The organism is Pseudomonas sp. HMSC067G02, from assembly GCF_001813485.1.
GTDB classification, from domain to species: domain Bacteria; phylum Pseudomonadota; class Gammaproteobacteria; order Pseudomonadales; family Pseudomonadaceae; genus Pseudomonas; species Pseudomonas aeruginosa.
Map to the genome: position 1 here is coordinate 1 of NZ_KV812640.1, position 107,389 is coordinate 107,389.

The 107,389-nt window shown below is 66.3% G+C and carries 94 protein-coding genes and 2 pseudogenes; 72 read left to right on the top strand and 24 right to left on the bottom strand.

Going from position 1 to position 107,389, the window contains the following annotated elements:
- Together HMPREF2914_RS33125 and HMPREF2914_RS07285 are read left to right on the top strand one after the other, a co-directional pair.
- The coding region (locus HMPREF2914_RS33125) for a hypothetical protein (protein ID WP_371262996.1) at nucleotides 1–79 on the top strand (79 nt) is incomplete at its 5' end.
- Nucleotides 80–158: 79 nt separating this feature from the next.
- Nucleotides 159–641, top strand: a complete 483-nt coding sequence (locus tag HMPREF2914_RS07285) for a transcriptional regulator (protein ID WP_223309047.1) — start codon at nucleotides 159–161, stop codon at nucleotides 639–641.
- A 65-nt stretch (nucleotides 642–706) separates the two neighbouring features.
- On the opposite strand, the gene prpR is transcribed toward HMPREF2914_RS07285, so the two are convergent.
- Nucleotides 707–2,659, bottom strand: a complete 1,953-nt coding sequence (gene prpR / locus HMPREF2914_RS07290) for a propionate catabolism operon regulatory protein PrpR (RefSeq protein ID WP_023091827.1) — start codon at nucleotides 2,657–2,659, stop codon at nucleotides 707–709.
- A gap of 196 nt (nucleotides 2,660–2,855) precedes the next feature.
- On the opposite strand from prpR, the gene HMPREF2914_RS07295 reads away from it, so the two are divergent.
- From HMPREF2914_RS07295 to HMPREF2914_RS07325, 7 genes are all read left to right on the top strand, one after another.
- Nucleotides 2,856–3,911, top strand: a complete 1,056-nt coding sequence (locus HMPREF2914_RS07295; protein WP_023091826.1) for a phosphotransferase family protein — start codon at nucleotides 2,856–2,858, stop codon at nucleotides 3,909–3,911.
- Nucleotides 3,908–4,264 (top strand): DUF6285 domain-containing protein, encoded by a 357-nt coding sequence (locus HMPREF2914_RS07300; protein ID WP_003089151.1) that lies wholly within the window; start codon nucleotides 3,908–3,910, stop codon nucleotides 4,262–4,264. Before HMPREF2914_RS07295 ends, HMPREF2914_RS07300 begins: the two co-directional genes overlap by 4 nt.
- A gap of 50 nt (nucleotides 4,265–4,314) precedes the next feature.
- On the top strand, nucleotides 4,315–5,487 hold the full coding sequence (locus HMPREF2914_RS07305) for an acyl-CoA dehydrogenase family protein (protein ID WP_023091825.1): 1,173 nt from the start codon (nucleotides 4,315–4,317) through the stop codon (nucleotides 5,485–5,487).
- Complete coding sequence (locus HMPREF2914_RS07310; protein ID WP_023091824.1) at nucleotides 5,487–6,254, top strand: SDR family NAD(P)-dependent oxidoreductase; 768 nt, start codon at nucleotides 5,487–5,489, stop codon at nucleotides 6,252–6,254. The genes HMPREF2914_RS07305 and HMPREF2914_RS07310 overlap by 1 nt, the downstream gene beginning before the upstream one ends.
- Nucleotides 6,255–6,340: 86 nt before the next feature.
- On the top strand, nucleotides 6,341–7,987 hold the full coding sequence (locus tag HMPREF2914_RS07315; protein ID WP_371915116.1) for an acyl-CoA synthetase: 1,647 nt from the start codon (nucleotides 6,341–6,343) through the stop codon (nucleotides 7,985–7,987).
- 56 nt (nucleotides 7,988–8,043) lie between these two features.
- Nucleotides 8,044–8,367 (top strand): DUF485 domain-containing protein, encoded by a 324-nt coding sequence (locus HMPREF2914_RS07320; protein ID WP_003089157.1) that lies wholly within the window; start codon nucleotides 8,044–8,046, stop codon nucleotides 8,365–8,367.
- Nucleotides 8,364–10,022, top strand: a complete 1,659-nt coding sequence (locus HMPREF2914_RS07325) for a cation acetate symporter (RefSeq protein WP_023091822.1) — start codon at nucleotides 8,364–8,366, stop codon at nucleotides 10,020–10,022. The genes HMPREF2914_RS07320 and HMPREF2914_RS07325 overlap by 4 nt, the downstream gene beginning before the upstream one ends.
- A gap of 289 nt (nucleotides 10,023–10,311) precedes the next feature.
- On the opposite strand, the gene HMPREF2914_RS07335 is transcribed toward HMPREF2914_RS07325, so the two are convergent.
- The 8 genes from HMPREF2914_RS07335 to HMPREF2914_RS07370 all read right to left on the bottom strand — a co-directional run bounded on the left by HMPREF2914_RS07335 (nucleotide 10,312) and on the right by HMPREF2914_RS07370 (nucleotide 20,204).
- A complete protein-coding gene (locus HMPREF2914_RS07335; RefSeq protein WP_044727201.1) occupies nucleotides 10,312–11,232 on the bottom strand; it encodes an NAD(P)-dependent oxidoreductase in 921 nt (306 codons plus the stop codon).
- An 88-nt stretch (nucleotides 11,233–11,320) separates the two neighbouring features.
- Nucleotides 11,321–12,574: an aspartate aminotransferase family protein gene (locus HMPREF2914_RS07340; protein ID WP_021264767.1), complete on the bottom strand. Its 1,254-nt coding sequence runs from the start codon at nucleotides 12,572–12,574 to the stop codon at nucleotides 11,321–11,323.
- A gap of 45 nt (nucleotides 12,575–12,619) precedes the next feature.
- Nucleotides 12,620–14,044: a gamma-aminobutyraldehyde dehydrogenase gene (locus HMPREF2914_RS07345; protein ID WP_023091821.1), complete on the bottom strand. Its 1,425-nt coding sequence runs from the start codon at nucleotides 14,042–14,044 to the stop codon at nucleotides 12,620–12,622.
- 78 nt (nucleotides 14,045–14,122) lie between these two features.
- Nucleotides 14,123–15,454: an APC family permease gene (locus HMPREF2914_RS07350; RefSeq protein ID WP_023091820.1), complete on the bottom strand. Its 1,332-nt coding sequence runs from the start codon at nucleotides 15,452–15,454 to the stop codon at nucleotides 14,123–14,125.
- A 12-nt stretch (nucleotides 15,455–15,466) separates the two neighbouring features.
- Nucleotides 15,467–16,624: an iron-containing alcohol dehydrogenase gene (locus HMPREF2914_RS07355; protein WP_023091819.1), complete on the bottom strand. Its 1,158-nt coding sequence runs from the start codon at nucleotides 16,622–16,624 to the stop codon at nucleotides 15,467–15,469.
- A gap of 234 nt (nucleotides 16,625–16,858) precedes the next feature.
- Entirely contained in the window at nucleotides 16,859–17,734 is an 876-nt protein-coding gene (locus HMPREF2914_RS07360; protein ID WP_003089172.1) for an alpha/beta fold hydrolase, read from the bottom strand.
- Nucleotides 17,731–19,257, bottom strand: coding sequence for a flavin-containing monooxygenase (locus HMPREF2914_RS07365; RefSeq protein ID WP_016253449.1), 1,527 nt, complete (start codon nucleotides 19,255–19,257; stop codon nucleotides 17,731–17,733). The genes HMPREF2914_RS07360 and HMPREF2914_RS07365 overlap by 4 nt, the downstream gene beginning before the upstream one ends.
- A 365-nt stretch (nucleotides 19,258–19,622) precedes the next feature.
- Entirely contained in the window at nucleotides 19,623–20,204 is a 582-nt protein-coding gene (locus HMPREF2914_RS07370; RefSeq protein WP_003089176.1) for a TetR/AcrR family transcriptional regulator, read from the bottom strand.
- Nucleotides 20,205–20,652: 448 nt separating this feature from the next.
- Here HMPREF2914_RS07370 and HMPREF2914_RS07375 point away from each other — a divergent pair, with 448 nt between their 5' ends.
- The 7 genes from HMPREF2914_RS07375 (at nucleotide 20,653) to HMPREF2914_RS07405 (ending at nucleotide 30,761) form a co-directional block, all read left to right on the top strand.
- Nucleotides 20,653–21,540: a phytanoyl-CoA dioxygenase family protein gene (locus HMPREF2914_RS07375; protein ID WP_023091818.1), complete on the top strand. Its 888-nt coding sequence runs from the start codon at nucleotides 20,653–20,655 to the stop codon at nucleotides 21,538–21,540.
- A 61-nt stretch (nucleotides 21,541–21,601) separates the two neighbouring features.
- On the top strand, nucleotides 21,602–22,969 hold the full coding sequence (locus HMPREF2914_RS07380; protein ID WP_023091817.1) for an NAD(P)/FAD-dependent oxidoreductase: 1,368 nt from the start codon (nucleotides 21,602–21,604) through the stop codon (nucleotides 22,967–22,969).
- 110 nt (nucleotides 22,970–23,079) lie between these two features.
- Nucleotides 23,080–23,727 carry a hypothetical protein gene (locus HMPREF2914_RS07385; protein WP_019485411.1) on the top strand — a complete coding sequence of 216 codons (648 nt, stop codon included), beginning with the start codon at nucleotides 23,080–23,082 and terminating at the stop codon, nucleotides 23,725–23,727.
- Nucleotides 23,728–24,282: 555 nt separating this feature from the next.
- Complete coding sequence (locus tag HMPREF2914_RS07390; protein ID WP_023091815.1) at nucleotides 24,283–25,707, top strand: DUF1329 domain-containing protein; 1,425 nt, start codon at nucleotides 24,283–24,285, stop codon at nucleotides 25,705–25,707.
- 23 nt (nucleotides 25,708–25,730) lie between these two features.
- Nucleotides 25,731–27,377 carry a DUF1302 domain-containing protein gene (locus HMPREF2914_RS07395; protein ID WP_003089183.1) on the top strand — a complete coding sequence of 549 codons (1,647 nt, stop codon included), beginning with the start codon at nucleotides 25,731–25,733 and terminating at the stop codon, nucleotides 27,375–27,377.
- A gap of 8 nt (nucleotides 27,378–27,385) precedes the next feature.
- Entirely contained in the window at nucleotides 27,386–29,788 is a 2,403-nt protein-coding gene (locus tag HMPREF2914_RS07400; RefSeq protein ID WP_023091814.1) for an efflux RND transporter permease subunit, read from the top strand.
- Between the two features lie 10 nt (nucleotides 29,789–29,798).
- On the top strand, nucleotides 29,799–30,761 hold the full coding sequence (locus HMPREF2914_RS07405; RefSeq protein WP_023091813.1) for a WD40/YVTN/BNR-like repeat-containing protein: 963 nt from the start codon (nucleotides 29,799–29,801) through the stop codon (nucleotides 30,759–30,761).
- A gap of 84 nt (nucleotides 30,762–30,845) precedes the next feature.
- Here the strand turns inward: HMPREF2914_RS07405 and HMPREF2914_RS33130 are convergent.
- Nucleotides 30,846–30,989: pseudogene (locus tag HMPREF2914_RS33130) on the bottom strand (phytanoyl-CoA dioxygenase family protein); the annotation flags it as partial.
- 234 nt (nucleotides 30,990–31,223) lie between these two features.
- On the opposite strand from HMPREF2914_RS33130, the gene HMPREF2914_RS07415 reads away from it, so the two are divergent.
- Nucleotides 31,224–32,423 (top strand): PucR family transcriptional regulator, encoded by a 1,200-nt coding sequence (locus HMPREF2914_RS07415; protein WP_023091811.1) that lies wholly within the window; start codon nucleotides 31,224–31,226, stop codon nucleotides 32,421–32,423.
- A 22-nt stretch (nucleotides 32,424–32,445) separates the two neighbouring features.
- Here HMPREF2914_RS07415 and HMPREF2914_RS07420 read toward each other — a convergent pair whose 3' ends face one another.
- Nucleotides 32,446–32,988 (bottom strand): hypothetical protein, encoded by a 543-nt coding sequence (locus tag HMPREF2914_RS07420; protein ID WP_003122765.1) that lies wholly within the window; start codon nucleotides 32,986–32,988, stop codon nucleotides 32,446–32,448.
- Between the two features lie 714 nt (nucleotides 32,989–33,702).
- Nucleotides 33,703–34,797 carry an MBL fold metallo-hydrolase gene (locus tag HMPREF2914_RS07425; RefSeq protein ID WP_196676853.1) on the bottom strand — a complete coding sequence of 365 codons (1,095 nt, stop codon included), beginning with the start codon at nucleotides 34,795–34,797 and terminating at the stop codon, nucleotides 33,703–33,705.
- On the opposite strand from HMPREF2914_RS07425, the gene HMPREF2914_RS32615 reads away from it, so the two are divergent.
- The 21 genes and pseudogenes from HMPREF2914_RS32615 (at nucleotide 34,732) to HMPREF2914_RS07510 (ending at nucleotide 58,314) form a co-directional block, all read left to right on the top strand.
- Nucleotides 34,732–34,959, top strand: a complete 228-nt coding sequence (locus tag HMPREF2914_RS32615; RefSeq protein ID WP_161936035.1) for a hypothetical protein — start codon at nucleotides 34,732–34,734, stop codon at nucleotides 34,957–34,959. The genes HMPREF2914_RS07425 and HMPREF2914_RS32615 overlap by 66 nt on opposite strands.
- A 305-nt stretch (nucleotides 34,960–35,264) precedes the next feature.
- Nucleotides 35,265–35,514, top strand: a pseudogene (locus HMPREF2914_RS32935) (recombinase family protein); the annotation flags it as partial.
- Nucleotides 35,515–35,613: 99 nt separating this feature from the next.
- Complete coding sequence (locus HMPREF2914_RS32940) at nucleotides 35,614–35,724, top strand: helix-turn-helix domain-containing protein (RefSeq protein WP_231274119.1); 111 nt, start codon at nucleotides 35,614–35,616, stop codon at nucleotides 35,722–35,724.
- A gap of 79 nt (nucleotides 35,725–35,803) precedes the next feature.
- Complete coding sequence (locus tag HMPREF2914_RS31300) at nucleotides 35,804–36,685, top strand: aminoglycoside phosphotransferase family protein (protein WP_071537896.1); 882 nt, start codon at nucleotides 35,804–35,806, stop codon at nucleotides 36,683–36,685.
- Nucleotides 36,686–36,986: 301 nt separating this feature from the next.
- Complete coding sequence (locus HMPREF2914_RS07430; RefSeq protein ID WP_003117250.1) at nucleotides 36,987–37,727, top strand: SDR family NAD(P)-dependent oxidoreductase; 741 nt, start codon at nucleotides 36,987–36,989, stop codon at nucleotides 37,725–37,727.
- A 215-nt stretch (nucleotides 37,728–37,942) separates the two neighbouring features.
- Nucleotides 37,943–38,662, top strand: a complete 720-nt coding sequence (locus HMPREF2914_RS07435; RefSeq protein WP_023091808.1) for an MOSC domain-containing protein — start codon at nucleotides 37,943–37,945, stop codon at nucleotides 38,660–38,662.
- A gap of 118 nt (nucleotides 38,663–38,780) precedes the next feature.
- Nucleotides 38,781–39,377, top strand: a complete 597-nt coding sequence (locus HMPREF2914_RS07440) for a transglycosylase SLT domain-containing protein (RefSeq protein ID WP_023091807.1) — start codon at nucleotides 38,781–38,783, stop codon at nucleotides 39,375–39,377.
- Between the two features lie 527 nt (nucleotides 39,378–39,904).
- On the top strand, nucleotides 39,905–41,341 hold the full coding sequence (locus HMPREF2914_RS07445) for an undecaprenyl-phosphate glucose phosphotransferase (protein WP_003111160.1): 1,437 nt from the start codon (nucleotides 39,905–39,907) through the stop codon (nucleotides 41,339–41,341).
- Entirely contained in the window at nucleotides 41,341–42,807 is a 1,467-nt protein-coding gene (locus tag HMPREF2914_RS07450) for a mannose-1-phosphate guanylyltransferase/mannose-6-phosphate isomerase (protein WP_003089225.1), read from the top strand. Before HMPREF2914_RS07445 ends, HMPREF2914_RS07450 begins: the two co-directional genes overlap by 1 nt.
- A complete protein-coding gene (locus HMPREF2914_RS07455; protein WP_003089226.1) occupies nucleotides 42,807–43,718 on the top strand; it encodes a glycosyltransferase family 2 protein in 912 nt (303 codons plus the stop codon). Before HMPREF2914_RS07450 ends, HMPREF2914_RS07455 begins: the two co-directional genes overlap by 1 nt.
- A gap of 29 nt (nucleotides 43,719–43,747) precedes the next feature.
- On the top strand, nucleotides 43,748–44,518 hold the full coding sequence (locus tag HMPREF2914_RS07460; RefSeq protein ID WP_003089227.1) for a polysaccharide biosynthesis/export family protein: 771 nt from the start codon (nucleotides 43,748–43,750) through the stop codon (nucleotides 44,516–44,518).
- Between the two features lie 14 nt (nucleotides 44,519–44,532).
- The gene (locus tag HMPREF2914_RS07465) at nucleotides 44,533–46,521 is read left to right on the top strand and encodes a GumC family protein (RefSeq protein WP_003089228.1); all 1,989 of its coding nucleotides are present in this window, start codon (nucleotides 44,533–44,535) and stop codon (nucleotides 46,519–46,521) included.
- Nucleotides 46,521–47,708, top strand: coding sequence for a glycosyltransferase family 4 protein (locus tag HMPREF2914_RS07470; protein ID WP_003089229.1), 1,188 nt, complete (start codon nucleotides 46,521–46,523; stop codon nucleotides 47,706–47,708). The genes HMPREF2914_RS07465 and HMPREF2914_RS07470 overlap by 1 nt, the downstream gene beginning before the upstream one ends.
- Nucleotides 47,698–49,026 carry a glycoside hydrolase 5 family protein gene (locus HMPREF2914_RS07475; RefSeq protein WP_003089230.1) on the top strand — a complete coding sequence of 443 codons (1,329 nt, stop codon included), beginning with the start codon at nucleotides 47,698–47,700 and terminating at the stop codon, nucleotides 49,024–49,026. Before HMPREF2914_RS07470 ends, HMPREF2914_RS07475 begins: the two co-directional genes overlap by 11 nt.
- A gap of 8 nt (nucleotides 49,027–49,034) precedes the next feature.
- On the top strand, nucleotides 49,035–50,243 hold the full coding sequence (locus HMPREF2914_RS07480; protein ID WP_023091806.1) for a glycosyltransferase family 4 protein: 1,209 nt from the start codon (nucleotides 49,035–49,037) through the stop codon (nucleotides 50,241–50,243).
- Nucleotides 50,234–51,337 carry a glycosyltransferase family 4 protein gene (locus tag HMPREF2914_RS07485; RefSeq protein ID WP_003089232.1) on the top strand — a complete coding sequence of 368 codons (1,104 nt, stop codon included), beginning with the start codon at nucleotides 50,234–50,236 and terminating at the stop codon, nucleotides 51,335–51,337. Before HMPREF2914_RS07480 ends, HMPREF2914_RS07485 begins: the two co-directional genes overlap by 10 nt.
- 2 nt (nucleotides 51,338–51,339) lie before the next feature.
- Nucleotides 51,340–52,776 carry a biofilm formation protein PslJ gene (locus tag HMPREF2914_RS07490; RefSeq protein ID WP_003111164.1) on the top strand — a complete coding sequence of 479 codons (1,437 nt, stop codon included), beginning with the start codon at nucleotides 51,340–51,342 and terminating at the stop codon, nucleotides 52,774–52,776.
- 1 nt (nucleotide 52,777) lies between these two features.
- Nucleotides 52,778–54,187 carry a lipid II flippase MurJ gene (locus HMPREF2914_RS07495; RefSeq protein WP_023091805.1) on the top strand — a complete coding sequence of 470 codons (1,410 nt, stop codon included), beginning with the start codon at nucleotides 52,778–52,780 and terminating at the stop codon, nucleotides 54,185–54,187.
- Between the two features lie 82 nt (nucleotides 54,188–54,269).
- The gene (locus HMPREF2914_RS07500) at nucleotides 54,270–55,337 is read left to right on the top strand and encodes an acyltransferase family protein (protein WP_003089238.1); all 1,068 of its coding nucleotides are present in this window, start codon (nucleotides 54,270–54,272) and stop codon (nucleotides 55,335–55,337) included.
- A gap of 186 nt (nucleotides 55,338–55,523) precedes the next feature.
- A complete protein-coding gene (locus HMPREF2914_RS07505) occupies nucleotides 55,524–57,257 on the top strand; it encodes an FAD-dependent oxidoreductase (protein WP_023091804.1) in 1,734 nt (577 codons plus the stop codon).
- A gap of 55 nt (nucleotides 57,258–57,312) precedes the next feature.
- Nucleotides 57,313–58,314 (top strand): DNA topoisomerase IB, encoded by a 1,002-nt coding sequence (locus tag HMPREF2914_RS07510; protein WP_023091803.1) that lies wholly within the window; start codon nucleotides 57,313–57,315, stop codon nucleotides 58,312–58,314.
- On the opposite strand, the gene HMPREF2914_RS07515 is transcribed toward HMPREF2914_RS07510, so the two are convergent.
- Together HMPREF2914_RS07515 and HMPREF2914_RS07520 are read right to left on the bottom strand one after the other, a co-directional pair.
- Complete coding sequence (locus HMPREF2914_RS07515) at nucleotides 58,315–58,608, bottom strand: inner centromere protein (RefSeq protein WP_003113727.1); 294 nt, start codon at nucleotides 58,606–58,608, stop codon at nucleotides 58,315–58,317. It abuts the gene before it with no gap.
- A gap of 71 nt (nucleotides 58,609–58,679) precedes the next feature.
- Nucleotides 58,680–59,141 (bottom strand): Lrp/AsnC family transcriptional regulator, encoded by a 462-nt coding sequence (locus HMPREF2914_RS07520; RefSeq protein ID WP_003089245.1) that lies wholly within the window; start codon nucleotides 59,139–59,141, stop codon nucleotides 58,680–58,682.
- 309 nt (nucleotides 59,142–59,450) lie between these two features.
- Here HMPREF2914_RS07520 and HMPREF2914_RS07525 point away from each other — a divergent pair, with 309 nt between their 5' ends.
- The 4 genes from HMPREF2914_RS07525 to lpdA are packed head-to-tail and all read left to right on the top strand — an operon-like array spanning nucleotide 59,451 to nucleotide 64,417.
- Nucleotides 59,451–60,683, top strand: a complete 1,233-nt coding sequence (locus HMPREF2914_RS07525) for a 3-methyl-2-oxobutanoate dehydrogenase (2-methylpropanoyl-transferring) subunit alpha (RefSeq protein WP_003111886.1) — start codon at nucleotides 59,451–59,453, stop codon at nucleotides 60,681–60,683.
- Nucleotides 60,680–61,732, top strand: a complete 1,053-nt coding sequence (locus tag HMPREF2914_RS07530; RefSeq protein WP_003089248.1) for an alpha-ketoacid dehydrogenase subunit beta — start codon at nucleotides 60,680–60,682, stop codon at nucleotides 61,730–61,732. Before HMPREF2914_RS07525 ends, HMPREF2914_RS07530 begins: the two co-directional genes overlap by 4 nt.
- Nucleotides 61,733–63,019, top strand: a complete 1,287-nt coding sequence (locus HMPREF2914_RS07535; RefSeq protein ID WP_023091802.1) for a dihydrolipoamide acetyltransferase family protein — start codon at nucleotides 61,733–61,735, stop codon at nucleotides 63,017–63,019.
- 3 nt (nucleotides 63,020–63,022) lie between these two features.
- The gene (gene lpdA / locus HMPREF2914_RS07540; protein WP_023091801.1) at nucleotides 63,023–64,417 is read left to right on the top strand and encodes a dihydrolipoyl dehydrogenase; all 1,395 of its coding nucleotides are present in this window, start codon (nucleotides 63,023–63,025) and stop codon (nucleotides 64,415–64,417) included.
- Nucleotides 64,418–64,549: 132 nt separating this feature from the next.
- Here lpdA and HMPREF2914_RS07545 read toward each other — a convergent pair whose 3' ends face one another.
- Nucleotides 64,550–65,368, bottom strand: a complete 819-nt coding sequence (locus HMPREF2914_RS07545) for a transcriptional regulator (protein ID WP_003089253.1) — start codon at nucleotides 65,366–65,368, stop codon at nucleotides 64,550–64,552.
- Between the two features lie 168 nt (nucleotides 65,369–65,536).
- Here HMPREF2914_RS07545 and HMPREF2914_RS07550 point away from each other — a divergent pair, with 168 nt between their 5' ends.
- The 6 genes from HMPREF2914_RS07550 (at nucleotide 65,537) to pvcD (ending at nucleotide 72,356) form a co-directional block, all read left to right on the top strand.
- Complete coding sequence (locus HMPREF2914_RS07550) at nucleotides 65,537–66,982, top strand: alanine/glycine:cation symporter family protein (RefSeq protein ID WP_003089254.1); 1,446 nt, start codon at nucleotides 65,537–65,539, stop codon at nucleotides 66,980–66,982.
- 99 nt (nucleotides 66,983–67,081) lie between these two features.
- Complete coding sequence (locus tag HMPREF2914_RS07555; protein ID WP_023091800.1) at nucleotides 67,082–68,068, top strand: asparaginase; 987 nt, start codon at nucleotides 67,082–67,084, stop codon at nucleotides 68,066–68,068.
- 214 nt (nucleotides 68,069–68,282) lie between these two features.
- A complete protein-coding gene (pvcA, locus tag HMPREF2914_RS07560) occupies nucleotides 68,283–69,269 on the top strand; it encodes a paerucumarin biosynthesis protein PvcA (RefSeq protein ID WP_023091799.1) in 987 nt (328 codons plus the stop codon).
- A gap of 17 nt (nucleotides 69,270–69,286) precedes the next feature.
- Nucleotides 69,287–70,162 carry a paerucumarin biosynthesis oxygenase PvcB gene (pvcB, locus tag HMPREF2914_RS07565; RefSeq protein ID WP_003131813.1) on the top strand — a complete coding sequence of 292 codons (876 nt, stop codon included), beginning with the start codon at nucleotides 69,287–69,289 and terminating at the stop codon, nucleotides 70,160–70,162.
- Between the two features lie 51 nt (nucleotides 70,163–70,213).
- Nucleotides 70,214–71,716 (top strand): paerucumarin biosynthesis protein PvcC, encoded by a 1,503-nt coding sequence (pvcC, locus tag HMPREF2914_RS07570; RefSeq protein ID WP_003089259.1) that lies wholly within the window; start codon nucleotides 70,214–70,216, stop codon nucleotides 71,714–71,716.
- Nucleotides 71,709–72,356, top strand: a complete 648-nt coding sequence (pvcD, locus tag HMPREF2914_RS07575; RefSeq protein WP_023091798.1) for a paerucumarin biosynthesis heme-binding protein PvcD — start codon at nucleotides 71,709–71,711, stop codon at nucleotides 72,354–72,356. The genes pvcC and pvcD overlap by 8 nt, the downstream gene beginning before the upstream one ends.
- 67 nt (nucleotides 72,357–72,423) lie before the next feature.
- On the opposite strand, the gene ptxR is transcribed toward pvcD, so the two are convergent.
- Nucleotides 72,424–73,362, bottom strand: coding sequence for an HTH-type transcriptional regulator PtxR (gene ptxR / locus HMPREF2914_RS07580; RefSeq protein WP_003124663.1), 939 nt, complete (start codon nucleotides 73,360–73,362; stop codon nucleotides 72,424–72,426).
- 562 nt (nucleotides 73,363–73,924) lie between these two features.
- On the opposite strand from ptxR, the gene ptxS reads away from it, so the two are divergent.
- The 8 genes from ptxS (at nucleotide 73,925) to HMPREF2914_RS07620 (ending at nucleotide 83,112) form a co-directional block, all read left to right on the top strand.
- Entirely contained in the window at nucleotides 73,925–74,947 is a 1,023-nt protein-coding gene (gene ptxS, locus HMPREF2914_RS07585) for a transcriptional regulator PtxS (protein WP_003089268.1), read from the top strand.
- Nucleotides 74,948–75,018: 71 nt separating this feature from the next.
- Nucleotides 75,019–75,801, top strand: a complete 783-nt coding sequence (locus HMPREF2914_RS07590; RefSeq protein WP_003110742.1) for an apurinic/apyrimidinic endonuclease family protein — start codon at nucleotides 75,019–75,021, stop codon at nucleotides 75,799–75,801.
- The gene (locus HMPREF2914_RS07595) at nucleotides 75,794–76,744 is read left to right on the top strand and encodes a sugar kinase (RefSeq protein WP_003110743.1); all 951 of its coding nucleotides are present in this window, start codon (nucleotides 75,794–75,796) and stop codon (nucleotides 76,742–76,744) included. The genes HMPREF2914_RS07590 and HMPREF2914_RS07595 overlap by 8 nt, the downstream gene beginning before the upstream one ends.
- Nucleotides 76,745–76,806: 62 nt before the next feature.
- Complete coding sequence (locus HMPREF2914_RS07600; protein WP_023091797.1) at nucleotides 76,807–78,114, top strand: MFS transporter; 1,308 nt, start codon at nucleotides 76,807–76,809, stop codon at nucleotides 78,112–78,114.
- Between the two features lie 18 nt (nucleotides 78,115–78,132).
- The gene (locus tag HMPREF2914_RS07605) at nucleotides 78,133–79,119 is read left to right on the top strand and encodes a 2-hydroxyacid dehydrogenase (RefSeq protein WP_023091796.1); all 987 of its coding nucleotides are present in this window, start codon (nucleotides 78,133–78,135) and stop codon (nucleotides 79,117–79,119) included.
- A 167-nt stretch (nucleotides 79,120–79,286) separates the two neighbouring features.
- The gene (locus tag HMPREF2914_RS07610; RefSeq protein ID WP_003110746.1) at nucleotides 79,287–80,003 is read left to right on the top strand and encodes a gluconate 2-dehydrogenase subunit 3 family protein; all 717 of its coding nucleotides are present in this window, start codon (nucleotides 79,287–79,289) and stop codon (nucleotides 80,001–80,003) included.
- 2 nt (nucleotides 80,004–80,005) lie between these two features.
- The gene (locus tag HMPREF2914_RS07615) at nucleotides 80,006–81,781 is read left to right on the top strand and encodes a GMC family oxidoreductase (RefSeq protein WP_003110747.1); all 1,776 of its coding nucleotides are present in this window, start codon (nucleotides 80,006–80,008) and stop codon (nucleotides 81,779–81,781) included.
- 11 nt (nucleotides 81,782–81,792) lie between these two features.
- On the top strand, nucleotides 81,793–83,112 hold the full coding sequence (locus tag HMPREF2914_RS07620) for a cytochrome c (RefSeq protein ID WP_023091795.1): 1,320 nt from the start codon (nucleotides 81,793–81,795) through the stop codon (nucleotides 83,110–83,112).
- Between the two features lie 99 nt (nucleotides 83,113–83,211).
- Here HMPREF2914_RS07620 and HMPREF2914_RS07625 read toward each other — a convergent pair whose 3' ends face one another.
- Nucleotides 83,212–84,108, bottom strand: coding sequence for a LysR family transcriptional regulator (locus tag HMPREF2914_RS07625; protein ID WP_023091794.1), 897 nt, complete (start codon nucleotides 84,106–84,108; stop codon nucleotides 83,212–83,214).
- A gap of 86 nt (nucleotides 84,109–84,194) precedes the next feature.
- On the opposite strand from HMPREF2914_RS07625, the gene HMPREF2914_RS07630 reads away from it, so the two are divergent.
- Entirely contained in the window at nucleotides 84,195–85,265 is a 1,071-nt protein-coding gene (locus HMPREF2914_RS07630) for a CTP synthase C-terminal region-related (seleno)protein (RefSeq protein ID WP_023091793.1), read from the top strand.
- Here the strand turns inward: HMPREF2914_RS07630 and HMPREF2914_RS07635 are convergent.
- Entirely contained in the window at nucleotides 85,229–86,434 is a 1,206-nt protein-coding gene (locus tag HMPREF2914_RS07635) for an MFS transporter (protein ID WP_003117816.1), read from the bottom strand. The two genes, HMPREF2914_RS07630 and HMPREF2914_RS07635, sit on opposite strands and share 37 nt — an antisense overlap.
- 146 nt (nucleotides 86,435–86,580) lie before the next feature.
- On the opposite strand from HMPREF2914_RS07635, the gene HMPREF2914_RS07640 reads away from it, so the two are divergent.
- From HMPREF2914_RS07640 to HMPREF2914_RS07650, 3 genes are all read left to right on the top strand, one after another.
- Nucleotides 86,581–87,171: a TetR/AcrR family transcriptional regulator gene (locus HMPREF2914_RS07640; RefSeq protein ID WP_003089292.1), complete on the top strand. Its 591-nt coding sequence runs from the start codon at nucleotides 86,581–86,583 to the stop codon at nucleotides 87,169–87,171.
- A 7-nt stretch (nucleotides 87,172–87,178) separates the two neighbouring features.
- The gene (locus tag HMPREF2914_RS07645) at nucleotides 87,179–87,694 is read left to right on the top strand and encodes a GNAT family N-acetyltransferase (RefSeq protein WP_003089295.1); all 516 of its coding nucleotides are present in this window, start codon (nucleotides 87,179–87,181) and stop codon (nucleotides 87,692–87,694) included.
- Between the two features lie 121 nt (nucleotides 87,695–87,815).
- On the top strand, nucleotides 87,816–89,513 hold the full coding sequence (locus HMPREF2914_RS07650; RefSeq protein WP_003110751.1) for a peptidoglycan D,D-transpeptidase FtsI family protein: 1,698 nt from the start codon (nucleotides 87,816–87,818) through the stop codon (nucleotides 89,511–89,513).
- Nucleotides 89,514–89,520: 7 nt separating this feature from the next.
- Here the strand turns inward: HMPREF2914_RS07650 and soxR are convergent, their stop codons facing one another.
- Nucleotides 89,521–89,991 (bottom strand): redox-sensitive transcriptional activator SoxR, encoded by a 471-nt coding sequence (gene soxR, locus HMPREF2914_RS07655; RefSeq protein WP_003089301.1) that lies wholly within the window; start codon nucleotides 89,989–89,991, stop codon nucleotides 89,521–89,523.
- A 77-nt stretch (nucleotides 89,992–90,068) separates the two neighbouring features.
- Here soxR and pumA point away from each other — a divergent pair, with 77 nt between their 5' ends.
- Nucleotides 90,069–90,446, top strand: coding sequence for a monooxygenase PumA (pumA, locus tag HMPREF2914_RS07660; RefSeq protein WP_003089304.1), 378 nt, complete (start codon nucleotides 90,069–90,071; stop codon nucleotides 90,444–90,446).
- A gap of 24 nt (nucleotides 90,447–90,470) precedes the next feature.
- On the opposite strand, the gene HMPREF2914_RS07665 is transcribed toward pumA, so the two are convergent.
- Nucleotides 90,471–91,532 carry an NAD(P)-dependent alcohol dehydrogenase gene (locus tag HMPREF2914_RS07665; RefSeq protein WP_023981134.1) on the bottom strand — a complete coding sequence of 354 codons (1,062 nt, stop codon included), beginning with the start codon at nucleotides 91,530–91,532 and terminating at the stop codon, nucleotides 90,471–90,473.
- Nucleotides 91,533–91,740: 208 nt separating this feature from the next.
- Here HMPREF2914_RS07665 and HMPREF2914_RS07670 point away from each other — a divergent pair, with 208 nt between their 5' ends.
- The 5 genes from HMPREF2914_RS07670 (at nucleotide 91,741) to arsH (ending at nucleotide 95,563) form a co-directional block, all read left to right on the top strand.
- Nucleotides 91,741–92,631, top strand: coding sequence for an AraC family transcriptional regulator (locus HMPREF2914_RS07670; protein ID WP_003113750.1), 891 nt, complete (start codon nucleotides 91,741–91,743; stop codon nucleotides 92,629–92,631).
- Between the two features lie 78 nt (nucleotides 92,632–92,709).
- The gene (locus tag HMPREF2914_RS07675; RefSeq protein ID WP_003089312.1) at nucleotides 92,710–93,060 is read left to right on the top strand and encodes a metalloregulator ArsR/SmtB family transcription factor; all 351 of its coding nucleotides are present in this window, start codon (nucleotides 92,710–92,712) and stop codon (nucleotides 93,058–93,060) included.
- 13 nt (nucleotides 93,061–93,073) lie between these two features.
- Nucleotides 93,074–94,357 (top strand): arsenic transporter, encoded by a 1,284-nt coding sequence (locus tag HMPREF2914_RS07680; RefSeq protein WP_003124659.1) that lies wholly within the window; start codon nucleotides 93,074–93,076, stop codon nucleotides 94,355–94,357.
- A gap of 31 nt (nucleotides 94,358–94,388) precedes the next feature.
- Complete coding sequence (locus HMPREF2914_RS07685; RefSeq protein ID WP_003112098.1) at nucleotides 94,389–94,859, top strand: arsenate reductase ArsC; 471 nt, start codon at nucleotides 94,389–94,391, stop codon at nucleotides 94,857–94,859.
- An 11-nt stretch (nucleotides 94,860–94,870) separates the two neighbouring features.
- On the top strand, nucleotides 94,871–95,563 hold the full coding sequence (gene arsH, locus HMPREF2914_RS07690; protein WP_023091791.1) for an arsenical resistance protein ArsH: 693 nt from the start codon (nucleotides 94,871–94,873) through the stop codon (nucleotides 95,561–95,563).
- 12 nt (nucleotides 95,564–95,575) lie between these two features.
- On the opposite strand, the gene HMPREF2914_RS07695 is transcribed toward arsH, so the two are convergent.
- Nucleotides 95,576–96,430, bottom strand: coding sequence for a helix-turn-helix domain-containing protein (locus tag HMPREF2914_RS07695; RefSeq protein WP_003139425.1), 855 nt, complete (start codon nucleotides 96,428–96,430; stop codon nucleotides 95,576–95,578).
- 287 nt (nucleotides 96,431–96,717) lie between these two features.
- Here HMPREF2914_RS07695 and HMPREF2914_RS07700 point away from each other — a divergent pair, with 287 nt between their 5' ends.
- Genes HMPREF2914_RS07700 through HMPREF2914_RS07725 form a run of 6 tightly spaced genes read left to right on the top strand, consistent with a single transcriptional unit; the run spans nucleotide 96,718 to nucleotide 102,104 of the window.
- Complete coding sequence (locus tag HMPREF2914_RS07700) at nucleotides 96,718–97,146, top strand: hypothetical protein (protein WP_003089323.1); 429 nt, start codon at nucleotides 96,718–96,720, stop codon at nucleotides 97,144–97,146.
- A 6-nt stretch (nucleotides 97,147–97,152) separates the two neighbouring features.
- Complete coding sequence (locus HMPREF2914_RS07705) at nucleotides 97,153–98,610, top strand: M48 family metalloprotease (RefSeq protein WP_023091790.1); 1,458 nt, start codon at nucleotides 97,153–97,155, stop codon at nucleotides 98,608–98,610.
- Entirely contained in the window at nucleotides 98,607–99,278 is a 672-nt protein-coding gene (locus tag HMPREF2914_RS07710) for a hypothetical protein (RefSeq protein WP_003131780.1), read from the top strand. The genes HMPREF2914_RS07705 and HMPREF2914_RS07710 overlap by 4 nt, the downstream gene beginning before the upstream one ends.
- On the top strand, nucleotides 99,275–99,937 hold the full coding sequence (locus tag HMPREF2914_RS07715; RefSeq protein WP_023091789.1) for a hypothetical protein: 663 nt from the start codon (nucleotides 99,275–99,277) through the stop codon (nucleotides 99,935–99,937). The genes HMPREF2914_RS07710 and HMPREF2914_RS07715 overlap by 4 nt, the downstream gene beginning before the upstream one ends.
- Nucleotides 99,938–101,482 carry a M48 family metallopeptidase gene (locus HMPREF2914_RS07720; RefSeq protein WP_023091788.1) on the top strand — a complete coding sequence of 515 codons (1,545 nt, stop codon included), beginning with the start codon at nucleotides 99,938–99,940 and terminating at the stop codon, nucleotides 101,480–101,482.
- Nucleotides 101,469–102,104 carry a hypothetical protein gene (locus tag HMPREF2914_RS07725; protein WP_023091787.1) on the top strand — a complete coding sequence of 212 codons (636 nt, stop codon included), beginning with the start codon at nucleotides 101,469–101,471 and terminating at the stop codon, nucleotides 102,102–102,104. Before HMPREF2914_RS07720 ends, HMPREF2914_RS07725 begins: the two co-directional genes overlap by 14 nt.
- A gap of 12 nt (nucleotides 102,105–102,116) precedes the next feature.
- On the opposite strand, the gene HMPREF2914_RS07730 is transcribed toward HMPREF2914_RS07725, so the two are convergent.
- From HMPREF2914_RS07730 to HMPREF2914_RS07740, 3 genes are all read right to left on the bottom strand, one after another.
- A complete protein-coding gene (locus HMPREF2914_RS07730) occupies nucleotides 102,117–102,404 on the bottom strand; it encodes a hypothetical protein (RefSeq protein ID WP_023091786.1) in 288 nt (95 codons plus the stop codon).
- A gap of 120 nt (nucleotides 102,405–102,524) precedes the next feature.
- The gene (locus HMPREF2914_RS07735) at nucleotides 102,525–104,657 is read right to left on the bottom strand and encodes a TonB-dependent receptor family protein (protein WP_019485745.1); all 2,133 of its coding nucleotides are present in this window, start codon (nucleotides 104,655–104,657) and stop codon (nucleotides 102,525–102,527) included.
- A gap of 131 nt (nucleotides 104,658–104,788) precedes the next feature.
- Entirely contained in the window at nucleotides 104,789–107,200 is a 2,412-nt protein-coding gene (locus HMPREF2914_RS07740) for a glucose/quinate/shikimate family membrane-bound PQQ-dependent dehydrogenase (protein ID WP_023091785.1), read from the bottom strand.
- Between the last annotated feature and the right edge of the window lie 189 nt (nucleotides 107,201–107,389).

Below are 107,389 nucleotides of genomic sequence, written 5' to 3' on the forward strand. Positions count from 1 at the left end.
CTTCGCCCTGTTCGATTCGGCCAATGACGAATGGCTGGAGTGGGCGCCCAGGATCGCCCTGAGGAGCGGGGCCCGTTGATGTCGCATCGCACCGCGGCAGCATGAATCCATTCGATCAACCCAGAAGGAGAACGCCGATGTCCAGGCGCTTGCTTTTCGTGGCCACCCTGGTCGCGACCCTTTCCCTTGCCGCTCATGCCGACGAACCCCTGCCATCGGTCGAGCAGGTGATGAACGAGCACAAGGAAAAGATCAGGAACCAGCTGGAAACCATCAACTACAAGCGCAAACGGATGGTCGAGGCAAACATGGCGCTGGACGGTACCGAAGCCGAGACGTTCTGGCCGATCTATTCACGCTACCGAGGCGAGACGGACAGCCTGCACAAGGAGACATTCCAGCTCCTGCTCGAATATGCCCGCGCCTATGGTTCCGGCAGCATTACCGACGCGGAAGCTTCGAGGATGGTCGACCTCTATCGGGGATTGCAGGAGAAACAGCTGGCCGTGCTGCACCGGTACGTGCAGGAAGTGGCCGAGAAGATGTCACCTCGGCGGGCCATGCGCTTCCTGCAGATCGAAGCGCAACTGGACGCGCTGGAGGCGTTGCAGATCGGCAAGCAGGTTCCGCTGATCAATTGAGTTTCACGGCACCGGCCGCGTCCAGGCCTGGGCGAGTTCCGCATCGCCCAGGCGCATCGTTTTGCTCAGCGTGCCGAACGAAGCCGCCGCCACAGCGTGGTCCGGCTGATCCCGAGCCGACGCGCAGCCTCGTCAAGGCTGCCCTGGCAGCTGTCCAGCGTCTCCTGTATGTAGCGCAACTGCGCGGTTTTGCCGATGGCGTGCAAATCCTTTGTGCGCGATGGCTCTTTCCGGGACCTGGGCTGAGGCTGGCCTTCGAATAGCTCGGGCAGCACGCGAGCCAGGTAATGCTCATCCACGCCGTGCTCATGGAAGATTTCGCTGGCGGAGAGCATCGCCCGTTCGACGACATTCTCCAGTTCCCTGACGTTTCCGGGCCAGGAATGGCGGACGAGGTAGGGTAGCAGGAGCGTCGTTATGCCTGCGGCACCCGGTGGCTGGCCCTGGACCAGCAGGCGCTGGCTGATTCCCTGGCAAATCAGAGGGATGTCCTCGGGCCGCTCGCGCAGGGGCGTGGTCTGCAAGCGCAGGATATTCAGCCGGTAATACAGGTCGGTGCGAAACTCGCGATCCTTCATGGCGGCCCCCAGGTCCTTGTGGGTGGCGGCGACGATGCGCACGTCGATGGAGATCGGCTCGGTGCCGCCCAGGCGCAAGACCTCTCGCTCCTGCAATACACGAAGGAGGCGTGTCTGCAGCGACACAGGCATGTCGCCGATCTCGTCGAGGAACAGCGTGCCACGGTGCGCCGCCTCGAACAGGCCGGGCTTGCCGCCTTTGCGCGAACCGCTGAAGGCGCCTTCCTCGTAGCCGAACAGTTCGCTTTCCAGTAGCGACTCGGGAAACGCCGCGCAGTTGATGGCGACGAAAGGCCCGTGCCGGCGAGGGCTCTCGTTATGGATCCCTTGGGCGAGCAGTTCCTTGCCGGTGCCGCTTTCGCCAGTGATCAGGATGGTCGAATGGCTGGCGGCAAAGCGCTTGGCCAGTTGCAACATCTCACGGTTGGCCTTGCTCGCGCCGTTGAGTTGTTCGAGCCGGTAACGCGCGGTGAAGGCACCTGGACGGCGAGTGGAGCGGATGCGTTGATCCGCGCGCTGCACGGCGGTGATGTCCTGGCAGGTGAGCACCAGGCCGGTACGCTCGCCATTCTCCAGGATCGGCAGGAGATTGCTGACCACGGCGTGCGAGCCCAGCCGGATCACCCGGTTTTCCTCGCCACCGCCATCCTCTAGCGCCTGTTGCAGGTCAAGCTCCGGGCATAGCTGCTGTAACGGTCGCCCCAGAGCCGAGCTGACCGGCAACTCCAGCAACTGGGCAAGGGCAGGGTTGAGCGATTGCACCACACCCTGGTTGTCGACAGCTGCCACACCGCTTGGAATGTGTTGCAGCACCGCGTCCAGATGCCGCCGCTTGGCGATCTCCAGGCGCTGGCTGTCGAGGACTCCCATGGCTTCCTCGAGCGCCTTGCGCGCAGTGTCTTCGCTCAGCGACAGCACGCCGTGCAGGCCTGCCTGTTCCGCCAGCTCCACCACCGTCGACGAGCCGATGATGCTGCGGCAACCCAGCCGGGCTACCTCCAGGACAGCCTGGCGAGCCTCTTCCAGGGTGGTGTAGGCAACCTGGTGAACCTGCACCGTGAACAGCGTTCGCATGGCTTGCAGGTCCCGGTCGATGCGGTTGTAGCTGAGCAGGGCGACATGGGAGGAGTGTTCGCGGGCTTGCTCCAGCGCACGCAACAGGTCTCCGCCGCCAACGCGCATCGTCAGAACCGGACGTGCCAGGTGTCTACGCAGGTAGGCGGCAGTGGCGCCAGCGCAGACGAACACGTCGGCCTTGCCGCGCTGTTCGAGATCGCGGGCGGTTTGCAGGGCTTCGGATACCGAGGTGTCGAGCACCTCGATATGGACGTCCGGGTAGCCCGCCGCCAGGCCGGCCACCAGGCTGGCGAGGCGACTGCGCTGCCGAGGTCGTTGAAGGTGACTGACCAGCACGACGACCTGGGAAAGGGGAGGACGCATGTCGAGACCTGTTCAGGATTGAATTGTTTCGATACTGAATCAGTTCGTTGCAAAAGTGAAACCCGGATTGCTTCGTCGAGCGCCATGGAAAAGCCTGGAGCCAGAGAGCGCGCGGGTTACAGGCATATCCCGAAAATTGGCCCAGGCGTTGCTAAAGCTGTCTGACAACATGACTACAGGCAGGCCCTACAACCCCATGAGCACTCCTCCTACGACCGTACGGGACGGCGAGACATTCGTGGCCCCGGACGACCAGCCACTGGTCGAGTTCATCCGCGAGCACGCCGCAGCGAAGCGGGTGGTCATCCAGGCACGCCAGCGCCTGAGCGGCGGCGCCATCCAGGAAAACTGGCTGCTGGACCTGCTGATCGAAGGCGGCCCCTGGGCTGGCGCCCGGCGTTGGGTGCTGCGCAGCGATGCGCTTTCCGCGCTACCCGCCAGCCTTGACCGCGAACAGGAGTTCGCGGTGCTGCAAGTGGTTCATCAGGCCGGTGTGAAAGTACCGCGCCCGCTGTGGCTGTGCCGCGATATGCGCGTGCATGGGCGGGTGTTCTTCCTGATGGAGTACGTGCCGGGTGTCGCCGCCGGTCGCTTGCTCAGCGCCGGCGCCGGCACCCAGGGTCGGGCGCAGCTGGCGGCGCAGCTTGGCGCCAACCTGGCGCGCCTGCATCAGGTTCGCCCGCCGTGCGCCGCGCTGGATTTCCTGCCGATGCCAACCCGCTCACCGGCCTTGGCGACCATCGACGCCTATCGCCGCTACCTCGACACCCGCGCCGATGCCTACCCGGTGCTGGAGTGGGGCCTGCGCTGGTGCGAGCTGCACGCACCGCGCAACAGCATCCTGTGTCTGTTGCACCGTGACTACCGCACCGGCAACTACCTGGCCAGCGAACAGGGACTCGAAGCCGTACTCGACTGGGAGTTCACCGGCTGGGGCGACCCTTGCGAGGACCTAGGCTGGTTCACCGCCCGCTGCTGGCGCTTCACCCGCCCAGACCTCGAGGCCGGCGGTATCGGCCAACTGGAGGACTTCCTGGGGGGCTACCACGAGGTGTCTCCGCTGCGTATCGAGCGCAGCCAACTGCACTACTGGCAGGTCATGGCCACCCTGCGCTGGGCGGTGATCGCCCTGCAGCAAGGCCAGCGCCACCTGTCCGGCGAAGAGCCGTCCATTGAGCTGGCACTGACCGCACGACTGCTGCCGGAGCTTGAGCTCGACATCCTGCACATGACCGGAGCCGAAGCGCCATGACCCAGCCCGATGCCCATGAACTGCTCGACATCGCTCGCTCGACGCTTCTGGAGCAACTGCTGCCAGCGCTGCCCGGCGAGCTGCGTTACCCGGCCCTGATGATCGCCAATGCCATGGCCATCGCAGCCCGCGAAAGCCGCCTGGGGGCTCTGGCCGAGGACCAGGAGCGGACACGTCTGGCCGCCTTGGTCGACGAGGCGCCCGCAGCCTTGCCCGACCTGCGCCGCCAACTGGCACGGGCCATTCGCCTGGGCAGCCATGACGCCCCGCAAAACCATAGAACCCTGGTCGAGACATTGCGCCAGGTCACCCTCGCCCGATTGGCCATCAGCAATCCCAAGGCCTTGCCCTGAACGGCGTCAGCCATCTCATTCCCGACAGACAAGCACCCAGAAGGACAACCATGAACTTCACCCTCCCGGACGAACTGCTCGCCTTGCAGGCCAAGACCCGAGACTTCATCGCCGAACAGGTCATCCCGCTCGAGAACGACCCCCGCCAGGACAGCCACGGCCCCAGCGACGCCCTGCGCCAGGACCTGGTGGCCCGCGCCCGCGCGGCCGGCTTGCTGACGCCCCACGCCAGCCGCGAAATGGGTGGCCTGGCGCTGAGCCACGTGGCCAAGGCGATCGTCTTCGAAGAGGCCGGCTACTCGCCGCTGGGCCCGGTGGCGCTGAACATCCATGCCCCGGACGAAGGCAACATCCACCTGATGGACGTGGTCGCCACCGAGGCGCAGAAAGACCGCTGGTTGCGCCCGCTGGTCCAGGGCCATGCCCGTTCCTGCTTCGCCATGACCGAGCCTGCGCCAGGCTCCGGCTCGGACCCTTCGATGCTGCGCACCACCGCCACCCGCGATGGCGACGACTACCTGATCAATGGCCGCAAGTGGCTGATCACCGGCGCAGAAGGCGCCGACTTCGGCATCGTCATGGCGCGCATGGAGGATGGTACGGCGACCATGTTCCTGACCGACATGAAACGCGACGGCATCATCCATGAGCGTCAGCTGGACTCGCTGGACAGCTGCTTCACCGGTGGCCACGGGCAGCTGCGTTTCGACAACCTGCGTATTCCGGCGAGCGATGTGCTCGGCGAGATCGGCAAGGGGTTCCGGTATGCCCAGGTGCGCCTGGCGCCGGCGCGGCTCACCCACTGCATGCGCTGGCTGGGCGCCGCGCGTCGCGCCCACGACATCGCCTGCGACTATGCGCGCACCCGAGATGCCTTCGGCAAGCCGCTGGGCGAGCACCAGGGCGTGGGTTTCATGCTGGCCGACAACATGATGGACCTGCACGTGGTGCGACTGGCGGTGTGGCACTGTGCCTGGATGCTCGACCAGGGCCGGCGCGCCAACGTCGATTCGAGCATGGCCAAGGTGATCAGCGCCGAAGCGCTGTGGCGGGTGGTCGACCGTTGCGTCCAGGTACTGGGCGGGCGCGGGGTGACCGGGGAGACTGTGGTGGAGCGGATCTTCCGCGACATTCGTCCGTTCCGCATCTATGACGGCCCGAGCGAGGTGCACCGCATGAGCCTGGCGAAGAAACTGCTCGACCAGCGCCTGGAGGCCCGCTGATGCAACCGAACCTTGCCCGACTGTTCGCCCTCGACGGGCGCCGCGCCCTGGTGACCGGCGCCTCCAGCGGCCTGGGCCGCCACTTCGCCATGACCCTGGCCGCCGCAGGCGCCGAGGTGGTGGTGACCGCCAGGCGCCAGGCGCCGCTGCAGGCACTGGTGGAGGCCATCGAGGTGGCGGGAGGGCGGGCGCAGGCCTTTGCCCTCGATGTGACCTGCCGCGAGGATATCTGCCGGGTGCTCGATGCCGCCGGCCCGCTGGATGTGCTGGTCAACAATGCGGGGGTGAGCGACAGCCAGCCCTTGCTGGCCTGCGACGATCAAAGCTGGGACCGCGTGCTCGACACCAACCTCAAGGGCGCCTGGGCGGTGGCCCAGGAAAGTGCCCGGCGCATGGTCGCGGCGGGGAAGGGCGGCAGCCTGATCAATGTCACTTCGATCCTCGCCAGCCGTGTGGCCGGCGCCGTCGGCCCTTACCTGGCGGCCAAGGCCGGCCTGGCCCACCTGACCCGCGCCATGGCGCTGGAGTTGGCGCGCCATGGCATCCGGGTGAATGCCCTGGCGCCCGGCTACGTGATGACCGACCTGAACGAGGCCTTCCTGGCCAGCGAGGCCGGCGACAAGTTGCGCTCGCGTATCCCCAGCCGCCGCTTCAGCGTGCCGGCGGACCTGGACGGCGCCTTGCTGCTGCTCGCCAGCGATGCCGGGCGGGCCATGAGCGGCGCCGAGATCGTGGTCGATGGCGGCCACCTGTGCAGCAGCCTGTAACGCGCCCTGGCGCAATAACAACAAGAACAGGAGGTATGTATGTGCGTACAAGACCCGAGCAATGTGTCGATGAGGTGGCTGCCATGATGGTTCCTACCCTCGAGCACGAGCTTGCTCCCAACGAAGCCAACCATGTCCCGCTGTCGCCGCTGTCGTTCCTCAAGCGTGCCGCGCAGGTGTACCCGCAGCGCGATGCGGTGGTCTATGGCGCAAGGCGCTACAGCTACCGCCAGTTGCACGAGCGCAGTTGCGCCCTGGCCAGCGCCCTGGAGCGGGTCGGCGTACAAGCGGGCGAGCGGGTGGCGATACTGGCGCCGAATATCCCGGAAATGCTCGAGGCCCACTATGGCGTACCCGGTGCCGGGGCGGTGCTGGTATGCATCAACATCCGCCTGGAGGCACGCAGCATCGCCTTCATCCTGCGCCACTGCGCGGCCAGGGTGCTGATCTGCGACCGTGAGTTCGGTGCCGTGGCCCAGCAGGCGCTGGCCATGCTCGATGCGCCGCCCTTGCTGGTGGGCATCGACGATGATCAGGCCGAGCGAGTCGACCTCGCCCACGACCTGGACTATGAGGCGTTTCTGGCCCAGGGCGACCCGGGGCGGCCGCTGAGTGCGCCGCAGAACGAATGGCAGTCGATCGCCATCAACTACACCTCCGGCACCACGGGGGATCCCAAGGGCGTGGTCCTGCATCACCGCGGCGCCTACCTCAACGCCTGCGCCGGCGCGCTGATCTTCCAGTTGGGGCCGCGCAGCGTCTACCTGTGGACCTTGCCGATGTTCCACTGCAACGGCTGGAGCCATACCTGGGCGGTGACGTTGTCCGGTGGCACCCATGTGTGCCTGCGCAAGGTCCAGCCTGATGCGATCAACGCTGCGATTGCCGAGCATGCCGTGACCCACCTGAGCGCCGCGCCGGTGGTGATGTCGATGCTGATCCATGCCGAGCATGCCAGCGTCACTGCCGTGCCGGTATCGGTGATCACCGGCGGCGCCGCGCCGCCCAGCGCGGTCATCGCCGCCATGGAAGCACGCGGCTTCAGCATCACCCACGCCTACGGCATGACCGAAAGCTACGGCCCCAGCACCCTGTGCCTGTGGCAGCCGGGGGTCGACGAATTGCCGCTGGAGGCCCGGGCCCAGTTCATGAGCCGCCAGGGCGTCGCCCACCCGATGCTCGAGGAGGCCACGGTGCTGGATACCGACACCGGCCGTCCGGTCCCGGCCGACGGCCGCACCCTTGGCGAACTGGTAGTGCGGGGCAACACCGTGATGAAAGGCTACCTGCACAACCCCGAGGCCACCCGCGCCGCGTTGGCCGACGGCTGGCTGCACACCGGCGACCTGGCCGTGCTGCACCCGGACGGCTACGTGGAAATCAAGGACCGGGCCAAGGACATCATCATTTCCGGCGGCGAGAACATCAGCTCGCTGGAGATCGAGGAAGTGCTCTACCAGCACCCCGAGGTGGTCGAGGCCGCGGTGGTGGCGCGCCCGGATTCGCGCTGGGGCGAGACACCCCACGCGTTCGTCGCCTTGCGGGCGGATGCCTTACCCAGAACCACGGGTGACGATCTGGTCCGCTGGTGCCGCGAGCGCCTGGCGCACTTCAAGGCGCCGCGGCATGTGACGCTTACCGAACTGCCCAAGACCGCCACCGGCAAGATCCAGAAGTTCGTCCTGCGCGAGTGGGCCCGGCAGGAGGAGGAGGCCGGCGACGCCGGCCGCTGATGGCGCTGCCGCACCCGCACATTCCATAACAATAACTAGGTTGCCCGAGGTGTCCCATGTCCAGCCTGCTATACGCGCGTATCCGCGCCAGTGCCCGGTTCCAGCAACTGGTGGCGCGCCGAAACCGTTTCACCCTGAGCCTGCTCCTGCTGATCCTGGCCACGTTCCACGGCTACATCGCGCTGGTATCGTTCTGCCCCGAGCTGATTGCCAGGCGTCTGGCGCAGGGCTCGAACATGACCTTCGGGGTCGCGGCCGGCGTGTTCCTGTTCGTGTTCTTCTGTGCCTTGTCGGCGCTCTATGTGTACCGCGCCAACGGCGAATTCGATCGCCTGACCCAGGCTCTGGTCGCTGGGCTGGAAGAGGAGCAGGGCGCATGAAGAAGCTCCTTCCCCTGGCGTTGTCGCTGCACTCCGGCCTGCTGTTGGCCTCGCCCGCGTTGGACGCTGGCCAGCGCCAGCCGCTCAACCTGCATGCCATCGGCATGTTCATGGTGTTCGTGCTGTTCACCCTGTGCATCACCTGGTGGGCGGCGCGACGGACCCATTCGACGGCGGATTTCTATAGCGCCGGTGGCGGTATCCGGGGCTGGCAGAACGGCCTGGCGCTAGCCGGCGACTACATGTCCGCCTCCACGCTGCTGGGAATCACCGCGCTCATCTACAGCTCCGGGATGGATGGCTACATCTATCTCATCGCCTTCTTCGCGGGCTGGCCGGTACTGCTGCTATTGATGACCGAGCGGCTGCGCAACCTGGGCCGCTTCACCTTCGCCGACATCACCTCGTACCGTCTCGACCAGGGCAAGGTGCGCACCATGGCCGCCATCGGCTCGCTGACCGTGGTGTGTTTCTACCTGGTGGCGCAGATGGTCGGGGCCGGGCAGTTGATCAGGCTGCTGTTCGGCCTGGACTACCAGATCGCCCTGGTGATCGTCGGTGCGCTGATGATGCTGTATGTGACCTTCGGCGGTATGGTGGCAACCACCTGGGTGCAGATCGTCAAGGCATTCCTGCTGCTGGTCGGCGGCTCGCTGGTGCTGTTCCTGGCGATGCGCGAATTCGACTTCAGCTATGACAGGCTGGTCAGCCAGGCGATGGATAGCCATGCCCTGGGCGAACGCCTGCTGGCCCCTGGTGGCTTGCTGGCCGACCCGTTGACCGCGCTATCACTGAGCCTGGGGCTGGTGTTCGGCACCGCCGGGCTGCCGCACATCCTGATGCGTTTCTTCACCGTCGGCGATGCCCGGGAGGCGCGCAAGTCGGTGCTCTACGCCACCGGGTTCATCGGCTACTTCTTCAATGTCATTTTCCTGCTGGGCCTGGCGTCGATCGTGATCGTCAGCCAGCAGCCCCGGTTCTTCGAGGGCGGGGAAGCGGGAGGCAAGCTGCTGGGCGGGGGCAACATGGTGGTCATGCACCTGGCCCAGGCAGTGGGAGGCAACCTGCTGCTGGGCTTCCTCTCCGCCGTGACCTTCGCCACCATCCTGGCCGTGGTGTCAGGACTGGCCCTGGCCGGGGCGTCCGCCATCGCCCATGACCTGTATGCGCGGGTGATCATGAAGGGCGCGGCCAGCGAGGCGCAGGAGCTGCGGGTAACCAAGCTGGCAACCCTGGGCCTTGGCTTGGTGGCGATAGCCCTGGGCATCGTGTTCGAGAACATCAACGTGGCCTTCATGGTCGCCCTGGCCTTTGGCATCGCCGCTTCGGCCAACTTCCCGGTGCTGTTCCTGTCGATGTTCTGGTCCGGGCTGACCACCCGTGGCGCGTTGGCCGGTGGCTACGTCGGGTTGTTCAGCGCCATGGGCTTCGTGGTTTTCTCCAGGCTGGTGTGGGTGGATGTGTTGCACTTCGCCGAGCCGCTGTTCCCCTATACCCAGCCTGCGCTGTTCTCCATGCCGTTGGCGTTCCTGGTGGCGTATGGCGTTTCCCGCCTGGACCGGACCACGCGGGCCATGGCGGAAAGGGCAGCCTTCGCCGACCAGTACGTACGAGGCCAGACCGGCCTTGGCGCCAGCGGAGCCATAGACCACTGAGGCGCACACGGTCGCTGTCGAACGGGTGGCAGGCTTTGAGGCTGTCTGTCGCCCGAGGCCTGGCTAGTGCCCCCGGAAGATGTCTCCGATACCGACGGTGGGGTAGTGCTCCATGCGCTGAGCCGTCCCGCGGTTGACGACGGAAGGCTTCGAAAACAGTGCACTCAGGAAGATGACCAGTACAAGGACAGCCGTTAGAAAACCGAATCGGCGCATATGATTCTCCAGCGATTTTTTATAGTTGTTGTCTTCGGGCGCTATCCACGAGGACCTTAGAAGCGCAGCGCAGTCACTGTCCCGCCGCGCTTGCGGTGTCGCATTCGCGGGCGAACAGGCGGGTGACGGCTACGATGTCCTGATCGCCATAGCCCATGGCTGCCGCGCGTTGCACGGCCTGGCACAGCGCGTCGAAGACCGGCGTCCAGGCCCCTTGTGCGTGCAGGGCTCCGGCGATATGGGCGAAGGCCTGGGCATGCACATCGAGCCTCGCCTGATCGCCTGCGAAATCCTGCGCTTCCAGCCGACGGACCGCTTCCTCGAGTGCATCGGCGACGAAAAAGCGCGACGTGTCGAGCATGAGCCGAGCGGTCTTCGAAGGCGGCAGGCCGAAGTGGACACCAGCCCCCACGGCCTCGAAGAAAGCCACCATCGCGGCAAACGCATGCGCGTGGAGCACGGTGGCGAAGGCCAATGCTTCGTCCCAGGGGAGGAACGTCGTATGACCGGCAAGCCCCTCAAGCAGCGCCCGATGCCGTTCGAAGGCCTCAGGATCACCGGTATGAATGCTGTGGCTTTCGCGACGACCAACATTGCGCGGGTAGGCCACGATCATCCCTTTGACGTAATGGCCGCCCGCGCGGTTGACGAGACTCTGAAGCGCCAGGCCCTCGTCCCGGGCGTTGGTCGTGTAATCCACGATCGTACGGTTGGCCAGTGCCTGCATCACACCTGGCATCCCGAGCACCTCATGGGTCGCCTGGTTGTCCAGGAGCACGAAGATCGTGGCCGGGCTTGCAGCCAGCGCGGCTTCGGCGCTCTCGCACAGGTGAGCGCCAGCGGCGACGAGCGCCGCGGCCTTGCCGGGTGAGCGGTTCCAGATCGCCACGCGCCTGCCTTGCCTGAGCAACGCTTGGGCCATGATGGTTCCCATGGCTCCGAGCCCGATCACGGACACTTCGAACTCGACGCTTTCATCATTGTGTTCACGCACGCTCGAGGTCTCCTGATTATTGTTCTGGCTGATGTCCAACAGGTCTCCGGCCTGCGCTTCAACACAGGCCGAAGGGTGACCCTGGCAGCTATTCGCCCAGCGCTGCCGCGACCGATTCGCCGAAGGCCCTGAGGCCGTCTTCGAGTTGGTCGGTCGGAGTGTTCAGCGGTGGCATCAGCTTGATGATTTCGCCATTCGGGCCGCAGCGGTCGACCAGCACGCCCGCTTGCAGCACGCGCTGCTGGGCGTCCTTGGCGACCTCGACGTTGCCGCGGCCGAAATCGATGCCGGCGATCATGCCGCGACAACGCGCGAACGCGACGCCTGGAATTTCCGCAAAGCCGGCAACCGCGCGCTCCATGGCCGCGCAGTTGTCGGCCAGCAATTTCAGGAACTGCTCATCGTGCCAATAGCTGAGCGCGATGCGGGCGGTCAGGAACGCCAACTGGTTGCCGCGGAAGGTGCCGATGTGATCGCCCGGTTGCCATACATCCAGCCCGGCACGAAGCAACACGATCGCCATCGGCAGGCCGAAGCCGCCGATCGATTTGGCGCAGGTGATCAGGTCCGGCACCACCCCGGAGCGCTCGAAGCCGAAGAAGTCGCCGGTGCGGCCGCAACCGGCCTGGATCTCGTCGCAGATAAGCAGCACGCCGTGGTCGGTGGTCCACTTGCGCAAGCGTTGCAGCCATTGGTTGGAAGCCGGGTAGACGCCGGCCTGGATCTGCACCGACTCGACGATCACCGCCGCCGGCAGCTCCGAGCCGCTGCCCTGGTCGTTGGCCAGGCGCTCGAGGAAGCCAATGCTGTCGAATTCGCCATAGGGGCTGTCTTCGTAGGGCACGAACACCACGTCGGTGGAAAGCCCGGGGCCACGGCGAGTGCGGTTGCCGGTGACGGCCAGGGCGCCGGCGGTCATGCCGTGGTAAGCCCCGTAGAACGATACGACCTTGGTACGCCCGGTCGCCTTGCGCGCCAGCTTCAACGCCGCCTCGACGGCGTCGGCACCGGTCGGGCCGGTGAACTGGACCTTGTAGTCCCAGCCGCGTGGCTTGAACAGGTCGCGCTCGATCGCTTCCAGGAACTGGCGCTTGGTGGTGGTGTGCAGGTCGAGGGCGTGGGTCACGCCGTTGGCCGACAGATACGCGATCAGCGCATCGCGCATGCGCGGGTCGTTGTGGCCATAGTTCAGGGCGCCGGCGCCGGCGAAGAAGTCCAGGTATTCGCGGCCATCTTCGCCGCGGATCCTGCTGCCTTGTGCGGTATCGAACACCAGGGGCAAGTCGCGGCAGTACATCCGCACGTTGGACTCGAGCCTTTCGAACGTCTCGATGTTGTTCATGCAAACCTCTTGAAAAATGATCTGGGTAGTCCGGGGTGTGGGCGGTCAGTGCTTGAACATCACGTGGCGCACCACGGTGTAGTCTTCCAGGCCGTACATCGACAGGTCCTTGCCGTAGCCGGACAGCTTGACCCCGCCGTGGGGCATTTCGCTGACCAGCATGAAGTGGGTGTTGACCCAGGTGCAGCCGTATTGCAGGCGGGCGGCCAGGCGATGAGCGCGCCCCACATCGGCGGTCCATACCGAAGACGCCAGGCCGTAATCGGAGTCGTTCGCCCAAGCCAGCGCCTGGGCTTCATCCTCGAACGACGAGACGGTCACCACCGGGCCGAAGATCTCGCGGCGCACCACCTCATCCTCCTGCGTAGCGCCGGCCAGGACCGTCGGCTCGAAGAAGAAGCCGGCACCCTCGGCGCGCTTGCCGCCGGTGACCACTTCGATGTGCGGCAACTCCCTGGCCCGGTTCACGAACCCCTCGACACGCTCCAGATGCTCCTTGGTGATCAGCGGTCCCATCTCGGTCGCCGGATCGTCCGGCAGCCCGCACCGGATGCTGGATACGGCCTCGCCGAGCTTGCGAACGAACTCCTGGTAGACCCCTTTCTGCACATAGAGGCGGCACGCGGCGGTACAGTCCTGGCCGGCGTTGTAGAAGCCGAAGGCGCGGATGCCTTCGACGGCGGCGTCGATGTCGGCATCGTCGAAGATCAGTACAGGAGCCTTGCCCCCCAACTCCATGTGCATGCGTTTCACGCTCTCGGCCGTACCTTCGATGATCCGGCTGCCGGTGCGCACGGAGCCGGTCAGCGACACCATGCGCACCTGGGCATGGCTGGTCAGCGGCTCACCCACCGAGGCACCTCGACCGTGGACGATGTTGACCACGCCGGCGGGAAAGATCTCGGCAAGCAGCTCGCCCAGTTTCAAGGTACTCAGCGGCGTGTGCTCCGACGGTTTCAGCACCACGGTGTTGCCGCCGGCCAATGCCGGGCCGAGTTTCCACGCTGCCATCAACAACGGATAGTTCCACGGCGCGATGGAGGCGACCACGCCCACCGCGTCGCGGCGGATCATCGAGGTATGCCCCGCGACGTACTCTCCCGCCGCTGAGCCCTGCAGGCAGCGCACGGCGCCGGCAAAGAAACGGAACACGTCCGACACGGCGGGCAGTTCGTCCAGCAGCACGGCGTTGAAAGGCTTGCCGCAGTTGTCCGCCTCCAGGCGAGCGAACACGTGCGCCTGGGCATCGATGCGCTCGGCGAGCTTGAGCAGCAGGGTCGCGCGATCCTTGGGCGGCGTTTGCGACCAGGCGTCGAAGGCCGCATCCGCGCTCTGCACCGCGGCATGGACCTGGGGGCCGCTGGCCTCGGTAATTCGCACCAGGACGTTGCCCTGGGACGGGTTGTACACCGCGTGGCTCTCGCCTTCGCCGGCCACCAGGGCACCATTGATCAGAAGTTTGGTTTGCATATCGATTCTCGCCATTGAAGGGCAGGCTCGAAGCCGGCCTTGTGGTTGTTGTCAGAGCGTTCGATAGAAGGGTGGTCGCTACGCCAGCGCGTCGGGCACCGGGTTGCGGAAGAAGCTGGTCCGGCAAGCGAGATAGACCGCCCCCAGGCCCAGCCAGCTACAGCCCATGATCAGCGCCTCTTTATCCAGGCTGACCAGCATCCACCCGGCCGTGACCAGGCCAACGAGCGGGCAGAGCACCCCGCGCAACAAGCCCGCCCCGTCTCCGAGGCGGGTATCGAAGGAGAGCCGCAACGCGCAAAGGTTGACTGCGCTGAAGGCGAGAAACGCGCCGAAATTGACCAGGGACGTCGCGGTGGCGATCGTCAGGGCAAAACCCGCGCAGCCGAAAATGCCGCAGAGCAGAATGTTGAAGGCCGGGGTCTTGTAGCGAGGATGCAGGGCACCGAACAGCTTGCGCGGCAGTTGGTTGTCCCGCCCCAGGGCGTACAGCAGCCGGCCCACGCTGGCCTGGAACGACATGCCTGCGGCGAAGTGGGCGATGATGATCCCCGCCAGGACCACGGCGAAGAACAGGTCGCCGCCGATCATGCGGGCGATCTCGAAGGCGGCGCCGTCCACATGCTCGAAGGCGGGGGAGGGGTGCGCCAGGTACATGAAGTACGACGAGCCGACGTAGACCGAGCCGCCGATCAATGCGACCAGCAGGATCGCGCGCGGCAGTGTCCGGCCCGGGTCGCGGGTCTCCTCGCTGAGCGTGGACAGCGCGTCGAAGCCCAGGAACGAGTACGCGGCAATGGCGGCGCCGGCCATGCTGGTGGCGAAGGACACGTCCGGGTTGAAGAACGGCTTGGCCGACAGCAGCCCGCCAGGGCCGTTGGCCGCGACGATGTAGTGCACGCACAGGCTGATGAACACGACGATGATGGCCAGTTGCGCGACCATCAACAGCACGTTGAAGCGGTTGGCGACCTGGATGCCCAGGATATTAAGCAGCGAGGTGGAGACGATGAAGCCGATGATCCACACCCATTGCGGCACCTCTGGAAAGGCCATGTTGAGGTAGCTGGCGCCGAGCAGCCAGATCAGCATCGGGATGAAGAAGTAATCGAGCAGGGCGGCCCAGCCCACCATGAAGCCGAGGTTCGCGCTCAGCATCTTGCGGGTATAGGTGTAGGCCGAACCGGCGACCGGGAACACCCTGACCAGCCGGCCATAGCTCAAGGCCGTGAACACCACGCCGATTGCCGCGATCAGGTAGGCCATCGCCGTGGTGTTGCCGCTGGCCTGCGTGATCACGCCATAGGTGCCGAACACGATCAACGGAGCGAGGAACGCCAGACCGAACAGCAGAACGGAAAACGGACCCAGCGTGCGCTTCAATGAAGCGCCGGCGATTGATTCGCTCATGACGGGCCTCCTTCACGCTACGTAGTGGTAAGCGGCGGCGACGATTTCACGGTAGGTTTCCACCGTCATTTGCTTGGCATTGCTGCCGTCGGAGAAATTCTTCTTCGACTTTTCGGCGATGCTCAGGAAGTCTTCCTCGCGCACGCCTTTCACCTCGGCGAAGCGGGGGATGCCCAGGTCCTTGCTCATCTGGAACAGGTAGCCAACGGCGGCCTCGGCGGCCTCGGCCGGCGAGAGGTTGGGGTCGATACCCAATGCATAGGCGACCTGCGCGTGGCGGGTGATGTCGGCGTCGCGGTTATGGCCGAACACGAAGGGCAGGAAGATCGCGTTGCCCACGCCGTGTGGCGTGTCGTACATGCCACCGATGGCTTCGGAAATGCAGTGCACGCTGCCGACGTCCGCGTTACCGAAGGCCATGCCGGCGATCAGGCTGGCCACCAGCATTTGCTCGCGTGCATGCAGGTTGCCCGGCTCCAGTACGGCGGGCCTGAGGTATTGGCTGATCAGGCGGATGGCATGCAGCGCCAGCCCGTCGCTGATCGGATTCGACACGCGGCAGGTGTAGGCTTCGATGGCGTGGGTGAGAGCATCCATGCCGGTTGCGGCGGCAATCGATGCAGGCAGCGTGTCGAGAATGCGGGAGTCGAGCAATGCCAGAACGGGGCCCACCCGGTAATCCTGGACGCTCATCTTGAAATGCCGGGCGGTATCGGTGATCACCGAGAAACAGGTCACTTCGCTGCCGGTTCCGGCGGTGGTCGGGATGGCGACGATAGGTGGGATGGCGTGCCTGAGGGTGAAAGTGCCCTCGTAGTCTTCGATCCGACCCTCGTGGGTCAGCAGCAGGCTGATCGCCTTGGCCGCGTCCATCGCGCTGCCGCCGCCGATGGCCAGCAGGCCTTGGATACCTTTGCCGCGATACAGCTGCGCCGCCTGGTTGATGTCTTCGCTGCGAGGGTTTGCCTTGACGTCCGATATCTCGTCGAACGCGATCTCCCACTCATTCAGGCTGGCATACACGCCATTCAACAGGCCTACGGCCTTTACCCCGGCGTCCGTCACGATCAGCACATGCGCCATGCCGAGTTCCCGCAGGTATTCGCCGGTGCGCTCACGCAGGCCGGGTCCCATCACGACTTTGGCGGGGAGTAAGAACTTGAATTCCATACGTACCTCTTGCTCGATTTTTGTCGTTGTTGAACGGCAGTGGAGGAATTCACGCGCAGGGCGAACCAACGGCTCCGGCGTGTGATGCATGGCTCTGCGGTCGAGAATCAACCGGGAACCTTTTTGTCTTATGTGGGCCTGGATAAGCACGAACTTCGAAAAGCCCCATGCAAGTCCCGAGGTGTAAAAAGAGGGGCGGCACCCACCCACCCGCCCCTGAAGGGATGTTCCGTCCTAATGCATTTGGCCTGCGAGCAGGGAGAGCAGCGTTCCTGTCAGGCAGGCGGGGAAGTCATGCCCCATTCCCGGCAACAGCACCAAGCGTGCCCTGGGAATGGCCGCCGCCGTGGCGAAGCCTCCGCTGGTGGCGACCATGAGGTCTTTCTCAGCATGGATGACCAGCGTGTTGCAGCGAATTCGCTGGAGTTCCTGCGTTCGGTCGCCCGAGTTGATGATGGCGCCGATCTGCCTCGCCATCCCGAGGTTGCTCGCTTCCCCGCCGCCTCGTTCCCAGGCTTGCATGGCGTAGTCGCGATGGGCCTGCTCGTCCCATTCCAGCGTCGTACCGACGGAACGCATGATCTCCACATAGTCGCGAACGCTCTCCTGCTGGTTCCGGGGAGGGCGCCGGAGAAGCTGCAAGATGGTCTTGAACGCTGGCTGGCCTACTCGCAGCGATCCTGTCGTCGAGAAGATGGACGCCAGGCTCATGACTCGCTGCGGATAACGAGCGGCAAGTGTCTGGGCGATCATGCCGCCCATCGACATCCCTACGACGTGCGCCGCACCCAGGCGCAGGCCATCCATGAGGCCGATCACATCGTCGGCCATGTCGCCCAGGTCATACCCCGCAGTCGGTTTACGGAAGAACTGTTGCAGGGTCGTGGGCGGGGTAACCTCGGTGAAGAAAGACCTGCCCGAGTCACGGTTGTCCAGCGTGATCACGCGCAGGCCCCGCTCGACCAGACCGGCGATGAGCGCTTCAGGCCAATAGATCAATTGCAGCCCCAGGCCGACGATGAGGATGACCGCAGGCGCGGTTTCCGGACCGTGGCTGCGATAGCAGAGGCTACGCTTGCCCGGTAGCTCGCAGAACCGATCCGCAGTCATCGCCCGCCGCCCTGAGTCTGAAGCGCCACGCTTCTGTGCAGGTAGGCGTCAGGCACCGTGCTGAACCGGAGGCATTCGTCGGCGACCTTCCCTCGGCGCAAAAGCTTGATGTCACGGAAGTAATCCATCGACATCACCCAGGGCTCGCGAGGCCCCTGGCGCGGCATGCTATCCAATGCCCGCTGGACATATCCGGCCCCGAAATCCAGCAGGGGACGGGTTTCGACACCATCCGGCGCCTTCGGCTCGCAGACGTTATGGCCCTGGCTGTCCATGAAGCCCAGCAAGCGACAGAAGTGGTCACACAGCAGGCACACTTTCAGCGTCCAGGATGAGTTGGTATAGCCCACCGCAAAGGCAAAGTTGGGTACGCCGGAAAGCATCGTGCCCTTGTACGCCAGCGTCTGGCTCAACACTACCGGCTCGCCATCCTTGTGCAGGGCGATACCGCCGAATAACTGCACGTTCAGACCGGTGGCCGTGATGATGATATCGGCCTTCAGTTCCGTGCCGGACTTGAGCAAGACACCGGACTCGGTAAAGCGCTCGATATGGTCGGTAACGACCGAGGCTTTACCTGCACTGATGGCCTTGAAAAGATCGCCTTCGGGAACCGAGCACAAGCGTTGGTCCCAGGGCTTGTAGGGCGGGTTGAAATGAACGTCGACCGGATAGCCCTTCGGTAATTCTCTACGGGTCAGCCATATGAGCAGCTTGCGGGCGAGCCCGGGGAAGCGCTGGCAGAATCGCCAGAAGACCAGGGTGATCTTGGCATTCTTGTAGCGCGTCAGTGAGTAGGCGGTTTGCGCCGGCAGAATCTTGCGAAGAAAAGCGGCAACGGAATCGTTGGCGGGCTGGTTGACGATATAGGAGGGCGTCCGCTGCAACATGGTGATGCTGGCGACCTCGTCGGCCATGGCGGGAATCAGGGTCACCGCCGTTGCGCCGCTGCCGATGACCACCACATGCTTGCCCCGATAGTCCAAGCGCTCGGGCCAGTGTTGCGGGTGGATGATTTGCCCCTTGAACTGCTCCGCGCCCTCGAAGCGTGGGCTGAAGCCTTGGTCATAACGGTAGTAACCGCCTGCGCTGAACAGCCAGCGGCATTCGATGGTGCGGGTTTCTGCCGTGTGGCCGTCCTCGACGCATACTGCCCACAGCCCTTTGTCGCTCTGCCAATTCGCCGAGACCACTTTCTGCCGGTACTGGATGAAGGGGTCCAACTGGTATTCAGCGACGGCTTCTCGCAGGTATTCGAGAATGTCGGCGGCATCCGCCAGAGATTTCGCCTTGGTCCAAGGCTTGAAGTCGAAGCCGAAGGTGTACAGGTCGGAGTCGGAGCGTATGCCGGGATAGCGGAACAGGTCCCAGGTGCCGCCCATTCGCTCCCGGGACTCGAGAATCGCAAACACCTTGTTCGGTTGGTGACGTCGAAGGTAAGCCGCAGCGCCGATGCCAGACACACCGGCTCCTATGATCAGAACATCGAGCGGCTCAATTGGAAGAGCAGTGTGAGAGGACATGTCGCCTCCTATTGTTGTGTTATAGAGACTTGATCTTTTGACTTGATCGTTTGACCAGAATAGACGCGAGCGAGTTGCTGGTACAAGGTGCGAAATGCACCAGGTTTCCATCGGTTTGGGTTTATTTGCACCTAGGCGCCACACCAGGCCATGGCGGAAGGCCTGATCCATGGACGAGAAGCGCACAGTCAGCTTGCAGGATTACGAGGAGGAGACCGGGCGAGGTGGCCGCCCAGGATTCCGCTGGAGGCGGGGAGAGGAGAGCTAGAAGAGGCGTCGCACCTGCACTGGCAAGAGGCCCGAAGAGCAGGGGCACGGCGAACCGTGTCACCATGCCCCTCTCTAGAGATGCGCCTTCGAAAAGATCAGAAGCTGGCCACCAACAGCTTCACAGCCTGGCAGGCGGCTTCGGTCTCGGCATTCAGCCGCTCCTGGTCACCATGGGCGGACCAGGCGAGAAGCAAGCCATCGAACAGGTTGATGAGCAAGCGACTGACAGTGCCCAGCGCTTCCTGGTCCAGCACCGAGCCAGCGACCTGTTCGATGGCCTGCTTCGTCGCTTCGATGGAGTCGGTGTAGATCTTGCTCGCCATCGCGGGGTTGTTACGCAGATTCCAGAAAAACAGCTCGAACTGCGTAGTCGCCAGTTGCGGATGCGTGGTGAACCACCCGACCAACTGGCGCAATATCTCTGCTACCGAGTCTGCCGCCGTGGCTCCCGCCGTAACGTGCAGCAAGGACTGCTGTGGCGTGTCTATCAGGGATTCATAGACCGCGTCGAACAATTCGTCCTTGGTGTGGAAGACATAGTGCAGGGAGGCCAATGGAGAATTCGCCGCGGCCGCGATGCGACGGGTAGTGGCATTCGCCACACCATATTCCGCGATCACCTTCACGGCGGCCTCAATAAAGTCTTGCCTGCGCACTTCGGCGCCCACTCGAGCCATTCAGCTTCTCCTTCTTCGGTGTTGCCGCCAGGCGACTGGTCCGCTGTCGACCGGGACGAATGCTAACGCATGGCCGTTCTCCAATCCATGAGTCGACACGCCTGAAGACCAAGGCAGCGACCCTTTGTCTCTTCAGATGTTTCGCTCCGACCGCCGGCGATGCGTAGCCGAAGCGGAACAGGATCGAGCCTGGGCAATCCGCTATCGCCAGCGCGAACCCGCGTAGAGCCGCATCTTGATTCGGCAGGCCTTTCCTGAGCGCCGAGATGCCACGCAGAATTATTAATCGTTTGACTTGATCACATGATCATGTCGTATGATCAAACCTCCTTTCCGCGCCAGGCGCAAGGAGAGGGCGGTCTGACCGCATGAGAGTGAACGCTCATGGGCTGAGGCTGATTGCGGAGGCCCTGCAGAACAATGACAACACCACACAGGTAGGCATCAGATGAGTACGCGAAGATTGACGACAGTCAGCTGCGACAGCCCGATCGAGCAGGTAGTGGAAATCATCAGGCGTGATGGCGCTGTCGCTATTTCCAACTTCGTCTCGGAAGAAACCTTGAAGTCTCTTACCGAGGACCTGGACAGCTATCTGGGCGTTACCCCCTGCGGCATGGACCCTTACTTCGCCGGCACCCAGACTCGACGTACCGCGCGGATCCTGGCGAAAAGCGACTCCGCCGTGGAAGTGGCACTGAACCCCCTGTTCCTCGAGACGGCAAAGCAGGTATTGCAGACTCCCACCCATGTCTGGGTAGGGAACGATCGGGTCGAGATCACGCCCGATATCCAACTGAGCATGACCCAGGCCATACAGATCGGGCCTGGACAAGGTCTTCAACCCCTGCATCGCGACGATGCCACTTCGCTCTGGCGGCATCCGCAGTATGGTCGCGAGGCTCGCTTGCAGCTCATGCTGGCGATTACCGACTTCACCGAAGAGAACGGCGCGACGCGGGTCATTCCTGGCAGTCATCAATGGGATGACGAACGGATGCCCACCCAGGAAGAAACCATCGGCGCGGAAATGAAGGCAGGCACTGCGCTTCTCTGGTTGGGATCGGTATATCACGGCGGTGGCGCCAACAGATCCGACGCTCCTCGCACAGGCCTGACCATGGCCTACGACCTGGCCTTCCTGCGCCTGGAAGAAAACCACTTCCTTTCCATACCCGTCGAGCGCGTTCGGCAACTCCCCGCGCAAATGCAGCGTCTGCTGGGGTGGAGTGCCAGTTCCACGCTACTGGGATGGGTGGAGATCGATGGTCAGATGCGTGACCCGCAAGAGCTGCTGGGCATGCCCTCCTTTTCCGAGGCGGGGAAGGGGTTCTAGCGGCACTGCCATGGATCGGCCCATGAGAGGAACAACGTCCGGCAACCCGGGAGTGATGTGAATGAATGCCTTCAACGGAGCGGCACGCAACAATGCCGAACCCATGAGATTCCGCAGCCTTGGCGGATGGGTGGAGCAGCCAGACGACCTGCAGCCGGCGCTGACAGGCCACGAGCACGCAGACGTAGTCGTGGTCGGCGCCGGGTTCGCCGGCCTGTCAACGGCGCTGGAACTAAGGGCGCGTGGAGCGAACGTCATCGTTCTGGAACAGCAGTTCGCAGGCTTCGGGGCCAGCGGGCGCAATGCCGGCTATCTGCTCGGCAGCATGGGCATAGAATGCGAGGTTTTCGTCAAGCGAGTGGGGCTTGAGCAGGCACGTAAGTTCGTCGGTTTCTATGACGAGGCCGTCACTTATGTGGAAGAGCGTTTGGCTGCGCTGGACATCGATTGCGATTACACGCCCTCGGGAATCATCCGGGCCGCCGTCCATCCCAGCCAGGAAAAGCGACTGCGAGCGAACATGGAGCTTGGCCACGCGCTGGGCTCTGTCACTCGCTTCGTGGATAGCGCCGAGATGCGCGCGCGAGGCATACCGCCCGCATTCCTGTTTGGCAGCGAGCAGCGTGGCGGCACCTTGAATCCGGGAAAGTACGTCAACGGCCTGCGTCGTGCGGCAATCAAGGCTGGCGTGAAATTGTACGAACGCACGCCGGTGCTTTCCTACTGTGAAGGACAGGTGATTACCTGCAATACGGCCCAGGGTATCGCCACCGCCCCTGTAATGGTTCTGGCGACCAACGCCTACACGCCTCAGCTGGGAGTGCTACGCAACAAGGTTGCACCGATCCGGGTTTCGGCAATCGAAACCCAGCCACTATCGGCGGAGCAACTGGCGTCCCTGGGTTGGCAAGAGCGTGAAGGCCTCATTACGCCGCACTACACCATGGAAAGTCATCGCCTGACGGCCCATGACACCCTGCTGCTGACCGTGAAGCAATTGGGTTATGCCTACGGCTCGAAGACACCCAATATTCCGGACCACGCCGCCTACGCCGCGTTGTCGCGAGTATTGCGCGAGCGTTTTCCTTCCTTGCAGGGCCTTGCCATTCGGCATTGCTGGAGCGGGTATATCAGCGGGGCCTACGACTTCCTCCCCGTGGTCGGGGTGACAGGGGCCAGGCAGAACATCTTCTATACGGCGGGATGTTCAGGGCATGGCCTTGCCACTCAATCGCTCATGGGCGCGCTTTTCGCCGAGCGAATCGGCGGTGGAGAGCCTCCGCTGCTAGCGGCGCTGGAACACAAGACGCCATCCATGCTACCCGAGCCACTTCAATGGTGCGCCATAAAGTCGGCCTTTGCGGCCGCCAGGCTACTGGATGCATGGACCGACAAGAAAGTGCGCAAAGACAAAGCCTTGAATGGCTGATAACGATGCGGGGAGTTAATGGGGATATGCCCGTACTCCCTTGCACCGATTAGACACAAGGCATCGATACAACTCTATCTGAAGGGGCAGTTAACGTGGAACCGAGAGACTTGTTCGCTCTGCTCTCATGTATTCTCCTGGTGATTTCCGGATTGTTTTATGGCGCTGCATTCATCAGGCGGAAAAACTATTTGCTTGGTCTGGAGTTCTTGATCGTAGGTATCTCGGCATCGAACTTCACTACATTCATAGCCACCGGCTGGCAAGCCAACTACAACATCGCGATCTTTCTCGACGCCTTTTCGCGAGGGGTGGGAGTGCCAGTTATCGCTACGCTCGGGCTAATGGCAGTTACCCACGATTACAAACCGTCGCCCGCCAAGGACATTCTCATTTTTGTAGCTGGCTTTGCCGCTACCGGCGTCTATTTCCTGTCTGGAATCATCGCGGGATTCCTCCCTTATTTCTATGTATTCATGTGGTCAGCCTATACCTTGTATCTTTGCTACTTCACCTTGCAACTGGCCCGTGCAGGCGAAGCCCTCCATACTCTGGCCACCATCGTTGGCGGGCTGGCGGGCCTGGTAGTAGCGCTCAGGTATGACTTCTTCCCGATTCCGGGAGACGACACGAAGATGGTCTTCATGACCATGGCCTTCCTGGCTTGGTCCTATTCCATGGTGCAGTTGTACTATGCCTATGGTGCGCTGGAGCGTTCGAACAAGGTATACGGCCAAGCGTTTCCTCGTCCACGCTAAACAATACGGCGCGACAAGTTTTTCTTTCTGATCCGACAACCTGGCAGAACTGTTCTGCTGTAACTCCATGGCAGGCCCTGGCCCTGCCTTTTACCGCCCTTCGGGGCGGTTTTTTTTTGCAGGCATTACATCCGCTATAGTCCCGCTCCGCCGCGGAGCGTGCATTGTCGGATAAAGTTGCTCGATTCATGACCGGTCATATCCGATCGCTCCCTCTGACTCGAGGCGAAACGACAATTGAAAATGCCCGAGCCGATATCTACGAAAGTTCCCCTCAAGCTCTCTTGTGCCCTGTTACCAAGCATCTCCAGGTAACACATGTTTCTTTACTTCCCAAGGTGGTGCACAGGGCACTGGGCCTGGAACAGAACTTTTTCCATAACCGCCTGATTTATAACAATTAAAAAAACATGAAAGAGAACTGGCATATGGTTTGCCTCATGATCGTCCGACATGGTCAATTGATCAGGTCAAATGATCATTATCGACAGGAGCCGACTTCTTCCCCTTGGGAGGTCGAGCAACCGGTCCATGCCCTGTGTGAGGAGCCATCCAATGAAAGATGTAACTGAACGGCTGGAAGGTGAAGCGCCCACCCGTCGTGTTTTCCAGCAGCAGTTGTTCATGACCCTCGCGGTATCGACCGTGCTCTGTTCGGTCCAGGCTGCGCCCCAGGTCCCCGAGGCGCTGGGGTCGAAACTGACCCCCTTGGGCGGGGAGATCGCAGCGAGTGCAAGCGGGGATATTCCTGCCTGGACGCAGCCTGGACAGCAGGACGAGGGATGGAGCTACGGCCAGGTGCGAGGAGAGCACTGGAAGTTCAAGGGCGACAAGCCGCTCTACAGCATCGACGCGAACAATCTCGCGCAACACTCGAGCAAGCTGTCCCCCGGACAGGTCGAGCTGTTCAAGAGGGTTCCCGGCTATCGCATGGATGTGTATCCGACCCGTCGGACCTGTAGCGCTCCGGACTTCGTGGTCGAGAACACCCGGCAGAACGTTGGTTTCGCCAAGCTCGATGCTGCCGGCCTCGCTCTGGACGAGGCTCACGTTCCGGGCATCCCGTTCCCCATGCCGAGTACCGGTGCCGAGGTGATGTGGAACATGAAGATGCGCTACCGCGGCGTTGGCGTCGAAATTCCCCGGACCATTTCCGGAATTTCTCCACGCAAAGGGGGGGAATGGTTACGTCAGTCGACAGATACCTTCTTCTTCACGCCCTGGGGGAAAAAGGGGAGTGCGCTCTTCTCGTCAGTTGGCCGCCTGGAGAATGCGACCTTCTTCAACTACCTCGAGCCGGCTGCTCTGGCCGGCCAGTCCGCGGTACAGACTGCCGTGGCCGGCGAACAGGCCACGACCTTCTACTACTTCCCCGGCCAGCGCCGCGTGCGGCGAATGCCGTCGTACTCCTACGATGCGCCACAGATCGGCCTGGATAACCAGTACACCGTCGACGAGGCGAACGTCTTCTTCGGCACCATGGACCGTTTCGACTGGAAGCTGATCGGCAAACAGGAGTTGCTGGTGCCTTACAACGATTTCGGTGCCTACGACACTGGCGCCAAGGTGGAGACGTTTGCCGGCAACGACTCGATCGCGCCGCAGTCGCGTCGCTATGAGCTGCATCGGGTCTGGGTCGTCGAGGCCAATGTCCGTCAAGGCATGCGCCATCAGGCGCCGAAACGCATGTTCTACATCGACGAGGACAGCTGGAACCCGTTGCTGGCGGTGGACTACGACAAGCAAGGGCAGATCTGGAAAGTGCGCGAAGGGTTCTCGATTCCCGTGTACGAGACAGGCGCCTGCGACGTCCAGGCCCAGGTCCAGTACAACCTGGCGGATGGCCGCTACCTCTTCGACATGACCTCGATCGGTGCGGGCAAGAACGATATTCGCTGGCTCACCGAAGACAACGGCTCCCCCCGCCTGAAGCGTGACTTCTTCACCTCCGACAATCTGCGAGCCATCAGCGAGCGCTAACCGACGTCAGATCGAGAGCCAGCATGAAAAAAATAATTACGAAAGCCTCAGGCCTTGTCATCGCGTGCACAACCCCACTGGCAATGGGATTCACGTTCGAAACCGAAACCCTCAATGGCTCCTTCGACTCCACGATCACCGCAGGCATGGGTCTGCGTACCGAGTCACGGGGCTGCAACCTGATCAACCAGGGACCGACCGGGCACAACGCGCCCTCCGGCTGCCTGGCGCAGAGCTCCGGCGTGGCCGACCAGGGCGACCTGAACTACGACCGCGGCGACATGTTCACCAACTACCTCAAGGGCACCCATGAGCTGTTGCTGAAGATGCCCGAGGACATCACCTTCATGGCGCGCGGCACCTGGATCCGCGACTTCGCTGCCACCGATACCACCGGCACGCTGTCGTTCAACACCCCGGAGAGCGTCGGCAGCAACGGGCTGAGCGACGACGCCCGCGACGACCTCGCGTTCAAGGCCCGCCTGCTGGACCTGTGGGTGAGCAAAGGCTTCGACGTGGGCGGGCAGCGGGTCCGCGCACGCCTGGGCAACCAGGTGATCAACTGGGGCGAAAGCCTGTTCGTGGCCGGTGGCATCAACAATACCAACGCCTACGATTACCAGGCCTTGGCGCGCCCCGGCGTGCAGCTCAAGGAGGCCGTGCTGCCGGCGCCGATGCTCAGTGTCGCGTCGGGCCTGGGTTCGGGTGTCAACGTCGAGGCCTACTATCAATTCCGCTGGAACAAGAGCGAATTGCCGCCGGTGGGCAGCTACTGGTCCACCACCAACGCGCTGGGTGAGGGCAGGGGGGACTATGGATTCTCCGAAAAGGACGCCCGTGACAGCGGCCAGTGGGGCCTTTCGCTGCGCTGGCAGCCGGAGGACAGCGACGTCGCCTATGGCTTCTACGTGATGCGTTATCACGACAAGTTGCCATCGTTGCGTGTCGCCATTCTCGACCCGAACACCTTCGCGGCGGCACCGACCTGGGAGTACCAGGAAGACCGGATGATGTACGGCATCAGTGCCAACATGCCGATCGGTGACTGGGCCGTCGGTACGGAGCTGTCGTACCGGCCGAAGGACTCGGTCATGCTCAACCCGGTCATCGACCTGTGTACCGGCAACGGCGGCAAATGCTGGAAGGACGAGAAGAAATTCCAGTGGCACCTGACCGGCCTGTACAGCTTCACGCCGTCCAATTCCCCGACGCTTCTGGATTTCAGCGGGGCCAGCACGGGCAGCTTGCTGACCGAACTGGTGGTCATCAAGTACCCGGGGCTGCATGACGAGGTCAATGGCGAACCGCTCGCCGCGGGGCTCAATGCCTGGCAGCTGGATCCTGCCAGAGCGCCGAAGTCCCGTGGCGACAAGACCTCTTCAGGGATCAACCTGGACTTCAGCCTGACCTATGACGGCACCTTGTTGCCGGGCTGGCAGGTCACGCCGGGCGTCTTCTATGCACGGTCGCTGGGAGGACGGACACCGAACCTCAGCGCAACCTTCACCGAGGACGCGAGCAGCATGAACCTGTACCTGAACTTCGTGCGGAACCCGGCCAGTTGGCAGATTTCCCTCAACTACGCGAAGTTCATGGGCGGTGAGACGCCCTACGACCAGCTTTATCGTGACCGCGATTATGTCGGCATCGCGATCTCCCGCACCTTGTGAGGCTTGCCTTGAACGGTTCTGTAAAGCTACCTGAGGCCCCGACACGTGGCCTGTTGTCATATGTCGAAGGTGTGTTGTTCAGGCATCGCCGGCTGGTGCTGGCGAGCCTGGCGGTATTCACGCTGATCATGGGCTGGTTCGCCGTACAGCTGCGCATGGATGCCGGCTTCGAAAAGCAATTGCCGGTAGGCCACGAATACATCGAGACATTCGAGGCCTACCGCAATGACCTGCTGGGGGCGAACCGACTGACCATCGTGGTCAAGGCCCGAGAGGGCGATATCTGGAGCGCCCCGGGCCTGAAGCGGCTGTATGACGTCACCCAGGCGGTGACCTTCCTCCCCGGAGTATCGCGCAGCAGCGTGCGCTCCCTGTGGACGCCCAACGCCTTCGTCAACGAAATCACCGAGGAAGGTTTTCGTGCTGATCCGCTGGTACCCGGAACGGTTTCTCCCGAGCACCTGGATGACCGGATCATCGCGAAGATCGCCAATTCCACTGCCCAGGGCGGCTTCATCGGTACGCTGGTTTCCCGGGACCAGAGCAGCGCGATGATCACGGTGGAACTCAACGAGTACGATAGCCAGGGCGCCCATCTGGACTACGTAACCTTCAACCATCGGCTGGAGAAAGAGATCCGCCAGCGCTTCGAAGACGGCGATTTCGAAATCCAGATCATCGGTTTCGCCAAGCAGATCGGCGACATCGCCGACGGAGCTTCAGCCGTGCTGGAGTTCTGTTTGTTGGCGTTGCTGCTGACGGCGGGGGCGGTGTACTGGTATTGCCACTCGCTGCGTTTCACCTTGCTGGCGTTGGTCTGTTCGCTGGCCTCGCTGGTCTGGCAGTTCGGCAGCTTGCGCCTGTTGGGCTACGGGCTCGATCCGCTGGCAGTGCTGGTGCCCTTCCTGGTGTTCGCCATCGGGGTTTCCCATGGGGTGCAGCAAATCAACTTCATCGTGCGCGAGATCGCCATCGGCAAGAGCGCCGAAGAGGCGGCACGCTCGAGCTTCACCGGGTTGCTGGTTCCCGGGACGCTGGCGCTGGTGACCGCGCTGGTTTCCTTCGTGACGCTGCTGTTGATCCCGATCCCGATGGTGCGGGAACTGGCGATCACGGCTTCGCTTGGCGTGGCCTACAAGATCGTCACCAACCTGGTGATGCTGCCGTTGATGGCGTCGTTGCTGCGCGTCGACGACAAGTACGCAGCCGCCCAGGAGGTTTCCCGGCAGCGTCGCAGCCGTTGGCTGCGGGGCCTGGCCCGGCTCGCCGAGCCACGCAAGGCGCAGTGGGTGCTCGGCGCAGCCTTGGCGGTGTTCCTGGCGGCGATCTGGCAAAGCCATGACCGCGTCGTCGGCACGCTGCAGGCGGGTGCGCCGGAGTTGCGCGAGGACTCGCGCTTCAATCGCGACGCGGTCTCCATCGCCAGCAACTACGACATTGGCCTGGACTGGCTCAGCGTGGTGTTCGAAGTCGACAAGGCTCCTTCCGAGGTGGCCTGCGAGGATGTCGCCCTGGGCCAGTACCAGGATCGTTTCGTGTGGGCCATGCAGGGGGTGCCCGGCGTCCTCTCGGTCGCGTCCTTCTCCACCACCATGCGTCAGTTCAACGAGGGCTACAACGAAGGCAACCCGAAGATGGCGGCGGTGCCCATCGACCCGATGAACTACGCCGCGCTGGCCACCGAGGTTGCGCGAACCCCCGGGCTGATGCGCATCGATTGCAGCATGTCGGCCGTGCACCTGTACCTGGCCGATCACAAGGCCACGACCATCAACCGAGTGGTGGACGCCGCCAAGGCCTTCCGCAGCGAGTATCCGATGTCAGGCATTTCGATCCGCCTCGCCTCCGGCAACGCCGGCGTCCTGGCAGCGATCAACGAAGAGGTGGAGAAGAGCGAGACCCCCATGCTGCTTTACGTCTATGCCGCCATCGCCTTGCTGGTGTTCGTGGTCTATCGCGACTTGCGGGCGGTCCTGGTATGTTGCCTGCCGCTGACCATCGGCACCTTCATTGGCTACTGGTTCATGAAGGAGCTGCAGATCGGCCTGACCATCGCCACCTTGCCGGTGATGGTGCTGGCAGTGGGCATTGGCGTCGATTACGCCTTCTACATCTACAACCGCCTGCAACTGCACCTGGCCCATGGCCAGACGATCACCAAGGCGGTGGAGTACGCGCTGCTCGAGGTGGGCGTCGCCACCATTTTCACCGCCATCACCCTGGCCGTTGGCGTGGCCACCTGGGCCTTCTCGGAGCTCAAGTTCCAGGCCGACATGGGCAAGCTGCTGGCCTTCATGTTCATCGTCAACATGGTCATGGCCATGACCGTACTGCCGGCCTTCGCCGTGTGGCTGGAGCGGGCGTTCCCGCGCAAACGTCCCGTGCGCATGATCGGCGCGCTGGTGCACTGAGGAGAGAAACATGAAGTTCAGGGTTTCACTCACCGTGGCCTTGCTCGCAGCAGGATTGCCGCTGATGTCTCTCCAGGCCGCGCCGTTGCAGGCCATGCCGGCCGTGCAGGCGGGCAATGCCACGCAGGCCACCATGCTGGCCGCCGGCTGGGCCGGAGAGCGGGTGGTTGCCGTGGGCGACCACGGTGTCGTGTTGTTGTCCGACGACCAGGGCAGGCAGTGGCGCCAGGCACGCTCGGTCCCACTATCCACGCCATTGACGGGTGTGTCCTTCGTGGATGCCAGGCACGGCTGGGCGGTGGGTCACTGGGGCGCGATCCTGTCCACCGCCGACGGCGGGGAATCCTGGCAGGTCCAGCGCCTGTCGAGCGAAGAAGACCGGCCGCTGTTCGCCGTGCACTTTTTCGATGCCCGGCAGGGCGTTGCGGTAGGCCTCTGGTCGTTGGTGCTGACCACCGAGGATGGCGGCAAGACATGGACGGAGCAGCCGTTGCAAGCGCCTCCAGGAGCCAAGCGGGCCGACCTCAACCTGATGGGGCTGTTTGCCGACAACCACGGCAGCCTGTACGCCACGGCCGAGCATGGGCAGGTGCTGCGCTCCGACGACCAGGGGAAGAACTGGCGTTACCTGGATACCGGCTATGAAGGCACCCTGTGGTCTGGCGCGGTGCTGGCCGATGGGCGTCTGCTGCTGGGTGGTCAGCGTGGCACCCTGTTGCAGGGCTCTGCCGATGGCAAGGCTTTTCGCAGAGTGCCAACGCAAGGCAAGGGCTCTGTCACATCCATAGCAGTGGCTGGCGCGCGGGTATTGGCGGTCGGGCTTGACGGACTGAAGGTACGGAGCAGGGATGGTGGAAACAGTTTCCAGGAAGCACCGTCGGCTGACGGCCTCTCGCTGACGGCGGCGCTGTTCAACGCCGACGGCACGCCGCTGCTGTTTTCACGTCGCGGAGTAATGCCCCGCCAGGAATGAAAGTGTTCACCGGCCTCTTTGCTTGTCCGGGGACTCGGTTGGGCCTGGCGCCTTCGGGGCCAGGCCGGCCAGCGTGGAGGGCTTCTAGAGCTGGAGATAGTCGGCCAGGTCTGCGTAGTTATGTTGCCACAGGCCTGGGCTGCCATTGGGGTACTGGGAGCGGAAGCCGAGGATCTTCTGAACGCGCGGAGCAAGCGTTCTGACCAGTTCGAGCGGCACGATCAACGGGCACCGGCGAACAAGCCCGCTTGCCACTGCGCTAAACCCCAAAAAAAGAACATGGAGCGTCACGGCGCCTCCTTGTATTTTTTGTTCAGGCAGTGAGTTCATGCTAGGTTTCCCCCAACCTTGCGCCAAGGTACGAACTGCACCATTTCCTCTGTGATTTTTGAGTGATTTGCACCGCCCATGACCAGTACGCCATCCTCCTGGCCACGCCCATCGGAAGCCGTTCGTGAACTCATGCGCAAAGGCGCCGAGCTCGCTCAGGCGCTGCCGCCGGAGTGGGTCGAGCGCCTCAATCAGGCGCTGTTCTCTTCACCGGAAGATGCCAAGCTGCTGGAGGACCCGGTCATCCTCGCGGCGTGCCGGCGCGCCAACCGCGCAGAGTTGCTGCATTGGGCGAACGCCAATCTGCAGCGCCCCGGAGAACCGGTGCAACCCTACGTCTCGGCCGACATGGTGGACACGGCCAGGGAGCTCGCCCGCAGAGGGCTGTCCGAGCTGCTGATGAATGTCGCGAGGTCGACACAGAACACCGCCTGGGAGCTATGGATGAAGATGGCCTTCAACCTGACGCAGGATCCCAGGGTGCTCGAGGAGTTCCTGGAGGTCTCGTCGCGGTCCATCTCGGAATTCATCGACAGCAACATGCGTGTGGTGACCCAGATCATCCTGGAAGAAAAGAGCGCCCAGGCCCATGACGACCCGATCGACAAACGAAGCCTGGTCAGTCGGCTGCTCGACGGCAGGGATGTGGATACGGAGCAATTCGGCAGGCGGCTGGGCTACAGCCTTTTCCAGAAGCACTACGCCGGCCTGGTCTGGTGCGAAAGCCCGGACGCCGAGATCCGCCTTCTGGAGGATGTGGCGCGTACCCTGGCGCAACTCACGGGCACGGCGGCGCCGTTGATCGTATTCGCCGGCCCCGCGACCCTGTGGGTCTGGAGCCATGCGGCGAAACCGCTGGACCTGAACCTGCTGCAAGGCATCGCACTGCAGTTTTCAGGGATTCGCGCAGCAATCGGCTCGCCGGGCACGGGAGTCAATGGCTTCCGTCGCTCGCATCTGGAGGCCCTGACGACGCAAAGGCTGATGGGCCGCCTGGCGGGCGCACCCGCCGTTGCCACCATCGACCAGGTGAGGATGGTGTCGCTGATGACCCAGGACGACCGCGCGGCCAGGCAGTTCGTCTTGAGCACCCTGGGGCGGCTGGCGACGGAGCCTTCGGTGCTTCAGCGCTCGCTGCACGCCTTCCTGGCCAATGGCTGCAATGTCACCCAGACCGCAGAAGCGCTGGGCACGCATCGCAACACATTGCTGCGCCGGCTGGAGCGTGCCCAGGACCTGTTGCCCGTCCGGCTTGCCGATCATCGCATTCAGATCGCCGCGGCCCTTGAACTGGTGATCTGGAGTACTCCCCTGATCGATGATGATAAATAACCATAAAGACCGAACGCGCTCTTCACAGTAAAAAGGATGCCCCGGTCAGGAAAAGACCGCCAATAAGGAAGAGGGTGATCAGACGAGTGCTGAGCCTGAGAGGAGGCTGATGCTCGACAGTCTTGTCCAGGGCGAAATAAAGCTTTCTGAGTATTTGCCGCTCATCGATATCGTCTGCATCGAATATTGAATCGATCACCGAGTCCGCGCTTGGAAATGGGTTATGCAAGAGCGGAGCGACATCGAATGCACTTTTCTGGAGCGCCCGCGCGGAAAGCAGAGCCGAAGTGACCAGGGCCGCAAGCGCTGCGATAGCAAGAACCACCTCCAGGGGAGTGATCATGCTGATACTGGCCGAAGTGCCAAAGCGAAGCATGGTCCCATATAGAGTTATCACGCCGGCGAGGGCACCGAGTGACAACGTGAACATGAGGCGAAGGTAGACCGTCACCAGGTTCCTTGAGGAAGAAACCTGCTCAAGATAGATTTTCACCAGTGCTTCAATGGTCAGTCGGCGCGCTTCGAATACAAGCCGACGCTCGTCGGGGGAGGGGCTAGGTGACATCCGTCGTCCTTCTGCTATGGTTGCCTGCTCGTTTCATCTTCGAATAGAAAGATGAGTCCCGCCAGAGCACTTTTTGAATATTCAATGCAGGACGGCGCTTGCTGCAGCAGCGCCGTCATCGTCAATGGAACATACCTACAATTTCATCTTCATGTCATGTTCCGGTTTCGACTCAAGACAGCGGACGTCGTCCCAATGCATTCAACGTCGATCTATCCATTCGACTGTTGATTGCCAATCCATTGTCCAGACGGAGTGCCAGAGCAGCCGGCAGGCTGCGAGTACGTGGCACAGGGTGAAAAAATCAGCCATGGGGCCAATGAGCCGCGGTACAGATGCAGTTTCATGGCTGCGCGATATTCAGCGTGCAGACGGGCATTTGCTCATGTCGGGTCCGTGTCGGCGATACCGCATTGTTGCAATCGGCTCCGTGCGAAGGAGGTAGCAGAGGTCTTGTGCGGGTGCTGCCAAATCTGTCCGGGATTTAACCTGGGCAGCGCCGTCGAGGTGTGGGACTCGACTGAAGGCTTCAAACCAAGCATGGAAGCGGGAACGGAGCGCAAAAGAGCAAGGATCTGATAAACGATACATGAGATTTAACATAATATACATTATGCGAATATAAAGGTTCACAGGACCTCGGGCAGCATCACGCATTTCGAAGCGACTCCATGGCGGCTTCCGTCTGGAGCCCTCGTGCGATCGCTCGCCGACCTAGCTTCTGCAACAGCCGTAACCCTGCACCAGCGTTTCGCTGTCGACCACTTCGCGCCACCAGCGTCGGCCGGCATGCGGTGCTTGCAGATCGATCCGTTCGCCCATCATCGGCGTGGAAACCCGTACGCCGTGTTCGGTGGCCAGTTCGAGTATCCGTTCGAACGGCTCGTACCAGGCATGCATGGCCAGGTCGAAGGTGCCGTTGTGGATCGGCAGCAGCCAGCGCCCGCCAAGATCCCGGTGAGCCTGGAGGGTCTGCTGCGGGTGCATGTGCACGTAGGGCCAATGTTCGTTGTAGGCGCCGGTTTCCAGCATGGTCAGATCGAACGGTCCGTAGCGTCGGCCGATCTCGGCGAAACCATCGAAGTAACCGCTGTCTCCGCTGAAGAACAGCTTCAGTTCGGCGCTTTCGATCACCCAGGAACACCACAGCGTACGGTTCCCATCATGTAGCCCACGGCCTGAGAAGTGCTGTGCCGGCGTGGCGGTCAGGCGCAAACCGCCAGCCTCGATATCTTGCCACCAGTCCAGTTGGCGCACCTTGCCTGGCGGTACGCCCCAGGCCAGCAGGCGGTCGCCTACGCCGAGCGGCGCCAGGAACAGTTCGACGAGCGGGACCAGGGCCTTGATCGCGGCGCGGTCCAGGTGGTCGTAGTGATCGTGGGAAAGAATTACCCCACGGATCGGCGGAAGATCCGCCAATGCCACCGGCGGCGCATGGAAACGCTTCGGCCCAGCGAACGGCAACGGCGAGGCGCGCTCGGAAAATACCGGGTCGGTCAGCCACCAGCTACCGGCCAGTTTCAGCAGCAAGGTCGAATGACCCAGGCGGAACAGACTGCCATCGACGGTCGCATCGAGTTCGGCACGGCTCGGGCTGAGCACGGGTAAAGGCTGCCGCGGGACGGTGCTTCTCGGCTTGTTGAAAAGCGCGTTCCAGAGCCCCCGGGCACCGGGTGCCGGCATGTCCGCCGGCCTGGGGCTGAGATTGTGGAAACGCCCCTGGCGCAATTGCGGAGAATCGTGATGTCCGCCGATGGCGGCTCGCCGTATCGAGGGAAGTTTCAAAGCGTCATTATTCCTGTCTGGCATTTCGACAACCGCAGCGCAGCCGCCGGCATTCGTTCGCGGTCACTATTGGGCATCCTCCCCTCCTCGTCATTGCCTATTCCTCGGGAGTCCTTGCCCGATCGTGCGGGCCTGCTCAAACAGTCGAATGCTCCGCTCGCCCCGATCGTTGAGCGTCATCGATGAGACCATTCCGAAGCGCCCGAAACTGTCATCGGCGCAGAGTCAAACCGACTACATACGGTCATCCAGCTGAAGCTCATCCGGTTCACCAGTGAACCGGCCATAGCTTTCAGTCTGTTCAGTGGTCAGAAAATCTACGGGCATATCGGCCTCCCTGCCTGACGGTCATTTATTAACAATCCCGCAACCGTCCGAAATATTATAAATTATCAGACATCATAAAACGGCAGACATAAGCTGTCTATTAAATCGTTTTTTTTGCCATAATAGACACCCACTGTCTGATATTCGATTTAAGGTACGTTTTTATGCGACTTTTTGGTTACGCACGGGTATCAACCAGCCAGCAGTCCCTGGATATCCAGATACGAGCACTTAAAGAGGCAGGAGTGAAAGCAAACCGCATCTTTACTGATAAGGCATCCGGCAGTTATGATCCAACTGATAAAAACGTTTGATGCCCAGGGCGTAGCTGTCCGGTTTATTGATGATGGGATCAGCACCGATGGTGAAATGGGTAAAATGGTGGTAACAATCCTGTTGGCTGTAGCTCAGGCTGAACGTCAGAGAATACTGGAGCGTACGAATGAAGGCCGACAGGAAGCGAAGTCGAAAGGTATCCGGTTTGGGCGCAGGCGCACCATTGACAGAAATAGCGTGCTGGTTCTTCACAAAAATGGGACTGGTGCAACGAATATCGCCCGGCAACTCAATATTGCCCGATCCACCGTTTATAAAATTATAGAAGAAGCTAATACGACTAAATAGTTTTGTTACTTATCTTAAAAACTGCTGTTTAAAATTATCATAAATATTCTCGCTAATTTTCAAATGGAAAAATGAATCAATGGATATTAATCAATTACTTGTTTATAAACTTATATCTGCCCAGTTTCCTCAGTGGGCTAATCTTACCATACGTCCTGTGGAAACAAGTGGATGGGATAACCGGACTTTCCATTTAGGAGATGATATGCTTGTTCGCTTACCAAGCGCAGCTCATTATGCAGGACAAGTGGAGAAAGAACAGGAGTGGTTACCGAAACTGGCCCCATTTTTGCCTAATAAGATTCCTGTTCCTTTAGGAATGGGTACGCCAGGCGAGAATTATCCCTGGAAGTGGTCCATTTATCGATGGATTGAAGGGAAAACAGTCGCTTCATTCCCAGGAGTCGACCTCTGTGTGCTCGCTAAAGATTTGGCAAATTTTCTTACCTCGCTCCAGGCGGTTGACTCAAAAGGAGGACCTGTTGCAGGACCTCAAAATTTTTATCGCGGTGGTTCTGTTAATGTATACGATTCAGAAACCAGACAGGCCATCAGAATATTAAGCGATGAAATAAATTCAAATCTGGTGACAGAAATATGGGAAGCTGGCAGTTCCCAAACATGGTCAAAAGAGCCAGTTTGGGTCCATGGTGATATAAGTGCAGGAAATCTGATAATTAATAATAATCGGCTGGATGCAGTTATTGATTTTGGTCAGTTATGTATCGGAGATCCTTCATGCGACCTGGTTATTGCCTGGACATTATTCGATGCTGAAAGTAGGCAGGTATTCCATGATACTCTTTTACCTGATCCGAGCACATGGGCACGTGCTCGTTCCTGGGCTCTATGGAAAGCATTAATAGTGATACTAAATGCCGCTCAGACAAATATTATTGAGGCAAACCAAGCACATCGGACATTCGATAACATTCTTGCTGAATATGTTTCAAGCCATTAACCTTGCAATTACGCTGGTTTAAGAAAGATAATAATGAGTGAAAAGGATCTTAAAGAGATCCTTTTTTTATAATCGCATAACCAAATCCCTTAACGTGAGTTTTCGTTCCACTGAGCGTCAGACCCCTACACCGTTCGCTACGAGGACGGCACGACCGAACGCTTCCGCTCTCCCAACGCCCGGTTCGACACCGGCGACCAGGTGCAGGTACAGGGCATCCGCCTCATCCCTGCCCCGTCGCTCTCGCGTTGATCCATCCCTATCGAAGACCCGTATCTCCATCACCCCACGAGGGATTCCCATGAGTGAATTCAACGACCGGTTCGCCGTCGTCACCGGCGCGAGTTCCGGCATCGGCCTGAAACTGACCGAAACGCTGCTCGGGCACGGCGCGACTGTCCTGGCGATGGCAAGGCGCGAAGGACCGCCGGAAAGCCTGCACGCCCACTCCGGCAAGCGTCTGCACTGGCTGGCGGGCGACGTCACCCGCGAACGGGACCTGGACGCCCTGGCTTCGCGTGCCGCGTCCATCGGCCCCGTCGATTACCTGGTGCCCAACGCCGGCATCGCCCAGCTCGCCGACGGCCTGGACAGCCTGGCGTTCGAGCAGCAGTGGCGGGTCAACGGCGCCGGGGCGCTGAACACCTTTTCCGTGCTCAGCCGGCAAACGAGCAAACCGGCCAGCGTAGTCTTCATCGGTACCTTCCTCAGCCAAGTGACCTTCCCCGGGCTCGCCGCCTACATCGCTTCCAAGGCGGCCCTGATCGCCCAGGCCAGGACGCTGGCGGTGGAATGGGCGGAAAAAGGCGTGCGGATCAACCTCGTCTCCCCCGGCCCTACCGCCACCCCGATATGGGCGTCACTGGGCCTGAGCGATGCCCAGGCGGAGTCTGTCACCCGGAGCATCAACCAGCGCCTGGTCGACGGCAGCTTCCTCAGCCCCGGGGAAATCGTCGACGTGGTGATGTTCCTGCTGTCGTCGAAATCCGCCGGGCTCTACGGGCAGGAGTTGATCGTCGACAAGGGCTACGGACTGCGCTGAGGGCCGCCGATGCCGGACGTCGTATCGCGACGTCCGGCGCCTTTGCGGTTTCCTGTCGGGACCCCACGGCAGCTCAACTAGGGGGCCTGGATGCCCCCCGCCCACCGAGGCTATCGACGCATCCGGAGGGTCTGGCGGCTTGACAGCGGGCGAAGGCTTGGCGGACTCTATATTGTATTTAGTCGATACCATCTCGCATCTTAGAGAACCCTCCCATGCCCCTGCCTGCCCTACCCCTGGATGCCCTTCTCACCGGCCGCGCCCGGCCCTTCACCCGCCCCGGCTCGCGCAGCGGCATCGTCAAGTCTCCGCGCGACGGTGCGCTCAGGGTCACCCCTGTCGGCCTGGAGGGTGACGAACAGGGCGACCTGCGCGTCCATGGCGGCGTCGAGAAAGCGATCCACCATTACCCACGCGAACACTACGCCGCCTGGATCGCCGAACTGGGCGAACACCCCCTGCTGATGCAGGCGGGCGCCTTCGGCGAGAACTTCAGCACCAGCGGCTGGAGCGAAGCCGACGTCTGCCTCGGCGACCGAGTGCGGGCCGGCACCGCGCTGCTGGAGGTGTCCCAGGGGCGCATGCCCTGCTGGAAACTCAACGACCGCTTCGAGGTCGCCGGGATGTCCCTGAGGGTGCAGGAGTCCGGGCGCACCGGCTGGTACTACCGGGTGCTGGAGGAAGGCGTGGTGGCGGCTGGCGATATCCTGCAACTGGTCGAACGGCGCCATCCGGACTGGTCGCTGTTGCGCCTGTCCGAGGTGCTGTTCGACAGGCGGGCCGACGCCGAGCTGCTGCGCCAGTGCCTGGCGCTGCCGCTGACGCCATCCTGGCGGCGCACCCTGGAGCGGCGCCTGGAAAAAGGCCAGGTCGAGGACTGGGGGCCGCGCCTGGAGGGAGCCCCCGGCCAGGCCGAGACGCCCAGGCCGACCTGAGGAAGCGCCGACCGCCCCCCGCAGGCAGGGAATCGGCCTGGGGATGCATGGAGTGCCGGAAAGCGGGTATAAAGCGCCAGCGTTAAGCGACCCAGACGTCTGCCAAAGGACCCCTTTCATGCTGCGGCTCTCGATGCCGGCCCTGCTCCTGGCTCTTGCCGGCTGCGCCACCAAGCCCCCCGCCAATCCCGACAACCTCTGCGAGATCTTCCGCGAAAAACCGAAATGGCACGAGGCGGCGCTGAAGATGCAGCAGCGCTGGGGCGCGCCGGTCCAGGTGCCGATGGCGATGATGTACCAGGAATCGTCCTTCAAGCACGACGCCCTGCCGCCGCGCTACTACTTCCTCGGTTTCATCCCCTGGGGCCGGGTAAGTTCCGCCTACGGCTACGCCCAGGCCAAGGACGAGACCTGGGCCGACTACAAGCGCGAGACCGGCGGCTGGGGCGCCAGCCGCGACGACTTCGCCGACGCCCTGGACTTCATGGGCTGGTACATCCAGAAGAGCCAACGGGTCAATGGCGTCTCCAAGTGGGACGCCTACGGCCAGTACCTGAACTACCACGAGGGCTGGGGCGGCTACCGCAACCGCAGCTACGACGCCAAGCCATGGCTGAAGAACGTCTCGCAGAAGGTCCAGTCCCGAGCCTCTCTGTTCGGCGCCCAGTACCGCAGTTGCCAGCAGGAACTGTCGCGCGGCGGCTGGTTCTGGTAGCCCGGTCCGCGCACGCCGCGGGCTCGAACCTCTTCCGCCTTCGACGAGGGTAGCGTCCGCCAAGACGGCCCCAAGCCGGATCGGCACGCTCGAACGGCCATCCTGCGTCATGGAACCGCAGGCGCATCCTGCCCAGGCAGCCCGCAGCGCCAGTGGACAGGCGGGTCGTCGAACCGGCGGCTGGCCACCTGGCCGAGCGGCCTGCCCTCACCTTTCACCCCGCTTCGCTTCCCAGGCCAGAGCGCTCGCGGATTGGCAGCGTCAGATTTCCTCGTCTACTGTTTGGATAAAAGTTTGGCGCCAGAAATACGTCAATAAATTGACTAAAAAAACTTACCCAGACTACGGATATTTCCCTGGGAATGCTAAGATAGCTATCACAAAGCCACTATCGACGAATGAACCTATTCGACGGGAAAATGACTAAACCGCGTGGCAAATGAAAAATAGTCACTAAATTGACGCTTCACCGCCTTGCTCTTCCCTATCCACTCAATGGACTGCCCGTGATCGGCAGAGCAAACAACATGCATTCGAAGTCGGTAGATAGCCTGTCGCTGACACGGGCTGGATTCATCGAGTACTTCCTGGTCGCGACCAAGCTGGTACACGCGCTCACCGCCATCGCCCCGGCGCTGTTCCTGCTGTACTACCCCGGCCTGGTTCCCGTGGAGCTGCGCAGCAACATGCTCGGGCTGCTGCTGTTCTTCGGCGCGCTCACGGTGATCATGTTCCAGGCACTGGACGTCTACTCCGACGATATCTTCAGCAACCGCCTGCGCTTCCGCATCATGTTCTTCGCCTGGGCCTCGGCGTTCTGCCTGCTGTTGTTCATGTACCAGGGCCTGGGCCTGTTTCCCTACCTCAGCAGCAAGCTGGTGATCTTCTGGTTCACCGGCAGCCTGCTGCTGTTCGGCGTGCAGCGCCTGCTGGTGCTGCGCCTGTACCGGGCCTGGATGAAACGCGGCATGTACCTGCAACGCACGGTGATCCTCGGCTTCACCGAGAGCGGCATGCACCTGGCCGAATACCTGGTACGCAACCACGACATCCGCTCCGGCATCATCGGCTTCATCGACGACCGCTCCGAGCGGGTTCCGGAGAACTACAACTCGCTGCCGCTGCTGGGCAACACCAAGGACCTGGAGAAACTGATCCGCCAGGAACAGGTCGACCAGGTGCTGGTCGCCCTGCCCTGGTTCGCCGAGGGGCGCATCGGTGCCATCGTCCATCGCCTGCGGCAATTGCCGGTGAACGTCCTGCTGGTGCCGGACATGGCTGCCTTCCGGCACGCCCACAACCGCATCGTCGATGTCTCCGGGATCCCCATGTTCAACGCGTCCGAGCTGCCGCTGCGCGGCTGGTCGCCGCTGATCAAGCGCTGCGAGGACCTGGTCCTGGCGAGCATCGCGCTGGTCCTCTTCGCCCCGCTGATGGCCCTGGTGGCCCTGGCGATCAGGCTCGACTCCAAGGGGCCGGTGCTGTTCCGGCAGAAACGCTACGGCTACAACAACCGGCTGATCTGGGTCTTCAAGTTCCGCTCGATGTACACGGAAAGGACCGACGCCAACGCCGAACGCCAGACCACCCGCGACGACGACCGCATCACCCGGGTCGGCCGCTTCATCCGCAAGACCAGCATCGACGAGCTGCCGCAGCTGTTCAACGTGCTCGCCGGCAGCATGTCGATGGTCGGCCCGCGCCCCCACGCCACCGCGACCAAGGCCGCCGGCATTCCCTTCGAGGAGGCGGTCAGCGAATACAGCTCGCGCCACCGGGTCAAGCCCGGCATCACCGGCTGGGCGCAGATCAACGGCTACCGCGGTGAGACCGACACCCTGCACAAGATCAAGAAACGCGTGGAATACGACCTCGAATACATCGCCAAGTGGTCGGTGTGGTTCGACCTCTACATCCTGTTCCGTACGGTGCCAGCCGTACTCCTGACCAAGGAAGTCTACTGATGAACGCCGTCGCCCCGCTGATCCCCTGCATCGTTTCCGGCGGTTCCGGGACCCGCCTGTGGCCGGTTTCCCGGGAGAGCATGCCGAAACCCTTCATGCGCCTGGCCGATGACCAGAGCCTGTTGCAGAAGACCTTCCTGCGTATCGCCGGGCTGCCGGACGTCGCCCGCCTGCTCACGGTGACCAACCGCGACCTGCTGTTCCGCACCCTGGACGACTACCGCGCGGTCAACCGCAGCGGCCTGGCCCAGGACCTGCTGCTGGAGCCGGTGGGACGCAATACCGCGCCGGCCATCGCCGCCGCCGCGCTGCATGTGCAGGAGCACTTCGGCGACCAGGCGCAGTTGCTGATCCTTCCCGCCGACCACCTGATCCGCGACGAGCAGGCCTTCGCCGCGGCGGTGGCCGAGGCTCGCGAACTCGCGGCGCAGGGCTACCTGGTGACCTTCGGCATCACCCCGGAGCGCGCCGAGACCGGCTTCGGCTATATCGAACAGGGCGCCCCGCTGGGCAACGGCTTCCGGGTCGCGCGCTTCGTCGAGAAACCCGACCAGGCCACCGCCCAGTCCTACCTGGACAGCGGCAAGTACCTGTGGAATGCCGGCATGTTCTGCTTCCAGGCCGCCACCGTGTTGCAGGAACTGGAGCGCCACGCGCCGGAGGTGCTGATCGCCGCCCGCGCCGCCCTGGCCGACGGCAGCAGCCTGGAGAACGGCCAGTGCCGCCAGCGCGAGCTGGCCGCCGGGGCCTTCGCCGAGGCGCCGGACATCTCCGTCGACTACGCGCTGATGGAGCGCTCGGACAAGGTCGCCGTGGTGCCCTGCTCCATCGGCTGGAGCGACATCGGCTCCTGGCAGGCGCTGCGCGAACTCAGCGCGGCGGACGAGAACGGCAACCAGGTACGCGGCGAGAGCGTGCTGCACGACGTCAGCAACTGCTACATCGATTCGCCGAAGCGCCTGGTCGGCGCCGTCGGCGTGCACGACCTGATCATCGTCGACACCCCCGACGCCCTGCTGGTGGCCGACGCGGCGCGCAGCCAGGACGTCAAGTTCGTCGCCCAGGAACTCAAGCGTCGCGGCCACGACGCCTTCCGCCTGCACCGCACGGTCAGCCGGCCCTGGGGCACCTACACCGTGCTCGAGGAAGGCCGCCGCTTCAAGATCAAGCGCATCGTGGTGCGCCCCAAGGCTTCGCTGTCGTTGCAGATGCACCACCATCGCAGCGAGCACTGGATCGTGGTCAGCGGCATGGCGCTGGTGGAGAATGGCGAGCGCGAGTTTCTCCTCAACACCAACGAATCCACCTTCATCCCCGCCGGGCATAGCCACCGCCTGAGCAACCCGGGGATCATCGACCTGGTGATGATCGAGGTACAGAGCGGCGAGTACCTCGGCGAGGACGACATCGTCCGCTTCAACGACATCTACGGTCGCGCCCCCGCCAGCGACGAGAAGAAAGCCTGATGCGCTGCGCCCTGGTCATTCCCACGCGCAACGCCGGCGCGCACCTGGACCGGCTGCTGCCGGCCCTGGCCGCGCAACGGCGGCAGCCGGACAGCATCCTGGTGGTGGACAGCCGCTCCAGCGACGACACGGTGGAGCGCTTCCGCGCCTTCGGCGCGCGGGTCGAGGTCATCGAGCCGGCCAGCTTCAACCACGGCGGGACGCGGCGCTGGGCCAGCCAGCAGGTCGAGGCCGACGCGCTGATCTACCTGACCCAGGACGCCATTCCCGCCTCGCCCGACAGTTTCGCCAACCTGCTCGACGAACTCTATGCCGAGGCCGACATCGGCGTGGCCTACGGCCGCCAGTTGCCGCACCCCGGCGCCGGCCTGCTCGGCGCCCAGGCGCGGCGCTTCAACTACCCGCCGGAAAGCCGCAGCAAGCGCCTGGCCGACGCCTCGGAACTGGGGATCAAGACCTGCTTCAGTTCCGACTCGTTCTCCGCCTACCGCAGCGACGCCCTGGCGGCCGTCGGCGGCTTCCCCGAAGACGTCATCGGCAGCGAGGACGCCTACGTCGCCGCGCGCCTGCTGCAGGCCGGCTACGCGGTGCGCTACGCGGCCAGCGCCGAGGTCTACCATTCCCACGATTACCGCTTGCTGGAAGAGTTCCGCCGCTATTTCGACATCGGCGTGTTCTACGGCCGCGAGCGTTGGATACGTGCCGCCTTCGGCGGCGCGGGTGGCGAGGGCAAGCGCTATGTCCTCGCCGAGATACAGGCCTTGCGTGCCGCCGGTGCCCTATATCGCGTACCTGAAATAGCGCTGCGTAGCGCGTTCAAGCTGCTCGGCTACCGCCTTGGCCAGTTGGAACGCCACCTGCCGGTCGCCCTCAAGCGCCGCATCAGCATGTTTCCAGGCTACTGGAAGTGAACATCATGACCTACAGGAAGTGCTCCCTCATGAAACGCACCCTCCTCATGCTCGCCATGCTCGCCCTGGCCGCATGCAACACCCCCGCACGGATTCCCGCACCGGACAGCGACACCGTGGACAGCGGCAAGCGTGCCCTGGAAGAACTCGCCAGGCTACCGCCGGCGATGGAGCGGGTGCGCGTCGGGGACACCCTGCGGATCGTCCGCGATGCCGGTGAGATGCCGACCCTCTCGGCGTTCAACGTCGCCACCATTTACGAACTGACGCTGTACACCGTGCTCAACGACGGCAGCATCTACTATCCGTTCATCGGTCGCATCCAGGCCGCGCACCGCACGCCGCAGGAAATCGCCAACGAGCTGACCACCAAGCTCGCGCCGATCTACCGCGAGCCACGGGTCACGGTGAACATCAACCAGGCGCCGGGCAACACGGTGTTCGTCGGCGGCGCGGTGCGCAACCCGTCGGCCGTGCCGATCCCCGCCGCCAACAACATGGAGCAGGCGATCCTCGGCGCCGGCGGCATCCTGCCGGTGGGCGACGCCCGCCGCGTGGCGCTCATGCGCGAGGACTCGGAAGGCCGCTACCACGCCTACTTCCTCGACTTCAGCCAGTTGATGAAGATCGGGCCGGAAGGCCGCAAGCCCCTGGCCATGCAGCGTGGCGACATCGTCTTCGTGCCCAAGTCGATGGTCGGCGACCGTATCGAGGGCGTCGACGTCTACCTGAACCAGTTGCTGCCCTTCGCCAAGTCCATCGGCGTCGGCGTCAGCTACACCGTCAACAACGATCGCTGAGGAGCGACATCGCCATGATAGAAATTCGTTCCTTGCGTGATCTGTTGCGCCTGCTGTTCATCTACCAGCGCGAGTTCAAGCTGGCGGCCCTCAGCGCGGTGGTGATCATCGTCCTCGGCGCCTTCCTGCTGCCGGCCAAGTACGAGTCCAACGCACGCCTGCTGGTCAAGCCGGGTCGTGACTCGACCCTGCCGATCGAGATCAGCAACCGCCAGGCACTGGTGATGCCGAGCACCCAGCGCGACCCTATCGTCGACGAAGAACGCCTGCTCACCGGCCGGCCGATCGTCCGCCAGGTGGCCGAGCGCTACCTCGAGGTGCTGGCCAACCGGCCGCCGCCGGAGGGCCTGTGGAAGCGCACCAAGTTCTATGTGAAGAAGGCCATCGGCGCGGTGTTCGACGGGATTCGCGTGACCCTGGAAACCTTCGGCGTGATCGAGGAAACCACCGCGGTCGAGCGCCTGGCCAAGGACCTGGAGAAGAAATTCGAGGTCACCCATGCGGCCGGCTCGACGGTGATGGAGATCAGCTTCACCTGGAGCGAGCCGGAAGTCGCCCAGGAAGTGGTCAAGGCCTGGATCGAGATCTACATGGAAGAGCGCACCCAGGCGCTCGGCCGCAAGAGCCTGTACGCCTTCTACGAGGCGCAGACCGCCGACAGCGCGGCACAGATCAAGAGCTACAAGGCGCAGATCCTCAAGCACCTCAACGAGATCGGCGCATCCAGCATCGAGGACCGCCTGCAGGACCTGTCCGAGCGGATCAACGTGCTGCGCGGCGAGCGTTTCAACTCGATCCGCCTGATCGCCTCCTCCGACAGCGCCCTGGAATCCACCCGCCAGCAACTCAAGGGGCTGCCCAGGGAGATCGTCACGGTGCGGCAGATCGCGCTGAACCCGGCGCAACAGGACCTGCGCCGGCTGCTCAACCAGAAGCGCCTGGAACGCGCCGACATGATGCGCACCTACACCGACGACGCCCCGCCGGTGAAGGCCCTGGACGCCTCGATCCGTGCCCTGGAGAAGGAAGTCCAGGACGAAGGCGCCACCGTGCAGAGTTCCGAGGACCGCGCGCCGAACACCCTGACCACTCACCTGGAACGGGTCCTGCTGGACGAGACCAGCAACAACGCGGCCCTGCGCACCCAGCTCGCGGAGCAGGAAAAGCAGCTCGCCGAACTCGAGGCGCAACGGCGCGAAGCGCTGGACATCGAGCCGACCCTGGCGCGCCTGCAGCGCGAGCTGAACGCCACCGAGCGCAACTACGCGCTGTACGTCGACAGCCTGGAGAAATCGCGGATCGACCGTGAACTGGACAAGAGCCAGATCAGCAACATCTCGGTGATCGAGGAGGCCACCTACAACCCCGGGCGGATCTTCCCGAAAACCCTGCTGATGCTGTTCCTCGCCGTGCCCTTCGGCCTCGCCGTCGGCCTGCTGGTGGTCTATCTCTGCTACCTGCTCGACCAGCGCATCCACGACGGCGGCCTGGTCGAGGAGAAATTCGGCCTGCCGCTGTGGACCACCCTGCCGGAGCTGAGCAACAGCACTGCGGAGAGCAGCAACGCCTTCACCGCCAGCATCTACCGGCTGTACGGGCTGCTGCCCTACGCGCGCATCGAGGAAAAGGGCCTGACCCTGGGCCTGACCTCGGCGCGCCACGGTGAAGGCGTGACCTTCATCATCGAGCAACTGCGCCGCCTGCTGGAGGAAAACGGCGTGCGCGTGCGGGTCGGCGGCGAGCCGGCCCAGCCGGGCGAAGTGGTATTGCTCGACGCGCCGGCCCTGCTGGACAGTCGCGAGGCCTTCATCGCCCTGCGCCGCGCCGACCTGATCGCCCTGGTGGTGGAGGCGCAGAAGAGCACCGTGCCGGTGGTCGAGCATGCGCTGACCATCCTCACCACGGCGTTCGGCAAGGTCGACGGGATCATCATCAACCGGCGCCGCTTCGAGGTGCCGAGCAAGGTCCTGCAGACCATCGCCCGCTACCGGAGCGCGTTCTGATGCGGATCGCCCTCCTCGCGCCCCTGCCGCCGGAAAAGAATGGCATCGCCGACTACGCCAGTCATTTCCGCAACGCCCTGCAGGGTCTCGGCATCGAAGTAGCCACGCCGCTCGCCGGCGTGGCGGCCGACAGCGCGAATATCGCCAGCCGGCTGGACAGCGTCGACTGGAACGCCTTCGACCTGGTCCATGCCGAACTCGGCGGCGGCCGCCTGGGTGAGTTCATCGCCCTGCGCGAGCTGCGCAAGCGCTTCCCGCGCCTGCCGCTGAGCGCCACCGTGCACGATCCGGAGCGCATGGTCTGGCGCCGCGAGCGCCTGCCCTGGCCGCTGAACCTGCTGGAACGCCTGCCCTCTCCCCTGCCCCAGGCCGCCGTGGTGCTCGCCGACCCGCTGACCCTGCGCGAAGAGCGTGCCGTGGCCCAGGGCCTGACGCGCCTGGTGACCCTCACCGGCCTGGGCGGCGAGTGCCTGGCCCGGCGGATGCGCCTGCCGCCCGGGCGGGTCGAGGTGATCAACCACGGCAACCTGGAGATCGCCACGGTGCCGCTGCCGTCGCTGGACACCCTGCGCCTGCTGTACTTCGGATTCATCTATCGCGGCAAAGGCATCGAGGACCTGCTCGAGGCCCTCGCCGACCTGTTCGCCAGCGCGCCGGAGATGCGCCAGCGCGTGCGCCTGACCCTGGCCGGCGGCACCGCCGCGGAAATGGCCTTCGGCGCCGGCGGCAACTACCTCGACCAGTTGAAGGCACAGATCGCCGAGCTTGGCCTGGCCGATGCCATCGACTGGAACCTGAACCTGGCCGCCGCGGACATCCCACGTACCATCCAGGCCCACCACGTGATGGTCCTGCCGTACCGCGAGTCGAAGAAACTCGGTCTGCTCGGCCAGCAGCGCGGCACCAGCGGCGCCCTGTCCTGGGCGGCAGCCTGCGGGCGCGGCGCGATCACCTCGGACGCTCGCGCCTTCGCCGAGGAAGTCGCCAGCGGCAACGGCGCCATCTACCCTCAGGGAGACGTGGCAGCCCTCTCCGAACAGTTGTTGAACCTCGCTCGCGAACCCCGCCTGGCACAGGCCTGGGCCGAGCGCGCCGGAGCGATCGGCCATGCGCGGACCTGGCCGCGCACCGCGCTGCGCTTCCAGGCACTGTTCAACGACATGGTGGGAACCGTTCATGGCACGTAAGGGACTCTATCTGGGCGGCAGCGCGCTGCTGCTCGCCGTGGTACTGCTGCTGGTGTTCTGGGGGCGTCCCGCGGACGCCGAGATCCAGGTACTGAAGGCGCCTCGCGCGGTGGTCTGGAAAGACTTCCTCGGGGTCAACGCGCAGTTCCTCTGGTTCAGCCCGGAGCGCTACAACAAGCAGATCGACCGCCTGCAGGACCTGGGGCTGGAGTGGGTGCGCCTGGACCTGCACTGGGACCGCCTGGAAACCGCCGAGGACCAGTACCAACTGGCCTCCCTCGACCAGTTGGTCAAGGATCTCGAGGCGCGCCAGCTGAAGTCGGTGTTCTACCTGGTCGGTTCGGCCCGCTTCATCACCACCGCGCCGTTCTACTCGCCCTTCCAGGACCAGTATCCGCCGCGCGACCCGGAAGTCTTCGCCCGGCGCATGGCGATGCTCTCGCAGCGCTACCCGAGCGTGGCCGCCTGGCAGGTATGGAACGAGCCCAACCTGATCGGCTTCTGGCGGCCCAAGGCGGACCCGGAAGGCTACGCCAAGCTGCTCCAGGCCAGCACCATCGCCCTGCGCATGGTCGACCCGGAGAAGCCGGTGGTTTCCGCCGGCATGGCCTTCTTCAGCGAGATGCCCGACGGCCGCACCATGTTCGATGCCCTCGGCCACCTGGGCGTGGAGAGCCTCGGCACCATCGCCACCTACCATCCCTATACCCAGTTGCCGGAAGGCAACTACCCGTGGAACCTGGACTTCGTCTCCCACGCCAACCAGATCAACCGCGCCCTGCGCAACGCCGGCGTGCCGGCGATCTGGAGCACCGAGTGGGGCTGGTCGGCCTACAAGGGACCGAAGGAGTTGCAGGACATCATCGGCGTCGAAGGCCAGGCCGACTACGTGCTGCGCCGCCTGGCGCTGATGAGTGCGCTGGACTACGACCGGATCTTCCTCTTCACCCTCAGCGATCTCGACCAGCGCGCCAGCGTGCGCGACCGCGACTACGGCCTGCTCGACCTGGACGCCAACCCCAAGCCGGTCTACCTGGCCCTGCAACGCTTCCTCAAGGTCACCGGGCCGAAGCTGCGCCCGGCCGACCCGCCGGTCACCGAGGACCTGCCCGACGGTTCCTTCAGCATCGGCTGGACCCGCGAGGACGGTCGCAACGTCTGGCTGTTCTGGTCGGCCCGCGGCGGCAACGTGCGCCTGCCGAAGCTCAAGGAGGCCACCCTGCACGATCCGCTCAGCGGCAAGGTCACGCCCTTGAGCGGCAGCGACGGCCTGGAAGTCCCGGTGAAGTCCAGCCTGCAGATGCTGGTCTGGGAGTGAAGCCACCCATGCGTATTCTCTGGATCCTGCCCTACTCGCCCTGGCCCACCACCAGCGGCGGCAAGACCCGCCAGTACCACCTGCTGCGCAGCCTCGCGGCACGCGGCCACCGGATCACCGTGCTGCTGCACAGCAAGCAGCCGGTGAGCGCCGAGGACCGCCGGGCCCTGGAGCCCTTCCTCGAACGCCTGGTCGTGCTGCCGCGCCGACCGCTGCGCAGCCTCTCCACGCTGCTCGCCGCGCTGTTCGCGCCCTACCCGCTGCTGGCCAGCGTCAACGGCCTGTCGGCGGAGCTGCAACGCACCGCCACGGAGTTGCTGCGCGAGCCCTGGGACGTGGTCCAGGTCGAGCACAGCTATAGCTTCCAGCCCTACGAGCGACCGCTGCGCGACGCCGGCCAGCCGTTCGTGCTCACCGAGCACAACGTCGAGTCGTCCCTCGGTGCCGCCACCTACGACCGCCTGCCGGGCTGGGCGCTGCCCTTCGTGCGCTACGACCAGTGGCGTTACCGCCGCTGGGAACGCCGGGTGATGAGCCAGGCGGCAGCGGTCGTCGCCGTGACCGAGAAAGATGCGCGGCAGCTCGGCGCGATGCTCGGGCGCCCGGTGCCAGTGGTGGTCAACGGGGTCGACTGCGAGCACTTCGCCGCCGCCCGGCCGACGCCCGAAGCGCAGCGCGTGCTGTTCCTCGGCAACTACGAATACGCACCGAACGTCGATGCCGTGGAATGGATGCTCGACGAGATCCTGCCGCGGGTCTGGGCACACTGCCCCGAGGCGCGCATGAGCGTCTGCGGCTATGCGCTGCCGGCGGACTGGGCGCAACGCTGGAGCGATCCGCGCATCGAATGGCAAGGCTTCGTTCCCGACCTGCTGCAACTGCAATCGAGCAGTTCGGTGTTCCTCGCCGCGCTGCGCCATGGCGGCGGTTCGAAGCTGAAGGTGCTCGAGGCCCTGGCCGCCGGACTGCCGCTGGCGAGTACCGCGCAGGGCGTTTCCGGCCTGGAACTGCGGGACGGCGAGGACTACCTGGGCGGCGAAACCGCCGAGCAGCTCGCCAACGCCGTAGTGCGCCTGTTGCAGGACCCGGCGCGGGCCCGCGTGCTGGGCGAGAACGGCCGCGCCTACGCGCGCCGCGCGCACGACTGGAGCGTCGCCGCCAGCCAACTGGAACAGGTCTACGCCGGCCTCGCCGAAGGAGCGCCGGCATGCGCATAGGACTCGACTACCGCACCGTCGGCAGCTCGCCGCACTCGGGCATCAGCCGCCAGGTCTATGCCATGGAGCAGGCCCTGGAAAGCCTGCCCGGCACGCAGGTGACCCGCTTCACCGTGGCCCCTCTCGACGACCCGCTGCGCCAGCGGGCGGTCTGCCCGCCGTGGGGCTGTCCGCGCACCGCGATGCACCAGCCGCACCAGCGCCTGCGCTTCGAAGCCGGGTTCCTCCCACGCGCCTTGCGCGAGCAGGACATCGACCTGTACATCAGCACCTTCAACATGGGCCTGCCGCTACCGCCGCGTCCGCCGGGCGTGCGCTATGCGCTGCTGATCCACGACCTGTTCCAGATCACCCTGAAGAACTACCACGCCAACCGCCTGAAGGCGCTGGTCTATCGAGTCAGCGACTACCTGTCGATCGCCTATGCGCTGCGTGTCGCCGACCGTGTCTGGACCCCTTCGCAGTACAGCGCCGACGAGGCTGTGCGGCTGTTTCCCGGGGTCGCCGGGAAAGTCCGGGTGCTGCCCAACCAGGTCGACGGCTTCGCCGGCGAACCCGCCGACCTCTCGGCACGCGGCCTGCCGCCACGCTACTGGCTGCTGGTGGGTACCCGCGAACTGCGCAAGAACGTGCCCTGGTTCGTCAGCGCCTGGGCCCGGGCGCGCGCCCAGGCGCCCGGCGTGCCGCCGCTGGTGCTGGTCGGCAGCCTCGACCACCTGCCCGAGGAACAACGCGGCTTGCCCGGCCTGCACGCGCTCGGCGGGCTCGACGACGCCGAACTGCACGCGCTGTACCGCCAGGCCGAGCGGCTCTGGCAACCGTCCTACGCGGAAGGCTTCGGCCTGCCGGTGGTCGAGGCGCTGAGCGTCGGCACGCCGGTGGCGGTGGCCAGCGGCACCTCGCTGGACGAAGTCACCCCGCCGTCGGCGCCGCGCTTCTCGCCCAGCGACGGCGCCGCCCTGGAACGCCTGATGCTGCGCCTGGCCGATGCGCCGCGCGAAGCCTCGGCGGAAGAACTCATCGCCTGGGCCGCGCGCTTCAACCGCGAAGCCTACCGGCAACGGCTGGCCGCACTGATCGAGGAACTGAGTTGAGAATGTCGTTGGGAAACCTCGTCGCTGTCGTCTTCGGCCTGGCCTTCGGCGGAGCGCTGCTGATGCTCAGCCCGGCCAAGGCCGGCGCCGCCATGGTCGGCCTGGCGGCCGCGGTCACCATCCTGCGCTTCCCGTTCTGGGGGCTGCTGCTGTTCGCCCTGGTGGCGACCTTCATGCCCTACTCCACGGTCAACGTGGGGATCCGTTCGACGGTCAGCGAAGCGATCCTCGCCCTGACCTGGGGCGCGGTGCTCTGGCACATCTTCCTCTCGCGCCTGCCGCCGGCGCCGACGCTGCGCTACCGCTCCACCGAGCGCATGCTGCTGTGGCTGATGCTGTTCACCGTGCTGCCGTTCGTGGTCGGCCAGGTCAGCATCAAGGCCGAGGCCAGCGGCCTGTCGAACTGGCTGCGCTGGCTGCTCAACCTGTCCATCGTGTTCCTCGCCGGACGCCTGCTGGTGGAGCGCAAGAACCGCGAGACACTGGTCATCGCCCTGCTGCTGGGCACCCTGGCGATGCTGCTGATGTCCATCGCGGTGTTCATCCGCTACCGCTCGGCGTCGGGGATGGCGCCGATCCTGGCGATGTTCAACTACGCCAACCTGGACACCCTCAAGTTCGGCCTGGAGGCGCTTTCCTCGCGAATGGGCTCGCCATGGATGCACCCCAACGCCACCGGCGGGATCATGGCCCTGCTGCTGCCCCTGGCGTTCTGCTACGGGGTCGCCAACCAGGGCTGGCGGCGCGGCCTGGGCCTCGCCGTGGCGGTCCTCGGCGCCGCCGCGATCCTCCTCGCCAGTTCCCGCGGGGCGATGCTCAGCCTGGCGGTGGTGCTGTTCTGGATGTCCCTGCGCAAGGTGCCCTACACCGGCCGCCTGCTGTTGCTCGGGGTCGGCCTGGTGGTGGTCCTGGTGCTCAGCTACCCGCCGTTGCAGGAACGCCTGGCGACCATCTTCTCGCCGCAGAACGCCAGTACCGAGGTGCGCTTCGACGAATACCGGATGTTCCCCAAGGCCGTCGCCCGCTATCCGCTGGGAATCGGCTTCAAGGTCGATCCGCCGGTGCCGGGCACCGACCTCCTGGGCATCTCCAACTTGTGGCTGAACTTCATGTACAAGGTCGGCCTCGGCGGCATGCTGCTGTTCATCGCGGTGACCTGGCGCTGGTGGCGCGAAGCCCGTCCGGAGAAAGGCCCGATCCGCCTGACCCGCGACAACGCGATCTGGCTGGGCAGCACAGGCGGCATCCTGGCGGCGCTGGTCAGCGGCCTGTTCGACCACTACTTCAGCTTCGCCGTGGTGATGATCGGCCTGTTCTGGCTGCTGGTCGGGATCAACCTGCTGGAAGCCCGCCGGCTGTTCCCGGAACGCCAGCCGCAACCGCGGGCGGTGGGTTATCGCAAGCTCAAGCGACAGCTCGAGCGCGGGGCCGAGGCCTGAGATGCTCGGCTCCGCCTTCTGGCTGACCCTGGCTACCCTGCTCGGCCTGTGCCTGGGCTTCGCCCGCGAATGGCTGCTGGTGGCCTCCTGGGGCGCCGGCGAGCGCAGCGACGCCTTCCTCATCGCCCTGTTCCTGCCCGAGGCCCTGCGCATGTCGCTGGCCGGCGGCGTGCTCAGCGCGGCGGCCCTGCCACTGTTCCTCGAACGCCAGGGCGAACGTCGCCTCGACTGGCTGGCGGCGATCCTCCCGGCGCTGCTCGGTATCGCCGTGGCGCTCAGCCTCCTGCTGCTGGCGGCGGCGCCCTGGCTGGTGCGCTTGCTCGGCCCGGGCCTGGCCGAGACGGCCAGCGCCCAGGCCGCGGCCAACTTGCGGATCCTCGCCTGGTGCGTGCCGGGGCTGATGCTCCATGCGCTGTTCAGCATCCCCCTGCAGGCCGCCGAGCGTTTCGTCCTGGCTGGGCTCGGCTCGCTGCTGTTCAACCTGCCGCCGGTGCTCTACCTGGCCTTGCACGGCCAGGCCAGCCAGCCCGAACAACTGGCCCTGGCCTGCCTGCTCGGCAGCCTGCTGATGCCGCTGGTGCTGCTGCCTTCGCTATGGATCGAGGGCTGGCGGCCCTGGCACTGGCGCCTGTCCGGCGTCGAACTGGGCGAGCTTGGCGGGCGCATCGCTCCGCTGTTGCTGAGCAACGCCGCCAGCCAGGGCCTGGCGCTGGTTGAGCGGCTGGTGGCGTCGCTGCTCGGCGAAGGCGCGGTGACCTGGGTCAACCTGGCGCGCAAGCTGATGAACCTGCCGCTGATCGCCCTGATGAGCCTCAACCAGGTGTTGCTCGGCATGATGAGCCGACGCCAGGGTGGCGAGCGCCTGGCCCTGCTTCGCCGCGGCCTGGAGACCGCCAGCCTGCTGACCCTGCCGGCCGGGGTCGGGCTGGTCGCTGCCGCACCCGGCCTGGTGGCCCTGTTGCTGCCGCAGCAGACCGCCGGCTCGCCGTTGCCGGCGCTGCTGGCCTGGTTCGCCGTGCCACTGGTGTTCGGCGCCTGGAACGCCTTGCTGGCGCGTTACGCCTACGCCGCCGGCGATACTCGCCTGCCACTGCGCTGCGAGCTGCTCGGCAGCGCGCTGAACGCCGCGCTGCTGGCGGTCCTGCCGTTGATTTTCGGACTGCCGGGGATTCCCCTCGCGGCCCTTGGCGGGGTGCTCTGCACCGCGCTGCTGCTGATGCGTCGCCAGGCCCTGCTCGGCGCCCTGCCCTGGGCCCGGCTGTGGCTACTGAGCGCCCTGGCCATGGCGCTCGCCGCCGGCCTGCTGTTCCGCATCGACGGTATCTGGCTGCAACTGGGCCTGGGCACCGTCGCCGGCTGCCTGGCGCTGCTCGGCATGGCGCTCTGGCTGCGGCCCTGGCGCACCGATTGACCCATGGCTCCGGGTAGGGAGCCTGGCCCTGGGGGCCTTCGAACAACCACTGTGAGTTAGCGCGTCAAGCGGGAGTTGCAAAGTGAAAAAACGCTGGATTCAGATGGATGTGACCCGCGGCGTGGGCATCCTGATCATCGTCTTCGGGCACAGCTGGTTCGTCGCCAGTTCGCCGACCGTGCTCTATCCGTTGCTCTCTCCGTTCATCCTGCCACTGTTCTTCTTCATTTCCGGGGTGTTCTTCAGGACCGAGCAACCCTTCGGCGAGATGGCCCTGCGCAAGGCCGACGCCCTGCTCAAGCCGTTCTTCGTGACCATGCTCGGCTACGTCATCCTCCGCGACCTGCTGCGCGGCCAGCCGCTGCTGCCGGACATCGGCGGAGTGCTGTACGCCTCGGTCGACACCCTGCCCTGGCAGGCGCTCTGGTACCTGCCGCACTTCTGGGTAGCGACCCTGTTCGCCTGGTTCATGCTGCGCGTCATCCAGCGTCTCGGCCTGTCCCTCGCCGCCAGTTGCGTGCTGCTGGCCGTGCAACTGGGCCTGGGCATCCTGTTCCTCAAGACGTTCTGGCAGATCCCGGTGGAGTTCGGCGGCGAACAGTACCTGCTGCCGGGCCTGCCGTTCAGCCTGGACATCACCCTGATCAGCAGCGCCCACTTCATGTTCGGCTATGTCCTGCGCGACGTCCTGCGTCGCCACCAGAGTTCGTTGCTGACCCTGTGCATCGCCCTTGCCGTGACCACCGCCAGCTTCCTCTACTACCCGACGGTGGTGGACATGGCGCAGCGCCGCTACGATCACTGGTTCTGGGCCACCGTCCAGGCGGTGAGCGGCGTCTACCTGTGCTGGGCGCTGTCCGGGCTGATGATGAAGATCGACTGGCTGGGCAAGGCGATGACCTACATCGGCCAGTCGACCCTGATCCTGCTGATCTTCCACGGCGAGATCCAGCACAAGACCTTCAACCTGCTGGTCCACCTGGGCCTGTCGGAACCGGCCGCTGCCAGCGTCGCCCTGGTGATCTCGGTGATCGTCTCGCTGCTGATCGGCGAAGTGATCAAGCGCGTCGCGCTGCTGCGCGCCCTCTACTTCCCCTTCCCGGTGCGCAAGAAGGCCGCCGCGGTCCAGGGCGGCGGCGAAGCGCGCTGACGCCCTCGGCCCGGTGCGCCTGCGCCGGGCCTTTCCCCTCCCGTCTCCCTTTTCCCTACCGGGCGGCCGACCTCGCTTCGACCTGGCCGATGATCGCCCGCTCCTTTCGCTGAGCGGGTTGGTAGGCGGGCATTGCCTCCCTAGAATATGGAACATCGTTCCGAAATCTTGAAAAAGGGAGAAGCCATGACCTCTGCGGCCGTCGAGACCACCCCGCTGACCTGTGACGTGCTGGTCGTCGGCTCCGGCGCCGCCGGGCTGGCGGCGGCGGTAACCGCGGCCTGGCACGGGCGCCGGGTAGTCCTGGTGGAGAAGGACCCGGTGTTCGGCGGCGCCAGCGCCTGGTCCGGCGGCTGGGCCTGGTTGCCGCGCAACCCGCTGGCGCGTCGCGCCGGTATCGAGGAGGACATCGAGCAACCGCGTACCTACCTGCGCCACGAACTGGGCGAGCGTTACGACGCCGCGCGGATCGACGCCTTCCTCGAAGCCTGCCCGCACATGGTGGCCTTCTTCGAGCGTCACACCCACCTGCGGTTCGTCGACGGCAACGGCATCCCGGACATGCATGGCGACACGCCGGGCGCCGCCGAGGGCGGCCACCAGCTGGTCGCCGCGCCCTATGACGCACGGCAACTGGGCCCGCTGCTGCCGCGCCTGCGCAAGACCCTGCGGGAGACCTCGTTCATGGGCATGCCGATCATGGCCGGCGCCGACCTCGCCGCCTTCCTCGACCTGACCCGCTCGCTGCCGGCCTTCCTGCATGTCGCCCGGCGCTTTTCCAGCCACCTCTGGCACCTGCTGCGCTACGGTCGCGCCATGCACCTGGTCAATGGCGTGGCTCTGGTAGCGCGCCTGGCCAAGTCCGCCGAAGCCCTGGGTGTGCGCCTGATCGAATCGGCGCCAGCCCGCGAACTGCTGCTGCGTGACGGCAAGGTGGTCGGCGCGCTGGTCGAGAGCGCCGAGGGACTCCTGCGCATCGAGGCAGGCGCCGTGGTCCTGGCCTGCGGCGGCTTTCCCCATGATCCGCAGCGCCGCGCCGCGCTGGCCCCTACCCTGGACACCCTGCTGCCGCTGCCGCCGCCGGGCTGCAACGGCGACGGCTTGCGCCTGGGGGAAAGCGCCGGCGGCCGGGTGGCCGACGACCTGCGCTCGCCGATCGCCTGGGCGCCGGTCTCGCGAGTTCCCCACGGCGATGGCGAGACCGGGCACTTCCCGCACATCATCGAGCGCGGCAAGCCCGGGGTGATCGGCGTGCTGGCCAACGGCAGGCGCTTCGTCAATGAGGCCCACGGTTACCACGACTATGTCGCCGCCCTGCTCGAGGCCACCCCGCCCGGGCAGCCGGCACGCTCCTGGCTGGTCTGCGACCGGCGCTTCCTGCGCCGCTACGGCCTCGGCTACGTGCGTCCGGCGCCGCTGCCGATCACCGCGCACCTGCGCAGCGGCTATCTCAAGCGCGGGGCCAGCCTGGATCAGTTGGCAAGGAGCTGCGGCATCGACCCGTCCGGCCTGGCCGCCACCGTCGCCGAATACAACCGCCACGCCCGCGAGGGCCGCGACCCAGAGTTCGGCCGCGGCGGCACGGCATTCAACCGCAAGCAGGGCGACCCGGCGTATCCGGGGCCGAATCCCTGCGTCGCCCCCATCGAACGCGGACCGTACTACGCGGTGCAGGTCGAGCCCGGCTGCTTCGGTACCTTCGCCGGGCTGAAGACCGACGCCCAGGCCCGCGTGCTGGACGGCGGCGGCCAGCCGATCCCCGGCCTGTACGCGGCGGGCGCGGACATGGCGAGTCTGTTCGCCGGCCACTATCCCGCCGGCGGCATCAACCTGGGACCGGCGCTGACCTTCGGCTACATCGCCGGACGCCACATCGCCGGCGCCATCGGCTACGAGCAGGAGCAAGCGCAGCGCGGTTGAACGTTCCAACGGGCGCAGCGGCCTAAACAGGCAAGCTTTCCTTCGGAACCCAAGCATGAGCGCAGCGCCACCGGAGATCCCCGCCCTGCCCGCCGGCCTCTGCTACGTCGACGACCGCCAGCCGGGCATCCGTCGACGCCGGCAGGGCAAGCGCTTCGTCTATTTCGACGCCAACGGCCAGCGCATCGGCGACGCCGAGGAAATCCGCCGGCTGGACAAGCTGGCCATTCCGCCGGCCTATCGCGAGGTCTGGATCTGTCCCGACCCCAACGGCCATCTCCAGGCCACCGGCCGCGACGCCCGTGGGCGCAAGCAGTACCGCTACCACCCGCGCTGGCGCGAGGTACGCGATGCCGACAAGTACGAGCGCCTGCTGCGCTTCGGCCAGGCGCTGCCGGGGCTGCGCCGGCACATCGACGCCCAGTTGCGCCTGCCCGGCCTCGGTCGCGACAAGGTGGTGGCCCTGGCGGTTGCGCTGCTCGACGCCACCCTGATCCGCGTCGGCAACCACCGCTACGCCCGCGACAACCGCTCCTACGGCCTGACCACCCTGCGTACCCGGCACGTCGACGTGAACGGCAGTCGCATCCGGTTCCGCTTCAAGGGCAAGAGCGGCATCGAGCACGACGTCAGCCTGGAGCATCCGCGCCTGGCGCGGGTGCTGCGGCGCTGCCTGGAATTGCCCGGCCAGGACCTGTTGCAGTACCTGGACGAGGACGGCCAGCCGCACCGCATCGGCTCCCACGACATCAATGAGTACCTGCGCCGGCATACCGGCGAGGATTTCAGCGCCAAGGACTACCGCACCTGGGCCGGCAGCGCGCTGGCGCTGGAGCGCCTGCGGCGTGCCGAAGCCGACGGGCTCGGGGCGGTGGTGGCGGAGGTCGCCGCCGAATTGGGCAACAGCGTGGCGATCTGCCGGCAATGCTACATCCACCCGGCGATCATCGAGGCCTACCAGGCCGGGCAACTGGGCCAGCTCAGGCGCGCCCGCAAGCGCCGCTGGCTGAGTGCCGAGGAAGCGACCCTGCTGGCCTTCCTCGACACGCCCGGCTGATCAGTTGCCCGGGTGCGGATCGATGCCGTGCCGGCGCAGCAGGCCGAGCAGGCGGCCAATCTCGGTCTGGCAGGCTTCCAGTTCCTTGCGCAGGGTGTGTTCGCGGCGCTGCTGCTCCAGCTTCACGCGTTCGAGTTCGGCGCGCGCCTCACGGCGGATCTGCCGCTCGCGCTCCTTGTCGGAATGCTCGGCGCCGAGGGCCTCTTCGGCCTTGCGCGCGCGGTATTCGCGCATCCGCTGGGCGGCCGACTTGGCCTTGCCGCTCGGCTTGGGCCCGGGTTTGCTGGCTTTCATGAACGCCTCCATCTGCGTAACGTTACGCAATCAGAATAGCGTAACGTTACGCAGATAGACAGGGTCTATGCTCAGAGCGGCGGGGCCGAGCGCAGCATCACCGACTTCAGCGCGAAGGCCGACTTGATGCCAGCCACGCCGGGAATGCAGGTCAGGGTATTGGTGAGGAACGCCTGGTAGGCGGCGAGATCCTTGACCACAACCCGCAGCATGTAGTCCGCATCGCCGGTCATCTGGAAACAGCTCATGACCTGCGGCGCATCGACGATGCGTTCCTCGAAGCGAGCGAGGTAGTCGCCGGTCTGCTTTTCCAGGGACACCGAGACGAACACGCTCATCGCCCCGGACAGGCGCTCCTCGTCGAGCCGGGCGAAGTAGCCCTGGATGTAGTGTTCCTCTTCCAGGCGGCGTACCCGGCGCAGCGTCGGCGTCAGCGACAGGCCGACCTTCTGGGCGAGATCGCGCCAGCTCAGGCGGCCGTCGTCGGCCAGGGCGCGGAGGATTTTCAGGTCGATGCGGTCGAGTTCAGCCATGGTGCGTTGTTTCTCTTGTTAGCGATTCTTGTAGTTCAAACAACCCAATACTGTCGGAATACCTTAGTCAATTTGGAGCAAAAAACTAGCACCCGAAGCCTATACTGAAATTACAAAAACAAAACCCGAGGGCCTCACCATGAGTGACGTCACCCAGTACGACCGCGCCTGCCGTACCCCGGCATGCCTGCAACCCGCCCCCACCCACAGGACGGGAACCCGCCATCCGCCCAGTCCGCCGCTTCGAGCGCCGTTCGCCCGTTTCTGATCTCTCCAACCGTTTGGCCCGGACCGGGCCGGAGGCCTGTCATGAGTGATTACGAGCCGTTGCGTCTGCATGTCCCGGAGCCCACGGGGCGTCCTGGCTGCAAGACCGACTTTTCCTATCTGCACCTGTCCCCCGCCGGCGAGGTACGCAAGCCGCCGGTGGATGTCGAGCCCGCCGAGACCAGCGACCTGGCCTACAGCCTGGTACGCGTGCTCGACGACGACGGCCACGCCGTCGGTCCCTGGAATCCGCAGCTCAGCAACGAACAACTGCTGCGCGGCATGCGGGCGATGCTCAAGACCCGTCTGTTCGACGCGCGCATGCTCACCGCGCAACGGCAGAAAAAGCTTTCCTTCTATATGCAATGCCTCGGCGAGGAAGCCATCGCCACCGCCCACACCCTGGCCCTGCGCGACGGCGACATGTGCTTCCCGACCTATCGCCAGCAAGGCATCCTGATCACCCGCGAATACCCGCTGGTGGACATGATCTGCCAGCTTCTCTCCAACGAGGCCGACCCGCTCAAGGGCCGCCAGCTACCGATCATGTACTCGAGCAAGGAGGCCGGTTTCTTCTCCATCTCCGGCAACCTCGCCACCCAGTTCATCCAGGCGGTCGGCTGGGGCATGGCCTCGGCGATCAAGGGCGACACGCGCATCGCCTCGGCCTGGATCGGCGACGGCGCCACCGCCGAGTCGGACTTCCACACCGCCCTCACCTTCGCCCATGTCTACCGCGCGCCGGTAATCCTCAACGTGGTCAACAACCAGTGGGCGATCTCCACCTTCCAGGCCATCGCCGGCGGCGAAGGCACCACCTTCGCCAACCGTGGCGTGGGCTGCGGGATCGCCTCGCTGCGGGTCGACGGCAATGACTTCCTGGCGGTCTACGCCGCCTCCGAGTGGGCCGCCGAGCGCGCCCGGCGCAACCTCGGGCCGAGCCTGATCGAATGGGTCACCTACCGCGCCGGCCCGCACTCGACTTCGGACGACCCGTCCAAGTACCGCCCCGCCGACGACTGGACCAACTTCCCGCTGGGCGACCCGATCGCCCGCCTGAAGCGGCACATGATCGGCCTCGGCATCTGGTCGGAGGAACAGCACGAAGCCACCCACAAGGCCCTCGAAGCCGAAGTGCTGGCCGCGCAGAAACAGGCGGAGAGCCATGGCACCCTGATCGACGGCCGGGTGCCGAGCGCCGCCAGCATGTTCGAGGACGTCTATGCAGAACTGCCGGAGCACCTGCGCCGGCAACGCCAGGAGCTCGGGGTATGAATGCCATGAACCCGCAACACGAGAACGCCCAGACGGTCACCAGCATGACCATGATCCAGGCGCTGCGCTCGGCGATGGACATCATGCTCGAGCGCGACGACGACGTGGTGGTATTCGGCCAGGACGTCGGCTACTTCGGCGGCGTGTTCCGCTGCACCGAAGGCCTGCAGAAGAAATACGGCACCTCGCGGGTGTTCGATGCGCCGATCTCCGAGAGCGGCATCATCGGCGCCGCGGTCGGCATGGGCGCCTACGGCCTGCGCCCGGTGGTGGAGATCCAGTTCGCCGACTACGTCTACCCGGCCTCCGACCAGTTGATCTCCGAGGCGGCGCGCCTGCGCTATCGCTCGGCCGGCGACTTCATCGTGCCGATGACCGTACGCATGCCCTGTGGCGGCGGCATCTACGGCGGGCAGACGCACAGCCAGAGCCCGGAGGCGATGTTCACCCAGGTCTGCGGCCTGCGCACGGTGATGCCGTCCAACCCCTACGACGCCAAGGGCCTGCTGATCGCCTGCATCGAGAACGACGACCCGGTGATCTTCCTCGAGCCCAAGCGCCTCTACAACGGCCCGTTCGATGGCCACCACGACCGCCCGGTGACGCCCTGGTCCAAGCATCCGGCCAGCCAGGTGCCGGACGGCTACTACAAGGTGCCGCTGGACAAGGCGGCGATCGTCCGCCCCGGCGCGGCGCTGACCGTGCTGACCTACGGCACCATGGTCTACGTGGCCCAGGCCGCGGCCGACGAGACCGGCCTGGACGCCGAGATCATCGACCTGCGCAGCCTCTGGCCGCTGGACCTGGAAACCATCGTCGCCTCGGTGAAGAAGACCGGCCGCTGCGTCATCGCCCACGAGGCGACCCGCACCTGCGGGTTCGGCGCCGAACTGATGTCGCTGGTGCAGGAGCACTGCTTCCACCACCTGGAGGCGCCGATCGAGCGCGTCACCGGTTGGGACACCCCCTACCCGCATGCCCAGGAGTGGGCGTATTTCCCCGGCCCCGCGCGCGTCGGCGCGGCATTCAAGCGTGTGATGGAGGTCTGAATGGGTACCCATGTGATCAAGATGCCGGACATCGGGGAAGGCATCGCCGAGGTCGAACTGGTGGAGTGGCATGTCCAGGTCGGCGATTCGGTCAATGAAGACCAGGTCCTCGCCGAGGTGATGACCGACAAGGCCACGGTGGAGATTCCCTCGCCGGTGGCCGGACGCATCCTCGCCCTCGGCGGCCAGCCGGGCCAGGTGATGGCGGTGGGCGGCGAACTGATCCGCCTGGAGGTGGAAGGCGCCGGCAACCTCGCCGAGAGCCCGGTCGCGGCGACGCCGGCCGCGCCCGTCGCCGCCACCCCGGAGGAACCCAAGGAGACCCCGGCCGCGGCGCCGAAAGCCGCCGCCGAAGCGCCGCGCGCCTTGCGCGACAGCGAGGCGCCACGGCAGCGGCGCCAGCCCGGCGAACGCCCGCTGGCCTCCCCCGCGGTGCGCCAGCGCGCCCGCGACCTGGGCATCGAGTTGCAGTTCGTGCAGGGCAGCGGTCCCGCCGGACGCGTCCTCCACGAGGACCTCGATGCCTACCTGACCCAGGACGGCAGCGTCGCGCGCAGCGGCGGCGCCGCGCAAGGGTATGCCGAGCGACACGACGAACAGGCGGTGCCGGTGATCGGCCTGCGTCGCAAGATCGCCCAGAAGATGCAGGACGCCAAGCGACGCATCCCGCATTTCAGCTATGTCGAGGAAGTCGACGTCACCGACCTGGAAGCCCTGCGCGCCCATCTCAACCAGAAATGGGGTGGCCAGCGCGGCAAGCTGACCCTGCTGCCGTTCCTGGTCCGCGCCATGGTCGTGGCGCTGCGCGACTTCCCGCAGTTGAACGCGCGCTACGACGACGAGGCCGAGGTGGTCACCCGCTACGGCGCGGTGCACGTCGGCATCGCCACCCAGAGCGACAACGGCCTGATGGTGCCGGTGCTGCGCCACGCCGAATCGCGCGACCTCTGGGGCAACGCCAGCGAAGTGGCGCGCCTGGCCGAAGCCGCGCGCAGCGGCAAGGCGCAACGCCAGGAGCTGTCCGGCTCGACCATCACCCTGAGCAGCCTCGGCGCGCTCGGCGGGATCGTCAGCACACCGGTGATCAACCATCCGGAGGTGGCCATCGTCGGCGTCAACCGCATCGTCGAGCGACCGATGGTGGTCGGCGGCAACATCGTCGTGCGCAAGATGATGAACCTCTCCTCCTCCTTCGACCACCGGGTGGTCGACGGGATGGACGCGGCGGCCTTCATCCAGGCCGTGCGCGGCCTGCTCGAACATCCCGCCACCCTGTTCCTGGAGTAAGCGATGAGCCAGATCCTGAAGACTTCCCTGCTGATCGTCGGCGGCGGTCCCGGCGGCTACGTCGCGGCGATCCGTGCCGGGCAACTGGGCATTCCCACCGTACTGGTGGAGGGCGCCGCCCTCGGCGGCACCTGCCTGAACGTCGGCTGCATCCCGTCGAAGGCGCTGATCCACGCCGCCGAGGAATACCTCAAGGCCCGCCACTATGCCGGCCGGTCGGCGCTGGGCATCCAGGTACAGGCGCCGAGCATCGACATCGCCCGCACCGTGGAATGGAAGGACGCCATCGTCGACCGCCTCACCAGCGGCGTCGCCGCGCTGCTGAAGAAACACGGGGTCGATGTCGTCCAGGGCTGGGCGAGGATCCTCGACGGCAAAAGCGTGGCGGTCGAACTCGCCGGCGGCGGCAGCCAGCGCATCGAGTGCGAGCACCTGCTGCTGGCCGCCGGCTCGCAGAGCGTCGAGCTACCGATCCTGCCGCTGGGCGGCAAGGTGATCTCCTCCACCGAGGCGCTGGCGCCCGGCAGCCTGCCCAAGCGCCTGGTGGTGGTCGGCGGCGGCTACATCGGCCTGGAGCTGGGCACCGCCTACCGCAAGCTCGGCGTCGAGGTGGGGGTGGTGGAAGCACAACCGCGCATCCTGCCGGGCTACGACGAAGAACTGACCAAGCCGGTGGCCCAGGCCTTGCGCAAGCTGGGCGTCGAGCTGTACCTCGGGCAGAGCCTGCTGGGCCCGAGCGAGAACGGCGTGCGGGTCCGCGACGGCGCCGGCGAGGAGCGCGAGATCGTCGCCGACCAGGTACTGGTGGCGGTCGGCCGCAAGCCGCGCAGCGAAGGCTGGAACCTGGAAAGCCTGGGCCTGGACATGAACGGCCGGGCGGTGAAGGTCGACGACCAGTGCCGCACCTCGATGCGCAATGTCTGGGCCATCGGCGATCTCGCCGGCGAGCCGATGCTCGCGCACCGGGCCATGGCCCAGGGCGAGATGGTCGCCGAGCTGATCGCCGGCAAGCGTCGCCAGTTCGCCCCGGTGGCGATCCCCGCGGTGTGCTTCACCGATCCGGAAGTGGTGGTCGCCGGGTTGTCCCCGGAGCAGGCGAAGGATGCCGGCCTGGACTGCCTGGTGGCGAGCTTCCCGTTCGCCGCCAACGGCCGCGCCATGACCCTGGAGGCCAACGAAGGCTTCGTCCGCGTGGTGGCGCGTCGCGACAACCACCTGGTCGTCGGCTGGCAGGCGGTGGGCAAGGCGGTCTCGGAACTGTCCACGGCCTTCGCCCAGTCGCTGGAGATGGGCGCCCGCCTGGAAGACATCGCCGGCACCATCCACGCCCATCCGACCCTCGGCGAAGCGGTCCAGGAAGCCGCCCTGCGCGCGCTGGGACACGCCCTGCACATCTGACTCCCACGAACCTCGGTAGCCGGCCAACCACCGGCGCACATTACCCCCTTGCCCGTCGGGCAAGGGGGCTTTTTTCGTGGCCGCGAACCGGGTCGTCAGCAGGTCTCACCGCCCTGCGCGATCCCCCGCCCCTCACTCCGTCTCCAGCAACCCATGCCGCAAGCTCCCCGCCGCCAGGCGCTGGCGAATATCCTCGTCGATCCGCGGATCGTCCGGGCGGTACAGGCGCACCTGGCGGTAGGCGTTGATCCGGTTGATTTCCGCACCGAGGTACTCCCAGACCACCCGGCTGCATGCCGGGGTCCGCCGGTCACCGCTGGAAACGCCCATCTTCAGGCCGTTCAGGCGGGTGATACGGCTCTTGAAACTGGGAATGAGGATGGTCTGGCTCATCTCGTTGAGGGTCAGCGACTCGTAGTCGATCAGGAACACCCGGTCCTGCAACTGGAAGGCCGCGCCGAGATAACGGCAACGCGCCCACTCCTCTGCCTGCACGTCGGTACTGCTGGTGCGCTCCTGGCGTTCCTGGCGCTCGAAGAGGAACACGCCGTCCTCCTCGTAGAGATGCACCAGGGAGAGCAGGATGCTGCCTGGCACCGACATGCAGTTGGCATATTCGAAGTAGTAGCCGCAGTAGCGGCCCAGGTCGCCGGCCTCGGCGCGCAGCGGTTGCAGCAGCCGCAACAGCGGGTCGTTGCTGGACTGGCGCGGCTGGGCGCTGGCACGGGCGCCGATCAGGCGGGCGAACTGCTCGGGCGGCAAGCCCAGCTCGTAGTCCTCGACGCCGAAGAAGTCGCCGATCCGCTTGCGGTTGTACGGCGTCGGCTGGCTCTGGCCGCTGAGGTACTTGTTGAACTGTGCGCGATTGATCGCCAATTGCCGGCAAACCTCGGAAATCGAGCGGTAATGGCTGCAAAGCAGCTTGAGATTGGCGCCCAGGTGCTCGGACATCGGCGGCTCCGAAAGTGATGCTATGGACGCGATTCTAGCATCAGGTCGCATCAAGCAGGAGCAACCCGCGAAATTGTAACCGGGTGCGTCATGGCCAACCATGCGCCGCGCACCAAGGCGCTGCCGCAGCGCACGCCGGTACCAGAATAAGAACCGAGGTAGACCTCCATGCTTGAAATGCTCAACGATTTCCTTTCCGGAAAAGTCCTCATCGTCCTGATCGTCGGCCTGGGCGCCTACTTCACGATCCGTTCGCGCTTCGTCCAGTTCCGCCACTTCGGCCACATGTTCGGCGTGTTCAGGGAATCACTGCGCGGCCAGGCCGGCCAGCTCAGTTCCTTCCAGGCCCTGATGCTGAGCCTCGCCGGCCGGGTCGGCGCCGGCAACATCGCCGGGGTCGGCATCGCCGTGACCCTCGGCGGTCCGGGGGCGGTGTTCTGGATGTGGGTCACCGCGCTGGTCGGCATGTCCAGCAGCTTCTTCGAATGCACCCTGGCCCAGGTCTACAAGCGCAGCGACGGCGACGGCCTGTATCGCGGCGGCCCGTCCTACTACATCCAGCACGGCCTGAAGCTGCGCTCGATGGCGGTGGTCTTCGCGGTACTCCTGCTGGTGACCTACGGCTTCGCCTTCAACGGCCTGCAGTCCTACACCGTCACCCATTCGCTGCAGAACGCCTTCGGCTTCGCCCCGCAGCACACCGGGATCGCCCTGGCGGTGCTGCTCGGCGTGGTCTTCATCGGCGGCATCAAGCGCATCGCCGCGGTCTCCGACCTGCTGGTGCCGATCAAGACCCTGGCCTACATCGGTGTCACCCTGTACGTCATCGCCAGCCAGATCGAGCACGTCCCGGCAATGCTGGAAACCATCGTCAAGAGCGCCTTCGGCCTCGACCCGGCGTTCGGCGGCCTGCTCGGCAGCGCCATCGTGATGGGCGTCAAGCGCGGCGTCTTCGCCAACGAGGCCGGCCTGGGCAGCGCGCCGAACGTCGCCGCGGTCGCCGCCGTGCGCCATCCGGCGGCGCAGGGCGTGGTCCAGGCCTTCAGCGTGTTCCTCGACACCTTCGTGATCTGCACCTGCACCGCCCTGCTGATCCTGCTCTCGGGCTTCTACACCCCGGGCTTCGAAGGCGACGGCATCGTCCTCACCCAGAACTCCCTGGCCGCGGTGGTCGGCGACTGGGGCCGGGTGTTCGTCAGCGTGGCCCTGTCGCTGTTCGTCTTCACCTGCATCCTCTACAACTTCTACCTGGGCGAGAACAGCCTGCAGTTCCTCAGCCGCAACCGCCTGGTGCTGATCGGCTACCGCGCGCTGGTGCTGGCCCTAGTGGTCTGGGGCTCGGTGCAGGACCTGTCCACCGTGTTCGCCTTCGCCGACATCACCATGACCTGCCTGGCCTTCGTCAACCTGATGGCCCTGGCCCTGCTGTTCAAGGTCGGCCTGCGGGTGATGCGCGACTACGACGTGCAGCGCCGCGCCGGGATCAAGCAGCCGGTGTTCGACTCGGCGCAGTTCGCCGACCTCGACCTGGACCGCGAAGCCTGGCCCGCCGGCCAGCACGCCGAGCCCCCGGCGCAGGCGGACGCCGAGCCGCTGCCGAGCGGCACTCGCTGAGTTTCGCGCAGGCGCCCTCCCCCTGGAGCGGCGCCTGCGCCACAATGGCGTCCCCTCTTCGCACGTCCGTCGCGAAAAGGCCCGACACAAGGATTACGGATGCTCCCAGTCAAGAACCTCTTCGTGCTCTACACCGGCGGCACCATCGGCATGTTGCGGACCCCGCAGGGCCTGGCCCCGGCCAGCGGCTTCGAAGCGCGCATGCGCGACCACCTGCAAAGCCTCGGCGACGCCCCGGACCTGCGCTGGCGCTTCGCCGAACTGCAACCGCCGCTGGACAGCGCCAACATGACCCAGGGCAACTGGCTGGCGATGCGCGACGCCATCGTCGCCGCGCTCGACGCCGGCCACGACGGCGTGCTGCTCCTGCACGGCACCGACACCCTGGCCTACAGCGCCGCGGCGCTGTCCTTCCTGCTCCTCGACCTGCCGATCCCGGTGCTACTGACCGGCTCCATGCTGCCGGCCGGCGCACCGGGCAGCGATGCCTGGGACAACCTGGTCGGCGCCCTGCGCGTCCTCCAGGAGGGCCACGCGCGCGGCGTACAGGTCTATTTCAACGATGCCCTGCTGCACGGCGCGCGGGTCAGCAAGCTGCGCAGCGATGCGTTCGACGCCTTCGCCGAACTGCCGCGACCGCGCCACGCCGAGCATGCGCCGGTGCCCGCGGCGCTCGGCTACCGCCAGCCGCGCCGGGAAGTGAACCTCGCCGTGCTGCCGCTCTATCCAGGGCTGCGCGCCGCGCACCTGCGCGGACTGCTCGACAGCGGCGTGGAAGCGCTGCTGCTGGAATGCTATGGCAGCGGCACCGGCCCGTCCGACGACGAGGAGTTGCTGGCGACCCTGCGTGAAGCCCACGCCCGCGGCGTGCTGCTCGCCGCGGTCAGCCAGTGCGCCTATGGCCAGGTCGAGTTCGGCGTCTACGCCGCCGGCAGCCGCCTGCGCGACGCCGGCCTGCTCTCGGCTGGCGGAATGACCCGCGAGGCGGCCCTGGGCAAGCTCTTCGGCCTGCTCGGCGCCGGCCTCGGACGCGACGAAGCGCAACGCTGGTTCGCCCTCGACCTGTGCGGCGAGAACGCCGACTGACCGCCCTGCGGCCGCCCGCCGGCGGCCGCTTCCTTCCGCCCTCCCCGCGATACGCGACAACGCCCGCGGCGCGCCCGTGCCCGGCGCCCATCGTCAAGCTTCAGCGAACAGTGTTTCCGGCCTTCCCCGGTTTATCCCCCGGCGGCGAGTCCACAGGATGTCGCCTTCCGCTGCCGGCCCCGCCGGCATCCGCCCACAAGGAGGAAACACCTGCATGTACGCCATCGCCGAAGACACCCTTCCCGCACGCGTATTGAAAGAACTGCTGCTCTATCGCCGCCGTTACCCCGAGCATCGCCAGGGCGCCAGCGAAGCGGACGAGGTCCGCCGCATCGAACAGGTCCAGTTGCCGCGCATCGCCGCCTTCATCGAAGCCGGCGAGCCCATCGAGTTCGTCCTGCCGGCGTTTCCGGCCAAGTCGCCGAACCCCGGCAAGGTCCTCGACAGCCGTCCGGACATGGCCGAGCGCCTGTCGCTGTCGTTCCTCAACCACCTGTGCCAGCGCATCCAGCTGTTCTATGCGCCGGGCGCGAAGATCACCGTCTGCTCCGACGGCCGGGTGTTCGGCGACCTGGTGAGGATCGGCGATGCGCACATCAGCGCCTACCAGGATGCCTTGCGCCTGATGATCGAGGAGATCGGCGCCACCCATATCGGCGTGTTCAACCTGGAGGACGTACGCGCCTTCGAGGCCCAGCGCGACAACCACGAGCAGCTCCGCCAGTTGCTGATCGACGGCTACGCCGAGCCGCTGGAAAGCATCCGCGAGACCCTGCTGGCCAGCGAAGAAGGCCTGCTGCTGTACCGCGCCATCACCCGCTTCCTCTACGAGGACGGCCTGACCCCCGACTACCAGGGCTCGAAGACCGCCCTGCAACGCGACGCCAAGGAGCGCGCCTACGGGGTGATCCAGCGCAGCTGGGCCTGGGGCGCGCTGCTGGCCGACCAGTTCCCCCGCGCGATCCGTCTGTCCATCCATCCGCAGCCGGCGGACAGCCTGAAGTTCGGCATCCACATGATGCCGACCCGCGACGACTGGCTGACGCCCTGGCACGGCGTGGCGGTGAACACCGAGGACCGCTTCGTGCTGATGAAGCGCAGCGAGGTGCTGGAACTCGGCGGCGAACTGGTGCAGATCAACGGCCAGCCCAGTCACTACCGCCTGCCGGCCAGGGCCGCCCGGCGCGCCGCCGTGGCCTGAGCCCGAGGAGCCAGACGATGAACGCCTATCTCAGCGATCAACCGGTACGTCTCTCGCCGCTGCGCGACGAACAGGGCAACCAGCCGCGCTTCGGCCTGCTGCTGGAGCCCGGCCGCCCCGGCATGCACGTCGGCGAGCTGCCGGCGCAGTGGCTCAAGGGCCTGGCGCGCAGCCACCACCTGCTGCTCCTGCGCGGCTTCGCCGCCTTCGCCGACGCCGAGAGCCTGACCCGCTACTGCCACGACTTCGGCGAAGTGATGCTGTGGCCGTTCGGCGCGGTGCTCGAGCTGGTGGAACAGGAAGGCGCCGAGGACCACATCTTCGCCAACAACTACGTGCCGCTGCACTGGGACGGCATGTACCTGGAGACGGTGCCGGAATTCCAGCTGTTCCACTGTGTCGACGCGCCCGGCGACAGCGACGGCGGCCGCACCACCTTCAGCTCGACCCCGGCGGCGCTGCAACTGGCCGACAGTAGCGAGCTGGAACTCTGGCGCCGCGCCAGCGGCCGGTACCAGCGCAGCGCGGCGCACTACAGCAGCCGCTCGGCGGCGCCGATAGTCGAGCGCCACCCGCGCCGCGAATTCCCCATCCTGCGTTTCTGCGAACCGCCGGTCGAGGGCGACGCCAGCTTCATCAACCCCTCCGAGTTCCACTACGACGGCATCGCCCCGGAACAGCGCGGTGAACTGCTCGCCAGCCTGCGCCGCTGCCTGTACCACCCACAGGCGCACTACGCCCACCGCTGGCGCAGCGACGACCTGGTGATCGCCGACAACCTGACCCTGTTGCACGGTCGCGAGGCCTTCGCCCACCGCGCGCCGCGCCACCTGCGGCGGGTGCATATCCACGCCGAGCCGGCGCTGCGCAACCCGCACCTGCAGCGCGACTGACCGCCCCGCCGGCCGTGCGCGCCACGGCCGGCGTCCCGACAAGGAACCAGCATGAGCCATTCCGTCCCCAACGCGCTGATGACCGGCGCCGACTATCTCGACAGCCTGCGCGACGGTCGCCAGGTCTACCTCAACGGCGAACGGGTCGCCGACGTCACCCGGCACAGGGCGTTCCGCAACGCCTGCCGCAGCATCGCCGGGCTCTACGACGGCCTCCACGGCGAGCAGCGCGACGTCCTCACCCGGGTCGATGCCCAGGGCCGCCGCAGCCACCGCTTCTTCACCCCCGCGCAGAACGCCGAGGACCTGCTCGGCGCGCGCGAGGCGATCGGCTGCTGGTCGCGCATGACCTACGGCTTCATGGGGCGTACCCCGGACTACAAGGCGGCGTTCATGTCCGGGCTGGAGGCCGGCGCCGGCTTCTACGGCGACTACCGGCAGAACGCCTGCGCCTGGCACCGCGCCTTCGCCGACCGCGGGCTGTTCCTCAACCACGCGATCATCAATCCGCCGCTGGACCGCAGCAAGGCGATCCACGAGATGCGCGACGTGTTCGTCCACGTCGAACGCGAGACCGACCAGGGCATCGTCGTCAGCGGGGCGAAGATGCTCGCCACCGGCAGCGCCATCACCAACGCCACCTTCGTCGCCCCGGTCGCCTCGGCGCAGATGGAGGCCGGCAAGGCCGAGGACTTCGCCGTTGTGTTCTTCGCCCGCATGGACAACCCCGGCCTGCGCCTGATGTGCCGGCCATCCTACGAGGAGCGCGCGAGCAGCCCCTTCGACTACCCGCTGTCCAGTCGTTTCGACGAGAACGACAGCGTGCTGCTGTTCGACAAGGCGCTGATTCCCTGGGAGGACGTCCTGGTCTACCGCGACCTGCGCCGCGCCACCGGCTTCTATGCCGAGTCGGGCTTCGCCAACCTGTACAACTTCCAGTCCGGCATCCGCCTCGGGGTGAAGCTGGAACTGATGATCGGCCTGCTTTCCCTCGGCGTGCGCGCCAATGGCACCCAGGGCTTCCGCGGGATACAGGCGGCCCTCGGCGAGCTGATCGCCCTGCAGCACCTGCTGCAGGCGCTGACCACCGCCATGGCCCGCGACCCGGAGCGCAACGCCGCCGGGTCGGCGGTGCCGCGCCTGGAGTACGCCAATGCCCTGCGCATCCAGGTGCCGCAGATCTGGAAGCGTGTCCGCGAGTTGCTGGAAAGCGCCCTCGGCGGCGCCCCGCTGGTCACCGTCTCGGGCGCCGCCGACCTGCGCGACGGCGAGGCGCGGCGGCTGGTGGACAGCTACTACCGCGGTGCCGAGCTGGAGCCGGAGCAGCGCCTGAAGCTGTTCAAGCTGATCTGGGACGCCACCGGCAGCGAGTTCGGCGCGCGCCACGCGGTCTATGAGAGCCATTATTCCGGCAATGCCGAGCAGATCCGCCTCGACTCGCTGGCCTGGGCCAGCCGTCGCGGGCACCTGGCCTACTGCGAGGCGATGGTCCAGCGCTGCATGGCCGACTACGACATCCACGGCTGGCTGCGGGGGCCCTGGCAGCATGACTGAGCGCAAACGCTGGCTGGCCGGCTGCCTCTCGGCCCTGCTTTCCCTGCCGCTGGCCGCCGCCGTGCCGGGCCCGGACGCGCCCGCCGACCTGGCGCGCGGCAAGGCGATGGCGCAGAAGATGTGCTCGCGCTGCCACGACGACGACGGCAACGGCGGGCCACGACCGAACCGCAGCTACCCGAAGCTCGCCGGGCTCGACCGGGAATACCTGTACAAGCAGATCTACGACCTCAAGACCCAGCGCCGGCGCAACCCGGCCACCAACGGTCGCGGCGAGGAGCTGAGCGCGGCGGACGTGGTCAACGTCTCCGCCTGGTTCGCCGCCCAGCGCATGAGTGCCGGCGAGCAGACCCTGGCCGACCCGGCGCAACGCGAACGCGGCCGCCAGCTCTTCGAGGGCGGCCTGGCGCAGCGCGGCGTACCGCCCTGCGTCACCTGCCACGGGCCCGCCGCCCAGGGCCTGGCGGCGCTGAAGGCACCGCGCCTGGCCGGGCAATGGGCGGAATACCTGGCAACCCAGTTGCACGGCTTCCGCGACGGCAAGCGCGGCAACAGCGCGACCATGCGCGCGGTCGCCGGCGGCCTGGAGGATAGCGACATCCAGGCGCTCGCCGGCTACCTGGGCAGCCTGGGGCCGTAGGGCGAATAACCGCTCGCGGTTATCCGCCGCCTATCCGTGACGTCGGCGGCGGATAACGCCTATGGCGTCATTCGCCCTGCGCCAGGCGGAACGGCTCGCGACCGAGATGCTCGCGCAGCGACTCGATGAACGCCCTGACCCGCACCGGCATGTAGCGCGCCGAGGGATATAGGGCGTAGATGCCGCCCTGCGGCAGGTGCCAGCCGGGCAGCAGCCGGACCAGCCGTCCGCGGGCGATCTCGCGGGCGACCAGGAAGCTCGGCAGCACGCTGACGCCGGCACCGTCGAGCACCAGGCGGTACACCGCCAGGGTGTTGTTCGCCAGCAGGCGCCCTCGGGTCTGCACCGTGGCGCGCTCGCGCTGGCGTTCGAAGGTCCAGGTCCAGGGCGTGCTCAGGCGGGTATGGCCGATCCATTCGCAGCGCGCCAGGTCGTGCGGCTGGAGCACCGGCGACAAGCCGGCGAGGTATCCCGGCGTCGCCACGGCAACCTGCTGGAAGTCGCACAGCTTGCTGGCATGCAGGCCGGAATCGCGCGGCCAGCCGATACGCACCGCGAGGTCGATGCGCTGGCCGACCAGATCGCTGAACTGGTCGTCGGCCAGCATTTCCACCTGGACCTTGGGAAACTGCCGGATGAACGCCGCGGAAACGCTGCTGATGTGCCATTTGACGAAATCCTGCGGCGCGGTGATGCGCAACCGGCCGCTGGGCTCGCCCTGCAGGTCGCGCACATCGGAGAGCGCGCCGTCCAGCTCGCCGAGCATGCGCTGGGCCACGCCGAACAGCAGTTCGCCGCGATCGGTAAGGGTCATGCGACGGGTGGTACGGGTCAGCAACTGGATCCCGAGGTCGGCCTCCAGGCGTCGCAACTGCTCGCTGAGTAGCGATTTCGACAAGCCCAGGGCCTCCGCCGCGGCGGTGAAGCTGTTGTGTTCGGCGACGGCGACGAAGGCATACAAGTGATTCAGGTTCAGATGATTCAATCGCTCCAGGGCGGCGCTCATCCTGTCATTCCTTAGCCGGGAAGTGGGTCCGGACGGGTCTTGTCGAAAAAATCCTGCTGCGACGGAACGGCGGCATTCGACAGGACCCGCAACGATCGGTGAGCGTGATGACGCGACCGGGCGGTCAGGTCGTCGTTAAAGACCGCCAGGCGCGCATAAGTTTCAGCGCGCCACCTTCGTTTTCCGATAAGTGAGAACTGCTTCAGACGGTCGGCCGGGTGCTTTCATGTCAGCGAGCCCCGCCTGATTGATCGCTTTCTACCGACAAACCACTCTTAAAGTAGTTTCTCAAGTATTGGACAAACTTCCTTTTTATTTATGGAGATACGGCACATTCATCCCATTCGACATTAATAATCGAAAGCCATCATGCGAAACGATTATTCGTTTTTCATGAACAGCCTTCTGGCTGTCATGCCTGGCCGACCCTCGGTAGGCGTTTTTTTCCGTTGACGGGCATCGGCCTTCTGGTATTTTCTGAAACCGGTTTCAGCTCCTGGCATCCGCTGGCGAAGACCAGCCGGACACACCAATAAGAACAGCACCAAGAGGTACCAGGTCCGTGAATGGTTCAGTACTGCCCAGCCGTGGCCGCGTCACCATCAACCAGGTGGCCGAGGCCGCCGGCGTCTCCAAGGCCAGCGTGTCGCGCTATATCGGCGGCGACCGCCAGTTGCTCGCCGATGCCACCGCCCGGCGCATCGAGCGCGCCATCGACCAGCTCGACTACCGCCCCAACCAGATGGCCCGAGGCCTCAAGCGCGGGCGCACACGGTTGATCGGAATGCTGGTGGCGGACATCCTCAACCCCTACTCCGTGGCCGTCATGCATGGCGTGGAAACCGCCTGCCGCGAACACGGCTACAGCCTGGTGGTGTGCAATACCGACCGCGACGACGAGCAGGAACGTCATCACCTGGCCGCCCTGCAGTCCTACAACGTCGAAGGACTGATCGTGAACACCCTCGGCCACCATCCCGGCGAACTGCGCGCCCTGCACCGCGAACTGCCGATGGTGCTGGTGGACCGCCAGTTGGCCGAGCTGGATACCGACCTGGTCGGCCTGGACAACGCCGACGCCGTCGAACAGGCCCTGGACCACCTTCAACAACGCGGCTTCCGCGACATCCTGCTGGTCACCGAACCGCTCGACGGCACCAGCTCGCGGATCGAGCGGGTCCAGGCCTTCAATGCCTCCATCGGCCGGCGACCGGCGCTCAAGGGTCAGGTCCTGCAGACCGACGACTTCTTCCGCGACGGCCTGCGCGCCTTCCTTTCGGCCAGCGGCCCCGGGCCGAAGGCGCTGTTCACCTGCAACGGCGTCGCCACCCTCTGCGCCACCCGCCAACTGCGCGACCTCGGCTGCCGGCTGTTCGACGAGGTCGGCCTGCTGGCCCTGGACGAACTCGACTGGTACCCGCTGGTGGGCAGCGGCATCACCGCCCTCGCCCAACCCACCGACGAAATCGGCCGCACCGCCTTCGAGCGCCTTCTGGCGCGACTCGAAGGCGACCGCGAGCCGGCGCGCCGGGTGACCTTCCCGGCGCAACTGATCGTTCGCGGCTCGACCCATCCACGCGGCTAGCGGCCTGCCGCCGGCGCGTTGCCGGCGGCTTTCGCACGGCCTGAAATGAAACCGGTTTCAGAGGATCGCCAATGTCCCTTCACCCTGTCTCCATCAGTCTTTCCAGCTACGGCGCGGACCTCGTTCGCAGTCGCGGCCAGGCCAGCTTCCTGCCCCTGCTGGGGATGGCCGGCGCGCAACGCGTGGAACTGCGCGAGGAACTCTTCGCCGGCCCGCCGGATACCGAAGCGCTGACCGCCGCCATCCAGTTGCAGGGGCTGGAGTGCGTGTTCTCCTCACCCCTCGAGCTGTGGCGCGAAGACGGCCAGTTGAACCCCGAGCTGGAGCCGACCCTGCGCCGCGCCGAAGCTTGCGGGGCCGGCTGGCTCAAGGTCTCGCTCGGTCATCTGCCGGAACAGCCCGACCTCGCCGCCCTCGCCCGGCGCCTGGCGCGCCACGGCTTGCAACTGCTGGTGGAGAACGACCAGACGCCCCAGGGTGGCCGGATCGAGGTGCTGGAACGCTTCTTCCGCCTCGCCGAGCGCCAGCAACTGGACCTGGCGATGACCTTCGACATCGGCAACTGGCGCTGGCAGGAGCAGGCGGTGGACGATGCCGCCCTGCGCCTGGGCCGCTACGTCGGCTACGTGCACTGCAAGGCGGTGATCCGCAACCGCGACGGCAAGCTGGTCGCGGTGCCGCCGTCGGCCGCCGACCTGCAGTACTGGCAGCGTCTGTTGCAGCATTTTCCGGAAGGCGTGGCGCGGGCCATCGAATACCCGCTGCAGGGCGACGACCTGCTCAGTCTCAGCCGCCGGCACATCGCCGCCCTCGCCCGCCTCGGCCATCCCCAGGAGGAACGCCAGCATGGCTGACTTCGAGATCCTCTGCTTCGGCGAGACCATGGCCATGTTCGTCGCTGAACAGCCCGGCGAACTGGACCGTGTCGAGCAGTTCGGCAAGCGCATCGCCGGCGCCGACAGCAACGTCGCCATCGGCCTCGCCCGCCTCGGCTTCGCGGTGGCCTGGCTGAGCCGGGTCGGCGACGACTCGCTCGGCCGTTTCGTACTCGACAGCCTGACCCGCGAGGGTCTCGACTGCCGCTTCGTCGAGGTCGACGCGCAAGCGCCCACCGGGTTCCAGATGAAGTCCCGCGAGGTCGATGGCGCCGACCCGCGGGTCGAGTACTTCCGCCGCGGCTCGGCGGCCAGCCGGCTGGGCCTCGCCCATATCCGCGAAGAAATGCTCGGCGCCCGCCACCTGCACGCCACCGGCATTCCGCCGGCACTCTCGGCGAGTGCCTGCGAACTGTCCCACGAACTGATGCGGCGCATGCGCGGCAAGGGCGCCAGCCTGTCCTTCGATCCCAACCTGCGGCCCTCGCTGTGGCCCAGCGAGCGCCGCATGATCGCCGAGATCAACGCCCTCGCCGCGCATGCCCACTGGGTCCTGCCGGGCCTGGAGGAAGGCCGCCTGCTCAGCGGCTGGCAGGAACCCGCGGATATCGCCGCGTTCTACCTGGACATGGGCGTCGACGCGGTGGCGATCAAGCTCGGCCCGAGCGGCGCCTACTATCGCGATGCCCACGGCGAAGGGCTGGTCCCCGGCGTGCCGGTGGCGACCGTGGTGGACACCGTGGGCGCCGGCGACGGCTTCGCGGTCGGGGTGGTCAGCGCGCTGCTGGAAGGCCTGCCGCTGCCCGACGCGGTGGCGCGCGGCAACTGGATCGGCAGCCGCGCGGTACAGGTCCGCGGCGACATGGAGGGGCTGCCGAAACGCAGCCAACTGCTCGACCGCGAGCGCCGCAAGAGCGCCTGAACCCGCCGCCCACGCGGCACCTGTTGCGACAAGAACAAGACAAGCTCAGGAGATACCCGACCATGACCATGCCTCGCCTCGCCAGCAGCCGCTGGTGGTACATCATGCCGATCGTTTTCGTCACCTACAGCCTGGCCTACCTGGACCGCGCCAACTACGGCTTCGCCGCCGCCTCCGGGATGGCCGACGACCTGCGGATCACCCCTGGGCTGTCCTCGCTGCTGGGCGCGCTGTTCTTCCTCGGTTACTTCTTCTTCCAGGTGCCGGGGGCGATCTACGCGGAAAAGCGCAGCGTCAAGAAGCTGATCTTCGTCAGCCTGATCCTCTGGGGCGGGCTGGCCACCCTGACCGGGATGGTCGCCAACGTCTACCTGCTGATCGGCATCCGCTTCCTCCTCGGCGTGGTCGAGGCGGCGGTGATGCCAGCGATGCTGGTCTACCTCTGCCACTGGTTCACCCGCGCCGAGCGCTCGCGGGCGAACACCTTCCTGATCCTCGGCAACCCGGTGACCATCCTCTGGATGTCGGTGGTCTCCGGCTACCTGGTGGAGCATTTCAGCTGGCGCTGGATGTTCATCATCGAAGGCCTGCCGGCGGTGATCTGGGCCTTCATCTGGTGGCGCCTGGTGGATGACCGCCCGCACCAGGCCGCCTGGCTCGGCGCCGAGGAAAAACGCGCCCTGGAAGACGCCCTGGCCGCCGAGCAGCAGGGCATCAAGCCGGTGAAGAACTACCGCGAGGCGTTCCGTTCGCCAAAGGTCATCGTCCTCTCGCTGCAGTATTTCTGCTGGAGCATCGGCGTCTACGGCTTCGTCCTCTGGTTGCCGTCGATCCTCAAGCACGGCGCCAACATCGACATCATCGAAGCCGGCTGGCTGTCGGCGCTGCCCTACCTGGCGGCGGTGATCGCCATGCTCGGGGTGTCCTGGGCCTCGGACCGGTTGCAGAAACGCAAGCGTTTCGTCTGGCCGCCGCTGCTCATCGCGTCCATCGCCTTCTACGGTTCCTACGCCCTCGGCAGCGAGCACTTCTGGCTGTCCTACGCCCTGCTGGTGCTGGCCGGGGCCTGCATGTACGCGCCCTACGGACCGTTCTTCGCCATCGTCCCGGAAGTCCTCCCGGCCAACGTCGCCGGCGGCGCCATGGCGCTGATCAACAGCATGGGCGCGCTGGGCTCGTTCTCCGGCTCCTGGCTGGTCGGCTACCTGAACGGCATCACCGGCGGGCCCGGGGCTTCCTATCTGTTCATGAGCGGAGCGCTGCTGCTGTCGGTGCTGCTCACCGTGTTCCTCAACCCGCACGCCGACAAGCGCGAGCCCGATGCCGCTCGCGCGCACGCCTCGCGGCGGGCGGCGCCGGCCCACCCCTGACCGACTCCGGAGCATCCGATGAAGAAAGTGGTTCTCTACAAACGTCTCTCCGCGCCCCTGATGGAACGCCTGCGCGAACGGGTCGAGGTGCTCCTGGTCGAGGAGCCCGGCCGCGACGGCCTGGCCCGCCTGCGCGACGCCCTGCCCGAGGCCCACGGCCTGCTCGGCGCCAGCCTGCGCCTGGACGCCGGACTGCTCGACCTGGCACCGCGACTGGAAGCCATCGCCAGCGTCTCGGTGGGCGTCGACAACTATGACATCGACTACCTCGACCGCCGCGGCATCCTCCTCAGCAATACCCCCGACGTGCTCACCGAGACCACCGCCGACACCGGCTTCGCGCTGATCCTGGCGACAGCCCGGCGGGTAGTGGAACTGGCCGGCTGGGTGCGCGCCGGGGAATGGAAGAAGAGCGTCGGCGCCGCCCAGTTCGGTACCGACGTGCATGGCAAGACCCTCGGTATCGTCGGCATGGGCCGCATCGGCGAGGCCCTGGCCCGGCGCGGGCACCACGGCTTCGGCATGCGCGTGCTGTACCACAGCCATAGCCCGAAGCCCCACGTCGAAGAACGTTACGCAGCGAGCTACCGCTCCCTCGACGCGCTGCTCGAGGAATCCGACTTCGTCTGCCTGACCCTGCCGCTGACCGCCGCCACCGAAGGCCTGATCGGTGCCGCGCAGTTCGCCCGGATGCGCCCGCAGGCGATCTTCATCAACATCTCCCGTGGCCGGGTGATCGACGAGGCGGCCCTGATCGAGGCCCTGGCCCAGCGGCGGATCCGCGCCGCCGGCCTCGACGTGTTCGAGCGCGAGCCGCTGTCTCCCGACTCGCCGCTGCTGCGCCTGCCGAACGTGGTGGCCACCCCGCACATCGGCTCGGCCACCGAGGAAACCCGCGAAGCCATGGCCCGCTGCGCGGTAGACAACCTGCTGGCCGCCCTCGCCGGCGAGCGGCCGCTGAACCTGGTCAATCCTTCGGCCTGGGCGCGACGGCGAGGCGCCTGAAGGCCGCGCCGGGCCGACGCCCGGCGCGCCGTTCTGCTTCACTTGCCGGTATTGGCCCGCCTGGCTCCTTGCTGAAACGTTTTTTCAACGTGACACATGAACTTATAATTAGCCTGCTAATCATTATCAGAAAGACGAAACCGTGATGATCCAGAGAGGACCCCACCATGCCCGATGACAAGGCCGTCAACGGCCGCCGCGACTTCCTGCGCAAGACCCTGACCGTGATCCCGGCGGTGACCCTGGCCGGCTATGGCGTCGGCCATGCCATGCAGACGCCCGCCGCCGAGCAGGACAAACCCCGCGAACGCTACCAGCCTCGCTTCTTCACCAACACCGAATGGGCTTTCGTCAACGCCGCGGTGGCGCGACTGATCCCCAGCGACGACAACGGCCCCGGCGCCATCGAGGCCGGGGTGCCGGAGTTCATCGACCGACAGATGGAAACCCCCTACGGGCACGGCGCACTCTGGTACATGCAGGGGCCGTTCGTCACCGACGCCGCGCCGGAGTTCGGCCATCAGTTGAAGCTGGTGCCACGCGACATCTACCGGGTCGGCATCGCCGCCCTGGAACGCTGGAGCAAGGCCAACCAGGGCAAGCCGTTCGCCGAGCTGGAGCCGTCGGCGCAGGACGACATCCTGCAACGCCTGGAAGCCGGCCAGATCGACCTGCAGGACCTGCCGGCCAAGCTGCTCTTCGGCCAGTTGCTGCAAAACACCCACGAAGGCTTCTTCTCCGATCCGCAGCACGGCGGCAATCGCGGCCTGGTGGGCTGGAAGCTGGTCGGTTTCCCCGGCGCCCGCGCCGACTTCATGGACTGGGCCGACCGCGGCGAGAAGTATCCCTTCCCGCCGGTGGCGATTTCCGGCGAGAGGGGCTGAACATGGCGACGACACTCAAACCGGTGGACGCGGTGGTGGTCGGCTTCGGCTGGACCGGAGCGATCCTGGCCAAGGAGCTGACCGAGGCCGGGCTCAACGTGGTGGCGCTGGAGCGCGGCGAGAACCGCGATACCTATCCCGACGGTGCCTACCCCAACACCCTCGACGAGCTGACCTACAACACCCGCGGCAAGCTGTTCCAGAATCTCTCCAAGAGCACCGTGAGCATCCGCCACGGGATCAACGATACCGCGCTGCCCTACCGCCAGCTCTCCGCCTTCCTTCCCGGCGACGGCGTCGGTGGCGCCGGCCTGCACTGGTCCGGCGTGCATTTCCGGATCATGCCCGAGGAACTGCGCTTGCGCAGTCACTATGAGGAACGCTACGGCAAGAAATTCATCCCCGAAGGCATGACCATCCAGGACTACGGGGTCAGCTACGAAGAGCTGGAGCCGCACTTCGATTTCGCCGAGAAGGTCTTCGGCACCTCCGGCACCGCGCATACGGTCAAGGGCCAGGTGGTCGGCAAGGGCAATCCGTTCGCCGCCGACCGCTCGGACGACTTCCCGCTGCCGGCGCTGCGCCAGGTGTACTCCGCGCAACTGTTCCGCAAGGCCGCCGAGGAACTCGGCCTGCACCCCTACGACCTGCCGGCGGCCAACGCTTCGGGGCCCTGGACCAACCCCTACGGGGTGCAGATGGGGCCGTGCAACTTCTGCGGCTTCTGCAGCGGCTACGCTTGCTACATGTATTCCAAGGCCTCGCCGAACCTGAACATCCTGCCGGCGCTGCGCCAGACCCCGCTGTTCGAACTGCGCGCCAACTGCAACGTGCTCAAGGTCAACCTCGACAGCGACGGCAGGCAGGCCACCGGCGTGACCTACGTCGACGCCCAGGGGCGCGAGATCGTGCAGCCGGCGAAGCTGGTGATCATCAGCGCCTTCCAGTTCCACAACGTGCGCCTGCTGCTGCTCTCCGGCATCGGCAAGCCCTACGACCCGCGCACCGGCGAGGGCGTGGTGGGAAAGAACTTCGCCTACCAGAACATGGCCACCATCAAGGCGTTCTTCGACAAGGACGTGCATACCAACCCCTTCGTCGGCACCGGCGGTGGCGGCGTGGCGGTGGACGACTTCAACGCCGACAACTTCGACCACGGACCGCTGGGCTTCGTCGGCGGCTCGCCGATGTGGGTCAACCAGGCCGGCTCCAAGCCGATCGGCGGCCTCGCCGTGCCGCCCGGCACGCCGAGCTGGGGCAGCGGCTGGAAACAGGCGGTCAAGGACGCCTACACGCACACCGTGTCGATGGACGCCCACGGCAGCAACATGACCTACCGCGACAACTACCTCGACCTCGACCCGACCTACAAGGACGCCTACGGCCAGCCACTGCTGCGCATGACCTTCGACTGGAAGGACAACGAGATCCGCATGAGCCGCTACGTCACCGAGCACATGCGCAAGATCGCCGAAGCGATGAACCCGAAGGCCATCTCGGTGAGCGTCAAGAACTTCGGCGACCACTTCAATACACGGGTCTACCAGACCACCCACCTGCTCGGCGGGGCGATCATGGGCAGCGATCCGAAGACCAGCGTGCTCAACCGCTACCTGCAGAGCTGGGACGTGCACAACGTCTTCGTCATGGGCGCCTCGGCCTTCCCCCAGGGCACCGGCTACAACCCCACTGGGCTGGTGGCGGCGCTGGCCTACTGGTCGGCCAAGGCGATCCGCGAGCAATACCTGAAGAACCCCGGTCCGCTGGTGCAGGCATGAGGAGCGCAACGATGAAACCGACAGCCTTCCTCGCCCTCTCCGCCCTCGCCTGCGGCATCGCCCAGGCCGCCGCAGCGCCGGACCCGGCCCTGGTCAGGCAGGGTGAATACCTGGCCCGCGCCGGCGATTGCGTGGCCTGCCACACCGCCAGGGACGGCAAGCCGTTCGCCGGGGGCCTGCCGATGGAAACGCCGATCGGCGCGGTGTACTCGACCAACATCACCCCGGACCGCAAGACCGGCATCGGCGACTACAGCTTCGAGGACTTCGACCGCGCCGTGCGCCACGGCGTGGCCAGATCCGGCGACACCCTCTACCCGGCGATGCCCTACCCGTCCTACGCGCGAGTCAGCCAAGCGGACATGCGCGCCCTCTACGCCTACTTCATGCATGGCGTGGAGCCGGTGGAGCAGCCCAACAAGGCCAGCGACATCCCCTGGCCGCTGTCGATGCGCTGGCCGCTGGCATTCTGGCGCTGGACCTTCGCTCCCGAGGTGAAGGACTTCCAGGCCGCCGCCGGGCAGGACCCGGTGCTGGCGCGCGGCGCCTACCTGGTCGAAGGCCTCGGCCACTGTGGCGCCTGCCATACCCCGCGTGGGCTGGGCATGCAGGAGAAGGCCCTGGCGGCGAGCGATGGCGCGGCCTACCTGTCCGGCAGCGCGCCGCTGGAGAACTGGATCGCCAAGAGCCTGCGCGGCGACCACCGGACCGGACTGGGCAGTTGGAGCGAAGCCGACCTGGTCAGCTTCCTGCGCACCGGCCGCAGCGAGCGCAGCGCGGTGTTCGGCGGCATGTCCGACGTGGTGGTGCACAGCATGCAGTACATGACCGACGCCGACCTCACCGCCATCGCCCGCTACCTCAAGTCGCTGCCGCCGGCGGACCCCTCCGACCAGCCGCACGTCTACGACGAGAGCGTGGCCCAGGCACTGTTCCACGGCGACGACAGCAAGACCGGCGCGGCGCTCTACGTCGACAACTGCGGGGCCTGCCACCGCACCGACGGCAAGGGCTATGCGCGGGTCTTCCCGGCCCTGGCCGGCAACCCGGTGGTGACCGGCAGCGACCCGACCTCCCTGGTGCACATCGTGCTCAAGGGCGGCACCCTGCCGGCCACCCACCAGGCACCGTCGAGCTTCACCATGCCGCCGTTCGGCTGGCGGATGAACGACCAGGAGATCGCCGACGTGGTCAACTTCATCCGCACCAGCTGGGGCAACCAGGCGCCGAGCGTCAGCGTCGACGAGGTCAAGCGCCTGCGCAAGGACACCGGCGCGGCGGCGGTGGGCGACATTCCGCCGCCGGGACCGGCCGCGGCGGATCGCGGCTGAGCGCCAGGCCTCTGGCGAAACGCCATTCCAGCCCCTCTCCCGCTCGCGGGAGAGGGTTGGGGAGCGGGAGCGCGCCGTACCGGGCACGGCCCTCCCCCTTCACTCATCACCCAATCGCACATGCCGCCCCAGCTCGTCGAACAACGCGACCACCGAGCGCAACGCCCGGCAGTCCGGACGGGTCAGCAGCCACAGGGCGCTGGCGCAGCCCTCGAGGTTGGCGTCCATTACCCGCAGGCCGTCGCCGTCGCGTAGCAGGTAGGCAGGGATCGCCGCCAGGCCGAGGCCGGCGCGGGCCATCTCGGCGACCGCCAGCACGCCGTTGCAGCGGTAGGCCGGCAGCACCCCAGGATAGTGTCGACGACGCCAGACCACGCTCGGGTGGTCGGGAAGGAAATCGTCCGGGGCGATCCAGTGCAGCATGGCGGGCTCCGTCGCGTCGCGGCCCTCCAGGTAGCGTTCGCTGGCGCAGAGCACGTAGCGCACCTCGCCGAGGTTGCGCCCGACCAGGTGTTCCGGCGGCGTGCGGGTCATGCGCAGGGCGATGTCGGCGTCGCGCCGGCTGAGGTTGGCAAAGTCGTTGGAGGTCGCCAGCTCCAGTTGCAGGGCCGGATAGCCAGGCATGAAGCGCGCCAGCGCCGGCAGCAGCAGGCCATGCAGGACGGCGTCGGAGCAGGTCAGGCGCACGGTACCGCTGAGCACCTCGCGCTCCAGTTCGAGGCCGATGCGCGCCGCCTCCAGCGCCTGTTCCGCCAGTTCTGCCTGCTGCGCCAGGCGGCGGGCGGTCTGGTTCGCCAGGTAGCCGCTGCGGCTCTTGTCGAACAACGCCTTGCCGAGGTTCTTCTCCAGTCGGCGGATGGCCCGGAAAACCGTCGACACATCGACCCTGAGCAACTCTGCGGCCCGCGCCAGGCTACCGCCGCGAACCAGGGCGAGGACCAGGGCAAGATCGGCATGGTCCAGGCGATATTGCAGCGGTGCATTCATCTTTTGCATTGGCGCCGATATCGAGTGCGGAAACGCAACTATAGAGTGAGCGCCAGGGCCCGCCAACCGGCGTGGCGAAACTGGAGCGAAAACGGATGTCCACCCCTCCCGCGGCGCCGCTGCGCATTGCCCTGGTCGGCGACCACGACCCGCACATCACCGCCCACCGGGCGATTCCCCTGGCCCTGCGCCTGGCCGGCGAGGCACTCGGCCTGGAGATCGCATTCGACTGGCTGGCCAGCGACCGCCTGCCCGCCGAGCCGGCGCTGGAGCGCTATGACGGGTTCTGGTGCGTGCCGGGCAGCCCCTATCGCGACGCCGACGCGGTGCTGCGCCTGATCGCCCATGCCCGGGGCCGGCGCCGGCCGTTCCTCGGTACCTGCGCCGGCTTCCAGCACACGATCCTCGAGTTCGCCCGCAACGCCCTCGGCTGGCAGGCGGCGACCCATGGCGAGGAGCATCCGCACAGCGACCAGGCGGTGATCGCCGCCCTGCCCTGCGCTCTGCTCGAAGCCCGCGAGGAAGTCCGCCTGCTGCGCGGCTCGCGCCTGGCCCTGGCGTATGCCGCCGACTGGATCGAGGCGGACTACCATTGCCGCTACGCAATCGCCCCGCGCTTCGCCGCGGAACTTACCGGCGGCGCACTGCGGGCCAGCGCCTGGAGCGCCGACGGAGCGATCCGCGCGGTGGAGCTGGAACAGCATCCGTTCTTCGTCGCCACCCTGTTCCAACCCGAGCGGGCAGCCCTGGCCGGCGTCCTGCCGCCATTGCCGAAGGCATTCGTCGAGGCGTGCCGGACGCAGCGCCGCGACCGCCCCCGGCGCGGCCCGACACCTTATTACGCAGTGATCTTCAGCTCCCATCGCAGCGCCGTCGACGACGGCTACGCCGAAGCGGCCGAGCGCATGCTGGAACTGGCCAGCCGCCAGCCGGGCTATCTCGGCGTGGAGTCGGTCCGCAGCGCCGACGGTTTCGGCATCACCGTCTCCTACTGGGACAGCGAGGCGGCGATCCGTGCCTGGAGCCGCCACGCGGAGCACCGCGACGCCCAGGCGCGCGGCCGGCGCGACTGGTACGCCGGTTTCAGCGCGCGGATCGCCCGGGTCGAACGCGAATACGCCTTCCCGGCTCAGCCGGACACCGCGCAGTCTCCGGCCTCGTCCTGAGCCAGCACCCGGAAGCAGGCCAGGGCCAGCAGCCAGGCCAGCCAGCCGGCGCCGACCGCGACGAGGAAACCGCTGGCGGCGCCGTAGCCCTCCACCACCCAACCGGCCAGCGCCGAGCCCAGGGCCATGCCGATGCCCAGCCCGGTGATGGCCCAGGTCAGGCCTTCGGTGAGGCGCGCCGGGTCCACCGCGCGCTCGACCAGGCCCATGGCCAGGATCATCGTCGGCGCCACGCTGAAACCGGCCACCAGCACGGTCAGGGCAAGCGCAAGGATGCTCTCCACCCCTAGCAGCGGCATCAGGCTCAGGGCCATCAGCGTAACCATGCAGAGCAGTTGCCGGGAAAGCGCCAGGCGCCAGCGCAGCAGCCCGAACAGCAATCCCGCGAGACATGAGCCGACGGCATAGACCGACAACACCAGGCTTGCCGCAGCCTTGTTGCCGTGCGCCTCGGCGAAGGCCACGCTGACCACTTCCACCGCGCCGAAGATCACCCCGATGGCGGCCAGCACCAGCGCCAGCACGCGTACCGCCGGATAGGCCAGCGCGCTGCCGGCGCGGCGCCGCGGATGGGCATGCAGCGGCGGTTCGGTGCCGCGTTGCAGACTGAACAGGCTCACCCCGGCGACCAGGAACAGCGTCGCCAGCAGCGGCCCCGCCTCGGCGAACCAGCCGACGCTGAGGCTCACCGCCAGCACCGGCCCGATGATGTAGCACACCTCGTCCATCACCGATTCGAAGGAAAACGCCGTGTGCAGCTTCGGCGAGCCCCGGTACAGCTCGGTCCAGCGCGCCCGTACCATGGCCGGCATGCTCGGCATCGCCCCGGCGAGCAAGGCGAACAGGTAGAGCCAGGCATTCGGCGCTCGATAGTGCGTACACAGCAACAGCGCGCTCATCGCCAGGGCGCTGGCCAGCGCGGCCGGGAGCAGCACCCGGCCCTGGCCGAAGCGGTCCACCAGGCGCGATACCTGCGGCGCGAGCAAGGCATTGCAGAACACGAAGGTGGCCGCCACGGTACCGGCCAGCCAGTAGTCGGCATGCACCTGGGAAAGCATGGTGACGATGCCCAGGCCGGTCATCGACAGGGGCATCCGCGCCAGCAGGCCGGCGGCTGAAAAGCCCTTGGCGCCGGGCGCGGCGAACAGTTCGAGATAGGGGTTGCTCATGGAAAGCCTCGGCTGGCCGGCTCCAGCGGAACCGGCGACGACGGGAGAAGACGAAATTCACATACGCTGCGTATGTCAAAAATCATGGAGACATACGCAGCGTATGTCAATTATCCTGAAGCCCCTTCGCCACCCGGAGACCTCGCATGGCCCGCAAGCCTCGCGCCGAGATGATCGAGGAAACCCGCGCCAAGCTGATCGACGCCGCGCGCCGAGCGTTCGCCGACAACGGCTACGCCGGCGCCTCGATGGACGACCTGACCGCCAGCGCCGGCCTCACCCGCGGTGCGCTGTATCACCACTTCGGCGACAAGAAAGGCCTGCTGGCCGCGGTGGTGCAGCAGATCGACGACGAGATGAATCTTCGCCTCGGCGCCATCCTGGCTGCCGGCGAGGACCTCTGGAGCGGCTTCCGTGCCTACAACCGGGCCTACCTGGAAATGGCCCTGGAAGCGGAAATCCAGCGCATCGTCCTGCGCGATGCCCCGGCCATCCTCGGCAGCCCCAGCAGCGAGGCCAGCCAACTGCGCTGCCTAAGCTCGATGACCGGGCAACTGCGCGAACTGATGGACAGCGGGCGCGTCCGCCGCACCGACGCCGAGGCCCTGGCCTGGCTGCTCAACGGCGCGCTGGTGGACGCCGCCCTGCGTATCGCCAACGCCGAACACCCGCCGGAGAGCCTGGCCAGGGCCTGCCAGGCCCTGGACGTGCTGCTCGACGGCCTGCTCATGGAGTGAAAAGCCAATGGACTACCGCATCAGAACCAGCCGCGACGAGGACGCCGCGCTGCTCCCGGCCATCGAGCGCTCAGCCGGGGAAAGCTTCCGCCTGCTGCCCGAGCTGGCCTGGATCGCCGACGCCGGGGTCGCCGGGGTGGACTTCCATCGCCGCCTGATCGAGCGCGGCAGCCACTGGCTGGCGGAAGACGCCGATGGCCAGCCGGTCGGTTTCCTCGCTGCCGAACGCTGCGCCGACGAGTTGCACATCGCCGAGTTGTCCATCGCCCAGGCCCACCAGCAACAGGGCCTGGGCCGCCGCCTGCTGGAGCGCGCGGTGACCTACGCCCACGCCAGCCACTGCCGGGCGCTGACCCTGACGACCTTCTGCGACGTGCCCTGGAACGCGCCGTTCTACGCACGCCTGGGCTTCCAGCGGCTGACCTGGCAGGAAGCCGGCGAGCGCTTGCGCGCGATCCTCGGCCACGAGCAGGAGATCGGCTTCGCCGCCGACAGCCGCTGCGCGATGCGCCTGGTGCTCTAGACGGCGGCAAAGGGCTTGACCGGCGGGTGGCGGGTGACGGTACAGTTGCCAACTGCAACAGGATGTTTCAGCACTGCCCCGGACGGGCTTCCGCTCTCCCTCTTCCCCAGTGTGCCCTTGCATGAGCAGTCAACGCCGAAACTACCGCTTCATCCTTGTCGTCACCCTGTTCGTCCTCGCCTCCCTGGCCGTCTCCGGACGGTTGGTCTATCTCCAGGTCCACGACCACGAATTCCTCGCCGACCAGGGCGACCTTCGCTCGATCCGCGACCTGCCGATCCCGGTCACCCGCGGCATGATCACCGACCGCAACGGCGAGCCGCTGGCGGTATCCACCGAAGTCGCGTCGATCTGGTGCAACCCCAGGGAAATGGCCGCCCACCTCGACGAGGTGCCGCGCCTGGCTGGCGCCCTGCACCGCCCCGCGGCGCCGCTGCTGGCCCAGCTCCAGGCCAACCCGAACAAGCGTTTCCTCTACCTCGAGCGCGGCCTGTCGCCGATCGAGGCCAGCGAGGTGATGGCCCTGGGCATAACGGGGGTACACCAGATCAAGGAATACAAGCGTTTCTACCCCAGTTCCGAGCTGACCGCGCAGTTGATCGGCCTGGTCAACATCGACGGCCGCGGCCAGGAAGGCACCGAACTGGGCTTCAACGACTGGCTGAGCGGCAAGGACGGGGTACGCGAGGTGGCGATCAACCCGCGCGGCTCGCTGGTCAACAGCATCAAGGTGCTGAAGACGCCCAAGGCCAGCCAGGACGTGGCCCTGAGCATCGACCTGCGACTACAGTTCATCGCCTACAAGGCGCTGGAAAAGGCCGTGCTCAAGTTCGGCGCGCACTCCGGCTCGGCGGTCCTGGTGAACCCGAAGAGCGGGCAGATCCTGGCGATGGCCAACTTCCCCTCCTACAACCCGAACAACCGCGCCAGCTTCGCCCCGGCCTTCATGCGCAACCGCACCCTCACCGATACCTTCGAGCCGGGCTCGGTGATCAAGCCGTTCAGCATGTCGGCGGCGCTGGCCTCCGGCAAGTTCGACGAGAACAGTCAAGTCAGCGTGGCACCGGGCTGGATGACCATCGACGGGCACACCATCCACGACGTCGCCCGGCGCGACGTACTGACCATGACCGGAGTGCTGATCAACTCCTCGAACATCGGCATGAGCAAGGTCGCCCTGCAGATCGGACCCAAGCCGATCCTCGAACAGCTCGGCCGGGTCGGTTTCGGCGCGCCGCTGTCGCTGGGCTTCCCCGGCGAGAACCCGGGCTACCTGCCGTTCCACGAGAAATGGTCGAACATCGCCACCGCCAGCATGTCGTTCGGCTACAGCCTGGCGGTGAACACCGCCGAGCTGGCCCAGGCCTACTCGGTGTTCGCCAACGACGGCAAGCTGGTGCCGCTCAGCCTGCTCCGCGACAACCCGCAGAACCAGGTGCGCCAGGCGATGGACCCGCAGATCGCACGGCGCATCCGGGCGATGCTGCAAACCGTGGTGGAAGACCCGAAGGGCGTAGTCCGCGCCCGCGTGCCGGGCTACCACGTGGCGGGCAAGAGCGGCACCGCGCGCAAGGCCTCGGGCCGGGGCTACGCGGACAAGTCCTACCGTTCGCTGTTCGTCGGCATGGCGCCGGCGTCCGACCCGCAACTGGTGCTGGCGGTGATGATCGATTCGCCGACCAGGATCGGCTACTTCGGCGGCCTGGTCTCGGCGCCCACCTTCAGCGACATCATGGCCGGATCGCTACGCGCCCTGGCGATCCCGCCGGACAACCTGCAGGACAGCCCGGCCGTCGCCGACCGCCAGCACCACGGCTGACCGCTGCCTAGCCGTCGTGCTCGCGGCCCTCGGCGTCCAGCCAGTGCGCTCCCGGCCCCTCGGCGGAAAGCTGGTCGCCGGGGTTGCGCAACGGGCAGGCCTGGAGCGACAGGCAGCCGCAACCGATGCAGCCGTCCAGTTGGTCGCGCAACAGCAGCAGCTTGTCGATGCGCTCGGTGAGATCCTCCTTCCACTGCGCCGACAGGCGCGCCCAGTCCGCCGCGCTAGGGCTGCGCCCCGCCGGCAGGGTCTGCAGGGCGCGAGCGATCTCCGCGAGGGGAATGCCGACCCGCTGGGCGACCTTGATCACCACCACCCGGCGTAGCGTCTCGCGACTGAAGCGCCGCTGGTTGCCGGCGTTGCGCTGGCTGCTGATCAGCCCCTTGGTTTCGTAGAAATGCAGGGCGGAGACCGCCACGCCGGCACGCCTGGCCAGTTCGCCGACGCTCAGTTCACGAGATGCGCAGGAATTCTTCATGATTGGCTTGACCTCAAGTTTGCTTGAGGTTTTACCCTGGGCCGGCCCTCGACACAAGTCACCCGGAGTAACCCGCCATGCTCATCCCCTCCTCCTACTGCTGCACCGACGATCAGTGCCCGGCCGCTAGCGAGCGGTCGCCGTGCTACGCGCAACTCATCGATATCGAGGTGGAACCCGCCAGCCAGTTGTCGCTGGCGCTGGAACAGAACGCGCACCTGCAACGCCTGGAACGCTGCTTCAGGAACTGCCCGGGCTACCTGTCCGCCAGCCTGCACCCCAGCGAGGACGGCCAGCACGTGCTGAACTACACCTGCTGGCGTTCACGCGAGGACTGCGAACGCGCCTGGCAGGCCCGGGAGGACGCGCAAGGCCCGCTGAGCGCGGGCGTCTGGCGGCTGGGGGCGAAAAGCGTGCGTTTCGAGACCTTCCTGGTCGACGCCGAGGGCTGCTGAGCCCGCCGGCGCCGACGGCCCGTCTCAGAAGGACTTCTGCAGGGAGGCCATGTCGATCACGAAGCGATACTTCACGTCGCTGGCCAGCATCCGCTCGTAGGCCTGGTTGATCTGCTGGATCTCGATCATCTCGATGTCGCAGGCGATCCCGTGGGCCGCGCAGAAATCCAGCATTTCCTGGGTCTCGGCGATGCCGCCGATGGCCGAGCCGGCGATCGAGCGGCGTCCCATCACCAGTTGCGCACCGTGCACCGCCGGCTCCAGCGGCTCGAGCAGGCCGACCAGTACGAGGGTGCCGTCGCGCTTGAGGGTCGCCAGATAAGGATTGAGGTCATGCTGGTGCGGCACGGTGTCCAGGATCAGGTCGAAGCGTCCGGCGACGGCGGCCATCCGCTGTGGGTCGGTGGAAAGGATCACCTGGTCGGCGCCGAGCCGCCGCGCTTCCTCTTCCTTGCCCGGCGAGCGGGTGAACAGGGCCACCTCGGCACCGAGCGCCCTGGCGAACTTCAGGCCCATGTGACCGAGGCCGCCCAGGCCGACCACCGCCACCCGGCTGCCGGGACCGACCTTCCAGTGACGCAGTGGCGAGTAGGACGTGATCCCGGCGCACAGCAGCGGCGCCGCCGCCTTCGGATCGAGCCCCTGGGGAATGCGCAGGACGAACCTGGCCGAGACCACGATGCGCTCCGAGTAGCCGCCGAAGGTCGGCAGGCCGTCGTGGCGGTCGCGGCCGTTGTAGGTCAGGGTCGGGTATTCCGCGCAATACTGCTCCAGGCCCTCGGAGCAGGCGGTGCAGTGCCGGCAGGAGTCGACCATGCAGCCGACGCCGACCAGTTCGCCGACCGCGAAACCGCTCACCGCCTCGCCGACGCTGGCGACCCGGCCGATGATCTCGTGGCCCGGCACCAGCGGGTACAGGCTGTTGTGCCATTCGTTGCGCGCCTGATGGAGGTCCGAGTGGCAGACGCCGCAGTAGAGGATGTCGATCACCAGGTCGTCGGCGCGCGGCGCGCGGCGTTCGAAGCGATGGGCGGTCAGCGGGGCGCTGGCGGACTGGGCGGCGTAGCCGCGGATCTGTAGGGTCATCGGTGTGTCCTCTTCGCAGGATGGCGGGCCGCGACGGCTTGCTGGCGGCGGTCCGTTCGGGGGGCAATTGTTCGCCGGATGGGCGCCGCCGCAGAATGTCCATTCCTGTCGAAGCCTTGCCCATTCGTGCCGATGTTGCGTGCCGCCACTGCCCAGGCGCGCACGGGGTTGCTACGTTTGCCTCCCCTCCTGGAGAAACAGCCAAGGCATGAGCACTACTTCCACCGACATGGCGTCGCTGATCGCCACCCTGCAAGACGAACCGGGTTTCGACGCCACCCGCATCCCCGGGGTTCGCCTGATGCGCGCCGAACAGGCCTATCCGCGCAGCCCGGTGTTCTATGAGCCGCGCATCTGCATCCTCGCCCAGGGCCAGAAGATCGGTTTCCTCGGCGGCGAAACCTACCGCTACGACGCCGAACGCTACCTGGTGATGTCGGTGCCCCTGCCGTTCGAATGCGAAACCCACGCCTCCGCCGCCGAACCCTTGCTGGGAGTGAGCGTCGACGTGGATATCGGCACCTTGAAGGAACTGCTGCTACAGATGGAAGAGGCTCCCGGCAGCGACGACGACAACGAACTGGCGCCCAGCGCGCCGATGGCTTCGGTACCGCTGGACGCGGGGATGGCCGATGCGGTGATGCGCCTGCTGGGCTGCCTGCAGAGCCCGCTGGACAGCCATATCCTCGGCCCGCAACTGGTCCGCGAGATCATCTTCCGCGCCCTGCGCAGCGAGCAGGGCAACGCCCTGCGTGCGGTGGCCGGCCGGCACAGCGGCTACGGGCGCATGGCCAGGGCCCTGCGGCGCATCCACACCGACTACGCCAGTGCGCTGGACATCGACACCCTGGCTCGCGAGGCGAACATGAGCGTGTCGACCTTCCACCACAACTTCAAGGCGATGACCTTCACCTCGCCCCTCCAGTACCTGAAGAGCGTGCGCCTGTACAAGGCCTGGAGCCTGATGGTGCAGGACGGGCTGAACGCCAGTACCGCCGCCAACCAGGTCGGCTACGAGAGTCCCTCGCAGTTCAGCCGCGAGTTCAAGCGCTACTTCGGGCGCACGCCGAGCGAGGAAGTCCAGGCCGCCCGCCGCTAGCCGGCGGGAGCGGGGGCGCTTGCAATACATACGGATATCCGTATATTCAGCTTTCCATATATCCAGGAAGGCCCAGCGATGCCCAGCCCCGCCGAAGTGTTCAAGTGCCTGGCCGACGAGACGCGTGTTCGCGCCACCCTGCTGATCGTCGACCAGGGCGAACTGTGCGTCTGCGAACTGATGTGCGCCCTCGCCGACAGCCAGCCGAAGATCAGCCGCCACCTGGCCCAGTTGCGCAGTGCCGGGCTGCTCCTCGACCGTCGCCAGGGCCAGTGGGTGTATTACCGCCTGAACCCTGCGCTGCCGGCCTGGATCCACGAAGTCCTGCAAGTGACCCTGCGGGCCAACGGCGACTGGCTGCAAGCCGACGCAGCGCGCCTGCGCGACATGGACGGCCGCCCGCAGCGCGCCTCCGCCTGCTGCCAATAGCGCGAGCCGCCCCATGCTGATCGCCTTCGCCATCTTCCTGTTCACCCTGGTCCTGGTCATCTGGCAGCCCAGGGGCCTCGGCATCGGCTGGAGCGCCAGCATCGGCGCCCTGCTCGCCCTGGCGCTGGGCAGCGTCGCGCCGGGCGACATCCCGACCGTCTGGAACATCGTCTGGAATGCCACCGCCACCTTCATCGCGGTGATCGTCATCAGCCTGCTGCTGGACGAGGCCGGCTTCTTCGAATGGGCCGCGCTGCACGTCGCGCGCTGGGCGGGCGGCGACGGCCGGCGCCTGTTCGCCTTCTGCGTGCTGCTCGGCGCGGCGGTCTCGGCGCTGTTCGCCAACGACGGCGCGGCGCTGATCCTCACGCCCATCGTGATGTCGATGCTGCTGGCCCTGCGCTTCAGCCCGGCGGCGACCCTGGCCTTCGTCATGGCGGCGGGCTTCATCGCCGACAGCGCCAGCCTGCCGCTGGTGGTCTCGAACCTGGTGAACATCGTCTCGGCCGACTACTTCGGGCTCGGCTTCGGCGAGTACGCCGCGGTCATGCTGCCGGTAAACCTGGTGAGCGTCGCGACCTCCCTGCTGGTGCTGTTCCTCTATTTCCGCCGCGACCTGCCGCCGGTCTATGCGCTGGAGCAATTGAAGCCGCCGCGGGCGGCGATCCGCGACCGCGCGACCTTCATCGTCGGCGGCTGGATGCTGCTGGTCCTGCTCGCCGGGCTGTTCGCCCTGGAGCCGCTGGGCGTCCCCGTCAGCGCGGTGGCCGCGACCTGTGCGGCGCTGCTGCTGGCGGTGGCCGGGCGCGGGCGGGTGATCTCGACCCGGCGGGTGCTGCGCGAAGCGCCCTGGCAGATCGTGGTCTTCTCGCTGGGCATGTACCTGGTGGTCTACGGCCTGAAGAACGCCGGTCTCACCGACCTCCTGGCGCAGCTCCTGAACCGCCTGGCCGAGCACGGCGTATGGGCGGCCGCGCTGGGTACCGGACTGCTTTCCGCCGCCCTCTCGTCGGTAATGAACAACATGCCCAGCGTGCTGCTCGGCGCCCTGTCGATCCAGGCCAGCGACACCGCCGGCGCGGTGCGCGAAGCGATGATCTACGCCAACGTCATCGGCTGCGACCTGGGTCCGAAGATCACCCCTATCGGCAGCCTGGCGACGCTCCTCTGGCTGCACGTGCTGGCGCGCAAAGGCATGCGCATCACCTGGGGCTACTACTTCAGGGTCGGCGCCCTGCTGACCCTGCCGGTCCTGCTGGCGACCCTTTCGGCCCTGGCCCTGCGCCTGGCCATCTGACGGCCGCCGGCGACGGCGGCAGGAGCATCCCATGCGAGTCCTGTTCATGTGCACGGCCAACAGTTGCCGCAGCATTCTTTCCGAAGCCATGTTCAACCACCTGGCCCCGCCGGGTTTCGAGGCATGCAGCGCCGGCAGCCAGCCCAGCGGGCGGGTGCATCCGCGCAGCCTGGCGACCCTCGAACAGGCCGGCATCGCCACCCACGGCCTGTACAGCAAGGGCAGCGAAGCCTTCGAAGGCGCACCGCCGGACATCGTCATCACCGTTTGCGACGCCGCCGCGGGGGAAGCCTGCCCGCTGTATCTCGGCGCAGCGCTGAAGGCCCATTGGGGCCTGGCCGATCCCTCCGCCCTGGATGGCGACGAAGCCCTGCGGGATGCGGCGTTCCACGCCACCCTGGCACGCATCGAACAGCGTTGCAGAGCCTTCCTCGGCCTGCCCTTCGCTACCCTGGATCGCGACCAGCTCAAGCGTGAGCTGGAGCGCATCGGCTCGCTCTGACCGGAGGAAGCATGTCCGAACAACTACCCAACCTCGATCCCGCGCTGCTCGGCGACCCGCCCCCCGTCTCCGGGCACAGGCCGCGCATCCTCCTGCTCTACGGCTCGACCCGCGAGCGCTCCTTCAGCCGCCTGCTGGTGCTGGAGGCCGCACGCCTGCTCGAACGCTTCGGCGCCGAAACGCGGATTTTCGACCCTTCCGGGCTGCCATTGCCCGACGATGCACCGCTGGAGCATCCCAAGGTCCGCGAGTTGCGCGACCTGGTGCTGTGGTCGGAAGGCCAGGTCTGGTGCTCGCCCGAACGCCACGGTGCGCTGTCCGCGGTATTCAAGGCGCAGATCGACTGGATTCCCCTGGCACTCGGGGCGGTGCGCCCGACCCAGGGCAAGACCCTGGCGGTGATGCAGGTCTGCGGCGGCTCGCAGTCGTTCAACGTGGTCAACCAGTTGCGCGTGCTGGGTCGCTGGATGCGCATGTTCACCATCCCCAACCAGTCCTCGGTTCCCAAGGCCTACCTGGAGTTCGACGAAGCGGGCCGGATGAAGCCATCGCCCTACTACGACCGGGTGGTCGACGTGATGGAGGAGTTGTTCAAGTTCACCCTGCTCCTGCGCGAGCGCACGGACTTCCTGGTGGACCGCTATTCGGAGCGCAAGGAAAGCGCCGAGCAGCTTTCCGCGCGGGTCGACCAGCGTTCGCTCTGAACCGCGTCCGCCTCACTCGCGCCCCGGCGGATGGCCGAAGCGCGCGCGGTAGGCATGGGTGAAGTTTTCCGGACTGGAGTAACCCAGGCGATAGGCTATCTGCGCGATCTGCCAGCGACCCTCGCGGACCATCTGCCGGCCGATCTCGAGACGCCGGTCGCGGACGTACTGCAACATCGAGCGACCGAACTCGTTCCTGAAGATCCGCCGCAGGGTGGTTTCGCCGACCCCCAGTTGGCGCGCCAGTTCAAGGCTGGCCGGCGGCTCACCGAGGTTCGCCTCCAGCAGGCGGCGCGCTTCGTGGGCCAGGTCGCGCTGGGCGCGTGGGGTGCGCGCGCGACGAAGGTCCGCGCCACCCAGGTAGGCGGCCAGCTCCACCAGCAGGCCCAAGGTCAGGCTCTCTTCGTGCAGGCGTCCGAGGGCGCCGCGGTATGGATTCTGGTAGAGGCGCTCGAACAGGGCGGTGATGGCGCCGCAACGGGACAACTGGGTGAAGCTCGCGCCGTCGCCCTTCAGCCGCGCCAGCGGCCGCAGGGCGCCATCGCCGGTTTCCAGTTCCTCTTCCAGATAGCTGGCGGCGATCCGCAGCCCGCCCAGGCGCACGCGGCTGCCCGCCGGCAGGATATCGAAGGCCTCCATCGGCTCGCCGGTGCCGAGCACCGAAGGACCGCCCAGGTTGTACAGATAAGGCTCGCCGCCGTCGACGCTGTGCCGCCACTGGCCGTCGAACATCTGCACGATGCACAGGCCTTCCGGCAGCACCTTGTGGGTTCGCAGCGGCTCGGTGAAGCTCAGGTCGCAATCGAAATACTGCATCGACGGGCGCACCGTCCGCGCCTGGTAGTGACCGGTGGCGCTGCCGAGCATTTCGCGCGCGTCGAGGATCTGCGACTGGCACAGGGGCGAAGGAGCGTCGAAATAAAGCTCCGTGTCGTGGTAGGGATTCCAGCTTTCCATGGCGTAGGTATCGGTGGGACGCAACCATCTGAACCGGTTCAGGCAGCGGCTTTCCAGGATGGTTCCGTGCGCTGATCGAACCGAACCTGTGGGCGACGACACTTTTCCTGTGAGCGGCGGCCGCCTCGGTTGTTCATGGTCCGAGCCTGTATTAATAGATGCGCCCCTTTTACATCGCGTTGCCAAAGGGGGCGAGAATGATAGCAAAGTGGACTGCGGCGCTGCTGATGGGCGCGCTGGCGTGGGGATCCTGCACGGCGCAAGCCGAAGAGGCGCGGCCGCCAGTCGCCGACAAGGTGGTGGCCTATCAGGGCCAGCAGGGGCTCAAGGTCTGGACCCTGCGTATCGGCGAAGCGGCGGCCGGCGAAGCGCTGTTGCAGGTCGAAGGTCTGGACCACGACTGGGACCGCCTGATCCACAAGGTAAAGGTGGAAAAGAGCGCCAGGGACAGTCGCTACTCCACCGAACTGAACGGCAGCAAGTATGTGATCCTGATCGTGCGCGACGGCTGGGGCGAGCTCTACCTGCCCGGCGAACAGCAGACGCGGCAGGTCGCCTATAGCGAGTCGCTGTCATCCGCAGGCGAGCCCCAGGCATTCCTGACCGACTACCTCGAGCAGAAATAAACGCGGATGAGCCACGATACGCTGCGGGTAAGGCTGCTCGCGTTCCTCTTCCTGATTCCCCTGGCGCTCTACGCCTGGTCCGCCGTGCAGGCCTTCCGGGTCGACTCGACCCTGCGCGACGAACAGTTCATGCGCGACTGGAGCGCCTCGGCGCGCAACGACCCGGACGCCGCCGACGCCATTCCCCGTCACCTGTTCCGTCCGGCCTATGGCGTCGAAGGTCATCTTCACCAGTTCGCCGAAGACGCCGAGGCCATCCGCCGCGACCATCCTTGGCTGGCTCTGCGCGGCTGGCTGGCCGCTATCGGCAAGCTCTGCGCGCTGGCGTCGGCGCTGGTCGCGGCCGCCTTGCTGGCGAGACTGGAATACGACGGGCGCCGCTCGATGCGCTCGCAAGCCTACCTGCTCGGCCACCTCGCGCCGGCCTGGCGGCGCCTCGGTCGACTGGTCCCGCTGCACGCCGGCCTGCTGGTCGCCGCCCTGGCCAGCCAGTTGCTCTACGAAGCGCTGTGGAGCTACAGCCACTGGCACAGCCACGGTTTCGTCGCCCTGCTCTTCTCGCTGCCGCTGTGGCTGCTGTTCCTCGGCGGCCTGCTCATGCTGCGGCGCCTGCGCGGAGAACTGCTGCCGCTGGAGGAACCGGTGCTCCACCTGCTCGGCCGCGAACTCGACCGGGTCGCCGCGCCCGGCCTCTGGCAATGGCTGGGACAGATCGCCGACCGCGCCGGAGCGCCGCTACCGGACCATGTCGTCACCGGCATCGAGCACTGCTACTTCGTCACCCAGGCCAAGGTCCTGCTGGCACCCCGCGGCATTCCGCTGGAGGGGCGTACCCTGTACATCCCGCTGACCTATGCCACGGTCATGAGCGAGGCCGAAAGCGCCGCGATCATCGGCCACGAACTGGGCCACTTCGCCGCCGGCGACACCGCCCACGGCGCCTCCCTGTCGCTCCTGCAGCGGCAGGTGCGCCTGCGCATCGAACGCATCGCTGCACCCGAGGATGGGCGTGTCGGCCTGCTCGGCAAGCCGGGCCTGTGGGCCGCGCTGTACTTCCTCGAACGCTTCGAGCGCGCCTACCTGCACTGGAATCGCCGCCAGGAACTGGCCGCCGACAAGGTCGGGGCGCGGGTAGCCGGCGCGCGGGTCTTCGCCATCGCGCTGCTACGCACCTGCGCCCTGGCAGGACTGATCGAACGCCTGCTGGCCAGCCCGCAGACGCGCAACCTGGTGCATGCGCTGACCGACCATCTGCGCGGGAACTCCCTGGAACTGGACGAACAGGACAGCGCGCGCCGCCTGGAACACCCCTTCGACAGTCACCCGCCGACCTACCAGCGGATCGCGGACCTTTCCCTGGCGCTCGACGACGACCTGCTGCGGCAGGCAAGGCGCATCGTCAGCGGCGACGACACGCAGTGGCTCAACCGCCTGCTCGATGCAGGCCACGGGGAAAGCCGATGATCCCGCCGGGCGCGCAAGCACCCTGCCCCGCCGGGGCAAGGGACGACGAAGCCACGCGGTTGCGGCGCTTCGTCGCCAGCGTTCCCAACCGGATAAGCATCGGCGCCGCCCGTGGCGCGGCGCCGCTGTCCGCCCTGCTCGGCCTGCTGCTGCTCGGCGGCGCCTGGACCTTGCGCGACCACCCCGGTCCCGGCCATGAGGCGGCGGCGCTGTGCCTGCTGGCGGCGGCCGCCCTCCTCATGTGTCTGGCCTGCCTGCAGCGCAACGCCAGGAACGCGCCGTTCCTCGTCCTCGGCCAAGGGCGCCTGCGCGCCCGCAGCCTGTCGGCGCCGCTGGACCTGCTGGAGGTCGCCGACCTGCGCCTGGAGGACGGGGTCTGGTTCTCCGCGATAGTCCTCGAACTGCACGGCAAGGCGCTACCGGCGCCATCCACGCGCCCGCTCGACCCGTTCGCCGCGCGTGCCGTCAGCGAATGCCGGGACGGCCCACGGGTTCGCCTGCTGTCCCCCGGCTGGCGCCTCAACGGTCGCAACCTGTCGCTACTGGAAGCCGCGGAGGTCATCGACCTCTACCTGGACATCGCCCGCGCCCAGGCCCGGCTCCGCCAACTGGGCGAGATCCCGCCCAGTGCTTCCTCTTCACTCCCAACTCCAAGGATATTTCCATGAGCAACCAGGAACCCCGGGACCTCGTCTCCAACCTCGCCGAAACCCTCGGTGCCGAACACGAAGAGCTGAACCAGGCGAAGACCGCCGAGGTCATCGCCCACCTGGAGCGGGTGATCGCCAACGTACCCCCGGCCACCGAGTTCACCAATACCCGCAAGTACGTGGTGCTGGGTCCGCTGCTGAGCATCGTGCCCTTCATCATGACCGGCATGTGGTTCTCCCAGGGCAAGCCGGGGGTCGGCGTCGTCGGCTTGCTGCTCGGCCTGTTCGGGCTGTTCCTCGGCTACCAGCATCGCAACTCCGGCAAGACCCCCTTCATGCGCCTGACCCGTACCCAGCTCTGGGCCGACAGCCTGTCGGCTCCGGTCGAGCTGGCCGACGTCATCGATTTCAGCGTCAAGGCCGACATGCTGCAAACCACCCAGACCCTCCACCTGCGGCCCGAAACGCCGCTGCCGACCCATCGCGCCGTACGCCAGGTGTTCGCCTCCCAGGCCATGGCTTTCAAAGGCAAGGACCCGCGCATCACCATCATGTCGGCCGGCCTGCAGAGCGATGGCAAGAAGCTGGACTGCGACGACATGGCGGCGATCCTCGACGCCTACATCCAGGCCGCCCACGCCCAGCGCTACCTGCAACAACTGCGCAGCCAGAGCTGAGTGAAGGGCACGGTCCATCCGCGAAGGCTGCTGCTTTGCCTGGTGCTGGTTCCAGCGCTGCTGGCGGGGCTCGGCGCCTGGCAGTCCTGGCGCGCCGAGCAGCAGGCCGAGCGACTGGGCGCCGCGCAGCAGTGGGTCGAGCGCGCGCTCGCCGAAGCGCGGGCGCTGCCGCCGAGGGCCAGCGTCCGGGTGGACGACCGGGCCTATGTGCGCGACCTGGCCCTGGCGCGGCTCGACGAGCAACTCGCCGACACACGAAGCGCACAGCGCCTGAATCGCTTCGCCGCCGTCCTCGCCGATAGCGGAGCCTGCCTGGCGGCGCTGGTCGCCGTATTGGGAGCCGTCTCCCTGGCCGGCATCGCCGGCGCCGCACGCAGCGCACTGCGCTCGCGTCGCTGCCTGCTCCTGTGGTTCGAGCTGGGCCGACGCCTGCTGCCCTGCCTGCTCCTCGCCCAGATCGGCCTGCTCGCCCTGGCCCTGGCCTGTGCCGGAACGTTCGAGATCCTCGGGCTGTGGCGGGTCGGCCAGGTTCCGGTCAGCGAAGGACGCACTCAACTGAGCGTGGCGCTGATCCTTCTCGGCCTGCTGGCGTCGGCGTGGCAAATGCTGGCGAAGATCAGCCGCTTGCGCCTGCGCCCGGCGCCGGCCCTGGATGTCATCGGCCGCCGGCTGGGCGAAGAGGATGCACCGGAACTCTGGACGCTGCTGCGCGAGCTGGCGGCGCGCCTCGATACGCCAGCCCCGCAGCACCTGTTGGTGGGCCTCTGCGACGGCTTCTACGTGACCGCCAACCGCGTCTGCCTGCAACCTTCCGGCGAGCATCTGGAAGGACGCAGCCTATACCTCTCGCTACCGTTGCTGGGCCTGCTGGACCGCGCCGAACTGAGTGCAGTGATCGCTCACGAACTGGCCCACTTCGCCGGCCGCGACGCCCATTACAGCCTGCGCTTCCTGCCGATCTACCAGGGCGCCGCGAGCCAACTGGCCGCCATCGAGGAGCAGGAAGCCAACGTCTTCGAACGTGCGGCACTGGAACCGGCGCGACTGTTGGCCGGGTACTTCCTCGAACGTTTCGGCCTCGCCGTGAACCACTGGAGCCGCCTGCGCGAATTCGCCGCCGACCGCCGCGCCGCACAACTGGCCGGTGCGCCGGCGATGGCCTCGGCCCTGCTGCGCAGCGCGGCGGCCGGCGCGCCGATACGGGCGTTCCTCGAACACTGCCTGCTCGCTCCGGCGCGCGCGCCGGACAACCTGGTGGACGCCATCCACGTCTACCTGGGCCAGTCCGGCCTGGAAGCACCGGACCCCGGGGCGGAGGGACTCCAGGTCCATCCGCAGGATACCCACCCTCCGCTGGGTATGCGCTGCAAGGCGCTGGGAGAGAGCTTCGAACGCACCTGGGCCGGGACCGCCGGCCGGGCCGTTCCGACACGACCGCCGAGCCAGGCGCTTAGCGTCTGGTTCGGCGCCCCCCTGGCGTTGAGCCGAGCGCTCAGCGCCGACCTGCTCGGCAAGACCTGTGAGAATCCCCATGCAAGAAACTGACGAAACCCTCGACGAACTGCCGCCGCTGGAAGCCCGCTGCGAGATCCGCGAGGTCTCGCGGGGCACCGCCTGCGTTGCCCTGCTCGCTGGCCTGGTGGCTGGCGCCACCGGTCTCTGGCTCGCTTCGCTGCCCCACGCCTGGCGCCTGGCCAGTGGCCAATGGCTGTTCTGGCTGCCAGCCGCGCTGCTGCTGGGCGGCGGCCTGTACGCCTGCCTGGCGGGCGTGTTCCTCTACCGGCGCCACGGCCAGGTCGCGCTCACCCTGACGCCGGAGAGCATCGCCTTCGCCAACGCGCCGCAGGTGCCGATGTACACCTTCCAGTCGCTGGAGATCGAGCGCGGGCGCTGGTTGGAACTCACCTTCGCGACCACCTTCGATTGCACGGCACCGCGCTTCGACAGCCATGCCCGTTTCGACCCGCGGGCTTTCGCCCGCCCCGAAGCCCGTGCGGTGGCCGGCGGCAAGCGGGTCAAGCTGGCGCTATGCGGCGCCGCGCTGGACGGCCAGGAAATGGAGCAGGAGTCGCTCGCACGACTGATCTACCGGTACATCCTCGCCGGCCATCGCCAGCGCGCCCTGCAACATCATCGCGCGCCCGGGAGCGACGGCAGCGGGGCCTGAAGCGAGCAACGCTCAGGCTGCGCGCTGGCGCTGCCAGTCCACCGCGGCTTTCAGACGCACCACCACCTTGCGCACGAAGAGCGGGTCGTCCGCCACGCAGAGTTCCGCGCTGACCCACTCCGGCCAGCCGGCCCCCTGGCGTTCGCGGGCACCCAGCAGGCGCTCGACTTCGTCGCGCACGGCGCGCTCCAGGCGTTCGCTGGCACGATTGCGGGACAGGTGGAGGCGCAGGCAGGCCTGTTTCTCGCGCTCCAGGGCGCGGCGTCGGGACAGCGGCAGTTCGGCAAGGTTGTGGCTCATGATCGGTGCTCCTTGTCGCGCAGGCAGGCGAATTCCGATTACTGTACATCTATACAGTAATCGGAATTGACGACGCTGACAAGGGCTGGCCGGGTAGCGCGAACAAGCGCATCCGGCACTTCAGAACTGGTATTCGACCCCGGCTCCCGCGTACCAGGACAGCCCGGGGGCCGCTTCGTAGTAACGCCGGTTGCCGTCGCCGACGATGACCGAGCCGACGTACTGGCGGTCGAACAGGTTGTCCAGGCGCACCAGCTGGTGGAAGGTCCAGGCCCCCAGGCGCTGTTCGAAGCGGGTGCGCCAGTTGAATACCGCATAGCTCGGCGCGGCCTTTTCGCTGTTGCTGTCCTCGACGTAGACCTGGCTGCGGTACATGCCTTCCCAGCCCATGCTGATGCCCTCCACGGGCTTCCATACCAGTTCGCCGAACAGGCTGCTTTCCGGCACGCCCGGCAGGTGCTTGCCCTTGCCGATGGTCTTGCCGCCGGCCTCGAAATCCGAATCGTAGGTGGCGGATAGCCGGGTATAGGCCAGGTTGGCGTTCCAGTGCTCGCTCAGTTCGCTCTCCACGCCCAGTTCGAAGCCGCGGCGCAGGGTCTTGCCGGCGTTCTGGTAGCTGGTGCGACCGCCGAGGGAGCTGGCGACGACGATCTCGTCCTCGGTGCGGATCTGGAAGATCGCCGCGTTGACCCGCGTATTGCCCCACAGGCGCGCCTTCAGCCCGGCTTCGTACTGGCTGCTGGTGGCCGGCTTGAGGCCGAAGTTGAAGACGTCCGGCGCGTTCGCCGCCACCGGCGCATAGGCCATCTCCGCCTGGGTCGGGGTCTCGAAGCCCTTGCCGGCGCTGAGGTAGCCGTGCAGGTCGGGGGTGAAGGCGTACATCACCGAGAACGATGGGGTGTTCTTCCGGTAGCGCCGCGAGCCGCTGGCATCGCCGTTGCTCAGGTAGCGGTCGTCGACCTCCATCTTCATGGTGCTGTGGCGCACCCCGGCCTGCAGGGTCCAGGCGTCGATGGCCCAGCTCGCCTGCAGGTAGGGATCGAGGCTGGTGGCGGTGTCCACCTCGTCGCGGCGCAACTCGCCCTTCACGCCGAGCTGGTCGCCGTTGAAGTTCTGGTAGCCGCGGCGGTCGTCGCGGCTCTGGTCGTAGTCGAGGCCGACGGTCAGGTTCAGCTCGCCCGGCGCCTGGCGTACCGGTTGCAGCCAGCGCACGGTGCCACCGTGGAAGTCGCGGTCGAAGTCGATCACCGCGCCATTCCTCTGGCAACGCGGATTACTCTCGCATCCTATCTGCTTGGGTATCGCCTGATACTGCACGACACTGCGCTTGCCCACGTAGGCGTTGACCTGCAAGGTCGCCTCGCCGAAGTAGCGCTCGTAGTTCATCCCGGCCTGCTGGTGGTCGATGCTCTTACGCGTGTCGTACAGCTCGGCGTTGGCGGTGACGGAGCGCGGGTCGTGCTTGTAGGCGTCCCAGGTCTGCCCCAGCGGATCTTCAGTGTCGTTCTGCTCCAGGCTGCTGTAGATCAGCGCCAGGCGGCTGTCGGCGTCGGGCCTGAAGTTGAGCTTGGCGAAGGTCTGGTCGCGGCGCGCGGCGCTGTGGTCGCGGTAGCCGTCGGTGTCCATCCGCGAAGCATCCACCAGGAAACCGACCCCGTCGCCCTCGCCTTCCGTGTACAGGTGGTTGCGGCTCAGGCCATCGCTGCCGACGGTGGTTTCCGCGCCGACCCGCGGGGCGCCCTGGCCGTCGCGGGAGAACATCTGGATCACCCCGCCGGCGTTGCTGCCGTAGATCGTCGAGGCCGGCCCGCGCAGTACCTCGATGCGCTCGGCGACGTCGAGGTTGAGGGTCGCGGCCTGGCCCTGGCCATCCGGCGTGCTGGCCGGGATGCCGTCGGCGAGCAGCTTCAGCCCGCGGATACCGAAGGCCGAGCGGGCGCCGTAGCCGCGCGAGGAGATTTGCAGGTCCTGGGCGTAGTTCTGGCGGTTCTGCACCACCAGGCCGGGTACCCGCGGCAGGACTTCCGAGAGGTTGATGCCGAGCTGGCCGTCGGCGATCTGCCGGCGCTCGATGCTATCCACCGAGAACGGCAGGTCGAAGGTATCGCTGGGGTTGTAGCTGCCGGTCACCACCATGGGTTCGAGGCTGCGTCGCTCCTCGCCCTGGACGGCGCAGGCGATGGCCAGGCCGCAGAGCGCGAGGGAGCCGGGCAACAGGTGGGAGACGAAGCTGGGACGGGGTCGGGACGGCATGCAGGGTTCCGCGGGTCGCAAGGTATCGAAGGGGCTTTGCCAAGGGCGGGAACGCGCCTCCCCTTGGCAAAGCCCCTTCCGGGCCGAAGCCCGGAAGGCCGGGAGCCGGCTGTGGGCTCCCGGTGGGCGGGTCATTGCCTGGGCAGGGCGTAGGCGATGATGTAGTCGCCCATGCGGGTGCCGAAGGAGCCGTGTCCGCCAGCGACGATCAGCACGTACTGGCGACCGTCCTTGCCGGTGTAGCTCATCGGCGTGGCCTGGCCGCCGGCCGGCAGGCGCGCCTGCCAGAGCTGCTTGCCGTCCTTCACGTCGTAGGCGCGCAGGTACTGGTCGAGCGTACCGCTGAGGAAGGCCACGCCGCCGGCGGTGGTGATCGAGCCGCCCATGCTCGGTACGCCGACGGTGAGGCCGATCGGCACCGGGGTGTTGTCGCGGCTGGTGCCGTTCTTGTGCTGCCAGACGACCTTGGCGGTGGTCAGGTCGATACCCGCCACGTCACCCCAGGACGGCGCCTGGCACGGCAGGCCGATGGGCGACATGAACGGATGCATGATCACCGCGTAGGGCGCGCCGGTGTTCGGCTGCACGCCGCTGGTCTCGCCCTCGCGCTTGCTTCCGCTGGGCACCTTGTCGCGCGGCACCATCTGCGAGACGAAGGCCATGTAGTTGGGGCTGGTGAAGAGGATCTGGCGCACCGGGTCGACCGACACCCCGCCCCAGTTGAACACCCCGACGTTGCCCGGATAGATCAGGCTGCCCTGCTCCGACGGCGGGGTGTACTGGCCCTCGTAGCGCAGCGAGCGGAACTGGATGCGGCAGAGCATCTGGTCGAACGGGCTGCTGCCCCACATGTCGCGCTCGGTCAGCGGCGGGCGCAGCAGGTTGAGGTCGGAACGCGCCTGGGTCGGCGCGGTATGATCGCCCTCCACCGCGCCCTGCGGCGCCGGCACTTCGCGGATCGGCACGATCGGCGTGCCGTCGCGGCGGTCCAGCACGTACAGGCTGCCCTGCTTGGTCGGCGCGATCAGCGCCGGCTTGACGCCATCGGCGGTCTTCAGGTCGAGCAGGGTCGGCTGGCTGCCGACGTCCATGTCCCACAGGTCGTGGTGGGTGAACTGGTAGTTCCAGCGCAGCTTGCCGGTGTTCAGGTCGAGGGCCACCAGGCCGGCGCTGAACTTCTCGGCGCCGGGGGTGCGGTTGCCGCCCCACTGGTCGGGCATCTGGTTGCCCAGCGGCAGGTAGACCTGGCGGAGCTTCTCGTCGACGCTGGCCAGCGACCACATGTTCGGCGAGTTGCGGGTATAGAACTTGCCGGGAGCCAGGGGCTCGGTCTCGTCCGGGTTGCCGCTGTCCCAGTTCCACACCAGCTTGCCGTCGTGCACGTCGAAGGCGCGGATCACCCCGGACGGCTCGTTGGTCGACTCGTTGTCGGTGACGTGGCCGCCGATGATCACCAGATTGCGGGTGACCGCCGCCGGCGAGGTGGAGTAGTAGCCGCCCGGGGTGAACGGACCGATGCCGGCCGTCAGGTCGACCGCGCCCTTGACCCCGAAGTCCTCGCAGACCTTGCCGTTGTCGGCGTTGATCGCGATCAGGCGGGCGTCGGCGGTGGGCAGGAACAGGCGCCGCGGACAACTGGCGGCGACCGCCTTGCCGGCCTCGGAGAGCGCGGCCGGCGGCGCGCCGACGTCGCTCCTGGCGTACTGCTCTTCGTCGTAGTAGGAGACGCCACGGCAAGTCATGTGGGCGAAGCCCTTGAAGCCTACCGGGCTCTGGATCTGCGGGTCGAAGCGCCAGATTTCCGCGCCGGTGTCCGGGTCGAGGGCCAGCACCTTGCTGTGCGCGGTGCAGGCGTAGAGCATGCCGTTGACCTTCAGCGGGGTGTTCTCGTTGGTCAGTTCGAGCGGATCGTCGGCGGTCGGCAGGTCGCCGGTACGGATGCGCCAGGCTTCCTCGAGCTGGCCGACGTTGGCCGGGGTGATCTGCTTCAACGGCGAGTAGCGGTCGCCGAACTCGGTGCGGCCGTAGGCCTGCCAGTCGCCGTCCGGCATCGCCGGGGCGGTGCTGGTCATGCCGCTGTCGCGGTCGATGCGGCCGACGATCTGCCCCGGATTGGTGAACTGGCTGCCCACCGCGGCGGCGCCGGCCAGGACCACCGCCACGCCCAGCGCCGCGGTGCCCAGCGGCGCCGGACCATCGGCCAGCAGCGGGCGGCGGAACCAGGGTAGCCAGAGCAGCAGGCCGAAGACGAACCACAGAGCCAGGCGCGGCACCAGTTGCCACCAGTCCAGGCCGACTTCCCACAGCGCCCAGACGGTGCTGGCGAACAGCACCAGAGCGTACAGGCCTAGCGCCGCACGCTTGCCCAGCAGCAGCAATAGCCCGCTCAGGGCCAGGCCTATGCCGGCCAGCAGGTAGTACAGCGAGCCGCCCAGGCTCGCCAGCTTGATGCCGCCGGCCAGCAGCGCCAGGCCGGACAGCAGGATCAACAGGCCGAGCAGGCTCGGCAGCAGGCGCGATCGACTGTGGTTACCTTCGCTCATCGTCCGGTACTCCCTTCGGGGTTGATGACAGGCATTGCTTACTCTCCTATTACGTTCTGCACGCCGGGCTGTTCAGCCCGCCGCGCCGCGTTGGGCGGCGCTGAAGAAATGGCCGCTGGCCATGACCGAATCGCGGTTGTCCGAAGCAACAGCCTAGAACACCGTCTGGATCTTGATCCCCGCCACCAG

Coding starts and splice junctions, on each gene's coding strand:
- prpR (WP_023091827.1), bottom strand. CDS start 2,659: ATGCGTCCTCCCCTTTCCCAGGTCGTCGTGCTGGTCAGTCACCTTCAA.
- HMPREF2914_RS07295 (WP_023091826.1), top strand. CDS start 2,856: ATGAGCACTCCTCCTACGACCGTACGGGACGGCGAGACATTCGTGGCC.
- HMPREF2914_RS07300 (WP_003089151.1), top strand. CDS start 3,908: ATGACCCAGCCCGATGCCCATGAACTGCTCGACATCGCTCGCTCGACG.
- HMPREF2914_RS07305 (WP_023091825.1), top strand. CDS start 4,315: ATGAACTTCACCCTCCCGGACGAACTGCTCGCCTTGCAGGCCAAGACC.
- HMPREF2914_RS07310 (WP_023091824.1), top strand. CDS start 5,487: ATGCAACCGAACCTTGCCCGACTGTTCGCCCTCGACGGGCGCCGCGCC.
- HMPREF2914_RS07315 (WP_371915116.1), top strand. CDS start 6,341: ATGGTTCCTACCCTCGAGCACGAGCTTGCTCCCAACGAAGCCAACCAT.
- HMPREF2914_RS07320 (WP_003089157.1), top strand. CDS start 8,044: ATGTCCAGCCTGCTATACGCGCGTATCCGCGCCAGTGCCCGGTTCCAG.
- HMPREF2914_RS07325 (WP_023091822.1), top strand. CDS start 8,364: ATGAAGAAGCTCCTTCCCCTGGCGTTGTCGCTGCACTCCGGCCTGCTG.
- HMPREF2914_RS07340 (WP_021264767.1), bottom strand. CDS start 12,574: ATGAACAACATCGAGACGTTCGAAAGGCTCGAGTCCAACGTGCGGATG.
- HMPREF2914_RS07345 (WP_023091821.1), bottom strand. CDS start 14,044: ATGCAAACCAAACTTCTGATCAATGGTGCCCTGGTGGCCGGCGAAGGC.
- HMPREF2914_RS07350 (WP_023091820.1), bottom strand. CDS start 15,454: ATGAGCGAATCAATCGCCGGCGCTTCATTGAAGCGCACGCTGGGTCCG.
- HMPREF2914_RS07355 (WP_023091819.1), bottom strand. CDS start 16,624: ATGGAATTCAAGTTCTTACTCCCCGCCAAAGTCGTGATGGGACCCGGC.
- HMPREF2914_RS07360 (WP_003089172.1), bottom strand. CDS start 17,734: ATGACTGCGGATCGGTTCTGCGAGCTACCGGGCAAGCGTAGCCTCTGC.
- HMPREF2914_RS07365 (WP_016253449.1), bottom strand. CDS start 19,257: ATGTCCTCTCACACTGCTCTTCCAATTGAGCCGCTCGATGTTCTGATC.
- HMPREF2914_RS07370 (WP_003089176.1), bottom strand. CDS start 20,204: ATGGCTCGAGTGGGCGCCGAAGTGCGCAGGCAAGACTTTATTGAGGCC.
- HMPREF2914_RS07375 (WP_023091818.1), top strand. CDS start 20,653: ATGAGTACGCGAAGATTGACGACAGTCAGCTGCGACAGCCCGATCGAG.
- HMPREF2914_RS07380 (WP_023091817.1), top strand. CDS start 21,602: ATGAATGCCTTCAACGGAGCGGCACGCAACAATGCCGAACCCATGAGA.
- HMPREF2914_RS07390 (WP_023091815.1), top strand. CDS start 24,283: ATGAAAGATGTAACTGAACGGCTGGAAGGTGAAGCGCCCACCCGTCGT.
- HMPREF2914_RS07395 (WP_003089183.1), top strand. CDS start 25,731: ATGAAAAAAATAATTACGAAAGCCTCAGGCCTTGTCATCGCGTGCACA.
- HMPREF2914_RS07405 (WP_023091813.1), top strand. CDS start 29,799: ATGAAGTTCAGGGTTTCACTCACCGTGGCCTTGCTCGCAGCAGGATTG.
- HMPREF2914_RS07415 (WP_023091811.1), top strand. CDS start 31,224: ATGCGCAAAGGCGCCGAGCTCGCTCAGGCGCTGCCGCCGGAGTGGGTC.
- HMPREF2914_RS07420 (WP_003122765.1), bottom strand. CDS start 32,988: ATGTCACCTAGCCCCTCCCCCGACGAGCGTCGGCTTGTATTCGAAGCG.
- HMPREF2914_RS32615 (WP_161936035.1), top strand. CDS start 34,732: ATGTCCGCCGATGGCGGCTCGCCGTATCGAGGGAAGTTTCAAAGCGTC.
- HMPREF2914_RS07425 (WP_196676853.1), bottom strand. CDS start 34,797: ATGCCAGACAGGAATAATGACGCTTTGAAACTTCCCTCGATACGGCGA.
- HMPREF2914_RS31300 (WP_071537896.1), top strand. CDS start 35,804: ATGGATATTAATCAATTACTTGTTTATAAACTTATATCTGCCCAGTTT.
- HMPREF2914_RS07430 (WP_003117250.1), top strand. CDS start 36,987: ATGAGTGAATTCAACGACCGGTTCGCCGTCGTCACCGGCGCGAGTTCC.
- HMPREF2914_RS07435 (WP_023091808.1), top strand. CDS start 37,943: ATGCCCCTGCCTGCCCTACCCCTGGATGCCCTTCTCACCGGCCGCGCC.
- HMPREF2914_RS07440 (WP_023091807.1), top strand. CDS start 38,781: ATGCTGCGGCTCTCGATGCCGGCCCTGCTCCTGGCTCTTGCCGGCTGC.
- HMPREF2914_RS07445 (WP_003111160.1), top strand. CDS start 39,905: ATGCATTCGAAGTCGGTAGATAGCCTGTCGCTGACACGGGCTGGATTC.
- HMPREF2914_RS07450 (WP_003089225.1), top strand. CDS start 41,341: ATGAACGCCGTCGCCCCGCTGATCCCCTGCATCGTTTCCGGCGGTTCC.
- HMPREF2914_RS07455 (WP_003089226.1), top strand. CDS start 42,807: ATGCGCTGCGCCCTGGTCATTCCCACGCGCAACGCCGGCGCGCACCTG.
- HMPREF2914_RS07460 (WP_003089227.1), top strand. CDS start 43,748: ATGAAACGCACCCTCCTCATGCTCGCCATGCTCGCCCTGGCCGCATGC.
- HMPREF2914_RS07465 (WP_003089228.1), top strand. CDS start 44,533: ATGATAGAAATTCGTTCCTTGCGTGATCTGTTGCGCCTGCTGTTCATC.
- HMPREF2914_RS07470 (WP_003089229.1), top strand. CDS start 46,521: ATGCGGATCGCCCTCCTCGCGCCCCTGCCGCCGGAAAAGAATGGCATC.
- HMPREF2914_RS07475 (WP_003089230.1), top strand. CDS start 47,698: ATGGCACGTAAGGGACTCTATCTGGGCGGCAGCGCGCTGCTGCTCGCC.
- HMPREF2914_RS07480 (WP_023091806.1), top strand. CDS start 49,035: ATGCGTATTCTCTGGATCCTGCCCTACTCGCCCTGGCCCACCACCAGC.
- HMPREF2914_RS07485 (WP_003089232.1), top strand. CDS start 50,234: ATGCGCATAGGACTCGACTACCGCACCGTCGGCAGCTCGCCGCACTCG.
- HMPREF2914_RS07490 (WP_003111164.1), top strand. CDS start 51,340: ATGTCGTTGGGAAACCTCGTCGCTGTCGTCTTCGGCCTGGCCTTCGGC.
- HMPREF2914_RS07495 (WP_023091805.1), top strand. CDS start 52,778: ATGCTCGGCTCCGCCTTCTGGCTGACCCTGGCTACCCTGCTCGGCCTG.
- HMPREF2914_RS07505 (WP_023091804.1), top strand. CDS start 55,524: ATGACCTCTGCGGCCGTCGAGACCACCCCGCTGACCTGTGACGTGCTG.
- HMPREF2914_RS07510 (WP_023091803.1), top strand. CDS start 57,313: ATGAGCGCAGCGCCACCGGAGATCCCCGCCCTGCCCGCCGGCCTCTGC.
- HMPREF2914_RS07515 (WP_003113727.1), bottom strand. CDS start 58,608: ATGAAAGCCAGCAAACCCGGGCCCAAGCCGAGCGGCAAGGCCAAGTCG.
- HMPREF2914_RS07520 (WP_003089245.1), bottom strand. CDS start 59,141: ATGGCTGAACTCGACCGCATCGACCTGAAAATCCTCCGCGCCCTGGCC.
- HMPREF2914_RS07525 (WP_003111886.1), top strand. CDS start 59,451: ATGAGTGATTACGAGCCGTTGCGTCTGCATGTCCCGGAGCCCACGGGG.
- HMPREF2914_RS07530 (WP_003089248.1), top strand. CDS start 60,680: ATGAATGCCATGAACCCGCAACACGAGAACGCCCAGACGGTCACCAGC.
- HMPREF2914_RS07535 (WP_023091802.1), top strand. CDS start 61,733: ATGGGTACCCATGTGATCAAGATGCCGGACATCGGGGAAGGCATCGCC.
- lpdA (WP_023091801.1), top strand. CDS start 63,023: ATGAGCCAGATCCTGAAGACTTCCCTGCTGATCGTCGGCGGCGGTCCC.
- HMPREF2914_RS07545 (WP_003089253.1), bottom strand. CDS start 65,368: ATGTCCGAGCACCTGGGCGCCAATCTCAAGCTGCTTTGCAGCCATTAC.
- HMPREF2914_RS07550 (WP_003089254.1), top strand. CDS start 65,537: ATGCTTGAAATGCTCAACGATTTCCTTTCCGGAAAAGTCCTCATCGTC.
- HMPREF2914_RS07555 (WP_023091800.1), top strand. CDS start 67,082: ATGCTCCCAGTCAAGAACCTCTTCGTGCTCTACACCGGCGGCACCATC.
- pvcA (WP_023091799.1), top strand. CDS start 68,283: ATGTACGCCATCGCCGAAGACACCCTTCCCGCACGCGTATTGAAAGAA.
- pvcB (WP_003131813.1), top strand. CDS start 69,287: ATGAACGCCTATCTCAGCGATCAACCGGTACGTCTCTCGCCGCTGCGC.
- pvcC (WP_003089259.1), top strand. CDS start 70,214: ATGAGCCATTCCGTCCCCAACGCGCTGATGACCGGCGCCGACTATCTC.
- pvcD (WP_023091798.1), top strand. CDS start 71,709: ATGACTGAGCGCAAACGCTGGCTGGCCGGCTGCCTCTCGGCCCTGCTT.
- ptxR (WP_003124663.1), bottom strand. CDS start 73,362: ATGAGCGCCGCCCTGGAGCGATTGAATCATCTGAACCTGAATCACTTG.
- HMPREF2914_RS07590 (WP_003110742.1), top strand. CDS start 75,019: ATGTCCCTTCACCCTGTCTCCATCAGTCTTTCCAGCTACGGCGCGGAC.
- HMPREF2914_RS07595 (WP_003110743.1), top strand. CDS start 75,794: ATGGCTGACTTCGAGATCCTCTGCTTCGGCGAGACCATGGCCATGTTC.
- HMPREF2914_RS07600 (WP_023091797.1), top strand. CDS start 76,807: ATGACCATGCCTCGCCTCGCCAGCAGCCGCTGGTGGTACATCATGCCG.
- HMPREF2914_RS07605 (WP_023091796.1), top strand. CDS start 78,133: ATGAAGAAAGTGGTTCTCTACAAACGTCTCTCCGCGCCCCTGATGGAA.
- HMPREF2914_RS07610 (WP_003110746.1), top strand. CDS start 79,287: ATGCCCGATGACAAGGCCGTCAACGGCCGCCGCGACTTCCTGCGCAAG.
- HMPREF2914_RS07615 (WP_003110747.1), top strand. CDS start 80,006: ATGGCGACGACACTCAAACCGGTGGACGCGGTGGTGGTCGGCTTCGGC.
- HMPREF2914_RS07620 (WP_023091795.1), top strand. CDS start 81,793: ATGAAACCGACAGCCTTCCTCGCCCTCTCCGCCCTCGCCTGCGGCATC.
- HMPREF2914_RS07625 (WP_023091794.1), bottom strand. CDS start 84,108: ATGCAAAAGATGAATGCACCGCTGCAATATCGCCTGGACCATGCCGAT.
- HMPREF2914_RS07630 (WP_023091793.1), top strand. CDS start 84,195: ATGTCCACCCCTCCCGCGGCGCCGCTGCGCATTGCCCTGGTCGGCGAC.
- HMPREF2914_RS07635 (WP_003117816.1), bottom strand. CDS start 86,434: ATGAGCAACCCCTATCTCGAACTGTTCGCCGCGCCCGGCGCCAAGGGC.
- HMPREF2914_RS07640 (WP_003089292.1), top strand. CDS start 86,581: ATGGCCCGCAAGCCTCGCGCCGAGATGATCGAGGAAACCCGCGCCAAG.
- HMPREF2914_RS07645 (WP_003089295.1), top strand. CDS start 87,179: ATGGACTACCGCATCAGAACCAGCCGCGACGAGGACGCCGCGCTGCTC.
- HMPREF2914_RS07650 (WP_003110751.1), top strand. CDS start 87,816: ATGAGCAGTCAACGCCGAAACTACCGCTTCATCCTTGTCGTCACCCTG.
- soxR (WP_003089301.1), bottom strand. CDS start 89,991: ATGAAGAATTCCTGCGCATCTCGTGAACTGAGCGTCGGCGAACTGGCC.
- pumA (WP_003089304.1), top strand. CDS start 90,069: ATGCTCATCCCCTCCTCCTACTGCTGCACCGACGATCAGTGCCCGGCC.
- HMPREF2914_RS07665 (WP_023981134.1), bottom strand. CDS start 91,532: ATGACCCTACAGATCCGCGGCTACGCCGCCCAGTCCGCCAGCGCCCCG.
- HMPREF2914_RS07670 (WP_003113750.1), top strand. CDS start 91,741: ATGAGCACTACTTCCACCGACATGGCGTCGCTGATCGCCACCCTGCAA.
- HMPREF2914_RS07675 (WP_003089312.1), top strand. CDS start 92,710: ATGCCCAGCCCCGCCGAAGTGTTCAAGTGCCTGGCCGACGAGACGCGT.
- HMPREF2914_RS07680 (WP_003124659.1), top strand. CDS start 93,074: ATGCTGATCGCCTTCGCCATCTTCCTGTTCACCCTGGTCCTGGTCATC.
- HMPREF2914_RS07685 (WP_003112098.1), top strand. CDS start 94,389: ATGCGAGTCCTGTTCATGTGCACGGCCAACAGTTGCCGCAGCATTCTT.
- arsH (WP_023091791.1), top strand. CDS start 94,871: ATGTCCGAACAACTACCCAACCTCGATCCCGCGCTGCTCGGCGACCCG.
- HMPREF2914_RS07695 (WP_003139425.1), bottom strand. CDS start 96,430: ATGCTCGGCAGCGCCACCGGTCACTACCAGGCGCGGACGGTGCGCCCG.
- HMPREF2914_RS07700 (WP_003089323.1), top strand. CDS start 96,718: ATGATAGCAAAGTGGACTGCGGCGCTGCTGATGGGCGCGCTGGCGTGG.
- HMPREF2914_RS07705 (WP_023091790.1), top strand. CDS start 97,153: ATGAGCCACGATACGCTGCGGGTAAGGCTGCTCGCGTTCCTCTTCCTG.
- HMPREF2914_RS07710 (WP_003131780.1), top strand. CDS start 98,607: ATGATCCCGCCGGGCGCGCAAGCACCCTGCCCCGCCGGGGCAAGGGAC.
- HMPREF2914_RS07715 (WP_023091789.1), top strand. CDS start 99,275: ATGAGCAACCAGGAACCCCGGGACCTCGTCTCCAACCTCGCCGAAACC.
- HMPREF2914_RS07725 (WP_023091787.1), top strand. CDS start 101,469: ATGCAAGAAACTGACGAAACCCTCGACGAACTGCCGCCGCTGGAAGCC.
- HMPREF2914_RS07730 (WP_023091786.1), bottom strand. CDS start 102,404: ATGAGCCACAACCTTGCCGAACTGCCGCTGTCCCGACGCCGCGCCCTG.
- HMPREF2914_RS07735 (WP_019485745.1), bottom strand. CDS start 104,657: ATGCCGTCCCGACCCCGTCCCAGCTTCGTCTCCCACCTGTTGCCCGGC.
- HMPREF2914_RS07740 (WP_023091785.1), bottom strand. CDS start 107,200: ATGAGCGAAGGTAACCACAGTCGATCGCGCCTGCTGCCGAGCCTGCTC.